Source organism: Streptomyces sp. NPDC016640, assembly GCF_043076215.1.
In the GTDB taxonomy this organism is placed as follows: Bacteria; Actinomycetota; Actinomycetes; order Streptomycetales; family Streptomycetaceae; genus Streptomyces.
The window spans coordinates 110076-225418 of record NZ_JBIBRG010000012.1 but is presented as its reverse complement, the minus strand read 5'-3'; the positions used below and the strand labels follow the sequence as shown (position 1 = coordinate 225418).

At 71.4% G+C, this 115343-nt stretch carries 78 protein-coding genes, 2 tRNA genes and 5 pseudogenes (2 of these 85 cut by a window edge); 27 read left to right on the top strand and 58 right to left on the bottom strand.

All coding sequences use genetic code 11. The annotated features are described in order from the left end of the window. Nucleotides 1–961, bottom strand: the 5' portion of a protein-coding gene (gene brxD / locus ACF07S_RS24425; RefSeq protein ID WP_391975100.1) for a BREX system ATP-binding protein BrxD. 389 nt of this gene lie to the left of the window's left edge; 961 of the gene's 1350 nt are visible here — the first part of the coding sequence; the start codon lies at nt 959–961; its stop codon lies beyond the left edge, outside the window. Between the two features lie 195 nt (nt 962–1156). Between brxD and ACF07S_RS24420 the strand changes: the two genes are divergently transcribed. The 3 genes from ACF07S_RS24420 to ACF07S_RS24410 all read left to right on the top strand — a co-directional run bounded on the left by ACF07S_RS24420 (nt 1157) and on the right by ACF07S_RS24410 (nt 4898). Continuing rightward, nucleotides 1157–1882 (top strand): DUF4839 domain-containing protein, encoded by a 726-nt coding sequence (locus ACF07S_RS24420; protein ID WP_391975099.1) that lies wholly within the window; start codon nt 1157–1159, stop codon nt 1880–1882. 149 nt (nt 1883–2031) lie between these two features. After that, nucleotides 2032–3849, top strand: coding sequence for a DUF262 domain-containing protein (locus ACF07S_RS24415; protein WP_391975098.1), 1818 nt, complete (start codon nt 2032–2034; stop codon nt 3847–3849). Next, nucleotides 3846–4898 (top strand): CBS domain-containing protein, encoded by a 1053-nt coding sequence (locus ACF07S_RS24410; RefSeq protein ID WP_391975097.1) that lies wholly within the window; start codon nt 3846–3848, stop codon nt 4896–4898. Before ACF07S_RS24415 ends, ACF07S_RS24410 begins: the two co-directional genes overlap by 4 nt. A gap of 26 nt (nt 4899–4924) precedes the next feature. On the opposite strand, the gene ACF07S_RS24405 is transcribed toward ACF07S_RS24410, so the two are convergent. Beyond that, nucleotides 4925–5377, bottom strand: a complete 453-nt coding sequence (locus ACF07S_RS24405; protein ID WP_391975096.1) for an ATP-binding protein — start codon at nt 5375–5377, stop codon at nt 4925–4927. A gap of 174 nt (nt 5378–5551) precedes the next feature. On the opposite strand from ACF07S_RS24405, the gene ACF07S_RS24400 reads away from it, so the two are divergent. Together ACF07S_RS24400 and ACF07S_RS24395 are read left to right on the top strand one after the other, a co-directional pair. Further along, entirely contained in the window at nt 5552–6409 is an 858-nt protein-coding gene (locus ACF07S_RS24400; RefSeq protein WP_391975095.1) for a Scr1 family TA system antitoxin-like transcriptional regulator, read from the top strand. After that, a complete protein-coding gene (locus tag ACF07S_RS24395; RefSeq protein ID WP_391975094.1) occupies nt 6406–6618 on the top strand; it encodes a DUF397 domain-containing protein in 213 nt (70 codons plus the stop codon). The genes ACF07S_RS24400 and ACF07S_RS24395 overlap by 4 nt, the downstream gene beginning before the upstream one ends. Before the next feature lie 60 nt (nt 6619–6678). Here the strand turns inward: ACF07S_RS24395 and pglZ are convergent, their stop codons facing one another. From pglZ to ACF07S_RS24365, 6 genes are all read right to left on the bottom strand, one after another. After that, nucleotides 6679–9603 (bottom strand): BREX-2 system phosphatase PglZ, encoded by a 2925-nt coding sequence (gene pglZ, locus ACF07S_RS24390; protein WP_391975093.1) that lies wholly within the window; start codon nt 9601–9603, stop codon nt 6679–6681. Beyond that, the gene (locus tag ACF07S_RS24385; RefSeq protein WP_391975092.1) at nt 9600–13487 is read right to left on the bottom strand and encodes a phage resistance protein; all 3888 of its coding nucleotides are present in this window, start codon (nt 13485–13487) and stop codon (nt 9600–9602) included. The genes pglZ and ACF07S_RS24385 overlap by 4 nt, the downstream gene beginning before the upstream one ends. Nucleotides 13488–13598: 111 nt before the next feature. Continuing rightward, on the bottom strand, nt 13599–17216 hold the full coding sequence (gene pglX, locus ACF07S_RS24380; RefSeq protein WP_391975091.1) for a BREX-2 system adenine-specific DNA-methyltransferase PglX: 3618 nt from the start codon (nt 17214–17216) through the stop codon (nt 13599–13601). After that, nucleotides 17213–21901 (bottom strand): BREX system serine/threonine kinase PglW, encoded by a 4689-nt coding sequence (gene pglW, locus ACF07S_RS24375; protein WP_391975090.1) that lies wholly within the window; start codon nt 21899–21901, stop codon nt 17213–17215. Before pglW ends, pglX begins: the two co-directional genes overlap by 4 nt. 182 nt (nt 21902–22083) lie before the next feature. Beyond that, complete coding sequence (locus ACF07S_RS24370) at nt 22084–22269, bottom strand: DUF397 domain-containing protein (RefSeq protein ID WP_391975089.1); 186 nt, start codon at nt 22267–22269, stop codon at nt 22084–22086. Beyond that, complete coding sequence (locus ACF07S_RS24365) at nt 22266–23087, bottom strand: Scr1 family TA system antitoxin-like transcriptional regulator (protein ID WP_391975088.1); 822 nt, start codon at nt 23085–23087, stop codon at nt 22266–22268. The genes ACF07S_RS24370 and ACF07S_RS24365 overlap by 4 nt, the downstream gene beginning before the upstream one ends. A gap of 257 nt (nt 23088–23344) precedes the next feature. On the opposite strand from ACF07S_RS24365, the gene ACF07S_RS24360 reads away from it, so the two are divergent. Beyond that, nucleotides 23345–25147, top strand: coding sequence for an HNH endonuclease (locus tag ACF07S_RS24360; protein WP_391975087.1), 1803 nt, complete (start codon nt 23345–23347; stop codon nt 25145–25147). A gap of 90 nt (nt 25148–25237) precedes the next feature. On the opposite strand, the pseudogene ACF07S_RS24355 reads toward ACF07S_RS24360, so the two are convergent. Beyond that, nucleotides 25238–25429, bottom strand: a pseudogene (locus ACF07S_RS24355) (DNA/RNA helicase domain-containing protein); the annotation flags it as partial. Nucleotides 25430–25661: 232 nt separating this feature from the next. Here ACF07S_RS24355 and ACF07S_RS24350 point away from each other — a divergent pair. Continuing rightward, complete coding sequence (locus ACF07S_RS24350; protein ID WP_391975086.1) at nt 25662–26783, top strand: hypothetical protein; 1122 nt, start codon at nt 25662–25664, stop codon at nt 26781–26783. Nucleotides 26784–27115: 332 nt separating this feature from the next. Next, nucleotides 27116–27244, top strand: a complete 129-nt coding sequence (locus ACF07S_RS24345) for a DUF6408 family protein (protein WP_391975085.1) — start codon at nt 27116–27118, stop codon at nt 27242–27244. Between the two features lie 53 nt (nt 27245–27297). On the opposite strand, the gene ACF07S_RS24340 is transcribed toward ACF07S_RS24345, so the two are convergent. Together ACF07S_RS24340 and ACF07S_RS24335 are read right to left on the bottom strand one after the other, a co-directional pair. Next, nucleotides 27298–29412, bottom strand: coding sequence for a DUF2075 domain-containing protein (locus ACF07S_RS24340; protein WP_391975131.1), 2115 nt, complete (start codon nt 29410–29412; stop codon nt 27298–27300). Between the two features lie 211 nt (nt 29413–29623). Further along, a complete protein-coding gene (locus ACF07S_RS24335; protein ID WP_391975084.1) occupies nt 29624–31510 on the bottom strand; it encodes a DNA/RNA helicase domain-containing protein in 1887 nt (628 codons plus the stop codon). Nucleotides 31511–31874: 364 nt separating this feature from the next. On the opposite strand from ACF07S_RS24335, the gene ACF07S_RS24330 reads away from it, so the two are divergent. Beyond that, complete coding sequence (locus ACF07S_RS24330; protein ID WP_391975083.1) at nt 31875–32342, top strand: hypothetical protein; 468 nt, start codon at nt 31875–31877, stop codon at nt 32340–32342. A gap of 341 nt (nt 32343–32683) precedes the next feature. Here the strand turns inward: ACF07S_RS24330 and ACF07S_RS24325 are convergent, their stop codons facing one another. The 9 genes from ACF07S_RS24325 to ACF07S_RS24285 all read right to left on the bottom strand — a co-directional run bounded on the left by ACF07S_RS24325 (nt 32684) and on the right by ACF07S_RS24285 (nt 46512). Further along, nucleotides 32684–34561: a discoidin domain-containing protein gene (locus tag ACF07S_RS24325; RefSeq protein WP_391965754.1), complete on the bottom strand. Its 1878-nt coding sequence runs from the start codon at nt 34559–34561 to the stop codon at nt 32684–32686. Nucleotides 34562–34727: 166 nt separating this feature from the next. Further along, on the bottom strand, nt 34728–36089 hold the full coding sequence (locus ACF07S_RS24320; RefSeq protein ID WP_391975082.1) for a GH1 family beta-glucosidase: 1362 nt from the start codon (nt 36087–36089) through the stop codon (nt 34728–34730). Nucleotides 36090–36118: 29 nt separating this feature from the next. Further along, complete coding sequence (locus tag ACF07S_RS24315) at nt 36119–36958, bottom strand: carbohydrate ABC transporter permease (RefSeq protein WP_391975130.1); 840 nt, start codon at nt 36956–36958, stop codon at nt 36119–36121. A 49-nt stretch (nt 36959–37007) separates the two neighbouring features. Then, nucleotides 37008–38009, bottom strand: coding sequence for a carbohydrate ABC transporter permease (locus ACF07S_RS24310; RefSeq protein ID WP_391965752.1), 1002 nt, complete (start codon nt 38007–38009; stop codon nt 37008–37010). Between the two features lie 43 nt (nt 38010–38052). Beyond that, nucleotides 38053–39369, bottom strand: a complete 1317-nt coding sequence (locus ACF07S_RS24305) for an ABC transporter substrate-binding protein (protein ID WP_391975081.1) — start codon at nt 39367–39369, stop codon at nt 38053–38055. Nucleotides 39370–39717: 348 nt separating this feature from the next. Beyond that, complete coding sequence (locus tag ACF07S_RS24300; RefSeq protein WP_391975080.1) at nt 39718–40965, bottom strand: LacI family DNA-binding transcriptional regulator; 1248 nt, start codon at nt 40963–40965, stop codon at nt 39718–39720. Nucleotides 40966–41030: 65 nt separating this feature from the next. After that, nucleotides 41031–43472 (bottom strand): glycoside hydrolase family 3 C-terminal domain-containing protein, encoded by a 2442-nt coding sequence (locus ACF07S_RS24295; RefSeq protein WP_391975079.1) that lies wholly within the window; start codon nt 43470–43472, stop codon nt 41031–41033. Between the two features lie 32 nt (nt 43473–43504). After that, complete coding sequence (locus ACF07S_RS24290) at nt 43505–45256, bottom strand: discoidin domain-containing protein (RefSeq protein ID WP_391965748.1); 1752 nt, start codon at nt 45254–45256, stop codon at nt 43505–43507. A gap of 170 nt (nt 45257–45426) precedes the next feature. After that, nucleotides 45427–46512 (bottom strand): DUF1996 domain-containing protein, encoded by a 1086-nt coding sequence (locus ACF07S_RS24285; protein WP_391975078.1) that lies wholly within the window; start codon nt 46510–46512, stop codon nt 45427–45429. Between the two features lie 256 nt (nt 46513–46768). Here ACF07S_RS24285 and ACF07S_RS24280 point away from each other — a divergent pair, with 256 nt between their 5' ends. After that, on the top strand, nt 46769–48568 hold the full coding sequence (locus ACF07S_RS24280) for a coagulation factor 5/8 type domain-containing protein (protein ID WP_391975077.1): 1800 nt from the start codon (nt 46769–46771) through the stop codon (nt 48566–48568). A 151-nt stretch (nt 48569–48719) separates the two neighbouring features. Here ACF07S_RS24280 and fusA read toward each other — a convergent pair whose 3' ends face one another. The 6 genes and pseudogenes from fusA to ACF07S_RS24250 all read right to left on the bottom strand — a co-directional run bounded on the left by fusA (nt 48720) and on the right by ACF07S_RS24250 (nt 54790). Beyond that, on the bottom strand, nt 48720–50786 hold the full coding sequence (gene fusA / locus ACF07S_RS24275; protein ID WP_391975076.1) for an elongation factor G: 2067 nt from the start codon (nt 50784–50786) through the stop codon (nt 48720–48722). Nucleotides 50787–51716: 930 nt separating this feature from the next. Next, nucleotides 51717–52034: pseudogene (locus ACF07S_RS24270) on the bottom strand (transposase family protein); the annotation flags it as partial. A 667-nt stretch (nt 52035–52701) separates the two neighbouring features. Continuing rightward, a complete protein-coding gene (locus ACF07S_RS24265) occupies nt 52702–53325 on the bottom strand; it encodes a hypothetical protein (RefSeq protein WP_391975075.1) in 624 nt (207 codons plus the stop codon). A 225-nt stretch (nt 53326–53550) separates the two neighbouring features. Next, nucleotides 53551–53679: pseudogene (locus tag ACF07S_RS24260) on the bottom strand (XRE family transcriptional regulator); the annotation flags it as partial. Nucleotides 53680–53711: 32 nt separating this feature from the next. After that, nucleotides 53712–54050 (bottom strand): transposase, encoded by a 339-nt coding sequence (locus ACF07S_RS24255; protein WP_391975074.1) that lies wholly within the window; start codon nt 54048–54050, stop codon nt 53712–53714. A gap of 74 nt (nt 54051–54124) precedes the next feature. Then, on the bottom strand, nt 54125–54790 hold the full coding sequence (locus tag ACF07S_RS24250; RefSeq protein WP_391965718.1) for a TetR family transcriptional regulator: 666 nt from the start codon (nt 54788–54790) through the stop codon (nt 54125–54127). Between the two features lie 100 nt (nt 54791–54890). Here ACF07S_RS24250 and ACF07S_RS24245 point away from each other — a divergent pair, with 100 nt between their 5' ends. Continuing rightward, entirely contained in the window at nt 54891–55793 is a 903-nt protein-coding gene (locus tag ACF07S_RS24245; RefSeq protein ID WP_391975073.1) for an SDR family NAD(P)-dependent oxidoreductase, read from the top strand. Between the two features lie 30 nt (nt 55794–55823). On the opposite strand, the gene ACF07S_RS24240 is transcribed toward ACF07S_RS24245, so the two are convergent. Further along, a tRNA-Arg gene (locus tag ACF07S_RS24240) sits at nt 55824–55901 on the bottom strand. A 170-nt stretch (nt 55902–56071) separates the two neighbouring features. Between ACF07S_RS24240 and ACF07S_RS24235 the strand changes: the two genes are divergently transcribed. From ACF07S_RS24235 to ACF07S_RS24215, 5 genes are all read left to right on the top strand, one after another. Further along, nucleotides 56072–56902 carry an SAM-dependent methyltransferase gene (locus ACF07S_RS24235; RefSeq protein WP_391975072.1) on the top strand — a complete coding sequence of 277 codons (831 nt, stop codon included), beginning with the start codon at nt 56072–56074 and terminating at the stop codon, nt 56900–56902. 507 nt (nt 56903–57409) lie between these two features. Beyond that, on the top strand, nt 57410–58942 hold the full coding sequence (locus ACF07S_RS24230; RefSeq protein ID WP_391975071.1) for a hypothetical protein: 1533 nt from the start codon (nt 57410–57412) through the stop codon (nt 58940–58942). A gap of 571 nt (nt 58943–59513) precedes the next feature. Next, complete coding sequence (locus tag ACF07S_RS24225) at nt 59514–59993, top strand: hypothetical protein (protein ID WP_391975070.1); 480 nt, start codon at nt 59514–59516, stop codon at nt 59991–59993. 9 nt (nt 59994–60002) lie between these two features. Continuing rightward, nucleotides 60003–61829 (top strand): alpha/beta hydrolase, encoded by a 1827-nt coding sequence (locus ACF07S_RS24220; RefSeq protein ID WP_391975069.1) that lies wholly within the window; start codon nt 60003–60005, stop codon nt 61827–61829. A gap of 166 nt (nt 61830–61995) precedes the next feature. Further along, a complete protein-coding gene (locus ACF07S_RS24215; protein WP_391975068.1) occupies nt 61996–62502 on the top strand; it encodes a hypothetical protein in 507 nt (168 codons plus the stop codon). A 699-nt stretch (nt 62503–63201) separates the two neighbouring features. Here the strand turns inward: ACF07S_RS24215 and ACF07S_RS24210 are convergent. From ACF07S_RS24210 to ACF07S_RS24120, 19 genes and pseudogenes are all read right to left on the bottom strand, one after another. After that, nucleotides 63202–63286: transfer RNA gene (locus tag ACF07S_RS24210), tRNA-Leu, on the bottom strand. Between the two features lie 125 nt (nt 63287–63411). Next, complete coding sequence (locus ACF07S_RS24205; protein WP_391975067.1) at nt 63412–64605, bottom strand: sugar phosphate isomerase/epimerase family protein; 1194 nt, start codon at nt 64603–64605, stop codon at nt 63412–63414. A 113-nt stretch (nt 64606–64718) separates the two neighbouring features. Then, nucleotides 64719–66128 carry an alkaline phosphatase family protein gene (locus ACF07S_RS24200; RefSeq protein WP_391965709.1) on the bottom strand — a complete coding sequence of 470 codons (1410 nt, stop codon included), beginning with the start codon at nt 66126–66128 and terminating at the stop codon, nt 64719–64721. Continuing rightward, nucleotides 66125–67294, bottom strand: coding sequence for a metabolite traffic protein EboE (gene eboE, locus ACF07S_RS24195; protein ID WP_391965708.1), 1170 nt, complete (start codon nt 67292–67294; stop codon nt 66125–66127). The genes ACF07S_RS24200 and eboE overlap by 4 nt, the downstream gene beginning before the upstream one ends. Nucleotides 67295–67297: 3 nt before the next feature. Beyond that, nucleotides 67298–68146, bottom strand: a complete 849-nt coding sequence (locus ACF07S_RS24190) for a TatD family hydrolase (RefSeq protein WP_391975066.1) — start codon at nt 68144–68146, stop codon at nt 67298–67300. Next, nucleotides 68146–68913: an EboA domain-containing protein gene (locus tag ACF07S_RS24185; protein WP_391975065.1), complete on the bottom strand. Its 768-nt coding sequence runs from the start codon at nt 68911–68913 to the stop codon at nt 68146–68148. Before ACF07S_RS24185 ends, ACF07S_RS24190 begins: the two co-directional genes overlap by 1 nt. Further along, a complete protein-coding gene (locus ACF07S_RS24180; RefSeq protein ID WP_391975064.1) occupies nt 68910–69902 on the bottom strand; it encodes a sugar phosphate isomerase/epimerase family protein in 993 nt (330 codons plus the stop codon). The genes ACF07S_RS24185 and ACF07S_RS24180 overlap by 4 nt, the downstream gene beginning before the upstream one ends. Next, complete coding sequence (locus ACF07S_RS24175) at nt 69899–70999, bottom strand: SCO3242 family prenyltransferase (RefSeq protein WP_391975063.1); 1101 nt, start codon at nt 70997–70999, stop codon at nt 69899–69901. Before ACF07S_RS24175 ends, ACF07S_RS24180 begins: the two co-directional genes overlap by 4 nt. Then, a complete protein-coding gene (locus ACF07S_RS24170; protein WP_391975062.1) occupies nt 70996–72171 on the bottom strand; it encodes an inositol-3-phosphate synthase in 1176 nt (391 codons plus the stop codon). The genes ACF07S_RS24175 and ACF07S_RS24170 overlap by 4 nt, the downstream gene beginning before the upstream one ends. A 121-nt stretch (nt 72172–72292) precedes the next feature. Next, nucleotides 72293–76015 carry a ThuA domain-containing protein gene (locus tag ACF07S_RS24165; RefSeq protein ID WP_391975061.1) on the bottom strand — a complete coding sequence of 1241 codons (3723 nt, stop codon included), beginning with the start codon at nt 76013–76015 and terminating at the stop codon, nt 72293–72295. Between the two features lie 263 nt (nt 76016–76278). Next, nucleotides 76279–77277, bottom strand: a complete 999-nt coding sequence (locus tag ACF07S_RS24160; RefSeq protein WP_391965701.1) for a sugar phosphate isomerase/epimerase family protein — start codon at nt 77275–77277, stop codon at nt 76279–76281. A gap of 15 nt (nt 77278–77292) precedes the next feature. Next, nucleotides 77293–78489: a Gfo/Idh/MocA family protein gene (locus ACF07S_RS24155; protein WP_391965700.1), complete on the bottom strand. Its 1197-nt coding sequence runs from the start codon at nt 78487–78489 to the stop codon at nt 77293–77295. Nucleotides 78490–78569: 80 nt separating this feature from the next. Beyond that, nucleotides 78570–79616, bottom strand: a complete 1047-nt coding sequence (locus tag ACF07S_RS24150) for a substrate-binding domain-containing protein (protein ID WP_391965699.1) — start codon at nt 79614–79616, stop codon at nt 78570–78572. A 17-nt stretch (nt 79617–79633) separates the two neighbouring features. Beyond that, nucleotides 79634–80653 (bottom strand): ABC transporter permease, encoded by a 1020-nt coding sequence (locus tag ACF07S_RS24145; protein ID WP_391965698.1) that lies wholly within the window; start codon nt 80651–80653, stop codon nt 79634–79636. Further along, a complete protein-coding gene (locus ACF07S_RS24140; RefSeq protein WP_391965697.1) occupies nt 80650–82167 on the bottom strand; it encodes a sugar ABC transporter ATP-binding protein in 1518 nt (505 codons plus the stop codon). Before ACF07S_RS24140 ends, ACF07S_RS24145 begins: the two co-directional genes overlap by 4 nt. Nucleotides 82168–82424: 257 nt before the next feature. Then, nucleotides 82425–83606, bottom strand: a complete 1182-nt coding sequence (locus tag ACF07S_RS24135) for an ROK family protein (RefSeq protein ID WP_391965696.1) — start codon at nt 83604–83606, stop codon at nt 82425–82427. A 219-nt stretch (nt 83607–83825) separates the two neighbouring features. Continuing rightward, nucleotides 83826–84266, bottom strand: a pseudogene (locus ACF07S_RS24130) (GntR family transcriptional regulator); the annotation flags it as partial. 121 nt (nt 84267–84387) lie between these two features. Next, entirely contained in the window at nt 84388–85335 is a 948-nt protein-coding gene (locus tag ACF07S_RS24125) for a beta-ketoacyl-ACP synthase III (protein ID WP_391965695.1), read from the bottom strand. Nucleotides 85336–85589: 254 nt separating this feature from the next. Next, nucleotides 85590–86930 (bottom strand): OFA family MFS transporter, encoded by a 1341-nt coding sequence (locus tag ACF07S_RS24120; protein WP_391965694.1) that lies wholly within the window; start codon nt 86928–86930, stop codon nt 85590–85592. A 175-nt stretch (nt 86931–87105) separates the two neighbouring features. On the opposite strand from ACF07S_RS24120, the pseudogene ACF07S_RS24115 reads away from it, so the two are divergent. The 3 genes and pseudogenes from ACF07S_RS24115 to ACF07S_RS24105 form a co-directional block, all read left to right on the top strand. Beyond that, nucleotides 87106–87267: pseudogene (locus ACF07S_RS24115) on the top strand (Fe-S-binding domain-containing protein); the annotation flags it as partial. 20 nt (nt 87268–87287) lie between these two features. Beyond that, on the top strand, nt 87288–88139 hold the full coding sequence (fdhD, locus tag ACF07S_RS24110; protein ID WP_391965693.1) for a formate dehydrogenase accessory sulfurtransferase FdhD: 852 nt from the start codon (nt 87288–87290) through the stop codon (nt 88137–88139). Between the two features lie 134 nt (nt 88140–88273). Continuing rightward, nucleotides 88274–89509: a DUF4185 domain-containing protein gene (locus ACF07S_RS24105; protein ID WP_391975060.1), complete on the top strand. Its 1236-nt coding sequence runs from the start codon at nt 88274–88276 to the stop codon at nt 89507–89509. On the opposite strand, the gene ACF07S_RS24100 is transcribed toward ACF07S_RS24105, so the two are convergent. Further along, complete coding sequence (locus ACF07S_RS24100) at nt 89445–90455, bottom strand: bile acid:sodium symporter family protein (RefSeq protein WP_391975129.1); 1011 nt, start codon at nt 90453–90455, stop codon at nt 89445–89447. The genes ACF07S_RS24105 and ACF07S_RS24100 overlap by 65 nt on opposite strands. Before the next feature lie 185 nt (nt 90456–90640). Here ACF07S_RS24100 and ACF07S_RS24095 point away from each other — a divergent pair, with 185 nt between their 5' ends. Together ACF07S_RS24095 and ACF07S_RS24090 are read left to right on the top strand one after the other, a co-directional pair. After that, nucleotides 90641–91528: a LysR family transcriptional regulator gene (locus tag ACF07S_RS24095; RefSeq protein ID WP_391965691.1), complete on the top strand. Its 888-nt coding sequence runs from the start codon at nt 90641–90643 to the stop codon at nt 91526–91528. 456 nt (nt 91529–91984) lie between these two features. After that, nucleotides 91985–92770, top strand: coding sequence for an aldo/keto reductase (locus tag ACF07S_RS24090; protein ID WP_391965796.1), 786 nt, complete (start codon nt 91985–91987; stop codon nt 92768–92770). A gap of 123 nt (nt 92771–92893) precedes the next feature. Here the strand turns inward: ACF07S_RS24090 and ACF07S_RS24085 are convergent, their stop codons facing one another. Together ACF07S_RS24085 and ACF07S_RS24080 are read right to left on the bottom strand one after the other, a co-directional pair. Then, the gene (locus ACF07S_RS24085) at nt 92894–93760 is read right to left on the bottom strand and encodes a class I SAM-dependent methyltransferase (protein ID WP_391975059.1); all 867 of its coding nucleotides are present in this window, start codon (nt 93758–93760) and stop codon (nt 92894–92896) included. 165 nt (nt 93761–93925) lie between these two features. Further along, nucleotides 93926–95647 carry a glycoside hydrolase family 6 protein gene (locus ACF07S_RS24080; RefSeq protein WP_391975058.1) on the bottom strand — a complete coding sequence of 574 codons (1722 nt, stop codon included), beginning with the start codon at nt 95645–95647 and terminating at the stop codon, nt 93926–93928. A 495-nt stretch (nt 95648–96142) separates the two neighbouring features. On the opposite strand from ACF07S_RS24080, the gene ACF07S_RS24075 reads away from it, so the two are divergent. From ACF07S_RS24075 to ACF07S_RS24065, 3 genes are all read left to right on the top strand, one after another. Beyond that, nucleotides 96143–99058 carry a glycoside hydrolase family 48 protein gene (locus ACF07S_RS24075; RefSeq protein WP_391975057.1) on the top strand — a complete coding sequence of 972 codons (2916 nt, stop codon included), beginning with the start codon at nt 96143–96145 and terminating at the stop codon, nt 99056–99058. Nucleotides 99059–99217: 159 nt separating this feature from the next. Then, entirely contained in the window at nt 99218–101869 is a 2652-nt protein-coding gene (locus ACF07S_RS24070; protein ID WP_391975056.1) for a cellulose binding domain-containing protein, read from the top strand. A gap of 71 nt (nt 101870–101940) precedes the next feature. Then, nucleotides 101941–102318, top strand: coding sequence for a hypothetical protein (locus ACF07S_RS24065; RefSeq protein ID WP_391975055.1), 378 nt, complete (start codon nt 101941–101943; stop codon nt 102316–102318). Nucleotide 102319: 1 nt separating this feature from the next. On the opposite strand, the gene ACF07S_RS24060 is transcribed toward ACF07S_RS24065, so the two are convergent. Genes ACF07S_RS24060 through ACF07S_RS24050 form a run of 3 tightly spaced genes read right to left on the bottom strand, consistent with a single transcriptional unit; the run spans nt 102320 to nt 105335 of the window. Beyond that, a complete protein-coding gene (locus ACF07S_RS24060) occupies nt 102320–104191 on the bottom strand; it encodes a rhamnogalacturonan lyase (protein WP_391975054.1) in 1872 nt (623 codons plus the stop codon). A gap of 38 nt (nt 104192–104229) precedes the next feature. Continuing rightward, the gene (locus ACF07S_RS24055) at nt 104230–105024 is read right to left on the bottom strand and encodes a class I SAM-dependent methyltransferase (protein WP_391975053.1); all 795 of its coding nucleotides are present in this window, start codon (nt 105022–105024) and stop codon (nt 104230–104232) included. A 5-nt stretch (nt 105025–105029) separates the two neighbouring features. After that, nucleotides 105030–105335, bottom strand: a complete 306-nt coding sequence (locus tag ACF07S_RS24050) for a 4a-hydroxytetrahydrobiopterin dehydratase (protein ID WP_391965683.1) — start codon at nt 105333–105335, stop codon at nt 105030–105032. A gap of 207 nt (nt 105336–105542) precedes the next feature. On the opposite strand from ACF07S_RS24050, the gene ACF07S_RS24045 reads away from it, so the two are divergent. After that, complete coding sequence (locus ACF07S_RS24045; protein ID WP_391975052.1) at nt 105543–106406, top strand: helix-turn-helix domain-containing protein; 864 nt, start codon at nt 105543–105545, stop codon at nt 106404–106406. 106 nt (nt 106407–106512) lie between these two features. On the opposite strand, the gene dnaK is transcribed toward ACF07S_RS24045, so the two are convergent. From dnaK to ACF07S_RS24020, 5 genes are all read right to left on the bottom strand, one after another. Further along, the gene (gene dnaK / locus ACF07S_RS24040; protein ID WP_391965681.1) at nt 106513–108393 is read right to left on the bottom strand and encodes a molecular chaperone DnaK; all 1881 of its coding nucleotides are present in this window, start codon (nt 108391–108393) and stop codon (nt 106513–106515) included. An 86-nt stretch (nt 108394–108479) separates the two neighbouring features. After that, a complete protein-coding gene (locus tag ACF07S_RS24035; RefSeq protein ID WP_391965680.1) occupies nt 108480–109223 on the bottom strand; it encodes a glycerophosphodiester phosphodiesterase family protein in 744 nt (247 codons plus the stop codon). A gap of 79 nt (nt 109224–109302) precedes the next feature. Continuing rightward, nucleotides 109303–109731 carry an OsmC family protein gene (locus tag ACF07S_RS24030; protein ID WP_391965679.1) on the bottom strand — a complete coding sequence of 143 codons (429 nt, stop codon included), beginning with the start codon at nt 109729–109731 and terminating at the stop codon, nt 109303–109305. Between the two features lie 348 nt (nt 109732–110079). Then, nucleotides 110080–112164, bottom strand: a complete 2085-nt coding sequence (locus ACF07S_RS24025; RefSeq protein ID WP_391975051.1) for a phage holin family protein — start codon at nt 112162–112164, stop codon at nt 110080–110082. A gap of 135 nt (nt 112165–112299) precedes the next feature. Next, entirely contained in the window at nt 112300–112701 is a 402-nt protein-coding gene (locus ACF07S_RS24020) for a hypothetical protein (protein ID WP_391965677.1), read from the bottom strand. An 84-nt stretch (nt 112702–112785) separates the two neighbouring features. Between ACF07S_RS24020 and ACF07S_RS24015 the strand changes: the two genes are divergently transcribed. Next, on the top strand, nt 112786–113559 hold the full coding sequence (locus tag ACF07S_RS24015; protein ID WP_391965676.1) for an MBL fold metallo-hydrolase: 774 nt from the start codon (nt 112786–112788) through the stop codon (nt 113557–113559). A 47-nt stretch (nt 113560–113606) separates the two neighbouring features. Next, nucleotides 113607–114230 (top strand): DedA family protein, encoded by a 624-nt coding sequence (locus tag ACF07S_RS24010; protein WP_391975128.1) that lies wholly within the window; start codon nt 113607–113609, stop codon nt 114228–114230. A 22-nt stretch (nt 114231–114252) separates the two neighbouring features. On the opposite strand, the gene ACF07S_RS24005 is transcribed toward ACF07S_RS24010, so the two are convergent. After that, nucleotides 114253–115343: the 3' portion of an MBL fold metallo-hydrolase gene (locus ACF07S_RS24005; RefSeq protein WP_391975050.1), read on the bottom strand. It continues 4 nt past the right edge of the window; the window shows 1091 of its 1095 coding nt (coding positions 5–1095); its start codon lies off the right edge, out of view; the stop codon is at nt 114253–114255.

Below are 115343 nucleotides of genomic sequence, written 5' to 3'. Positions count from 1 at the left end.
AGCGCGGGTCGGTGGTGAAGTCGGTGGCGAGCCGCTGGGCGAGCGGGGCCAGGCGCTGCACACCCTGCTGGCCGTCGTAGAAGGCCGGCGTGCCGGTGATGACGAGGTACAGGCCGGGAAAGCGCCCGGAGTGAACCTCGTCGATGAGCTGCCGCAGCGCGTTGAGCGCCTTGTCGCGGGCGTCGGAGCGGACCCGCTGCAGCGTCTCCACCTCGTCGAGGACGACGAAGAGGCCGGTGTGCCCTGAGTCGCGCAGCACGGTGAGGAGCCCTTGGAGGAAACCGAGGGCACCGAAGTGGTCGAGGTCGCCGCGCACCCCGGCGGACCTGCGGGCGGAGGCGGCGACGTGCGGCTGGCCGCCGAGCCACGCCAGGACGGCCGCGGCGGTCGCCTCGTCGCCGTCGGCGAGGGCTGCCCGGTAGCCGCGCAGGGCGGTGGCGAAGGACGGGGCGTGCCGGGACACCTCCGCGAGGCGCGCGACGAGCAGCTTCTCCACCTCGCCGGGCAGCTCCTCCTCGGTCGCGCCGGCGGCGAGGGCGTCCTCCTCCAGGGCGTAGAACCAGGCGTCCACGACGGGCCGCAGCGCGCTGGGCGGGAAGCTGGAGGTGGTGAGGCGTTCGGTGAGCCGCCGGTAGACGGTCTCCAGCCTGTGCAGCGGGGTCTCGTTCTCCGAGACCTGAATCTCGGCCACGGCGAAGTTCCGCCGCTTGGCCCGCTCTCCCAGCCAGCGCGTGAAGAAGGTCTTGCCGGACCCGTACTCACCGCGCACGGCCTTGAACACGGACCCGCCGGACGCCACGGCGTCCAGTTCCGTGTCGAGGGCTGCCTCGAACCGGTCGAGCCCGGTGGCCAGCAGGTCGAGTCCGCTCTCGGGTACGGCGCCGCGCCGCAGTGCGTCGATGACGGTGCGGCGGCGGGCGGCGCTCACCTGGGCGGGGCGCTTGGATCCGGTGGTGCTCACGGGGACCAGTGTTCCATCTCCCCGTGCCTCAGCACCTGGACGAAGGGGTGCTATGTCCGGTTCGTAGGGAAGTGCTCGTTGGTTCGAGTTCCGTGCTCGAAGCCGATGGTGAGTCGACGACATCGGGGTTTCCCGCCGTCCCTTATGCTCACGAGGCAGTTGGCGTGAGCAGTGCATTTGGGGGGCGCGCGGTACATGACCGACGAGGTCGAGTACGAGTACAAGTCCGTGCAGACCGTTCGCGGCGCCGACGGCTTGGTGATCTCGAAGATGCAGAAGGACGGCTGGGAGTTCGTCGAACAGTCCCGGGGCACGCTTCGCTCCACCCTCACCTTCCGTCGACCGAGGAAGCCGCTGCCGTGGCCCCTGATCGGCGCGGCAGCCGCTGGCCTCGTGATCTTGGCCATCATCATCGGCACTGCCACCGCACTCAGCGACGGAGACGAGCAGAAGGGCAAGACGGCCAAGTCAGCGGCCGCCGCGAGCGAGAAGCCTTCCGCTACACCGACTCCGAGCGCGGCCGAGCCGGCTGCCGAGGTGATCACGCCCGAGAACAGCCCGGAGTTCGCGGCGCTACTGAAGACGGCGGACACTTGCGACGACGCGAACGCGGACTTCGCGACCCGGCATGAGGGCCGGACGATCGCGTTCAACGGCTCGATCGTCGACATGACATCCCACGGTGACTACGACACCCGCTACGACTTTCTCCTGGGCCCAGGCGACAAGGGACCGAACACGACGGTCGGCCCGGCCTTCAAGTACGAGGACGTCAACGTCGCCGAACTGAGACTGACCGGCAAGGATGTCCCCGCCACCGTCGGCGTGGGCGACACGTTCCGCTTCGTCGCCGAGGTGGGCGACTTCAGCGCAGTCCAGTGCCTCCTCCACCTCGCCCCCGTCTCGACAGAAACTCGGTAGCACCCCTCTCCGCCAGGGGCACCAGGGGCCTCCTTCGTCGGCCGGTGCTCACGGGTCGTCTTGTTTATCTGCGAACCGGCTTGACCGTCACCACAGAGCGCTGCTGGAATCACTCTCCGTACAGGCAACAAGGTGGAAAGTGGAGTCACATGGCGGCGCTCGACAACGTGAAGCTGAAGGACGTCCTGGCGGATGTCGCCTCGGGTTCCTTACAACTGCCCGACTTCCAGCGGAACTGGAAGTGGGACGACGACCGGATCCGGGCGATCATCGCGACGGTCACGCTGGATTACCCGCTCGGCGTCGTGATGACGCTGCAGACCGGCGGCGCCACCCGGTTCCGCTCCCGGACCCTCACCGGCGCCCGGCCGGACGGCGACCCGGAGGCCGACCTCCTGCTGCTGGACGGGCAGCAGCGCCTCACCTCCCTCTTCCAGGCCCTGTGGCTGGACGCCCCGGTGGAGACGGCGGACGCCCGCAGCAAACCCATCCAGCGGTGGTACTACGTCGACATCGCCAAGGCCGTCGGGCCGTCCGCGGACCGCGACGAGGCCATCGTGTCCGTGCCGGCCGACAAGGTGCTCCGGACGGACTTCAACCGCACCGTGGTGCTGGACCTGAGCACCACCGAGGCCGAGTGCGCGGCCGGTCTCTTCCCCCTCCACTTCGTCTTCGACGCCCAGCGCGTGAACGAGTGGAAGAAGGCGTACATCAAGGCGGACGAGGACCGGAACTGGGACCTGTGGGGCCAGTTCGACGAGGCGGTGCTCCAGCAGGTCCGCGCCTTCCAGGTCCCGATGATCCGGCTGGCCGCCTCCACCTCCATGGACGCCGTCTGCGCGGTGTTCGAGCGGGTCAACACGGGCGGCGTGCCCCTGAACGTCTTCGAACTGCTCACCGCCACCTACGCCGGGGACCGCGACTACGTGGAGCGGACCGGGGACTACTACCAGCTTCCCGTGGTGTGGCGGGAGATCAAGCAGGGACTGGCCAGCAAGTACCCGGTCTTCGGCCGCCTGGAGAGCGGCATCGAGAACGGGCTGAGCAGCATCGACTTCCTGCAGGCCATCGCCCTGGTGCGCACCTGGGAGCGGAAGCAGGCAGGCATCGGGGCCACGGTGTCCTGCAAGCGCCGCGATCTGCTGGACCTCCCCCTGGCCGACTTCGTCCGCCTGGCGCCCAGGCTCGCCGACGCCTTCGCGTGGGTGGGCGACTTCCTGGAACGGCAGTGCATCGTCCGCCCGGCCGACCTGCCGTACAGGACGCAGCTCATCCCGCTCGCGGCCGTCCGCGCCATCCTCGACACGGGGATGGACGGTCTGGGGGCGGAGGAGAAGATCGAGCAGTGGTATTGGTGCGGGGTGCTCGGGGAGATGTACGGCGGCTCCACGGAGACGCGCTTCACCAAGGACGTCGAACAGCTCGTCCCCTGGATCGGGCACGACGAGAGGGCACCCGAAACGGTCACGGAGGCGTTCTTCTTCGCCGATCGCCTCGACGGTCTCACCACCCGCAACAGCGCGGCCTACAAGGGGATCTACGCCCTGCTGGTCAAGCAGGGCGCGGTGGACTGGCACTACACGGACGCCCCGCTCAGTCCCGGCAGGCTGGACGAGTACAGCGTGGACGTCCGGCAGATCTTCCCCAAGACGTGGTTCCGGCGGGGCGACAGCCATGGTCTGCCCACGAGTTCGATCGTGAACAAGACTCCCCTGTCCTACCGCGCCGCGATGGACATGACGGGGGCGCCGTCGTCGTACCTGTCCACGATGATCGCCGCGTCCGACATGCGTCCCGAGTGGTTCGACGACGTCCTGACCACCCATCTGATCGATCCGGACGCGCTGCGCGAGAACGACTACGAGCGCTTCTACCGCGACCGCTCCAAGCAGTTGCAGGACCTCGTGCACTCCGCCATGGGCAAGAGGACGATGCTCCGTGACCTGCCGGAGGGCGACGCCCGATGACAACCAGGCCGCACGAGCGGGACGCCTCCTCGCTCAAGGGCAGGACCGTGTCCGTGCAGGAGATCCTCGACCTGTTCCAGGTCAGGGTCCGCGACCACCGCTCGGTGCACCGCATCTCGCAGGCTCTGACGGACGCCGGGCTGACCACGCTGCCGGACTTCGCGGTCTGCGGCCTGCGCAGCACCGTCGAGGTCGTGCCGCTGACGTCCGTTCCCCCGCAGCGCACGCCCGCCGACGCGGACGACGAGGCCGACGCGACGGACGAGGCCCTGCCCTCGAACGCCCTGCCGCAGCGGCTGCTGCTCGGTGACATTCCGTCGGCGCGGCGCGGTCTGGTGTCCGTGGGTCCCGGCACGCCCCTGTCCCAGACGACCTTCCTCATGCGCACGAAGGGCCTCTCCCAGGTGCCGGTGACCACCGGCATGGCGCAGGTCCACGGGGTCGTCACCTGGGGGTCCGTGGCCAAGATGTACGAGGCGGGGAAGCCGGCCACGCTGGACAACGCGATGGAGAAGGACTCGCTGCCCGTCGCCGACGCCCGCCAGGAGTTCTTCACCGCCCTCCCGGTCATCCGCGAGAACGGTTACCTGCTCGTCCGCGGCGACGACGGCTGCCTGTCGGGCATCGTGACCGCCGCGGACATCACGGAACGCTTCGAGGGGGCGGCGCGGCCCTTCTTCATCGTCGGGGAGATCGAGTCGCTGCTGCGCCGCTGCCTGGGCGCGGCGCTGGACGCGGAGGCCGTCAAGGCGGTCCAGACGAACAGGAAGCCGGAGCAGCGCAGCGGCCAGGTGTCGGACCTGATGTTCGGCGACTACCTGAAACTCCTGGACGGCGACCAGCCGAAGCAGTCCCTCGCCGAGCGGGCCGACCGCAACTGGGAGGCCCTGAAGTGGCCCAACATGCCCCGGGAGCAGTTCATCGCCTTGCTGAAGCGGGTGAAGGACATCCGCAACCGGATCGCCCACTTCGACGAGAAGCCGCTTCCGCAGGAGATGCTCGACGAGCTGACGACCTTCGCGAACGTGCTGCGGGCGTTCGCACCGTGAGGTGACGTGGGGCAGTGGGGCGGGACTCATCGGTGCGGGCACGTAATGTCGGCCCACACTGTCTTCGTGTAGGTGTCCCGCACCTCGCAGCCCCAGCGTTCGGCGTACGTCGACACCAGGAGCAGCCCTCGTCCCGAGTCCGCTTCGAGTGAGCGGGCCTCGGCGGCGGGGGCTGCCGGCGGCAGCCGTTCGGGCCGCGCGTCGGTCACCTCGACACGAACGTGCTCTTGGACCCGCAGCAGGGAGAGCCTGAAGTCCCGCCCCGGCACCCGGCCGTGGGTGACGGCGTTGGCGGCCAGCTCCGCCGTGACGAGGGCGACGGCGTGGGACGCCTCGGTGTCGTACGGGATTCCCCAGGCCGCGAGCTGCTGCACGGCGAGATGGCGAGCGAGGCGCGCCCCGCGTCGGGTGGCGCTGAGACGGATGGTGAACTGCGGACCGCTTGTGGGTGCCTCGGTCTGTGCGTCGATCGACTTCATGCGGTGACCGTCTCGTCACACGGCGGGACCGGGCCAGGTCGGGCGGTCGTACCCGGCGGCGCGGTACGGCCGTTGTACGGGTTGGTACGGCATCCGTACGGGTCCGCGCCCGGGACCGGACGGCGACCGGGTCGTTGGGGACGGTACGGGACACTGCGGTAGGCAGGGGGCGCGATGGGCAGGACGGGCGAGCGGGAGTGCCGGACGACCGGTCGGCGGTCACCGGGCAGGGAACGCCCCTCGGTGTGGAGCCCCTACGGCAAGCTGGTCCGCCTCTTCCGCGAACGGGCGGGGCTCACCCAGCAGGCCCTCGCGGACGCCATCGGCTATTCGCTGGAGCAGGTCGCCTCGGTGGAGCAGGGGCGGCGCCCGGCCAAGGTCGCGTTCACGGAGGCCGCGGAGCGGGTGCTAGGGGCGGGCGGAGCGCTGCGGGTGCTCCAGGAGGATGTGGACCGGGCCAAGCTGCCCCTGTTCTTCCAGGATTTCGCCCTGCTGGAGTCGGAGGCAGTCAGCCGCTTCTCCTATGATCCGATGCTGGTTCCGGGGCTCTTGCAGACTGAGGAATACGCGCAAGCCCTGCTCGAAGCCCACTTCCCGCCGTTGGACGAGGAGACGATCGAGCAGCGCGTAGCAGCCCGATTGGCCCGACAGGCATTGCTGACCCGTAAGAGCCCGCCCCTGGTTTTCGTCTTCGTCGTGGAGGAATCCGCGATCCGTCGTGTGGTGGGCAGCCCGGAAGTGATGCTGGGGCAGCTGAATCACCTGCTGAAGTGCTCGACCATGCGCAACGTCGCGCTCCAGGTCATGCCGACGGGCCGTGGTGCTCACAGCGGGCTCAACGGCGCGATGGTGCTCTTGGAATCCGCTGACCGCAGGCAGTATGTGTACGTGGAAGCACAGGACATCGTGAGCGTCAGATCTGACCGGCACGAAGTGAGTGAGTTCTGGATGCGACATGGGATGCTGCGGACGCAGGCCCTCAACACCGAGGAGTCCTTGCGTCTCATCGAGCGCATTGCAGGGGAGCTATGAGCACCGATCAGCACGCCGGCCAGCACGACGACCTCTCGTGGTTCAAGAGCAGCTACAGCGGTACCAGCGGCGGCGACTGCGTGGAGGTCGCCACCGCGCCCAGCACCGTCCATGTCCGGGACTCGAAGGCGCAGGCGGAAGCGATGCTGGCCTTCCCTCGGCAGCAGTGGGCCGCGTTCACCGCCTACGTGGGTGGGACCGTCGTCTGACGGCGGGCCGCACACCGGGTGCCTCCAGGTCGAGCTTCGGAGGCACCCGGAGTCGTGTCGTCAGCCCGCTCCGAGGGCGAACTGCTCGCGCAATAGCGCCTCGTGGAGCCGTAGGGTGCGGCCGTCCGGCAGGGTCTCCAGGACCTGCACGCCGTCGTAGTTGAGGAGTTGCCGCAGGACGGCGGCGAAGCCGTCGCCCCGGGTGACGGGCATGCCGGCACGCTGGGCGAGAGCGGTCACAGGCAGGGTGCCACCCGCGTCGAGCAGCGCGGCGAGTGCCTTGTGGACCTGCTCCTGCTGCGGCTTGCGGGCCAGTCCGCCGAGCTGTCCCTGGTACGTCTCCGAGTCGAGCAGTGCCGTCACAAGCGTCTCGGTCCGGGAGACGACGGTCGGGGTGAGCAGGGCGTCGTCTCCCCCGGCGGTCAGCGCCACGTCGAAGAGTGCCTCGTGCATCCGGGCGACTTCCGCCTGCTCCTTCTTGGCCTTCCCCGTCGGTTTCTTGGGAGCGGGGACCGTTCCGGTCACCGGCCGAGCACCGTGCTCGTCCGGCAGCGGTGACTTACCGGCCTCTTCCGAAGCCCACCAGACCGGTCGCTGGTCGCCCAGCTCCCGCCAGCCCTTGGGCGGTTCCGCCCCGAAGGGCAGGAACGCGAGCACCGGGATGGTGACCTCGGCGAGGGAGGCTCCGCCGTGGTAGCCGGCCTTGAGAGCGGTGTAGCGGGAGTCGGCGTCCCACAGGGCGACGATGGACGCGCCCGGCTCGGGCCACACCACGCGCGGCCCGGTGAGGGCGATCTCCCGTTCGGCGAGCGGGCCGCCGCCGGGCAGGCGGTGGCGGGCGGAGGCGGGGTCGGCGGTGTCGACCTTCGTGCCGTGCCGGTCGACGACGTGACCGTGATCGCTGGTGAGGAGGACGGCCATGCCCTGGGCCGCCGCCACTCGCAGCAGGTCGCGCAGGCCGGGGACGTCGTCCACCCGCCAGGCGCCGTCGCCGAGCTTCTGCTCCTTGGCGAGCCGGTCGTCTATGGCGTTGAGGACGACGGCGACGTGGGTCCTGCCGTCGGTGAGTGCCTCCGTGAGCGCCGGGCCGAAGGTCTCGCCCGCGGTCTCGGTGCGCAGGTCGTCCTTGTGGAACACGGCGGCCGGGGCCCCACCCCACAGCTTCAGCACAGGGAAGAGCCGTTTCTCGTCGGCCTGGGTGCCCTTCCTCAGGGTGCCCGCGAAGAGCGAGGTGCGGGAGACGGCCGTCACGGTGGGCAGGGCGGCGGCCATCGCCCGCCGGTACGGGGTGCCGCCCTCGGGCAGCGGGTCGAACTCGGCCCAGGAGCGGCGCAGTTCCTCGCCGAGTTCGTTCGCGATGGCCGCGCTCATGCCGTCGAGGACGAGCAGCAGCACTCGCCGTTCCTCGCCGCGCCGGACGATCGGTCCGACCACGCGGTCGAGGAAGGTCTCGACGGTGAGCATGGAGCCGGGCTGGGTTCCGGCCTGCGTCCAGAAGGCCAGGGAGCGGGCGAAGGACGCGTCGATCTGCCGGCGCCGGTCCCTGACGCGGGCGCCGAGGCTGTCGTAGGCGGCCTTGAGGACGGGGTCCGGGTCACCCCCCGCCTCGATGTGTTCCAGGGCGAGGTCGGTCCAGCCGGTCTCGGTCATGTGCCGCTGTATGGCGTCGGCGACGGTGGGTGCGTCGGCGGCCGGGTCGGTGGCGAGCCAGCGGGCGAGGCGCTGTCCCATGCGGGTACGTTCGATGCGGGCGGACTCCTCCGGCTCGTCGGCGAGCCGGTGGTCCTCCAGCTTCCGTACGGCGTCCGCCACCGCGGCCGTGTCGCCAACGGCGAGGGCCTGGCCGACGGTGGTGAACCGGGCGTCGAGGCCGCCGCGCAGAACGGGGCTCGCCTCGACGGCCTGCTCCGCGCCGAACTGACGGGCCAGCGTGGCGGCCCGGTCGAGCATGATGCCGGTGGTGCGGCGTGCCTCGCGGGCCTGGTCGGCGTCGGTGCCACCGGTGCGGTGTCCGGCTGCCAGCAGCGTGGTCATGTACTCCTCGGCGGCCCGGCCGAAGACGGTCACCAGGGCGTCGAGCTGTTCGCCGAGCGCCGGGGGCTGGTCGCCGAAGTAGCGTTCGGCGCGGCCCCGCGCCCGGTACGTCTCGGGGGCGGGTTCGGCGTGCTGCCACAGGGCCGCGCACACCAGGCCGAAGGCGGCGGCGTCCGCGCCGCGCTCGGCGTCGACGAGGGCGAGCAGGGCGCGTCCGGCGAGGCCTGCCTGGTCCTCCTCTCCGAGGAAGGCGGTCAGTCCGGCACGCTCGGGGCCGCGCAGGGCCAGGAACCGTTCGGGGGCGTTGGGGCGGGTCGACCAGTGCAGCAGGGCCTGCGCGTCGAGCCGGTCGTCGCCGGGGCGGCGGGTGCCGTCCTCGGTGTCGTAGCGGCCGAGGCGCAGGCGGCGCTGGGCGAGCGCGGTGAGGGCGTACTGGCGGGACAGCCAACCGCCGGGCACGGGCGGCCAGCCTCCGGTGGTCGGCGGGGTGGCGTCGAGCAGGGCCTCGGCGGCCCAGTTGACGTCCTTGAGCCGCGGGTCGATCTGCCGGGCGCCGAACGCGTCGCGGACGACGTCCCATCCGTCGACCGTGTCGATGCGCAGCTTGTGGACGCGGGCGAGGATCGCCGGGTCGAGTTCGTGCTGCTCGCGGTCGGTGAGGACGACTAGGACGGCGGGGCCGGGGCGGCGGCCCGCCAGGTGGTCGAGGACGAGTTCGTGGACGGCGAGCGGGGACGGCGCCACCGCGACACCGGCCGTGCGGCCCTCGCCCCAGGCGGGTTCGGCGGGACCGTCCCACTGGGGTGCGGACCGCAGCAGCACGACCCGGCGCCTGCCCCCGCCGTCCCCCGTGAGGGAGGCGGCGAGGGAGGACTGCGCGGACAGGTACTGGGTGACGGTCGCGGTGTTCAGCCGGACCGCGCCCGGGACGGCGGTGGCGGTGTCCGTCATTCGATGACCTGCCAGGTGATCTCGATGGTCGCGTCGGGGTGGCGGGCGGCCAGTTCAGACAGCTCCGACTGGAGGTCGGCGGCGGCTCGGCGCACGGTCGTGCTGCGGCTTCCGGACTTCCGTGTCGTGCCGCCGCCGCTCGCTGGGGAGGGTGTCTCCTGCGGCGTGGTGTAGGAGATCCGCGGGTCGCTCGTTGGCGTGTCCAGGGACTGGCTGTCGGCCGTGGGCTGGGGCGCGACCTGCGCGGGCGGCGGGGTGGCGGCGGCCTGGCTTCGCTTGAGCAGGGCGACGACCTCGCGCTGGGTGCGGGCGAGGGTGTCGCGCAGGTCGGCGGTGCGCTGGTCGTCGCGGGCGACGTTGCGCAGCGAGTCGAGCAGCGCCTCGCCCTCGGGACCGAGCCCGGCGGCGAGTTCCAGGGTGCTCCAGGGCGCGGAGGCGACGGCCTCCGCGACGGCGCGGGCCTTCTTGATGGAGGTGCCGTACCGGTCGGCGCTGGTTCCGCCCAGGTCGAACGAGGCGAGGGCCTCCACGGTCTTCTTCGCCCCGGCCGCGCCCTTGCCGGCCTCCGCCGTGAGCGCGTCCAGCAGTTGCAGGGACCGTCGGGCGAGGGCGAGCCGTCCGGTGTCGGCGGTCTGGTCGAGGCCGAGAAAGGAGGCGTGGGCCTCCAACTGGTGCACCAGGTCGGCCGCGTGGTCCCGGTGGGTGCGGGCGGCCTCGATGATCTGGCGGGCGAACTGGTTGACCATCCGGCCGCGCCGCAGCGCGGGCGGCTTCGCCCCGAAGATCGTCTCGAAGCGCTGGCGTGCGGTGTCCCAGTCGGACTCGGAGGGCAGCGGCTGGCTGCGCAGCGCGTCATGGTCCTTGATCGCGGACAGTTCGGGCGCGGGGTCGAGGACGGTGCCGCCGCGCACCCACACCCGGTCGTCCATCTCGGCGAAGGAGGCGACGACGAGCCGGGCGAGGAAGTCGGGCAGGCCGCGGGGGTCCGGCTTGTCGGTCCAGTCGGTGAGCGTGATCAGGGACAGGTCCCCGGTGACACCCTGCGAGCTGGCGAGCTGGCGGAAGTGGTCGGCCCAGTAGCGGGACAGCTCGAAGTACGCCTCCTTCTGCTGCCCGAGGCGCAGGGGTCCGGCGATCCGCTGCATGAGCTTGCGGTCGGCGGCCGGGACCTCCACCCGCCCGTCGCGGGCCTCGGCGGCGGCCCGGACGTGGGTGAACACCTTCTTGGTGTCGGCGGGCTTGACGGCCGTGCCGGTGGCGTCGGGGTCGAGGTCGGGGTGGGCCGGGTACTGGTGGGTGAGCAGCTTGCCCGCGACGTGCCGGATGCCGTCGTGCAGGCTCTGTCCGAAGGACAGGGTGAGGCTGTCGACGTCGGGCAGCGCGACGAGATGGTCGTCGAAGTCGGGCACGACGTCGGCGGCCTGCTTCTGCGCGAGGCCGTACGCCTGTTTGAAGGCGCCCTTGGCCTGCTTGAGCAGGGCTTCGCGCTGGGTCTCCAGGAGGCCCTTGGCGCGGCTGCGGTTGTCGGCGTTGAGGTGGCCGGCGTACTGGGTGTCGAAGCGGTGCTCGTCGGCGAGGGCCTTGTCGATGACGACGAGGCGCCGGAAGTCGGCGAAGCGCTGCGCGGACAGGTGCGCGGGCAGCCAGGCGACGGTGCGGGACCGCTCGCCCTGCTGACGCTCGCGCAGCCGCCGGATCCGGTTGACGTCCTCGACCGGGCCCCACTCACCCTCGTCGAAGGGGAGGTCTATGGCGATGCGCCAGCGGCCCTCCTCCTGTGGCATCAGGTCGTGGTCGGGCAACTCGTCCTCGTCGGCGACGTTGCCGAAGACGATCTCGGCGGTGCGGGCGGTGCCGCGCCAGGTGAAGGAGAGCTGGTCACTCAACTGACCGTGCTCGACGCCCAGTTCCTCGGAGAGCAGGCGGCGGGCGAGCGCGACACGGTTGCCGGGGTTGTCATTGACCTGGGCGTTGGCGATGACGGAGTCCACGTCGACGCCGGAGAGTTCGAGGCGGACGCCGGGGTTGGCGTCGGTGCCGGTCTCCTTGATCTCCGGGAACCTGGCGGCCCACTCGGCGACCTTGTTCTTGATGATGCCGACCTCGGCGCCCGGGATGGGTGCGAGGACCGACCCGTGGTTGAGCGCGCCGAGCCGCCGGATGGTCAGGTCGGACAGGGAGGGCACGCTGGGCGCGAGTGCCGACAGCAGCAGGGTGCACACCAGCCGGTTGTCGCCGACGAACATGCGGCAGCCGTTGAGCCGCTTCGGGTCGGTAATGGTCTCGGGCCGGTTGCGGAACTGCTCGACGTCGTCTTCGGTGACGTCGTACGAGCTGAGCAGGTACGGCCGCAGCTTGGTCCTGTAGAGCTTGTCGGCGGCCTCGAAGACGACCTTCAGGCTGTCGGTGAACGGCTTGTCGCCGCCCTGCGCGATCACCGGGTAGAGGTCGCCGACGGGGATGAGCTGCCCGAGGCGGATCTCGTTGCGGTGGTCGGCGAGGAGCTGGCCCATCAGCTTCAGACCGGTGCGGGAACGCTGCAGCGCGGACGAGATGTGGACGAGGGTGTCCATGAACGCCGGCGAGAACGGGTACGTCAGCCGGAACGACTCCGCGTCCGCTCCGGTCGTGCCCTTCTCCGAGCCGAGGAGGGTGTCCCACACCTGCGGACCGACCCGCTTGGTCTGCTCGAAGGCCGCGGCGATGAGCTTGTCCGCCTCAGCGTCCTTGGGCTTGAGAATGCGGGCGTGGGCGATCTGCGGAAGGTTGCGGTCTTCCAGGGTGATCTTGTCAAACCGTCCGGACGCCAGGTTCAGGGTGTCCTGGATGGAGGCTTCCGCCGCACCGGACACCTCCTCGCCAACCAGCTCGCGCAAGTCACGCTGACGGGCGATGAACGACACGACGGGGATGGCACGGCGGGCGTCGCCGCCCTCCACAAAATTCGTGATCTTGCTGGCCTCACGGGCGACGAACTTCTCCTCGTGGATGAGGGTGGCCAGCCACAGGATCAGCTCGTCCAGGAAGAGGATCAGGCCGTCGTAGCCGAGCGACTTGGCGTGCTCGGCGATGACGGACAGACCGGCGTCCAAGGAGATGAAGCCGTGCTCGTTCTCGGCGGCGTTCTTGGCGAAACCGGGGAATAGATTGGTACTGGCATCGTTGACCAGCTTGGCGCGCAGCTCGGAGGGGGTAGAGGGGTTGCGAAGGTTGAGCGGGACGCCCCCCTCGTGGTTCTCCTCGGCGGCGAGTGCGATGTCCAAAAGCTGCGGAGTCCAGGCGAAGCCTTCGCCCCACTCGTCTCCCTCTCCGTCGTCCGCATCGCTGCCGCCAAGGCCCCGGATGACTGCCTCGTCGCCATAGGTGGCGCGATTCGCCCGGATGTCGTCAAAGAGGGAGTCGGTCCGGTAGACCTGCGGGGTCGGGGCCTCCGGGTGCAGCTTCTTGACGTGGTGCACGTACCCGCCGAGTACGCGCTGCTCCAGGGCCTTCGCGCCGAGCATGTGGTACGGCACAAGCAGGAATTTCTTGCCGTCCGTGTGCAGCCACTCGTGCTTGGTCAGCACCGGATCGAACTCGGTGCGGGCGCGGGCGGCCTGGTCGCCGCTGAGCAGCGCGTACAGCACGGCCATGAAGTGCGACTTACCGGAACCGAACGAACCGTGCAGGTACGCGGCCTTGGAACGGTGCCCGTCGAGCGAGGACTTGATGAGGGCCAGCGCCTCGTCGAAGTTCTCCAGCAGCCGCTCGGTGACGACGTAGTCCTTGAGCGCGTGCTGGGCGCCCTCGGGCGTCGTCGCCTCGGCGAGGGACAGCACGAAGTCCGAGGTGGAGATGGACTCCTTGATGTCGATGACATCGCGGAGGAAGGGCTGCTGGGCCATCGTGGGTTCTCGCTCTCCTTGCGGACGTGCGGGGTGGTCTGTGGGGCGGGGCGAGGGGCGGGCTGCCGTCGGTGGCCGGGCTGCCCGCCCCTGGCTCTGCTTCTGTTCCTGCTACTTCTTCACGGCGGCGCGACGGCCTCGGGTCGCGGCCGGAGGCCGCCAGGCGCGCAGGTCGTCGTCGGTGAGTCCGTGCTCGCCCTGCTTCTGCTGGCGGTACCCGGCGAAGAAGTCCGCCGGGGAGCCGCTGTAGAGCATGTCGAACTCGTTGTGCCACTGGTACAGCCACGGCTGGAGTTCCAGCAGGCCGGCGAGGAACGGCGTGATCTCCTCAGTGGTCAGCGCGGTGTTGGTGAAGTACGTCGCCAGCGCCTGTGCCCGCTCGCGGTGGTCCCAGCCGGCCCAGCCGTACAGCTCGGGGGTGGCGGCGTTGGTCTGCCCGTAGGAAATGAACCGCTCCTTGGGCACATCAAGCTTGCCGCGCGCCTTCCAGTAGGAGGGCCGGAGGAAGTCGGCCGAGGTGTACTTCGGCGGCACGGGGATGGAGTCCCGGATCTTCCGCTTCGCCTGCTCGTCGGGGGCGGCGTCCTCCTTGCGCTGGAGGTCCCACACCTCTTCCCAGTCGGCGCGCTTCTTCAACCCGGAGGGCTTATAACGCAGCGCGGAGAGGAACGGCACGTGCTCGTCGGTGACCAGCTCGGCGACGACCTCAGGCAGGTCCTTGCGGGGCGCGTAGATCTTGGCAACGGAGACGAAGTCCTCGTCGCGCGAGAGGGCGTCGGTGAGGCGGGCCAGGGTGAGGATGGCGGGCTGGCCGTTCTCGTCGAACCAAATGTCGCGCTTTTCCATGCGGTCGAGCAGCCAGGAGCGCAGGGCTCGCTCCTGCAGCGTCTCCCACCCGTCGGTCTTCCAGCGGCGCTTGTACTCCGGCCGCTCCATAGTCCGGATCGCCCGGGATTGCTCTATGGTGTTGATCCGCTTGCGTACAACTTCCGTGTAAGCCTCAGGCCAGTGGGCGGGGATCTCTGTGATCGGCGTGGAACCGTGACGCTCGAACCACTCAGTCCGCACCTCACCGCGTTCCACGGCCCTAGCAAGCACAATCTCGAACGCCCGCTCCCCAAGAGCCAGTTCAGGAACAGAATTTTCGGGGGCACGGAGATCCTCGTCCTGCAGGCCGTACAGGGAGTATACCTGCCAGTCCAACTCTTCCTGCAGGGCAATCATCCGACCACGGAGGGACGTCCAGCGAGCCTTTGCCTCACGGAGGGCGGATACAGTGGGAATTTCCTTTTCGACGAGATCCGAGGGGGAAGTGGCAGCAAGCTGCTGAGCATGGACATCAAGAGCAGCACTGAGTACCGTCGGATAGTCGACGGGTAGAGGGAACTCTTGGAGCTTTGTGCCGGTGAACTCAAACGAGTTCTTCCATGCCTCACTACCCATGGCCGAGTAACCTGCGTCGACACGAGCGCCGCCACCCTCACCCTTATTGTGAGATACCTGCTGAAGCCAGAAACATGCCGTCGAGCTGTTGAGCAGTCCAAGCAACCGCAGATACTCCTCCTCACTCGCCCCCTCTCGCAATTTGATCACCGGGGCGTGACGGTTGAACATCAGGTTTCCGCGACCAAGCACAAAATGATTGTGCGTCGAAACAAACGGAAAAGCGAGCAAGAAATCAGCCGCAAGCCGCCCCTCGTGATGGTAGGCGTAGTTCGACCATGGCAGCCCCCTCTGCTCTTTGGTCGTAGAAAACATCAGTCCATTACGCAGAATCTGACGCCCCGCCCACAGGATTCTTTCCTCCAATTTGGCCCGTTCGCTCAAGCTAGCCGCCGACGGGAAGATGACATCCGCATTGCGAAGGCACCCCCAATCCCGCACCTGATCCCCGGTGACAAAGACCCGACGCGGAACGTCACGATCACGCAACCAAGATGCCAATGGTAGCGGCAGCACAAAGTACTCATCATCACCGGTAATAGCGGCGAACCCGATGGATTCCGACAACTCCTTCAGAGTAATCCTCGAATGCCTCTGAAGTTGTTCAACCAGCTCCTGACCACCGTCCGCCAGCACCCACGGCTGCTTACTGAAATATGTCGCGCGTGACAGATCATCTACAGAAACCCACTGGCTCACCGAGCCAGGGCTATCGATTTGCTCAACAATTGCCCGCCAGACCAATCCCTCTTCGGCGTTCTTTGGCGCGCCAGGCTCACCCTGTACACTACGAACGGCTCGGACGACCGGCGATCGGCCGCCCCCGCCCCGCTGCCTTCCCACGAGAATAACCGTCGGCGTGCCATGCCCTGGAATGTATGCGCCTGAGGTATCAATTACCTCAGTCAACTCAACCGCATGCCCAAAATAACTCTCAATAAGCTTTGCCCCAAATTCCCGCTTCATGAAAGAGTTGGCCGTGATCTGACCGACCATCCCGTAACCATGCCCATCGGCGTCGCCTCGCTTGGCCAGCTCGAAGAACCGCTGAGCGAACGGCACCGATAGTGCGTATTTTCCAGCACAAGCCGGATACAACCCACGGTACAACTCATTGAGCTTTTTGTCCTTTACCGTGATGTAAGGCGGGTTCCCCACTACCACGTGATACCGCCCCGGTCGCAAAATCTCCGGATACTCATGCACGTCCTCCGTGGCATATTTGAACTCGGCCAGCTCGTCCACGAAGTCCTCGTCTATCCCGCCGAACAGGTTTCCCTGCTGGGACCGGCGAGACTTGATCAACGAGTCACCTACAGCCAGATTCACCGGCCAGTCATATTTCGCCGCCTCTGCCAACGTCCGCACACCACCCGCCGCCATCGCCGCAACCAGCAACCGGAATCGAGCAATAGCCACGGCGAACGGGTTGACGTCTACACCGTGCACTGATTTTAGTGCGGCAGCTACCCGCTCGTGCACGTCCTTCCCCGGTTGCCCTTCCGCCCACAACCGCACCAACCGCCGAAACGCCCCCAGCACAAAGTGCCCCGACCCACACGTGGGGTCGATCATCTTCAGTTTCTTGTACCCGAACTCCCGCACCGCCGGGTTCATCGTCCGGTCGAGGATGAACTCCTCCACGAATTCCGGAGTCTGGAGCAGCGCGTATGTCTTCCGGGCAGCCTCGCTCAAGTCCTGGTACAGGTCACCGAGGAACCGCGTGTCCCAACCTTCCGTACCATCCTCGTTCAGCGGATCGGTAAAGTCGTGGATAAGAGTGCCCGTCTCGTCCCGCTGCCGCCAGAACTCAACCAGCTCCCGCGCGCCGTCATGCGAAAGTGGAATTTGATACAGCGGGTTATGGTCGCTGTCGAACAACAACCTCCCGGCCTTTCCATTACCCAACTCTGCAAAGGCTCGCCGCAGCCAACCGCGGTATGTCGGGTTCTCGTCCTCCTCCACGTACTCGTCATACCGCGACTCCGCCAGCTCCCGCCGGTCACCCTCCGGCCCCGTCAGGTACGGCTCCGGGATCAGCCGGTTGTCCTCACAGAACCGCACGAAGACCGTGCCCAGCACCCACGCCACCGCGACCTGCGTGACCCGCTCGTCCAGCCACGAGGTCCACGTCGCCGCCGTACGCCCGAGCTTGCGCGCCTGGTCGTACTCGGCACGCAGCCGCGCACCGACCTCGTCCAGCGCCTTTACCTGCTTGCCGAGGTCGGCCTCGACCGCCTTGACCTGCTGCTTCAGGTCGTCCAACAGAGCCTTGCGGTCGATCACTTCGCGTCTCCCTCGACACCACTTGCAACGTTCTCGCCGGACCCGCGGTGGCGGTTGCCCACCCACGTGTCCGGAAGCTGGATCCACTCCCCCAGGCCGGCCTGGTACGGCACGGCCACCTGTCCGAGCCTCGGCTCGCGCGAGGGGTCGCTCTGCGCGACCAGGAGCCACAGCCCCCGCCCGCCCCGCCGGGCCACCGACGCCAGCCGGTCGAGGACGCCCATCGCGTCGTACCGGGCGAACACCCCGGCCTCCGTCAGCAGGACCGGACCCGTACCGCCGCCACCGTTGCCCAGCAGCTCGGCGATCCGGGGCTCGACCGAGCCCCACGCCGTGCGCGCGTACTCCGCGAACCGCACCGCGCCCTTCGAGCCCGGCTCGGCGGCGTCCGCCTTGAGCAGGGTCTCCCAGGTGGGCTTGGTGCCCGGCGTGACCTGCGCCCGCAGGGCTTCGAGGAACAGCTCGGTCACCGAGATCGCCTCCGCTCCCAGACGCTCGCTCCGCAGTCCGTTCACGGCCTCCCGCACCGACCGCTGCCCCACCGTCAGTACCCGAAACCCGTCCCGGCGGGCCGACGCGAGCAGCCGTTCCTCCGCGCGCACCGCACCCGCGAGCTGCGGGTCGTCGGCGTACCGCGTCACCGTGCCCGTACGCGTCGAATGCCGCCAAGCACCCGTCGTGAGGTAGCTGGACGCCTCGTCCACCCGCGTCGGCAGGTAGCGCAGCGTCCCCGTGTCCTCGCGCATGCTCAGCGACAGCTCGAAGCCCGCGTCGCGCAAGGCCTTGGTGAGCGGGCCGCCGGTCGGCAGTTCGTGGGTGGTGCCGCCGCGCCCGTCCGGGACGACCAGCTCGGGGAAGCGGACCCGGACCCGCTCGTGCACGTCCTCGCCGGTCAGGCCGGGCTGCCGGCCCTCGGGCACGCCCGGGATCCAGCGGACGAGCCCGGCCTGGGTGAGGCGCAGCGCCCGGACGAGGGACAGGTCGCGCGGGTAGATCTCCAGGCGCGGAGTGGCGGCGGCGTTCACGGACGCGGCGGCGGCCAGTTCGACCATGCGCCGCTCGTCCCAGTCGATCGTGCCGGGCGGCATGGTCAGCGCGCCCAGCTCGGCCAGCACGGTGGCCGCCGTCGGCAGGGTGTCCAGCCTGGCGAGCCGGTCGGCCGTCCTGCCGAGGCGGGTCGCGTACTCCAGCAGGCCGGGTGCGGTCGGGGTGTCCGGGCCGTCGTCGTCGCGCACGTCGAGGGCGAGCAGGCCGGCGCCCAGCGACTCGTCGGTCGCCTTGCGGTTCGCCTGGTGCTGGAACTCGGCGTCCTGCGGCACCAGTTGCTCGGCCTCGACGACGGCCCGTACCGCCGCCAGGGCCATCGCGCGCCGCTGCTCGCGCCCGGCGAGGTGGGTGCCGCGCCGTACGGCGAGGGCGTCGGCTATCTCCACGGCGGAGGCGACGCGCCCCATGCTCTCCAGCAGGTCGATGATCTCGTCGCGCAGTGCCCGGACGGCGGGCTCCGCCTTCCAGCGCTTGCGCTCGTCCTTGAGTATCTGCGGGATGCGGCCGTGGCTCAGGCCGAGCGCGTCGGCGACGTCCTTCTGCTTCGGCCAGACGCCGATGCCGGGCAGGACGCCGTGCTCGTCGGGCAGGCGCAGCAGCAGCCGCACCATCTCCGCCTTGTTGCGGTTGGAGCCGTTGTTGTTGACGGCGGGCACGAAGACGGTGGCGAGGGTGTCGAGGCTGACCGAGCGCAGCGTGCGGGCGGACAGCGCGCCCGCCGACTCGCCCGTCGCGAGCTGTCCGACGAGGGCCGACTCGGTGGCGGTGAGCTGGTCCAGCTCTTCCTTTGCCTCGGCCCGCCCCTGCGGGGTGAGCGGTGAGACGGGGGCCTCGCGCAGCCGCTCGCCCCATTCGCGCTGCCGCCGCTGGACCTCGTTGCGGGTCTTGGCACCGAGGCCGGGGGCGTTGACGAGCTTGCGGCGGCTGTAGTCGAGGAGGTCGCCGACCGTCGTGATGCCCAGGCCGTAGAGGAAGGACTGGGCGGCGGGGGTGAGGCCGGAGACGGTCAGTGGGGTGTCGAGGGCTGCCTCGGCGGCGAGGCGGTCGCGCTGCTGCTCGGCGGTCTCCGGCTCGGCATCCGCGATGACCGCGGCGGCGCTCTCGGCGGGCGCCCCCTCCCCCGTGGCCGCACCGGTCGAGGGGCGGGTGCGGTGGCTGGAGGGGACGGTCTGCGAGGCGTCGAGGAAGACCTTGCGCCAGGCGTCCCGCATCGGCTTCAGCTCGGGGTACCGCTTGCCCGCGTCGCGGTGCAGGGCCTTCTGGAAGAAGGCGACGAGCCCGTCCCGCACGGCCGGGTCGAAGGCCTCGGCCGCGATGGTCGGGTGCGGCCACTCCTTCTGGTCGGTCATGCGGGGCGGGAGGCTGCCGTCGCCCCACTTGGGCAGCTCGCCGGAGGCCATCTGGTGCAGGGTGACGGCGACGGCGTACCGCTCGGCGTGCGAGTCGTAGGAGCCGCGCGTGATGACGTCGATGAAGGGGTCGAGGTAGCCCTCGGTACCCGCGTCGGTGCTCTTCGCCGGGTACCCGGCGAGCGAGAAGTCGATGAGAACCAGCTCGCGGGTGCGGTTGGGGCGGATGCGGACGGCGATGTTGTCCGGCTTGATGTCGCGGTGCCAGATGCCCTCGCCCTCGAGGAAGTCGACGGCGCCGAAGAGGTAGTCGCCGTACGCCTCCAGCTGGTCGACCGGGAGGCGGCCGTGCTCGCGGAGCTGGCGGGCGACGGTCTCCTCGCGGCGGCGCGGGCGGCCCGTGCCCTCGGCGCCCTGGCCGGCGTCGTCGCGTTCGTCGCCGACGTACTCCAGTGCCAGGACGGTACGGCCGCCGATGTGCAGCGGCTCGGGCTCGACGAGGCGGATGATGCCGGAGTGGGGGCGCAGGCGGCCCATGGCCTCGGCCTCGCGGACGAGGATCTCGCCGCGACTGTCGGACAGGGCGACCTTCAGCACGGCCAGCGGGCGGGTCCTGCGGGTCTCCGCCTCAAGGTCGCGGACGAGGAAGGCGCGGCTGGTGGAGCCTGTGCCGAGACGGCGGCGGATCTCCCAGCGGCCGGCGAACACGTCACCGGCGACGGCCTCCAACGGGTCCTTGTCAACGGCGGGCGCCTCCTCCTCGCCCTGCCCGTCGGAGCCGATGGTCGTCGCCGTGGCGGGGGCGGTCAGGGAGTCCTCGACGACCTCCAGCAGCTCCAGGAACTCGTCGACGCTGGACAGGCGCTGGCCGGGGCGGTATGCGGTGGCGGCCTGCACCAGCTCGTCCACGTCCTCGGAGAGTCCGTCCACCAGGGAGCTGGGGCGCAGGCCCTCCCCCGCCTCCAGGCGGGCGAGCAGCTCGGCCTGGCTGGCGGCCGGGGCCTTGCCGGTGACCAGCAGGTAGGTGAGGACGCCGAGCCCGTACACGTCGAGGTAGACCGGGTCGGGGTGGAGGGCGGTCAGCTCGGGCGCGAGGTAGGCGTCGGCGTCGTCGGCCAGGTGCATCGCGGACAGCGCGGTCGGCGCGAACCGTGTCATGCCCTGGCCCTGCGAGGAGTCGCCGCTGCGCTGGGTGGCGATCTGCCAGTCGGAGATTTGCAGCTGTGGCGAGAGCCAGGCGGCCTCCTCCCCCACGGCCCGGCCCTTGCCGCCGCGCGGCCGGGGGACGACCAGCACCGAGCGGGCGGCGAGGGCGCGGTGGTGGATGCGGCTGGCGTGCGCGGAACGGACGGTCTCGGCGAGCTGGCGCACCAGCGCCATCCGGCCGAGGATGTCCAGCTTCTCGCCGTACTGGACCAGGTACTCGTCCAGCTTCAGCGTGTGCGGGTGGTAGTCGAAGATCAGTGCGGGGCCGGCGGCGTGGCCGGAGGGGAAGTACTGCTTGAGCTGGACGGCGCCCGGATGCTTGAAGCGGCCCAGCACGGCGGCCTCGCGCCGGGCCGCGCTCTCGACGGACTGGCGCAGGGAGGCGTCGGAACCGCGCTCGCTGAGGTAGATGCGGACGCGGACGGCCTCGGGCAGGTCGCTGTGGCGGGCGAGGTAGTCCGCCCAGGTGGGGCCGGAGTCGAAGGACTTCCGCTCCAGCTCGTAGGGGCCGACCTTGTACTGGGCGTCGCTGGGCCGCACCCCGACCTTGTCCAGGGCGGCCTTGATCTCGCGGGAGCCGATCGCGGTGATGCGGCGCCGCTCGTCGCGCGAGGGCTGCTTGAGCATCTCGACCAGCTCGTCAACGGTGTGGACGCCGTTCTGGTCGTGGGTGGGCAGCCGGATGCGCAGGCCGTCGTCCGTGAAGCAGACGGCCTCGGCGACCCAGACCCGCTTGCCGCCGGTCTGCGCGAGCAGGCCGGACAGTTCCTTGGCCTTGCGGTTGACCAGGTGCAGCGGGTTGCCGTGGGTGCGGCGGTGACCGCCGGGGGTGGTCTGCACCCAGGTGCCGTTCTCGGAGGTGACCGAGCCGTGCCAGTCCTTCAGCTCGATCATGCACAGACCACCCGGCGCGACGACCAGCAGGTCGACCTCGCGGACGTGGCCGGTGTTCGCGGTGAAGGTGAAGTTCGACCAGGCCCGCCAGGGGTCGGAGTCCGGCAGCTTCCGGCGGATCGCCTCCAAGCCACGGCGTTCGTGATCGAACTCGGACTCGGTGACCGTGACCCACCGGCCTTCCCGCATGCCTGTCCCCACTCGTCGTTCCCTCAGGACCCGCCATCCCCACCCGTCGGGTCCAGCGGACCGATCCTAGTGGTTGCCCGATACATGGGAAGAGGCAACGAAGAAACGGGACTATAGGGCATTCGGCCTGCGCCGCCGAAATGCCGGTTTTCAGCAGAGCAGGCCGACTTGAGGTGAAAAGTTCAGCTTGCGGTGTGCGTGATGAACTCGCTCCAGGCGGACGGGGATACAGCGAACCGCGGCCCGTCCGTCTCCTTGGAGTCCCGGACGTGCACGGCTCCGGGTGCGTGCGCGACCTCCACGCAGTCGTCACCCTCGGATCCGCTGTAGCTGCTCTTGAACCAGTCCAGCTCGCTGTAGGTGCTCATAGCGCTCCTCGCATCCGCTGCAACAACTCCACCGAGTCCGCCGGGGACAGGGCCTGTGAGCGCATCTTGGCATAGCGCATCTGCATGACGCTCACCGCTTCCCGGTCGGTGACGAGCTGCCCGGTCTTCTGTCCCTCCGAGTACCCCACCCACTGCCGTTCCGGGGTCTCCAGCAGCCGCATCGGCCCGTCCGTGCCCGCGTGGTGCGGCTGCCGCAGCGGCATGATCTGCAGCTCCACGTTCCACGGCTCCGTGCAGGCGAGGAGGTGGTCGAGCAGTTCCCGGGTGACGTCCTCGCCGCCGGTGTGCCGCAGCAGCACCGACTCCTCGACGATGAAGCTGAACGCGATCGGCGGGGTGCGTCGCAGCAGTTCCTGCCGTGCCCGCCGGGCGGCGAGTCGCTGCTCCAGTTGCTCCTCGGTGGGCGGGGGCGGAACGTTGAGCATCACGGCGCGCGTGTACGCCTCGGTCTGGAGCAGCCCAGGCACCACCCGGCACTCGTACGTGCACAAGGTGACCGCCACCTCCTCCAGCTGTGCCCACTCCCGGAACCAGACCGCCAGCCCTCGTTGCCTCCCGACGTGCCGGTGCATGGCCCGCAGCACCCCGAACGCCTCCAGCTCGTCCTCCGCCCGCTCGACGAAGGCGGCGGTCGGCATCCGCCGGCCCTGCTCGACGGAGGCGACGGAGGCATGCGAGTAGTTGAGCCGCTCGGCGAGCTGCTCCTGGGTGAGCAGAGCGCGTTCCCGGAACGTCTTCAGGGCGGCGCCGAATGCCCTGAGACTGTCGGACGGTTCGAGTGTGCTGCTGTTCGCCATGGCCGACGACCCCCTTGTCGCGCTGGTGGCACACCTTGCGGTCCTACAACGGCGGGGTGACCGGGAGTGGTTACGTGCAAGCCTCGACGAAGCCCCGTACAAGAGGGCGTGTACGGGAGCCGACACGGCATCTTCCGTCGTGTTGTCCGCACCACCCCCGGCATGGCAACACCGGCTGACCCTTGCCGGAGTGGGCAGGGTGCCACCGGCTCGATACGGACCAGCGTTTGTCATACCTTCCTATTAGCCTCCTCGGCATGGGACTTGGAGATGTAACGCGTGCAGGAGTGCTGGCTGCGGTCGCGGAATGTCAGCACCTAGGGCGTGAAACGTTTCGCCGCCGGTACGGTTTCGGCCAGGCGAAGACGTACGAGCTGGTCTGGGACGGAAACCGTTACGACTCGAAGGCCATCGCGGGCGTGGCGCACCTGTACTCGGTCGGCAGCCTGCTGTCAGCTGACGACTTCAGCGGCGGTGCGCGCACCGTGGCACATCGTCTGCGCACCTTGGGCTTCACCGTGAAGGACGGTGCCACCGTCGCGGACGGGCCGGAGCAGGTGGCGCCGCAGATCGTTCTCCAGCCCCGCGGAGGAGCTCGCGATCGCGGCCCACAGAACTTCGTCAAGTCCGTACGGCAAGGTGTTCCGATCGCGGACATCAAGGACGTCCTGGGTGAACAGGCGGACATATTGACGGCCTTGTACCCGGACGGGATCGCTCGACTGTGGGGCGCCACTCCCACCAGGCAGGTCAACAACGAAAAGGTGAGAGCCCTGCGAGACCGTCGCGTGGGCGATGACGTGTTCTTCTACACGGAGAGCCACTTCATCGCTCGTGCTCGCATCCTCCACCTCTTCGACAGTCCGCCCGTGGCGCGGGAGGTCTGGGGAACCGACGAGAACAACGCCACATGGGAACACATCATGGCGCTCGGAGAAGTCGAGGAGTTCCCCACTCGTGTGCCGGCCCCGCCCATTCTGCGGCTCCTGGACGCTCGCATACCCTTGCGGAGCCTTACCCTTCGGTCCGCCGAGGACTACCACCGCGTCGCCCACCTCCTTCCGGGGAGGCGCCAACCGGTTCTCCCGCAGCCTCCGACACCACGTCCAGCCGTGTCCCCTCGGCTGACCGCAGCGAACTTGCTGGATCGGATCGGTTCTCTCGGCACCCCTCGTCGCTCAGAGGGCACAGCTTCCGGCCGCCACCAGTCGTTGGCTCTGCTGTGGGCGGTTTCCCGAATCGCGGCAGGCGAGCCGCGCCTGGCACCGTGGTCCTCTTTCCGCACAGGGGTCGACCCGCTCCTGACTGAGTTCGGGCTTCCCGATCCCAAGGTCGCTCCGGGCTCTCCCTTCTGGGACCTGCAAGGCAGTGGCCTGTGGGAGGTACACGGCATCGAAAACGATTCCGGCTCCATGCCGCAGGCAGAGACCCTCGACAAGGACCGACCCGTCGCGGGTCTCACCCGGGCGAGCGCGGAACTGCTGCAGAACCCTCTCACTCGGCTGGAAGCCGTGATCAAGCTGTGCAGCACCTACCTCGACGACGTAGATCAGCGCGCGCTGCTCAGTCGGGTGGGCCTCGCCGGATACGCGACGGCCGACGGCCTGCTCGATGAAGACGAGGGCGGCCACGGCCAGGAGATCACCGACGAGGAGCGGGCCACTGGTCCGACTGCACGCAGGGATGTCACCTCCTCACGGCCGGTGCGCAACGCCTCGATCGCCAACCGGGTCAAGGAGATGCACGGCCACGCCTGCCAGGTGTGTGAGACCCGCCTGCAGTACATGCGCAGGCCCTACAGCCAGGCTGCCCACATCCGCGGTCTCGGATCCCCGCACGACGGTCCGGACGAACTGCCGAACCTGCTCTGCCTGTGCCCCAACCACCACGTTCTCTTCGATGGTCTCGAAATCTACATCGACGTCGATGACGTGGTGCGGCGGACGCATGGAGGCGATTCCTTGGGACACCTTCGCCGACACGTCGACCACCGGATCGATGAGGCATACCTGCAGTACCACCGCACTCTGTGCGAACTCAGCAGGCTGACGAGGGAATAAGGATCAGGTACCGCGTTCACTGCTCGGCACTCCCCAGCTGACGCCGCGGGAGTGCCGAGCGCGACCCTGCCGTCAGGCGGGTACGGCCTCGGTGGACTTCCTGCACGCCGGGTCCTTGGAGGCCGTTCGATCCGTGATCCAGCGGTCACCGCGCCAGAACAGGTCGGAGCCGATGACGACGCCGGACCAGTCGCACTCGAAGCCCTGGGCCGTGTAGACGCCACCGACCTGGCCGAAACCCGCCGGGTCGGTGGCCCACAGGGCGACCCGGGGCGCTGGAGACGGAGCGGGCCGGGACGGTTAACCGAATCCTCCACAGTTGACCGCGGTAGAGGCGATCATGATTGATGTCAACGCGACCGTCCAAGCCATATGGTGACGCGCTAAAGTTGTGCAGCTCACGGGATATCCGTCCACAGATGTGCCGGTTACCGAGTCACCGTGTTGAGATGTCGGCCGGGTCGTCCGAACGCGGCAACCCGGCTGGACGCTGAAGTGTTTGGGGGGAATCGCCGTGTCCGAAGCTCCGACTGACGCTGCCGACGCCGGTGGCGACGACGACACCGACCGGAAGGTCGTCGAGCAGGAGCGGGCCGAGCTACGGGAGTTCATCAAGGGCCTGAGCGCGGACGACATCAAGTCGGGCGGCTGGTTCACCAAGCTCTGCGCCGAGGCCATGAGCTCCTACACCGCCAAGGTCGACTGGCAGTACTTCCAGGAGCGGTACGCGGGCGTACCCGCGGACGCCATCGTCGATCAGCGGATCAAGATGGCGGCGCGGTACGCCGCGCTCGAAGGCGGTCTCTCCGCCGGGGCCTACACGGCGGCTGTCGCCGCCACCATCGGAAGTCTCGGTGGTGCCTCGGCGGCGACTGTCCCGGCCGCCGTCGCGACCATGATGGTCGATGTCGCTTACATCACCCGGCTCCAGCTCCGCCTGGCCTACGACGTCTCGGTCCTCTACCGGGTCCCGCTCGATCTGTCGGACCCTGAGGACATGTGGAAGCTCATTCGAGTGGCCTTCACGATCAAGAGCGGGGAAGTCGTTCAGAAAAGTGTGGTCAAGGCGGTCCCGGCCATGGTGCGGCCGCTGATCAAGCGCTTCTACTCCGGAGCGGTACTGACCGCCGGGAAGGGACTCCCCGTCGTGGGGAAGTTCCTCCTGCAGCGCAACGTCATCAAGATCGGCATCCCTCTGGTCGGTGTTCCCCTCGCGGTGGTGCTGAACCGCTATACGACGCTGCTCGCGGGGCGGCACGCGCGCGTCGTCTTCCGGAACGAGGCGCGGGTGATCGAACTCGCCGAGAATCTGAGCAAGAGCAGTCAGCACCCGCAGCTGATGTTGTGGGTCGCGTGGCTTGTCATCAAGGCGAACCGCAAGATGGCCGACGACGAGTCGCTGTTGATGCGCCACCTGGTGCGGCTGGTCCGGGAGCAGCATCAGGTGGTCGACGAAGAACTCGCTCGCCTCGTCGACGTCGACCCGGCCGAGGTGTGGAAGCGCATAGACGGCGAGCCGGGTGATCTGAGCGACGTCCTCGACGCGGCCGAGCGGGTGGCCGCGGTGGACGGTGACGTCAACGCGCGCGAGAAGGCTGTCCTCTCCGAGCTTCGGGAACGCTGCAGCCGAGTCTGACGCCGTCCTGCGCCACCGAAGAGCGAGTCGGGCCACGGCCTGCTCGTCGTCACCGCCCTCGCCGACCGCTGGGGCACGGAGCGGTACTCGCCCTCGGGCAGGACGGTCTGAGCCCGTGCATGTCCTCGACCAGCGGACCGTACAACTGTGCGTGAAGTAGAGTGACTTGTGCTTCGCATCCTCCCGGAGAGGTACGAGTGCGGAGTTCATGTGACCCTCGGCGGCATGTGAGCAGTGTGGTGAATCGCCGTACGCGTGCGTGCGGTGTGTGAGCGGATGCCCGGTGGGCCGTCCCCCCACCATTCCTGCTCATCACCAAGGAGTGGTCACCCATGGACCCTGTCGAGTACCAGCCTGCGCGTCACGCCCGGTTCCGCAAGATCCTGACGGACGTCGCCATCAATGTGGTCGCCAATCTGTTGGTGGCCGCCATGATGTCGGCAGCGCACCTGCTCTTCTGAAGCAGGCGAGTGGCGGGTCCCGGGGGCCCGCCACTCCACTTCGAGCCGAGGGCTCAGAACAACATCATCTCGTTCTTCCGTTTCGCTTTGTTCCACGCCCGCCGTGCTCTGCGGCCCCGCGCGCCCCCGCCACGGCGGGTGATCCTCAGCTCGGGCGGGATGGACTCCTGGGTCGGTCGAAGCCCGTGCACGTCGGTCTCCCCGACCAGGTCCCTGAGGTGCCGCCGGGTCTCCTCGTCTGTGGAGTAGAGCACGGTCGCCCGGCTCGCCCGGGTCAGCAGCACGTGGTAGGCGTGGCGGACGCAGCGGGCGAAGTCGTCGTCGTCGAGGGTGCTCGTGCGGACCTTCGGATCGAGCGATCCTGGTTTCGCCACCCGCATCACCCCGGCGTCCGGGTCCTTGCGCTGCTTACCCCGCTGGAACACCCAGCGGTCGGTGCGCCAGACCATGTCATCGCCCATGATCACCCCACACCAGTCCCACTCGAGCCCCTGCGCCGTGTAGACACAGCCGATCTGCCCGATACCGGCATCGTGCACGGGCCAGATCCTCGACGGCGGCTCGCCGTTGGCACAGAAGGACTCGCTCGAAGCGTTCCACGGACGGTGCCAGTCACCGATGCGCACGTCGTCGACGAGGTTCTTGTCCTTGTCCGGCTTGCTCCAGGGCCAGCAGTACCCCGCCACCATTCGAGCGGTCGCACCGGCGTCGAACTCGGTGCGGACGATGCGCTCCATCTCGTCGGGCGTATCGACGACCTCGATGTGCATGAGCCCGTCCGGGACCCACTCGTGCGCCTCCTGCGGCGACACACCGAGCAGTGCCCGGACCCAGCGGATGTAGGCGTCACTGCCCCCGCACCGGTACTGCTCCACCAACCGGTAGTGACGGAAGACGGCGTCATGGCGTCGCGCGGCGTCCTCGATGAGTTCCGCCGTGCCCACCTCGTACGGGCGCACGGTCTGGGCCCCGTCGAGGAAGAAGACGGTCAGGCGGGACGCCTCGAGGAGTTCGTCCACCTGCGGCTTGGTGCCCCGCTTCTCCGCGGGCAGCCGCCAGTGCGTGGTCTTGTCCCGCAGCCGGTGCGCCTCGTCGCAGATCAGCACGTCAAGCGGTGGCTCGGGCGGGTTCACGAAGCTGCTGAAATACGCGAAGCGCTCACGGAACTCGGCTTCGGTGTATCCGACGTTCTCCTTGATCGCGGCGTTGAAAGCCCGCGATCCGCTCGCGTACTTCACCGTTCGGCCGGCGGCTTCGAGATCGGCTCGCAGCTGAAGCCCGATGGCACTCTTCCCGGTACCGGCTCCCCCGGTGACCAGGAAGACGGCGCGCTGCGGACGAGGGACGAGTGCTTCCCGGTCCGGTGCGTCCAAAATCAGTTCCGAGGCCTCGAGTACCTCGTCGGCGACCTTCTTCTGTCTGCCTCTCAGGGTGAAGACCGTGTCCTCACCGTTCGACTTGACCATGGCGTCGAGCAGCGGTGTGTTGCGGAGGTTCATCCGGTGCAGGATGTACTCGGCCGCCGAGTAGTCGTCCTCGTCGGTGAAGTGGCGCTGCAGATCCTTGAGGAGCCTGGCCCGGGTGTCGCTCGTGTACGTGCGGGCGTAGGGCCCCGTGGGTGCGTCGACACCGAGCAGTGGCCGGACGGACTCGTCCGTGGCGTTGTGCAGGTAGGCGAATCCGCCGCATTCGAACTGCAATCCGTTCAGCGGGCCGGTGGGCCCGGTGAACAGCGCGTGGTACTCACCGAGCTGAAGGGCAGGGTGGATGACGGGATCCTCGATACCCGGTACGTACACGAGGTCGGCCGTCGCGGCCTCCACCCTCGTCACCGACGACCATTGCTTCAGCTCGACGAGCTGCACGGAGAGGGTGCCCTCCGCGGGATGCCTGCCCACGAGGACCACATCGATCTGGCCGTGTGTTCTCGCCGCCCCTTCGGAGGCTTCCACGGTGGGCGAGCACTCGACGATCATCTCGACGTTGCCGCGTTCGGCAGCGACCAGGTCTTCCGCCAGCGAGACGAGGCTGCGCGCCCACGCGGAGCGCTCGCCGTCGGAGGAATCGCCCCGCTGGAAGTGCACCCAGCGGGCCGCCAAGTGGGGCACCAGGCGGTGCCGGGCGTTCAGAGCAAGCAGGTCCCGTGCCGCTAATCGCAGCAGGAGCATGGACACGAGGAGAATCCCCCAGAGCACGAGTGACTCGTGCGGGTGGGGGCGTGTCCATGCAGGAAGCCCGTCGGGCCGCGACCGGTATGGGTGATCTTAAACAGGCACCGGCTCGTCACGGGGACGCCGAACGCCATTCGGCCTGTTCAATGGAATGGTGTGGCCGATTCACGACAAGCGCCATCGTCCGGCCATGCGCTTCTGGCCACCGTCACACGACAGACAAGTGACGCGCTGAACTCCCCGCGAGTTCCCTCAGCTTCGCTCGCGTCTCCGGGTCGGTCGAGTACACGACCGTGCCGACCATGCCCCGGGTCAGCAGCACCTTGTAGGTGTTGCGGATCAGGCGGTCGACGTCGGCGTCCGGGGTGGACCGCTTGAAGACCGGGTCCTTGGAGGCCGTACGGTCCGTGACCCAGCGGTCCCCGCGCCAGAGCAGGTCGGGGCCGATGATCACGCCGGACCAGTCGTACTCGAAGCCCTGGGCGGTGTAGACGCAGCCGACCTGGCCGAAGCCGGCCGGGTCGGTGGCCCACAGGGCGGCCGGGGGTGCTCCGGAGACGGAGCGGTCGCCGCGCAGGTTCCAGGGTCGGGCCCAGTCGCCGATGACGACATCGGGGGGAAGGGGGTCTCCGGGTTTGGGTTCCGGGGACCAGCGCCAGCAGTAGCCGGCGGACATGCGGGCGCCGTAGCCCTGGGCCCGGCGGGCCTCCAGGAACGCCTCCATCTCCTGCGGGCTGTCGGCGACCAGGAGATGCATACGGCCGTCGGGTTCCCAGGTCACCGGTCCGCCGGACTCCAGTCCGAGGAGCCGGACCACCCAGCGCAGATAGGCATCGCTGCCGCCGCAACGGAACTGGCTGTCCAGGGGCACGACGTGGCATGGAATGTCCCGCTTCGCCGCCGCCTCCTTGATGTCGGCCACGGTGCCCATCTCGCCGGGGCGCACGACCTGGTGCTCGTCGAGGAAGAAGACGGGCACGTAGGCGACGTCGATGAGCTCGTCGATCTGCGCCCTGCCGGTCCGGTGCTCGGCACGGGTGTAGCGGTTGGCCGAGGTCTCCCGGATGCGGTGTGCCTCGTCGCAGATCAGGGCGCCCAGGCTGTTCTTCTCGGCGGTCATGAAGCTGTTGAAGTACTTGAACAGGTCCTGCACTTCGCGCTTGCGGGCCCCGGCGATCTTCCGCATCGTCTTGGTGAACGACTGCGAGCCGGTGGCGTGCAGCGCCGGGATTCCGCGCCGGTACAGCTCGCCGAGCAGTTGGAGGGCGATCACGCTTTTGCCGGTGCCGGGGCCGCCCGTGACGATGACGACCTCCTTGCGGTCGGCGTGCTTCGCCTTCCGCACCGCGTTGAGGACCATGCGGTAGGCGACCTGCTGTTCGTCGAGGAGCACGAACTGCGTTCGTTCCCGCACCTCTTCTGCGGCCACGGACATCAGCTGCTTCGACGGTACGGCGGCGCCGTCGCGCAGTTCGTCCGCCGCGCGCGCCCCCGGGTGCTTGTCGCTCAGCCTGGTACGGAGGTGGTCCAGGAAGGCGCCACGGCGTTCCCCGGTGAAGAGCAGACCGTGACCGTCACGCTCGATCTCCCGCAGGCCGGTCACGCCGAACTCGGTGGCGTTGTGAAGGAACGCCACCCCGTTGACCCGGTGCCCGTGTTCGGACACCGCCCCGTTGAAGTTGACGAGGTACTCGCAGTAGCGGCGTACCTGCTCGATCGGGTTGAGGACCGGGTGGGTGTAGGCGTCGACGTGGCACAGGGTGGGGTCGTCCTCGTGAGGGAGGGCCTGGCTCCACTGCTTGAGCTCCACCACGACGTACGACGGCTCACCCGTGGCCGGGTGCACGCCGGCCAGGACGACGTCGGCGCGCTTGCTGTTCAGCGGGAGCGCGTACTCCAGCATCATCTCCACGTCGCCGAGGCCCGCGTCGTTGAGCGCGGCGGCCAGGACGGGGATGCTGCGCTCCCAGGAGCGCGCCTCCGAGGTTCCGGGCCGGTAGCCGTGCATGTGGACGAAGTTCTCGGTGAGGTGCAGGAACAGCGAACCGTCGAGCGCCATGACGGCGACCGTCTTCGCGGACGCGCGGAACAACAAGGACTTCCCCCAGGCAGCACGAAGTGACTCGTGCGGGTGGGGGCATGTCCTTCGAGACTCCACCGGGGTGGAGCGGAAGCCCGTCGGGCCGCGTTGACGATGCATCCGAGATTACCTGGCACCACTGACGACTGCGCGGGTAGCCGAAGCAGGAGGAGCGCGCGGTGCGGTTGACCGAGAGGGGCGGGCGGCCGACTACGGACCGGGGATCGCGCGGTACCGGGCCAGGAACGTCCCCCCGTAGGGTGCGACTTCCGCAAGAGCGGCGATATGTCATAAAGTCCCCGCTGCCTGCAAACGCTGTGTTCTTCTATGCGTCAAGTCACGGCCCCCACAGGGCCGTTCATCATCCCTGGAGTTACACGTGATCACTCTGACGCCGACGGAACGCGACGTCCACCGTGTCCTGAGCACCCGCGCCCGTGAGGCCGATCCGGCGAAGCCGCGCGAGGCGTGTCTGACCTACAAGGAACTCGGACTGCTCATCGATCCGGAGGGCGAGAACACAGGGATGAGCCGACCGCCTTTCCGCACCTTGTTCCCGGCTCTGGGCAACATCAGCAGGTACGAGGTGGAGCACGGCAGGCCCATGCTGTCAGCGCTGGTGGTGGCGCAGGAGTCACGGGTGCCCGGTCCGGGGTTCGCCGAGCTGGCCCGGCAGCTTCAGCTTCCCGTGGGCGACGAGGACACGTACTGGGACGAAGAACTGGACGCGGTGATCCGCTTCTGGTCCGCTCACGATCCGGTGCTTCTCCTGGATGCCGCCGTCGACCGGCTGACGGCCCAGCTGGACGACATCAAGGCTGCGATTCATCGGTTGGGCAACGCCTGACACCACTCACCAGCTGGTACAGCTCAGGCCTACGGGTCCGGGTTCGACCCGTTCGAGGGCTGGACGTGCCTTGTCGACCCGCAGGGCGGCGCACTCCCTTCTCCCTGTCTGAGGGAACTGCGCATCGGGCACGTCCGACCCGTTGAAGCGATGGTGACCGATGCCGCTCACGATCACGGCCCGGCCTCCCGCCGCAGGCGGTACACGACGGCCGGGCCGTCCCGGTACCTCTACGCGAGGGCGTTGACGTAGCCGTCGGTCAGGCAGGGCAGGCGGACGCAGGCCGTATCGAACGGTGCGCGGGGCGAGCCGGCAGTGAGCGCCTGCTCGCCCCGGACCCGTCAGCCCTTCTGCTCCACCCGCACCCAGTCCACCTCCGCCCGTACTCCCCCGGCCGCGATGCGGTCCACGCTCGACTGCGGGAGGCCCCAGTACGGGGTCGTGACCTTGTTCCAGCCCGCGGGGTAGGCGCCGCCGAGGGCGAGGTTGAGGATCACGTACTGGTTGTGGTCGAAGACCCACTGGCCGCGGGTGGATTCGAGCTTGTTGCGGGTGGTCTCCTGGACCAGGCGGTCGTCGACGTAGAAGCGCATGCCGGTCGGCGTCCACTCCACCGCGTAGGTGTGCCACTGGTCGGCGCGGCCGCCGTTCGGGTAGGTCTGGCGGGCTCCGATGTTGCCGTCGGCCGAGTAGCCGGGGCCGTGCAGGGCGGTGCTGGTCCAGTCGCCGTAGCCGATGTTCTCCATGATGTCGGTCTCGCCGGAGGACGGCCAGGAGACGGCGGGGTCGTCGACGTTGCTGCCGAGGAGCCAGAAGGCGGGCCAGAAGCCGTCGCCGACCGGGAGTTTCATGCGGGCGCTGACCCGGCCGTAGGTGAAGTCGAACCTGGTGTTGGTGTCGATGCGGCCGGAGGTGAAGTCGTAGGTGCCGCCGCCCGCCCGGGTGCAGCCCTTGCAGTGCTTGGCCGCCAGGACCAGGTTGCCGTTCTCCTGGCGGATGTTGTCCGTGGAGTCGACGTAGGCCTGGGACTCGCCGTTGACGGAGCCCATCTCGGTTCCGGTGCGGACCACGCGCCACTTGGAGCGGTCCAGGGACGGGGTCGTGAAGTCGTCGAAGAACGTGGTGCGGTAGGCGCCCGGCTGGTCGGCCGGGAGCGCCGGGTACGCCGCCGTCGCGCTGCCTCCGGTGCCCCAGACCTGGAACTCGTAGAGCGAGTAACCGAACTGGGCCGTGGCGGGGGCCGGGTTGTGGAAGGAGCGGCGTTCCTTGCCGAGCATGCGGACGTAGCGGCCGGTGACCGGTTGCGGGAGTCTCACCGAGTCGTGCAGGCCCACCGCGTCCCCGGGGGACTTGACGTTCGCGCGGCGGGAGGCGACTTCGGAGGCGGAGGGGCGGTACACCGTGCGCCAGGTGCGGTTGTCGTCGGAGACCTGGAGTTCGTAGTCGACGGCGAACGCCGCCTCCCAGTACAGGTCGACCGTGTCGATGGTCGAGCGTGCGCCGAGGTCGACGGAGACCCAGCGGTCGGCGTTCCAGTCGCTGGACCAGCGGGACTGGTCCGCCTTCAGGTCGGCCGGCCAGCCGCCGTCGGTCACGAACGCCGGGGAGTTGCCCGCGTGCTGGTAGAAGTTGGCGTAGGCCGGGTGGTTCAGGGCCAGGTTGGCGCGGGTGGTGGAGGCGGGGGCGGGTTCACCGCCGTAGACCTTGAAGGAGTAGAGGGAGTAGCCCCAGGCGGTGGCGCGTTCCACGCCGCGCATGCGGACGTAGCGGGCCGTGACCTCCTGGGGGTAGGTGTGTGCCGTGACCGAGCCCCCGGTGCCGGCTGTTTCCGTGAAGAAGGGGGTCCAGTCCGTGCCGTTCCCCGAGGCCTCGAGGACGTAGCGCTTGCCGTGGGCGGCCTCCCAGTCCAGGACGACGCGGTCGACGCGGATCGTCGAGCCGAGGTCGACGCGGATCCAGGCGTTGTCGGCGAATTCGCTGGACCAGCGGGTGCTGCCGTTGCCGTCGAAGGCGGCGCCGGGGGCCACGCCCGCGTTCTCGCTGCCGGAGGCGGTGACGCCGGCCGGGTTCGCGGCGTACGCGGCTGCCGCGCGGTCGGTGTCCCAGGCGGCCGCCGCCGCGGCGGGGGCGGGGGCGGGAGCGGCAAAGGCGGGGCCCGCCGTGAGGACGGCCGCCGTGGCGACGGCGGTCAGGAGGATGCGGGGGGTACGGGTTGGCATGCGGCTCTCCTTGGGGAGGGTGGGGCGCCGGTTCCCCGTAACGGGTGACGAGAGGGCGGTGCATGTGTTGCGTGCATATGTTGCGTTCATGTCATTCATGCGGTGCCGTGCGAGCGGTCCCGGCGGGCGCGGGGTGACTGCCGCGCCCGCCGGTCACGTGGTGGTGTCAGGCCGCCCGCCGCGCCCGGTCCGCGTGGCCGCGGATGATCTCCGCGTACCGGTGACCGGAGCCCTTGATGGTGCGCGCCTGGGTGGCGTAGTCGACGTGGACGAGGCCGAAGCGCTTGTCGTAGCCGTACGCCCACTCGAAGTTGTCCAGCAGCGACCAGGCGAAGTAGCCGGCCAGCGGGGCGCCCTTGCGGGCGGCGGAGGCGCAGGCGGCCAGGTGGCTCGCCAGGTAGTCCTGGCGTTCCGGGTCGTCGATCGTGCCGTCCGGGCGGACGGTGTCGGGGAAGGACGAGCCGTTCTCGGTGACGTACAGCCTGCGCGCCCCGTAGTCGTCGGTCAGGCGCAGCAGCAGGTCCTCGATGCCGCTCGCGTCGACCTCCCAGTCCATGCCGGTGCGCGGGACGCCGTCGCGGCGGACGGTGCGGACGCGGGGCGCCGGTCCGGTGGGGTCGTCCGCGACGGTCTGCGGGAAGTAGTAGTTCAGGCCCAGCCAGTCGAGTTCGGCGCCGATGAGGTTCATGTCGCCCGCTCGTTCGGGGAGTTCGACGCCGTAGACCTCGCGCATGTCCGCCGGGAAACCGCGGCCGTGTACCGGGTCGAGCCACCAGCGGTTGGTGTGGCCGTCCATGCGGCGGGCGGCTGCCAGGTCCTCCTCCCGGTCGCTGGCCGCGTGGATGGTGGAGAGGTTGTTGACGATGCCGACCCGGGCGTTCGGGGCGGCAGCGCGGATCGCCCGCATTCCCAGACCGTGGGCGAGGAGCAGGTGGTAGGAGGCGCGGACGGCCGCCGTCAGGTCGGTCAGGCCCGGGGCCATGACGCCGTCGAGGTGGCCGATCCAGGCCGAGCACAAGGGCTCGTTGAGGGTGGCCCAGTGGGTGACGCGGTCGCCGAGGCGTTCGGCGACGACCGAGGCGTACGCCGCGAAGTGCTCGGCGGTGTCACGCGACTGCCAGCCGGCGTGCCGGTCCTGGAGCACCTGCGGGAGGTCCCAGTGGTAGAGGGTCACGGACGGGGTGATGCCGGCTTCCAGGAGGCCGTCGACCAGCTCGTCGTAGAAGGCCAGGCCCTTCTCGTTCACCGCGCCGTCGCCGCCGGGCACCACGCGCGGCCAGGCGATCGACAGGCGGTAGGCGTTGGTGCCGAGCCGGCGCATCAGGGCGATGTCCTCGCGCCAGCGGTGGTAGTGATCGCAGGCGACGTCGCCGTGGTCGTTGTTGTCGATCTTCCCCGGCGTGTGGGAGAAGGTGTCCCAGATCGACGGTGCACGGCCGTCCTCCGCCACGGCTCCCTCGATCTGGTACGCCGATGTGGCCGTGCCCCACAGGAAGTCGTGCGGGAGTGCGGCGAAGTCGATGCTCACGTAGGTCCTTTCGTTGACAGGGGTGTCGGTCACTTGACGGCGCCCGCCGTCAGACCGGCGACCAGGTAGCGCTGGAGGAGCAGGAAGCCGGCCACCACGGGGACGCTCACCACCAGCGACGCGGCCATGATCTGGTTCCAGTACACGTCGTTCTGGGTGGAGTAGCCCTGGAGGCCGACCGCGAGGGTGCGGGTGGTGTCGTTGGTCATCACCGAGGCGAACAGGACCTCGCCCCAGGCGGTCATGAAGGCGTAGACGGCGACCGCGACGATGCCGGGGACCGCCGCCGGGACCACGACCCGGAACAGCGCCCTGAGCGGGCCGCAGCCGTCGACCAGGGCCGCCTCGTCCAGGTCGCGCGGCACCGAGTCGAAGTAGCCGATGAGCATCCAGATGGAGAACGGCAGGGAGAAGGTCAGATAGGTGAGGATCAGACCGCCGCGGGAGCCGAACAGGGCGATGCCGGTGGTGTTGCCGATGTTGACGTAGATGAGGAACAGCGGCAGCAGGAAGAGGATGCCCGGGAACATCTGCGTCGACAGGACCGTCACCGAGAAGACCCGCTTGCCCCGGAAGTCGTAGCGGCTGACCGCGTAGGCGGCGAAGACCGCGATGACGACCGAGCAGACCGTCGCCGCGCCCGCCACGATGAGGGAGTTCACGAAGTACTTCGCCAGCGGGACCGTGGACCAGATGTCGATGTACGGGCGGATCGTCAGGCCGGTGGGCAGCCAGCGGAACTCGCCGGTGACGTCCTCCAGCGGTTTGAGGGAGCTGGAGACCATGACGTACACCGGCAGCAGGACGAAGCCGGTGAGCAGGGTGAGGAAGACGCGGCGCGTCCAGAGGAAGGAGGGCGGTACGGCCATCGGGGAGCGCGGGGCGCCGGCCGTCCGCGACGGGGGTGCGGTCGTCGTCCTAGGCACGGGCGGACCTCCGTCCACGTGAGGTCAGAAACAGGTAGACGCCCGTCACCAGCAGCAGGAAGAGCAGCAGCAGGACGGACATGGCGGATCCGGCGCCGAAGTTCCAGGTGACGAACGACGACTGGTAGATGTGGATCGAGACCAGGTCGGCGGCCTCCGGGGCCGACTTGCCGAACAGGACGTAGGGCGTGTTGAAGTCGTTGAACGTCCACAGGAACAGGACCAGGACCAGGACCTGGTTGACCGGGCGCAGGGACGGCAGGGTGATGCGGCGGATCTGCTGCCAGACGCCGGCGCCGTCCAGGGACGCGGCCTCGTACAGCTCCTTGGGGATGTTCTGCAGTCCGGCCATGACGATGAGGAAGGCGAACGGCCAGCCCTTCCAGACCGACACGACGAGCAGCGCGATGAAGCTGTTGTCGCCGATCAGCCAGAAGGAGGGCTTGTCGGTGAGGCCGAGCTGGTCGTGCAGGACGTGGTTCACCAGGCCGTTGTCGTGCTGGAACATGAACGCCCAGGTGATGACGGCCGCGTAGACCGGCAGGGCGTAGGGGACCAGGAAGAGCGCGCGGAGCAGGCCGCGGCCGCGGAAGGTGTCCTGCATGCAGATCGCCGCCGCGGTGCCGATGAACCAGCACAGGCCCACGGAGAGCAGCGTGAAGGCGCAGGTGACGAGGAAGGAGTGGAGCAGCGCCTCGCCGACGGGGGCGTCGAAGTCCACCGACATGCGGTAGTTGTCGAGGGCGGTCCACGGAGCGGTGGTCCAGTCGCGGATGTAGAACTGGGTGAGCTCCTTGAAGCTCATCACGATGCCGATGACCATCGGCACCAGGTGGACGAGGAGTTCGAGCAGCAGGGCCGGCAGGAGCAGCAGGTAGGGCAGTCCGATGCGGCGGATCCGCCCGGTGCGGCGGCCGGAACCGCGCGCCGCACCGGGGGGGTTCTTGCCGACCGTCCGCTCGCCCGGACCCGCCGGGGCGGTCGTGGTGGTCATGGCGATGTCCGTGTCGTGTCGGTGACGGTGTCGGTGGGGGCGCTCACTTCGTCGGCATCTGCTGCTGGGCCTTGGCGAGTTTGGCCTTCACCGACGCGGTGGTCACCGGGCGGCCGGCGGCGGCGTCGGCGAACAGTTCCTTGACCGCCGTGCCGACCGCCGTCTCGAACTGCGACTCGTCGGGCACCTGGGGCAGCGCGGCGGCGCTGGTGGTGAGGGTCTCGCGCAGCACGGCGGTGGCCTGGCCGTTGAACGCCGGGTCGGACTGGGCTGCCTTGACCGGCGGGATGGAGCCGTAGGCCTTGTTGAGGATCTTCTGCTCGGCGTCGCTGGTCATGAACTTCACGAACTCGGTGGCGCCGTCGACGTTGTCGGTGTTCTTGAAGACGGCCATGTTGATGCCGGCGACCATCGAGTTGGTGTTCTCGCCGGCGCCGGGCGCGCCGGACGGGACGGGCGCGGGGGCGACGCCCCACTCGTCGTCCTTCATGCCCATGCCCTTGAAGGTGGCCGAGGCGGTCTGCCAGAGCACCATCGCGGTCTTGCCCTTGGCGAAGTCGCCGAGGGACTGGTTCTGGGCGTACTCGGCGTTGCCCGGGGCGATGATCTTGTCCTTGGCCATCAGGTCGACGTACTGCTTGACCGCGGCGACCGCGCCGTCGGAGGTGAAGTCGGGCTTGCCGTCGGCGGTGAAGAAGTCGGCGCCGTGCTGCTTGGCGAGGACGAAGACCTGGTGGATGTTGTTCGAGAGGTTGGAGCCCTCGGCGCCCAGGCCCCACTTGCCGTCCTTGGCGAGCTTCTTGCCGGTCTCGACCAGCTCGTCCCAGGTGGCGGGCGGCTCGGAGATGCCCGCGTCGGCGAACATCGTCTTGTTGTAGTAGAGGGCGTACGCCATCGAGTACAGCGGCACCGCGGCCGGGTCCTGGCCCTCCACACCGGTCGAGCCGAGCGCGGACTCCACGAAGCGGTCCTTGCCGCCGATCCTGTCGAAGTTCTTCGCGTCCCAGGGCAGCAGGGCGCCGGTGGCCTGGAGGGAGGCGCTCCAGGTGTTGCCGATGTTGAGGACGTCGGGGCCCTGGCCGGAGGTGGTGGCGGTGAGGATGCGGTTGAGGAGGTCGGACCAGGGCACGACCTCCAGCTTCACCTTGATGCCGGTCTCCTTCTCGAACTTGTCGAGTTCGGGCTGGAGGACCTTCCTGTCGACCTCGACGCTGGCGCCCTGGTTGGAGGCCCAGTAGGTGAGTTCCTTGGGCGAGTCGTTCGATCCGCCGCCCGAGGAAGAACCCCCTCCGCAGGCCGAGACGGCGAGAGCGAGAGACATGGTGACGGCGCCTACGGCTGCGGCTCGGATGCTGCGCATGGCTTCTGGGTCCCTTTCCGGGAGGCGAGAAGTCGGAGGCCGGCTTCCGGAAACGACACCCCGTCCGCGCCCCGAAGCCCCTCATGGCTTAATTTAGGACGTGAGTTAAACCTCAAGAGAAGCGAGCGTCAAGATGTCCCGCACGGTCGGTCGCCGGCCGGGAGCCACGGAGGAGGGGGCCGGTGCCCGCACGGATCCGGCGCACCGTCCGTGACCTGCGGCGGGAGAACCGCACCGCGGTTGTGCAACGGTTGTGTTTCGACGGCCTGATGAGCAGGACCGCCCCGGGTCCGGCCGCGGGACCGGGTTCGTCGGGCCGCCCGGCGGTGGCGGCAGCCGGGGCGGCGGCTACGCGGAGTCCCGTACCACCAGCTCCGGATCGAAGATCACCGAGGTCGGCTCGCCGCGCCCGCCCCTGATGTGGTCGTCGAGGAGGCCGGACATCGTGGCCGCCATCTCCTCCACCGGCTGCCGGACCGTGGTCAGCCGGGGCCGGCAGGTGACGGCGACGCTGGAGTCGTCGAAACCGACGACCGCGACGTCCTCCGGCACCCGGCGCCCGTGGTCGCGCAGCACCTGGATGGCGCCCTGGGCCATCAGGTCGTTGGCGGTGAACACCCCGTCCAGGTCCGGGTGTCCGGCGATCAGGGACGTCATCGCCGCCATGCCGCTGTCGACCGTGAAGCCGCCCTCGGCCACCGGCACACAAGGGCTTCCGTGCCGGGCCAGGGTGTCCCGGAATCCGGCCAGGCGCTCCTGGCTCGCGGCGACGGCGAGCGGACCGGCGACGGTCACGATCCGGCGGCAGCCGCGGGCCAGCAGGTGCTCGGCGGCGAGCCGGCCGCCCTCGCGGTGGGCGAGGTCGACGTAGCTGAGCGGCACCGGACGCCCGGGCCGGGCGAACAGCACCGCGGGCAGCCGGGCGGCGGCGAGCAGCGTGGGCAGCGGGTCGTCGGGGTGGGTCGACACGACGAGCGCGCCGTCCGCACCGCCCTGCCGGAGGTACGTCACGACCTCCTGCCGGGTCTCGGGGGTCTCCGCGAACATCAGCACCGGATGCATGGAGCGCGGCCGCAGATGGCCGACCACGCCGCCGATCACACGGCCGAAGAACGGGTCGGCGAACACCCGGGTGGCGAAGGCGATCTGCTCCCGGTTCGGCTGCTCCCGGTCCGGCTGCCGCCGGTCCGGTTGCTCCCCGGCCGCCCGTTCCGCATGCGGCCGCCCCGGAGCCGGCCGCTCCGGAGCCGGCTGAAGCCCGACCGCCTGTCGGCGGTCCTGTCGTCGGTCCCGTCGCCGGCCCTCTCGTCGCCCGTGCGGCTGCCGTCCGTCCGCCTGCCGCCCCTCCGCCTCCTTGCCCGGGTCGGCGCCGTCCCCCGCGCCGGAGACCACCAGCGCCACCGTCGTGGTGCGCCGGGTGACCAGTTGTCTGGCGGCCTGGTTGGGGGCGTAGCCGGTCCGCTCGATGGCCCGGCGGACCAGGTCCTGGATGGCGGGATCCACGTTGCGGACGCCGTTGACCACCCGGGACACGGTGGCCCGGGAGACGCCGGCCTCCCGGGCCACGTCCTCCAGGGTCGGGGCCTGTCTGCTCATGCCCCGCACCTTAACCGGCGGGCCCGCCCCGAGGTAGAGCGCTCTCCCGCCCCCTGCCCGGGGGCTCATCCCGGCGGTCCCACCTCCACCTCCGCGGCCAGTGGCAGCTCCCCCGCCGACCGCCCGGCCAGCACCCGGCAGACCCCCGGCTCCGTGCGCCAGGCGTGCTCCTCGGCGGACCAGTGGCGCAGCGCCCGCGCCGGGATCCGCACCCGTGCCGTCACCTCCTCCCCCGGCCCGGCGTGCACGGCCTCGTAGCCGGCGAACCACCGCACGGGGCGGTCGACCGGTCCGGGCGGCCGGGCGAGGTACACCTGCACGACCTCCCGGCCCGCCCGCCGACCGGTGTTGCGCAGGCGCACGCACACGGTCAGGTCCTCTCCCGCGTGCCACCCCGCCGGGACGGTCAGCTCCTCGTACGACCAGGTGGTGTAGCCGAGCCCGTGGCCGAACCAGTAGGCCGGCGTACGGCGTTCACGCAGCCAGCCGCGGTGGCCGATGTGCAGGCCCTCGTCGTAGGCGAGGCGGCCGTCGACCGGGCGGGTGCGGGTGACCGGGGCGTCGGCGAGGGCGGCCGGCCAGGTGGTGGGCAGCCGTCCGCCCGGTTCGGTGCGTCCGAAGAGCACGTCGGCCACCCCTCCCCCGCCCTCCTGTCCCGGGAACCAGGCCAGCAGGACCGCACCCGCCGCCTCGCGCCACGGCATCTCGACGGGCCCGCCGCTGTTGACCACGGCGACCGTGCGCGGGTTGGCGGCGGCGACGGCGTGGACCAGCGCGTCCTGGGTGGCGCCGAGGGCGAGACCGGTCCGGTCGTAGCCCTCGGACTCGCCGTGTTCGGTGGTGCCGACGACCACGATCGCCGCGTCCGCCGCCCGGGCCGCGCGTGCCGCCTCGGTCAGCGACCCGGCGACGTCGGGGGTCGGTGGGGCGGCGCTGACGACGGTGGCCCGGCCGGTGCCGGGCGCCAGTTCACGGCGGGCCACCAGCAGGACGTCCCGCCCGGCGACCAGGTCGGCGGTGGCGTACCGGGCGGGCGGGTTGACGTGGACGATCGCCGGATCGTCGGTGTCCGGCGGGTGGACGCCGTCCAGGAGCACGCGCCCGTCGAGGCTCAGCCGCATTCGCCCGAAGCCCGCGACGCCCAGCGTCCAGCGGCCCCCCGCACGGGGGCGGAGCAGAGCGCTGATCTCCACGGTGTGGGCGCCGGGCGGCAGCGGCGGCTCCAGCAGGCGTCCGCCGCCGCGCCGCTCGGCGTGCAGCTCGGCGCCGGTGGCGTCCAGCACGCGCAGCAGCACGCCGGGCCGTCCGGAGCGGGGGTCGGTGCACAGCGTGGTGTCCAGTGCGGGCGCCGGGCCGTCCGGGCGGGGTCCGGGGACGTGGACGACGCGGGCGCGGCCGCGCAGCGCGGCCCGGACGCCGTCCAGGACGGACACCTCGCCGTGCGGGAAGACGCCCGCGCTGCCGCCGCCCTGGGTGCGGGTCCGTGCGGCGTGCGCTCCGATCACGGCGACCGTGCCGAGGCGGCCGGGGTCCAGGGGCAGCACGTCCCGGTTGCTCAGCAGGACCGCCCCCGCCGCGACCGCCCGCCGGGCCAGGGCGCGTACGTCCCGGGTGCGCGCCGGGGCCGGGGCCGGCGGCCGTTCGTCGCCGAGGACGCCGCAGCGGGCGGCGAGCCGCAGCAGGCGCCGCGCCTTGTCGTCGACGGCCGCCTCGGGCACGGTGCCGTCGGCCACCGCGTCGGCCAGGGCCTCGCCCCAGGGGCCGTCCGGACCCGGCATGGCGAGGTCCAGGGCCGCGCGCCCGGTGTTCACGGTGTCGCGCACCGCGCCCCAGTCGGAGACGACGACGCCGTCGAAGCCCCACTCGCTCTTCAGCGGATCGGCGAGCAGGCCGCTCGCGGTCATGGTGGTGCCGTCGACCGCGTTGTAGCCGGCCATGACCACCCGGACCCCGGCGGCCACCGCGGCCTCGAAGGGGGCGAAGTAGACCTCCCTGAGGGCCCGTTCGCCGACGCGCACGTCGACGGTGAGCCGGTCGGTCTCGGAGTCGTTGGCCACGTAGTGCTTGGCGGTGGCGGCCACCCCGCCCGCCTGGACGCCGCGGATGAGGGCGGCGCCGATGCGGCCGGTCAGTTCGGGATCCTCGGAGAAGCACTCGAAGTGCCGGCCGCCCAGCGGGCTGCGGTGCAGGTTGAGGGTGGGGGCGAGCAGGACGTGCACGCCCTTGCGCCGTGCCTCGGCGGCGAGGAGGCCGCCGAGGCGTTCGACGAGGGCCTCGTCCCAGGTGGCGGCGAGCGCGGTGGCGGACGGCAGCAGCACGGCGGTGCCGCGTTCGTCCCACGACTGTCCGCGCACGCCCGCCGGTCCGTCGGACATCACCAACTCGCGGAGCGCCACGCCCGGTTCGGCGCGGGTGCGCCAGGTCGTGGCGCCGCTGAGCAGCAGCGCGCGGGCGCGCGGTGTCAGTTTGCCCAGCAGCCGGTCGATGTCTTCCTCGCTCGTCCCCACCCGGGTCCCCGCCCTCTCCTCTTCTCGTCGCGTCAGCTGTAGACGCCGAACTCGTACAGCGAGTAGCCGTAACCGGTGCCGCGTGCCGTGCCGTTGACCCGGACGTAGCGGCCGGTGCCGGTCACCTCGAGGTCGTCGACACCGCCGTTGCCGTCGGTCACCGTGCGCACGGTCCGCCAGTTCTGCCCGTCGTCGGAGACCTGGACGGTGTAGGCCCTGGCGTACGACGTCTCCCAGAAGAGCTGCACGTGCTTGAACGTGGTGCGGGTGCCGAGGTCCACCCGCAGCCACTGCGGGTCGCTCCAGTCACTGGCCCAGCGCGTGTGGGGGTCGCCGTCGACGGCGTTGCCGGCGGGGCAGGGGCAGTCGCCGTGGCCGGGCTGGAAGGAGGAGGCGGTGGCCGGCTTGCCCAGGGCGGCGTTGGTGCCGTCCACGGCGGGCGGCACGACGCGGGCCGAGACGGTCTCCACGCCGACGTTGCCCCTGCCGTCGGTGGCCTTGACGTACAGCTTCCACACGCCGGGACGGTCGGGTGCCTTGACCCTCAGGCGTCCGCCGCCCAGGTCGGTGAACGGCAGCGGGGTCAACTGCTTGCTCTGGTCGATGTAGTTGCTGTTGGCGAGCACCTCGTGGGTGACGGCGTCGCCGTCCGGGTCGGTGGCGCGCGCGGTGAGCACCAGGTCCCTGCCGGCCTGCACCCTGCCCGCGTCACCCTCGACGCCGAAGCCGGAGATCACCGGCGGCGTGTTGTCGCCGGAGCCGGCGCCGCCGTACGCCCGTTTCACCGCGTAGTAGGACAGCCGCTTCTGGCCGGCCGGCAGGAGGTTGAACCAGATGCCGCCGAAGTCGTACTCGGTTCCGTAGTGGAAGAGGGTCGCGCCCAGGGCGACGCCGCGGTGTCCGGTGACGCAGTTCCAGGCCTTGGTGTAGCCCTCGGCCTTGGCCTGGTCGGTGGGCTCCCTCGGTACGCCGTTGGCGTCGTCGGGGACCTCCCACTCGCCGGCCGGTCCCGCCTCGGTGACGATGTACGGCTTGGTGTAGCCGCCCTGTTCCCAGGCGGCCCGGACGTCGCAGACGGCGTTGTAGGAGTTGACGGCGTACAGGTCGAGGTCGGGGGCGTTCCTCTTGTAGTACGGCCAGGCGCCGACCCAGGCGTCGGTGGAGGTGACGGGGTGGTTCGGGTCGACGGCGTGGATCCTCTTCGTCACGTCGTTGACGAAGGTGGTGTAGGCATCGCGCTGCCGCTCGAGTTCGTCTCCGCTGTAGCAGTTCTGCAGGCCGAGGACCGACTCGTTGCCGACGTTCCACATCAGGACGCCCGGGTGGTCCTTGTACTCCTGCACCCAGCGGGGGAACTCGGCGAGCATCCGGTCCTTGTACGCGGTGTCGGTCAGGTAGTCGACGCAGCCGCCGCTGCCCGGGCCGCCGCCGGGCTGGAGCCAGAAACCGGCGATGACCTTGATGCCGTGCGCGGCGGCGGAGTCGAACAGGGGCCTGCTGCTCGCGTCGGTGCCCCAGGTGCGGATCGTGTTGACGCCCATGGATCTCAGGTCGGGCATGTACCGGTTGGCGTCGGCGGCGGAGGGTCCCCAGGTCAGGCCCTTGATCTGGTAGGGGCTGCCGTCGACGGTCAATTGCCAGGCGCCCTGGCCGCCGGTGACCTTCACCGTGCTGCCCGCGGCCACCGCCTGCGGACCGGGCAGGGCGGTGAGGGCGCCGGCGGTGAGCAGGGCGACGGTCAGGGGGGCGGTGAGTCTGCGGGCACGGGTGTGGGGTCGGCTCATGTGGGACTCCGGTGTCCGGGGTGGGGGGCGGCCCGGCCGTGGGGGCTTGAACGGCCGGGCCGGCCCGTTCGGTCGGCCCGGCCCGGCCCGTCGTGACGGACCGGTCGGGGAGGGATCGCCCGCGGGTCAGGGAGTGGTAGCCCGCAGGTCAGGGAGTGGTAGCCCGCGGGTCAGGGCAGTTCGTAGTGCTCGTTCAGAGCCGCCCCGGCCTCCGGGTGCGTCTCGTCGTGGCCGCGCGCGTTGCACTGCAGGCCGCCGACGATGCAGTGGTCGACCAGTGCCTTCAGGGTGCGCTCGTCCCAGGCGTTGAAGAAGTCGTAGTGGAACGAATAGCTCGCTCCGCCGGCCAGCCTGACCCGCGAGAGGTCGCCGTTGACGGGGAACGCCATCTTGAACTCGATCATCGGCAGGGCGACCGGGTGGCCGGCCGGGCAGATGTTGTTGTTCGTGCCGGGGTTGACGACCGGATAGGCCATGTGGCTCTGGTGGTCGGGGGTGTCCAGGTTGCGGCCGTCCCAGCAACTGGGGGCCTGGAAACGGATGTTGACCTGGACGTCCTGGCGGTCGGGGCAGTCGGCCGGGAACTCGACGTTGAAGAAGCTGTCGCCGCACTCCCAGCCCTCGACGAACCCCCGGTGGGCGCGGAACTGCTGGGCGCTCTGCAGGGGACTGCCGACGACGTACCGCAGGCCCTTGGGGAAGGGGCGCACGCTGGTGTAGTCGGTGACGCCGGCCTTGTAGTAGATGACCTGCGGGCCCACCGGCAGCACCGGCCGGTCGCCGTCGTACATGGTCGGCATCCAGTACGCCGACCGGTCGCCGGGGGCGAGGCAGGTCGTGTCGCCCGCGTCGAGCGAGGCGGTCGTGCTGCCGGCGTCGGTCGTGGTGTTGCCCATGAAGGTGTGGTCGTGCGACTTCCCGGGCTGCCCCGGGTGGACGACGGGGTCGTCGGGCGCCGTGTGGGAGACCGAGCAGTTGGCCTGGAACTCGTGGAAGTAGCGGTGCGGCGGCTCCTTCGTGGACGGGGTGACGCCGGTGACCGGCGGGTTCGCGGGGATGTAGCCGTCGCCGTCCGGGTCCTCGGGCGAGGCGGCGGTCGAAACCGCCATGGCGTGCGCGGTGTGCGCGGCGTGCACGGCCGGCGCGGCGGCGGTGCCGGTGTCGGCGTTCGCCGCGACCGTGCCGACGCCGACCGAGGTCAGCAGTAACGCGGTCGCGATCAGGGTGCCGGACAGGACTCTTGATCTCCGTGGCATGGAGACCTCCTGAGAGGTGTCGGGGAAAATCTCGGAGAGCGCTCTCCCACGGACGGAGTGTTGAGCCGGGCGCGGGAGGGTGTCAAGGGATCCGGCACAAGGAGCAACGAATGCCGCGCCCACACTTGTTGAACAAGTCACAGGTGGGGCTGTCGTAACTCTTGACGTCTCTCGCACACGGATGAACCATGCACATCCAGAGAGCGCTCCCCCACCCCCACTGCGTTCATCTTCCGAACAAGGAGAGAGCCGCCCCATGCCCACTTCCCCCACGAACTCCCCCGCGCCGGAACCCTCCGGCGTGCGGCGGCGGGCCCTCCTCGGTGCCGCCGCGGCCGCACCGGTGCTGGCAGGCATGTCCGGGGCGGCCTCCGCCGCGCCTGCGGCGGGACGCAAGAAGCCGCGACGGCTCAAGGCCGGGGGCGACCTCGGCCCCAACGTGATCGTCTTCGATCCGTCCACCCCGGGCATCCAGGCCCGCCTGGACGAGATCTTCCGGCAGCAGGAGACGGCCCAGTTCGGCACCGGCCGCTACCAACTGCTGTTCAAGCCGGGCACGTACAACGGACTCAACGCGCAGATCGGCTTCTACACCTCGATCTCCGGTCTCGGGCTCTCCCCCGACGACACCACCATCAACGGTGACGTGACGGTCGACGCCGGCTGGTTCGACGGCAACGCCACCCAGAACTTCTGGCGTTCGGCGGAGAACCTGGCCCTCGTCCCGGTCAGCGGCACCAACCGCTGGGCGGTCGCCCAGGCCGCGCCGTTCCGCCGGATGCACGTGCGCGGCGGACTCAACCTCGCCCCCGCCAGTTACGGATGGGCCAGCGGCGGCTACATCGCCGACAGCCGCGTCGACGGCACGGTCGGCCCGTACTCGCAGCAGCAGTGGTACACCCGGGACAGCTCGGTCGGCGGCTGGACCAACGGCGTGTGGAACATGGTGTTCTCCGGTGTCGAGGGCGCCCCCGCGCAGGGCTTCCCGAACCCGCCGTACACCACGCTCGACACCACGCCGGTCTCCCGCGAGAAGCCCTTCCTGTATCTCGAGGGCGACCAGTACCGCGTCTTCCTGCCCGCCCTGCGGACCAACTCCCGCGGCGTCACCTGGGGCAACGGCACCCCGCGCGGCACCTCCCTGCCGCTGGAGCGCTTCTACGTCGCGAAGCCCGGCGACTCGGCGGCCACCCTCAACCAGGCCCTCGAACAGGGGCTCAACCTGCTGTTCACGCCGGGCATCTACCACGTCGACCAGCCGGTCCGGGTGAACCGGCCGGACACGGTGGTGCTGGGCCTCGGATACGCCACCCTGATCCCCGACAACGGCGCCACCGCCCTGCAGGTCGCCGACGTCGACGGCGTACGGCTGGCCGGCTTCCTGATCGACGCCGGTACGGTCAACTCCTCCGTGCTGCTGGAGGTGGGGCCGGAGGGTGCCGCCAAGGACCACTCCGCCAACCCCATCACCGTGCAGGACGTGTTCATCCGGATCGGCGGCGCGGGCCCCGGCAAGGCCACCACCAGCATGGTGATCAACGCCCGGCACACCGTCATCGACCACACCTGGGTCTGGCGCGCCGACCACGGCGACGGCGTGGGCTGGGAGACCAACCGCTGCGACTACGGCGTCGTCGTCAACGGCGACGACGTCCTCGCCACCGGTCTGTTCGTCGAGCACTTCAACAAGTACGACGTGCAGTGGAACGGCGAGCGGGGCCGCACGGTCTTCTTCCAGAACGAGAAGGCCTACGACGCCCCCGACCAGGCCGCCGTCCAGAACGGCTCGATCAAGGGCTACGCCGCGTACAAGGTCGGCGACCACGTCACCACCCACGAGGGCTGGGGCATGGGCAGTTACTGCTACTACAACGTGAACCCGAGCATCGTGCAGCACCACGGCTTCGCCGCCCCCGAGCGGCCCGGGGTGCGCTTCCACAGCCTGTCGGTGGTGTCGCTGAGCGGCAACGGGCAGTACGAGTGCGTCATCAACGACACCGGGTCGCCGACGTCGGGCAGCGACACGGTGCCGTCGACGGTGGTGTCCTACCCCTGATCCCGGCGCCACGGGCACGTCCGGCCGACGCCGGTGACCGGACGTGCCCGTACGGTGCCGGTGGCGGCCCCTCCCGCGCGCGAGTGCGGGAGGGGCCGCCGTCTCCGTCACCACACGGGCGCGCCTCCGTCACCGGGCGGGCGGCTCAGCGTCACCGGGCGGGCGCCTCAGCCGGTGCCGGGGCCGGCGCGTAGCCGGTGGGCCGGCTGGTGAAAGTGCCGCGGCCCTGGGTGCGGCTGCGCAACCGGGTCGCGTAGCCGAACAGTTCGGCCAGCGGGACGGTGGCGGTGACCACCGCTCCGCCCGCCCGTGCGGCCGAGCCGGTCACCCGGCCGCGCCGTGCGGCCAGGTCGCCGAGCACCCCGCCCACAGCGTCCTCGGGCACGGTGACCGTCACCTCGACGACCGGTTCCAGCAGGACCACGGCGCAGGCCCGCAGGGCGTCGCGCAGTCCCAACCGGCCGGCGGTGCGGAAGGCGGTGTCCGAGGAGTCCTTCACATGCGTGGAACCGTCGGTGAGCGTGACCCGCAGCCCGGTGACCGGATGCCCGCCCAGCGGCCCTTCGGCCAGGGCGTCCCGGCAGCCGGCCTCGACCGCGCGCACGTACTCCTGCGGCACCCGCCCGCCGACGACCGCCGAGCGGAACTCGAACCCGGACCCCGGCGATCCGAGCGGCTCGACGTCGAGGACGACATGGGCGAACTGACCTGCCCCGCCGTCCTGTTTGACGTGCCGGAACACGAAGCCGGTCACACCGCCGCCGACGGTCTCCCGGTAACCGACCCGGGGCCGGCCGACGTCGACGCCCAGCCCGAGCTCACGCCGGATCCTCTCCACCGCCACCTCCAGATGCAGTTCGCCCATGCCGGACAGCACCGTCTGGCCGGTCTCCGCATCGGTGCGCACGCCCAGCGAGGGGTCCTCCTCGGCCAGCCGCGCGAGCGCCGACGCCAGCCGCCCGGTGTCCGTGCCCCGCAGCGCCTCGACCGCCACGGAGACGACCGGTTCGGCGACCCCCGGAGGTTCCAGGAGCAGCGGGGCGTCCGGCGCGCACAGGGTGGCGCCGGCGCGGGCGGACTTCAGTCCGACCACGGCGACGATGTCCCCGGCCACCGCCCGGTCCAGCGGGGCCTGCCGGTCGGCCCGCACCCGCAGGATGCGCCCGACGCGCTCGGTACGCCGCGCGGTGGCGTCCCACACGGTGTCCCCCTTCCCGATCGTTCCCGAGTAGATCCGCAGATAGGTCAGCCGGCCCGTCGAGGTGGCGGTCACCTTGAACGCGAGCGCGGCGAACGGTGCCGCCGGGTCGGCGGCCCGCTCCTGTCCGCCGCCGTCCTCGCGCGTCCCGCGCACCGGCGGCACGTCGAGCGGCGAGGGCAGATAGGCGAGTACGGCGTCCAGCAGCGGTTCGATACCGCGGTTGCGGTAGGCCGAGCCGCACAGGACCACGACGGCGTCACCGCCGCGGGTCAGGTCCCGCAAGGCGTCGGTGAGCGTCCCGGTGGTGAGCGCACCCGTGTCGCAGAACTCCTCCAACGCGCCCGGATGCAGTTCGGCGACGGCCTCCTCCAGCAGCCGGCGCCGTCCGCCCGCCTCCTCGCGCAGTGCGTCCGGCACCGGTGCCGGGTCACCGGCCTCGCCCTCGTCGTCCCACGTCAGCGCGCACATGCGCACCAGGTCGACGACACCGGTGAAGGTGTCCTCCCTGCCGATCGGCAACTGCACCGCCAGGGGTGCGGGGTGCAGCCGCTCCCGGATCGAGGCGACGGCCGTGTCCAGGTCGGCACCCGCGCGGTCCATCTTGTTGACGAACGCGATCCGCGGCACACCGTGCCGGTCCGCCTGCCGCCACACCGACTCGCTCTGCGGCTCCACTCCGGCGACCGCGTCGAACACGGCGACCGCGCCGTCCAGGACGCGCAGGGAGCGCTCCACCTCGTCGGCGAAGTCGACGTGGCCCGGGGTGTCGATGAGGTTGATCCGGTGGCCGTCCCAGGCACAGCTGACGGCGGCGGCGAAGATGGTGATGCCCCGGTCGCGTTCCTGCGGGTCGTGGTCGGTGACGGTGGTGCCGTCGTGCACCTCGCCCCGCTTGTGCGTGGTGCCGGTGGCGTACAGGATCCGCTCGGTGACGGTGGTCTTGCCCGCGTCGACGTGGGCGAGGATGCCGAGGTTGCGGACGGCGGCGAGGGGGCTGGCGGTCGTCGGGTTGCGCATGGCCCGTGGCCTTTCGGATGGTCCGGAGAAGGGCGGCGCGATGTCCCTGACGCACGGCGGGGCACGTCCCCGGACGCGCGGGGGGTGCGGAGATCAGACGTGCGTCACGGCATCCGGTGCCGGCCGCGCAGCGGGCACCGGACGGCCGAGGACACCAGGATCACCTCGGAGCGGGCGGACCGGGTGCGGGGAGCGGCGACGGCGGTGTGGTCACGCACGGCCCGGCTCCCCTCGACTGGTCTCCTCGACGCCGCCCGGACAGGGGGACGGCGCTGCTGCCGATCGCGAGTGTAGGCGGGGACGCCACGGCCGGACCACGCGTTTTACGAGGTCGCGCGTTCGTGGACCACCTCCCCGCATGTCTCATGTCCTGGTACGGGATTCCTGGAAAATGAGATGTCTGGGAGTGTGAAGGGGCCCGCACCGTTCGCGCGGCCTCTCCCGAACAGGACCGAGTGGGACGCGTGGCGCCGCGCGGGCCGTCGGCGCCGGTGGCCCCCGCCGACAGCGCCCCCACCCTCGCCTGGCCCGCTCCCGCGCGCGACGCCCAGGTCACGGAGATCAGCCCGGCCGAGCTGGAGACGCCGGCCGACGCCCCTCCCGCACACGCCTCCCCGGTCCCCTCCGCCCCCCGGGTCCCCGGCTCCCCCGGCGTCGTGACCGCCGAGCCGTGCGACCGCGCCGACGGTGTCCGGCGTGAGCAACCGGAGCCGGGCAGCCGCCGCCCGCCCGGCCCGAGGGCGCGACGCACACGCTGCGACACTCCGTCCAGGCCCGCAGGACGGCGGCTCACGAGGTCGGCACTTCTTCGAGAGAACCGCCGCTCGTGAGCCGCCGTACTCCTCGGCTCGATCAGCCATGGGATGGGCTCCGTGGGACAGCGAAGAGGACATACGCCTGCCGGGCGCCCACGGGCACGGACTCGGCGTGGATGCGCACCGTGTCCTTTCGGAACCTCGTGCGAGGCCGCAGGGCGAGCAATGGCCCGAGGTGGGCGGTGATCCGGTCCGCGGCGGACTTGGAGACCCCGAACAACGGGGCCAACTGCCGCAGGGTGAGGTTCGTCCGCCAGTAAGCGGCCACCAGCAGGAATGTGTCTTCCAGCGGCGGGCCCCAGGGCCGGCCTCTGCTCACCGGGTCGGCGCCCTCCCGCCGCAACGCGGTCACAGGCTTCGTGAACTGTCGTGGGCTCAGCCCGGTGAACGGGGCTGTCCAGGAGGGTTCCGGCGCAGTGATCACACCAGCCACGGCGAGATCGTCTCACCTTGATCATGCTCCAGGGCCCGCAACCTCTGGGCGGGAAACATCTCGATCGCCCGGACGGCTTCCGCGTGAGATCCTCCGCCCGTGGCTACGGAGACCGAGGTGGGAGAGCTGTTGCACCAGCGCGGCTGGCGGGCGGCATTTACGGTCACTGGAAGGGTGAACGCGTGGACCACCCTGGTGAGCGTCATCGAGCGCGGCTAGGGCGACGACATCCACGAGTACACCAACGACCTCTACTGCCGAAACTGGCTGCACGAGGCATGGCTCCTGCTGGACGAACACATCGTCCAGCTCTGGACCCCGCGGATCAGAGCTCTGGACGACCGGTACAGGGCCGCGACCGTCGACGACGACGGCCAAGCGCTCGACCAGTTCCGCCGACTGCCCGGCCCCGACCTGTGGTGGTGGCGGCGGCACCCGCGCATCCTCACTGGAGACCTCGGGCGTTCGCTCCGCTCGGCCGGTGCCATCGGCACCGACCCTGACGCAGCATGAACCTCAGCCTCATGGGGTTACGGGACAACTCTTGGCAGAGCTGGTTGAGCTGGTGTATGAGTCCGGTCGAAGCAGCCTGATTGTCACCAGTGAGGCACGCGGCTTGTCACAGATCCTCTTTCAGAACCACCGTGACCGACCAGGAGACGGCCTCTCAGTATCCCCAGCTGGCGTAGATGGTGACGTTCTCGCCGTTGTCCCTGGCTCCGACGCATACGTCACGCCAGTCGAGCAGCCAGCCGCTGGAGCGGCAGCTCTCCTGCTGGAGGCCCAGTTCGCGGATGATCTCCGGCCGGGACAAGCCGTCCTCGCTGGTGACCGTCGCGGCGCGCCAGCAGCCGCCGGAACCGCAGCTGGTGCCTTCGTCAGCCATGCTGATGCCTGGCGGCAATGAGGGGAGGGCCTTGGACGGCGGGGCGTCCGAGCCTTCGCTGATCATCAGCGCATACAGGAGGCCGACCACGAGGGTGAGGGCGAACTGCATCCCCAGGAAGCCGATCGCTCCGTTGCGGCGGGGAATCCATTCCGGGGGAGGGGAGTTGTCGTGCCGTCCTTCCAGTCCCGCACCGCAGGCGATGAGCAGAGACGCCAGGGCTGTGAACACGAGATGGGCGTCGGGTCCGGGGGCGTGGATCCAGCCCTGCTGGACGCTGATCAGCAGACCGGCTCCGGCGAGCAGCGTGCCGCCGATCGCGAAACCGACGGGGCGGGTACGGGCGATCGTCGTCCAGACGACGGCGGGCGCGACGGCGAAGAGTATCCCCAGGACGATCAGCATGTACGGGGGGACGTGCGGCCTCGAGCGCTCGGTTCCATACGGCCGGGGCTCCCCTCAGACCCGCAGGCCGGTCGTTCATGCCGTGTGGTGCGGCGAAGTCGTCGTTGCCGAAGTCCCATCCGTGCGCACCTACGGCCTTGCCGGTGACAACAGGCCTGCCCATGTGACAGCTATCGCGCTTCGGCTCACTGCGGCAATGAGCCTTTGCCGCAGCGGGCTCCGCATTCAGTAGTCGAGACCCGGGTAGTCGATGTCGTCGATGGCCACGTCCGACAGCCCCATGGCGCGACCGCCGCCGTCCTGGAGATACACGTCCTCCAAGCCTTCGGCGATGATTCCGCGCATCTGCTGGTCCAGGGTCTTCGAGAAGTGATCTTGTGTTCGGGTTAGTCATGCCAGGCCGGGGGCGGTGAGGGGCCGCAGGTGGTCTCGGCCGGTGCGGCGGGGGCGGCGCCGATGTCGGTGTGGCCGTCCTGGGGGTGGACGCCGATGGCGAGGTTGCGCAGGCCGGCCATGACGCGGGGCAGGTGGCGGGTGCGGATCTTCGAGGCGTCCTCGTGGAAGGTGCGGTCGCGGACGTGGTGGAGCTGGTTCTCGATGCGCCGGTGGCCGCGGATCCGGGCGGCGAGTTCGCTGCCGGTGGCCGCGCCGGGCGGCAGGCTCGTGACCGGGTGGATCCGCTCGGTCGTCAGTTTGCCCGTGCCCAGGTCCCTTTTCCGGCGCATGACTTGGAGAGCCTGCCTGGCGGCGGGACTTCTCAAAGACCCTGGGGTTGGAGAGGCTCGGTGAACGGAGAGGGTCAGGTGCGCGGCAGCACGCCCAGGAGCGTCGAGGTGAAGGAGATCCGCAGAGCGTCACGCAGCTCCAGGTGGTGCACGCCGAGGGCGGGCTCCTCCGCGTAGGCGGCGAGGAGGCTGGGCGGCGGCGGGACGTAGGACGACAGGGCGCCCGCCGAGGCCAGGATCATCAGGCAGAACATCTGCGCGCCGTCGCCGAGCTCGGGCACGTGGCGGCGCACCAGCTCGGACATGGTCGCGAGCTTCGCGAGGGAGGACCGCTTGTGCCGCTTGGCCACCTCGACCGAGACGTTGTGCTCGAGGACGCCGCCCTGCGCGCCGAAGAGGTCGCAGAGCACCACCCGTTCCGCCAGCGACCGGCTGAGGACCTCGGCCAGCTGACCCGCCCGCGCTTCCGGTGACGCCTGCGCCTCGACGCCCGCGGCCAGTTCGTCCGCCAGCTCGGTGAGCCACCTTTCCAGGAAGGCGTCCAGCAGTTCGAGCAGCACCGCCTCGCGCGACTCGAAGTACCGCAGGACGTTCGACTTGGCCAGGCCCACCCGCCGGCTGAGCTCGTTGAGGCTCACCTCGGCCACGGGCATCTCGTCGAGCATCGCCGCCGCCGTGTCCAGGATCGCCCGGCGGCGGATCCTCCGCTGCTCCTCGCTTCTCGCCCGCTGAAACGTCATGCCCTCACCCTAACTTAAAGACCACCGGTCCCTTGACAGGAGACCGCCGGTCTCTTATGTTGGTCCTCGTAACAGACCGACGGTTCTTTAGGAGAACGCCATGAGCAGTGACTGGACCGAGCAGCACATCCCCGATCAGCACGGCCGGGTGGCGATCGTGACCGGCGCCAACACCGGACTGGGCTTCGAGACCGCCCGGATGCTCGCGGCGCGCGGGGCGGCGGTGGTCCTGGCCGTCCGCGACGTCGGGAAGGGCGAGCAGGCAGCCGCCCGCATCACCGGCGACGTCACCGTCCAGGCCCTCGACCTGACCTCCCTGGACTCGGTCCGGTCCGCGGCGGCCGACCTGCGCGCGGCCCACCCGCGCATCGACCTCCTGATCAACAACGCGGGCGTGATGTACACCCCGAAGCAGACCACCGCCGACGGCTTCGAGCTGCAGTTCGGCACCAACCACCTCGGCCACTTCGCCCTGACCGGCCTGCTGCTGGACCGGCTCCTGCCCGTCCCCGGCTCCCGCGTCGTGACGGTCAGCAGCACCGGTCACCGCATCCGGGCCGCCATCCACTTCGACGACCTGCAGTGGGAGCGCTCGTACAGCCGCGCCGCCGCCTACGGCCAGTCCAAACTCGCCAACCTGATGTTCACGTACGAACTGCAGCGCCGGCTCGCACCACACGGCACCACGGTCGCGGTGGCCGCCCATCCCGGCGTGTCCAACACCGAGCTCACCCGCAACACGCCCGCCGCGCTTCGCGTGCCCGTCACCTGGCTCGCGCCGCTGCTCACCCAGAAGGCCGAGATGGGCGCCCTGCCCACCCTGCGCGCCGCCACCGATCCGGCGGTCCGCGGCGGCCAGTACTACGGCCCCGGCAACCGGGGGGAGATCCGGGGCTACCCGAAGCTGGTCACTTCCAGCCCCGACTCCCACGACCAGGCCGTTCAGCGGCGCCTGTGGACCGTCTCCGAGGAACTCACCGGCGTGACGTTCCCCGTGCGGTGAAGCGGTGGCTCCACAGCGGAGGTGTCTCCCTGGGGCCGCAACCGGATCCGAACCGGTGCGCACCGCTTCGCAGGCGGTTCCCCGACCTGGAACGGGGGCTCAGGCCCCGCGGATGAACCCCCCCCCCCCCGATCGGTGGCCACGCCGAAAAGCCCACCGCCCCCGAATCACCGCCGGGCTGTGCGCCGACGCGGTGCGGCACGGGGCCGCCGCGACCCCGGGATCCGTCCGCCCGGGGATTCCGGAACACCGGTGGGCGGGCGGCGTCACGGGGGAGGATGACCGGCGTGACGGTTGAAGGCTCCTCCATCGACTCCACCAGGCCCAGCATCGCCCGCGTCTACGACTACCTGCTCGGCGGCAAGGACAACTACGCCGTGGACCGGGAGGTCGGCGACGTGTTCTTCCGTGACCTCCCCGGCTCGGTGGCCATCGCCTTCGCCAACCGCGCGGCCCTGACCCGGGCCGTCGCGCAGATCGTGAGGACCACCGGTGTGCGGCAGTTCATCGACCTGGGCAGTGGTCTGCCGACCGCCGACAACGTCCACCAGGTCGCGCAGCGGCACGCCCCGAAGTCCCGGATCGTGTACGTCGACCACGACCCCCAGGTGCTGGTCCACGGCTGTGCGCTGCTGGAGCAGAACGACCGGACCCGGGTCGTCCGGGCCGACGTACGCGACCCCGAAGGCGTCCGCACCCACCCGGACACCCTGGAACTGATCGACTTCGACCGCCCCGTCGCCGTCATCCTCAGCGCCATCCTCCACCACGTCAACGACGAGGAGGACCCGGCCGGAATCGTCCGCCACTGGCGCGACCACGTCCCCTCCGGGAGCCACTTCTTCGTCAGCCACTTCCGCTCCGGCGGCAACCCGGAGACCGAGGAGGCCGAGCGGGTCCTCCAGCGGACCTTCGGCCGCGGCCGGTGGCGCACCGACGAGGAGATCGCCTCCCTGCTGGACGGCCTGGAGGTCCTCGACCCCGGCATCGTCCCCGCACCCCTGTGGCGCCCCGACACGGCCCCCAGCCCGTGGAGCGCCGGCGGCGCGGAACGCGAACTCGGCGTCTGGGAACACCTCATCGCCGCCGGACTGGCCCGGAAGGCGTAGCGGGCCCGGCGGCGACGCTCGCCCGCCGGGGAACGGCGTCATGGGATCGCCCCTGCTCACGGGGCCCTGCTCACGGGGCCCCGCTCGAGCGAAGCCGAGAGCTCGGGGGAGCCTGCCGGGCGTCGCGGCAGGGGCGCGCGTCACCCACCGGGGCGCCGGCTCGGTCTTCGCCCCTCCTGCCGGGGCCGCGGCCTCTTCCCGTCGCCGCCCCGGCCGACGGCGGGGCGCGACGAACGCCTCCCCGCGCCCGCAGCCCTCGAGGAACGCGAGGCGCGGGTCCGCCGGGTCGGGGGCGATCCCGAGGATCCCGGCCGCCACGACGTCGTGACGGCCGTCGAACCCGGGTGCACCGAAACGGGCGGCGTTGTCACCCGAAAGCCCTCACCCCGTGCGATTCCACCCCCCTTCGCCCCTGTGCCGCATACCGTGGACCCGCCGCCCGAACACCCCCGGAACAGCGGAAAACGGCGGCGGCATGCGGGACACGGGAGATGGAGGAAGAACGGGATGACACAGGCCGCGGTGAGCGAGCTGGGCGAACGGGTGCCGGGGCGCCGGTGGACGGTGCGTCTGGACCCCGTCGGCCGAGGCGGCGCGCAGGTGCGCGTCTCATGCAGCCGCCCCGCCTGTGCCGAGCAACGTCTGCCCTCCGCGGCGGCAGGCCGTGCGGCCGCGGCCGCCCACCTCAAGGCCCACCTGCGCGCCGCCCCCGTCCCCAGGGCCGGGACCTACTGCGCGTGCCGGGCCGACGACTGCCGCACCCATCTGCCCGACACCGGCAGGCATGCGCGTAGCGAACCCTGGCGGTGCGGCGGGCCGGTCGTCCTGGCCGTGGTCACCGACCGGGCAGGGCGCTGGTGGCAGGCCCTGGAGTGCTGTTCGAGGTGCGCCGCCGCCACCCCCGGAGCACAGACCGCGGCCACCTCCCGGCCGTCCCCGCCCCGGACCGCCGACCGCCCGGCCCCCGCAGCGGCAGGCACAGGCGCGGGCGCGCCGCGGTTCTCCGACCAGCAGGTCGCCGCCCGGGCGGGGGTTCCGGCGCCCCGCCCCGTACCCGCGCGGCGCCGCCGCCCGCCGGAGGCGAGGATCGCCCAGCGTGTCATCCCGCGCGACCTGCGGCCCGTATCCCTGCGGGACGAACTCATCGACCTCGGTGACCTCTTCCGCGCCTACCAGAAGCGCGCCGAACCCGACCTGGCGCTGCTGGCCGACCTCCAGGAACGCAAGGCCCGCGCCTTCCTCACCTGGTCCGATGTCAGCTGCGACGTCACCCTGCGGCTGGAAGCCCAGCGCGCCGAGCAGGCCGCCGCCGTCATCCGGCGCCAGCACCGGCACCGCACCGGCGGCGTCACGGACGAAGACGGACCGGGCGTGGCGCGCCTGTTGACCGTGCCCACGCAGTGGGAGTACGCGCGCTCCGCCCTCGCGCATGCGGCCGGCCACACGCCGCTGCCCGGACCGGAAGCACGGCTGCTGGTGCTGATGCTGACCCTGCGCACCGCGCACACCGGCACCGGCAACCTCGTCGGCCAGGACCTCACCGGGCTGGGCCTGACCGATCCGGAGTACCTGGTCGGGGAGCTGACCGGCTGCGGCTGGCTGGACCTCCCCGGCACGGTCGGCGACCTGCTCGCCTCCCGGCCGGAGAACCCCACCCCGATCACCGTGCCCTCCCTGACGCCCGGCGCGGCGGCTCCCCTGACCTTCGGCAGGAAGACGCGGCCCAAGCTCTCCGGCTGGGCCCAGAGAGTCGTCTCGGACAAGAGGCTCCGCAAGGCGAAGGCACCCGCCGGCGCCCGCCTGCTCGCCCTGACGCTGGCCACGCGGACCGACACCTCGGGACACCTCGGCCCCGGCGGCGAGGGCATCGCCCTGAACGACCTCACCGGCCAGGTCCCGGTGGACGCCGACGAACTGCGTTCCTTGATCGACCAGTTGACCGCAGCCGACTGGCTCACCGACACCGCCCCCACCGACACCCACCTCACCGGCCGGCTGACCGAACGCGTCCTCCCGCTCACCTGTCCCCTCCTGGCGTGAGGTCCGGCACCGCTCCGGTTCCTGCCCCTCCGCCCCGGGCCCGGCATCGGCGTGCGTGACCGGGCTGCGCACCCGATCCTGCCGGGCCTCGTGCACAGCCCCCTCCCGTACAGGTGTCGCTGCTGGTGACACGCCCGGCGCGGCCACCACGCCGACGGCATGCACAGTCCTTCCCCCCAACGGCACCGGCAGGTCTCCCCCGGTCCCAGGGCCCCCACCGGGTTCGCGATGGTCCTCACCTCGCCCCCGCGAGGCGCCCGCCCGGCCCGGCTGTTCGTCGCGCACTGTCTGGAATCCTGGGGACATCCCCGCACCAGCGACGCCAACGAGACGCTGGCCCTCATCACCGCCGACCTGTGCGCCAACGCCGTACAGCACGGACGCGTTCCCGGCCGGGACTTCCACGTCCGGCCGGCCTCAGAGGAGGACGGCGGGCGGATGTCACGCAGCGTTCTCGTCCCCTGGTCCCCGCAGCGACGGCCTGGCGGGAAGCAGCCGACAACCGCCGACGATCTCCTGGGTAAGCTGCCCGTCGCCGCGGGAAGGCCGGGGCGACGGGGAAGGACGACGCATGGTGTGGGACGAGTGGGAACAGCTCAAGCAGGAAGCCGCTCAGCAGCACGAGCACGGTACGCAGATGCAGCTCAACCAGCTTCCGCCGGGTGACGGGCCGGGTCCGTCCACGTCCACGTCCACCAGCAGCGTCACCAAGGGTCTCCTCTCCAGCAAGAAGGCATGGAACAAGGCCGGGGAGGACATCGGCGGGCTGGGAGGCGACGTCGACAAGGCCGTGAGGAAACTGCAGGACGGGCAGCAGGGGTTGGGTGACGTGGCCGGATGTCTGTCGGCCGGGGCGCAGAAGGAGGTCTACGAGTCCTGGGCCTCCTACCTCAAGGGCGTCGATGACCGCTGCGACAGGGTCAAGAAGGTCTTCGAGCAGATCGGGCACGACCTGTTGATGACGGACGAGGCCGTACGGTCGGCGCTCGGCGCCATCGACACCCGGTTCGCGGACACGCCCGCCGTGGGCGGCCAGACCTCGGGGCGGTGACGGGCCGTCATGGACCTCGCGACCCTGAAGAGGCTGCAGCCCTCGGAGTTCAAGGAAGCCGCCGATGGTTACCGTGCCGCCGGTGACATGGCCGACACGGCCAAGGACCACATCGACCGGGTCGTCGTCCCGAGCATGCGCAAGTCCCTCAACGGTGAGGCACTGGAGGCGGCCGTCGGAGAGCTGAGGAAGCTTTCGGCCAACTTCCACTACTCGCAGATCGAATGCGGCCTGGTCAGCACGGCGCTCAACGGATTCGCACACGACCTGGACGCCGCTCGGAAGAAACTCCTGTCCGCGCTCGACGACGCGGAGGCATCGAAGTTCACCGTCGACGCGAACGGCAGCGTCACCTATCCGGAGGGCCCGCCGAAGGAGGGATCCGGGTCGCCGGCCAAGGGCGGCACGGTCGGCAGCCTCACCGATCCGACGGCTCAGGCCATGGCTCGCCAGGCCGCGAACGCCGATCCCAACCCCCACCGCGCCAGGGCCCTGGCCATCGCGGACCGCATCGCCCACGCCCTCCGGGAGGCGACGGAGGCCGACGCGAAGTGGGCACCGAAGATCCGCGCCCTGAAGGCCGACGACGACCTGACCGTGTCCCACGAGGACCTGAGGGACGCCCAGTCCGACATGGGCGGGGTCCGCGAGGCGGGCAAGGACTACCTGGCGTCCATCGGCGGACCGCCCAAGGACGCCACCCCTCAGCAGAACGCGGACTGGTGGAAGGGGCTCACCCCCGATGAGCGCGAGGCGTACCTCGCCACCGACCCCGAGCTCGTGGGAAGACTGGACGGCCTGCCCGCCGAGGTCAGGGACGAGGCGAACCGGGTGGTGTTCGAGGAGAAGCGCTCCGAGTACCAGCTCAGGCTCAACTCGCTCCCGAAGCCGCCCGCCAACGAGTGGACGTGGATCACGGCGGGCCCGTACCCGTCCAAGGTCCACACGGACGAATGGATGGCGTGGAACCGGCAGCACGGTGACGAGTACCGCCGCCTCACAGCCTCCCTCAAGGGCATGAACGCCATTCAGAGCCGCTTCGACGACACCGGCAAGGAAGGACTTCCCGAGGCCTACCTGCTCGGCTTCAGCCCGGAGGGGAACGGCAGGGCCATCGTCGCGACCGGCAATCCCGACACGGCCCAGCACCAGGCGGTGTACGTACCGGGCACCACCTCGAACCTGGAGAAGGTGGGGGGCGACATCAACCGGATGACCGAACTGTGGCGCCAGACCAACCAGACGTCACCGGACGCCTCCGTCTCGACCATCACCTGGCTCGGCTACGACGCGCCCCAGTCGATCGTCAAGGACGCCCCCTTCGAGCACTACGCCTACGACGGCGCACCCGCGTACCGGCAGTTCATGGACGGCCTCGAGGCTTCCCACTCCGGCCCCGGGGAACCGCACCGCACCGCCATCGGGCACTCGTACGGCACCACCCTCATCGGAGCCGCCGCCGAGACCGGCAACCTCAACGCCGACGACGTGATCCTCGCCGGAAGTCCCGGCGTCAAGGTCGGTCACGCCGACGAGATGGACGTTCCGAAGGGGCACGTCTGGAACCAGGAGGCCGACGACGACCCCGTGCCCGACATCGGCCGCTGGGGTCACGGCGGCAGCAACTGGAGTCTCGGCGGCGGCGTCTTCCTCATCCCCAGTGACGAGGAGGCCTTCGGCGCGAACCAGATGAACACGGGCCCGGAGGGTACCGGTCCCACGGGAACGACAGGCGCCACAGGCCACAGCCAGTACTGGGACCGGGGCACGACGGCGTTGAAGAACCAGGCGCTGGTCGTGGTCGGCAAGTACGGCTACGTGACCACTCCCGAATAGGACGGCAGGACGCTGTCGAGCGCCGTTCCTCCACCGCCCCACTAGACGAAGATCTTGGAATCCCATGTTCTACGGACCACGCCCCGCACCGGCCCCGCACCACCGGGGCGGTTCCCCCCTGACCCTGGCTCTCGTCCTGACCGGACTTCTCCTCAGTGGATGTGGCATGACCGACAACGACGGCAACGGCTCCCCCGGCGGCACCGCCGGCACTTCCCAGGAGCCCCGCGCGGGTCTTCCCGACGCGGGCACGGCGACGACGGAGGAGGCGGTCGCCGCCGTGAAGGAGGTGTCCAGCGAGCTCTACCGGTTCGCCGGCGTTCCCGGCAAGGCGTCCGAGCCCGGTCCCGGCGTCAAGGAGTGCGAGGGCAAGGACCCGGACACGTACTTCACCGTCTACCACCCCTGGAACTTCGCGCCGACGAAGCCCGGCGACATCGACGTGGCGATGGAGAACCTGAAGAAGAGGCTGAACGGGGGCGGCTGGGTGACCAAGCGGCTGTACCGCGACAACAGTCCCAACAAGGCGCTCAACCTGGTCGCCGACAACGACGCGAGGAAGGTCAGCGTCTGGATCGTCCAGTACTCCGAGGACGCGGCACCGAGTCTGGGGATCAACGTCACGTCCGGCTGCTACCGGGTGCCCGCAGGAGAGACGGTCGACCACTTCTGACACCGCGGGACGAGCCGGGCCCCCGGCGGCGCATGTGTCGTCCAGCGGTTCGCACTCGCGGTCACCGGTGTCCGCCGTGGCGGGCACCGCGACCGTCCGCCCCGTTCACACGGGGGCGCCTTTCGCGGGAGTCCGCGATCCGGCCGGGCGGGTAGCGATGTCCGAGGCGGGGGTACTTTCGACGCCGATCGTCACGGCGCCCTTGCCGACCGTCACGGCGTCGTGTACCGGGCGGTCGCGACAACCGTCCTGCCCGAAAGGTCCTCGTGAAGCCCACTCCGGCCGCCGCGCGGCTCCGCGGCGGTCTGACGCAGTACCTCACGACGACGTACGCGCCGACCGACGAGGACACGCGGCTCGCGCTGGAGCGGTTCCCCGGGGATCCGGGGACGGGCGTCTTCCGGGGCCCATCTGCGGATACGGACGCCGTTCCACCCCGCCGACGACGGGTGGCGGCCTCCGGCGTGAAGATCGGCCGGAATCTCGGTGAGCAGATGGCCAAAAAGATCCCGATCACGGTGATCCGGGCGATCACCAGGAAGGCCGGAACCCACCTCGTCGCGGAGTACGCAACCCGGCGCGCCGCGATCACGCTCGCCAAGGGGGTCCCGGTCCTGTGGACAGCGCGCGTCACCCTCGGTCGTACGACAACAGTCGATGGCCCCGACCGAAACGGTCGGGGCCATCGACTGAGCGATGTGTCCGAGGGGGGACTTGAACCCCCACGCCCGATAAAGGGCACTAGCACCTCAAGCTAGCGCGTCTGCCATTCCGCCACCCGGACAAGGTGTCCGCCGCCGTGCCGGGGTGCTCCCCGTGGCGACATGGACAACCATACCAAGCTTTCGCAGTGCCCTTCACCTGCGTTTTCCATGTCCCGGGTGGCGGGACGCCCGGTCCGTGTCCGGGTCAGCGGCGCCGCTTGCGCAGGGCCGCCAGGTTGTCGTAGCTGATCTTGGCCTCCCGCAGCGACTGCGCGGGGTCGGTGGCGCTCGGGGAGTTGTCGTCCTCGATCATCGGGTTGTGGTAATTGCGCTCGCCGACCCGTGAGAAGAACGTCGTGTAGTCGATGACGCCGGTGCCGAAGGGCACCATGTCGTAGCCCATGCCGTTGGTCGTGCTGACGACGCCGTCCTTGGCGTGGAACAGCGGGTAGCGCCGGTTGTTGCGGGCGACCAGGCCGGCCGGGTCGAAGACGTTCCTCCGGGTGGAGCCGTCGTGGGCGGTGTACGTGTGGAACTTGTACTGGGCCACGTGCGCCCAGAAGATGTCCATCTCCAGCCAGACGAGCTTCGGGTCGGTGACCTTCAGGAAGTACTCCAGCTTGCGGATGCCGGAGCTGCGGGTCGGCCGGCCCTGGTCGTCCAGCGGGCCGCCGTCGAGCAGGAAGCCGTAGGCGCCGTCGTGGTTGTGGGTGTAGAGCTTGATGCCCTCGCGCCGGGCGATCTCGCCGAGCGCGTTCCACTTGTCGGCGGCCACGTCCCAGTCGGCGCGGTGGGAGCTGCCCGTGGGGTCGCCGCCGGTGCCCATGTGCGCCATGCCGAGGATGTTGGCGATCTCCAGGTGTTTCTTGAAGGTGTCCAGGTCCGCCGTGCTCAGCGGCCAGGACGGCGGGATGAAGCCGTGGTTGCCCTGGGCGCGCAGACCGTACTCGTCGAGCCAGGAACGCAGCAGCCTGGCGCCCTCGACCGTCTCCAGGTCGGCACCGCCGGGCGCGTTCGCGTGCTGCCGGTAGCCCGCGAACTCCACCTGGCGGTAGCCGTGGCGGGCCAGCTGCTTGAACACCTCGCGGAAGCCGGAGGGCAGATCGGTGGCGAGGGGGTCGCGGCCGGTGGCGTCACGGACGGTGTAGAGGATGATGCCGCGCCGGTGCGGCGGGACGAGGACCTGTCCGCCGTGTCCGTGGTCGTGGTCTCCGCCGCGGTCCTGGGCCAGTGCGGGGGCGGCGCCGAAGACGGGGGCCGCGACGGCTCCGGCCGCCACGGCGGTGCAGGTGCTGAGGAACCGGCGCCGGTCCACGCCGAGGGTGCGGCGCAGTCCCTCGTCAGGGGCGGCGGAGGCGGTGGCGGCCTCGGTGCGGGAGGGGTCGGAGTACGGGGTCACGGGTGCCTGCCTTCTCGTCGTGGCCGGTCCCGGTGCCGCCGGGACCGGCCGTTGTCAGTGCCGTGTGTTTCACTCTCCGTAGCTGGATCTCGGCGGCCGTGCCTGGTGGTGGGTCAGCCGAGTCCGGCGAGCCGGAGCAGGAGTTGTTTGACATCGGTGGCCGCGACGCGGTCGCCGACGGCGCGGGGGGTGGAGCAGATGAGGAGCGGACCGTCGTCGTCGCTCGCGGGGAGGCGGCCGTGGCTGCCTCGAACAGGTGAGGGATCCAGCGGCACGACCGCCATGCGGTAGCGCATGCCGAGTTTCTTGCGCGCCAGCGCGGTGGCCGCCTTGACCTTGACGTAGGGGTCGAGGGGATCCATGAACAGTTCGACCGGGTCGTAGCCGGGTTTGCGGTGGATCTCGACGAGTTGCGCGAAGTCGGGCGCGCGGGCGTCGTCGAGCCAGTAGTAGTACGTGAACCAGGCGTCGGGTTCGGCGACGGCGACCAGTTCGCCGGCGCGCGGGTGGTCGAGGTGGTGGGTCTTCTTGCCCTCGTCGTCGAGGAGCTGCTCGATGCCGGGCAGTCCGTCCAGGGCGGCGCGGGTGGCGTCGAGGTCCTCGGGGCGGCGCACGTAGACGTGGGCGATCTGGTGGTCGGCGACCGCGAAGGCGCGGGAGGCCATCGGGTCCAGGTACTCCATGCCGTCCTGGGTGTGCACCTCGAGCAGGCCCGCGCGGCGCAGGGCGCGGTTGATGTCCACGGGCCGGTTCACCCGGGTGATGCCGTACTCGGACAGCACCACGACGGTACGGCCCTCGGCTCGGGCGTCGTCCAGGAGCGGGGCCAGGGCGGCGTCCAGGTCGGCGGCCGCCTTCAGGGAGCGCGGGTCGTCGGGCCCGAAGCGCTGCAGGTCGTAGTCGAGATGGGGGAGGTAGCACAGCGTCAGGTCGGGGTGGCGGGTCCGCATGACGTGACGGGTGGCGTCGATGATCCACTGGCTGGAGACGAGGTCGGCGCCGGGACCCCAGAAGTGGAACAGGGGGAACGTGCCGAGCTTCTCGGTGAGCTCGTCGTGCAGCGCCGGCGGACGGGTGTAGCAGTCGGGCTCCTTGCGCCCGTCGGCGTAGTAGACCGGGCGCGGGGTGACGGTGATGTCGGTGTCGGCGCCCATCGCGTACCACCAGCAGATGTTGGCGACCGTGTAGCCGGGGTGCGCGCGGCGGGCGGCGTCCCAGAGCTTGTCGCCGGAGACGAGTCCGTTGTGCTGCCGCCACAGCAGGACGTCGCCGAGTTCGCGGAAGTACCAGCCGTTGCCGACGATGCCGTGCTCCGAGGGCATGGTGCCGGTGAGGAAGGTGGACTGGGCGGCGCAGGTGACGGCGGGCAGGACGGTGCCGAGCGGGGCGCGGGAGCCGGACCGGCCGAGTGCCTCGAGGCGGGGCATGTGGTCGAGGAGGCGGGGGGTGAGGCCCACGACGTCGAGGACGAGCAGGGGGGTGGGGCCGGTGGCGGGTTCGGGGGCGTGCGCGGGGGTGTTCATGGGAGTTCCTTCAGGCCGAGGTCCGTGAGGAGGTCGCGGGCCAGGGCGAGTTCGGCGGCGATGCCGTCGGCGAGCCGGCCCCGGCCGCGGGGGCGCAGTCCGGGCGGCAGCGCCTGCCAGGTGTAGGTCTCGACCTCGAGGTGACGGGTGAGCGGCTGCGGGCCGCCGACGAGCCGGGTCAGGGCGGACTTCAGTACGGGCAGCGTCGAGGTGAGGGGGGCGGTGGGGGCCGCGTGCAGCGGGACGTGGAAGTGGGCGCGCCAGGGTGCCGCGTCGGGCAGGGTGTCGCCGGCCAGGGCCTCGCCGAGGTCGTCGGTGCCGCGCAGCCCGGCGGCGGTGGAGGTGCGGGTCTGGTGCAGGAAGCGGGGCTCGGCGAACGCCGACAGGGCCTCGCGGACCTCGGGGAGGTGGGGATGCTCCGCGTGCAGGGCGGCGGAGAGCTGGGACTTGACCACGGGCACACCGGCCCGGGCGAGGTCGTCCAGGGCGGTGTGCGGGTCTTCGAAGGAGGTGGCGAGGTGACAGGTGTCGACACAGATGCCGACGCGGTCGGAGGCGATCGCGGTGAGCGGGGCGATGGCGTCCCGGGTGGTCTCGACGACACAGCCGGGTTCCGGTTCCAGGGCGACGCGGATGGAGCGTCCGGTCAGTTCCTGGAGCGCGTCGAGGCGTTCGGCGAGGGTGCGCAGCGCGGTGCGGGCCGTGTCCGCGCGCCGCTCGTCGTAGGCGGTGCGCCAGGCGAGCGGGAGGGTGGAGATGGTGCCGTCGGCGACGTCGTCGGGGAGCAGTCCGGCGAGGACGCGGGCGAGGGCGGTGGTGTACTCCAGGCGCTCGGGATCGGCCCAGTCCGGCTTGTAGACCCGGTACTTGACCTCATCGGCGCCGAAGCCCTCGTAGGGGAAGCCGTTGAGGGTGACGACCTCGAGGCCGCGCCGGTCGAGTTCGCAGCGCAGTCCGCGCAGCGCGGACGGGTCGGTGACGAGGGCGTGCGCGGCGTCCTTGGCGAGCCACAGGCCGATGCCGAGCCGGTCGCGGCCGAGCCGGCGGCGGACCGGCTCGCAGTGGTCGCGGAGCTGGGCGAGGACGCCGTCCAGCGTTTCGGCGGGGTGGACGTTGGTGCAGTAGGCGAGGTGGACGGTCGAGCCGTCGGGGTGGCGGAAGCGCATGGCTCACGCCCCGCCACGCAGGATGGAATTGCCCTCGTGGGTGGCCTGCGTGGCGGTGACGCCCAGGTTCAGCCGGCCGCTGAGTCCGTAGAACTCCACGGGGTTGCGCCACAGCACCCGGTCGACGTCGTCCTCGGTGAAGCCCTCGGCGAGCATCAGGTCGGCGACCCTGCGGGTCTTGAGCGGGTCGCTCCTGCCCCAGTCGGCGGCGGAGTTCACCAGGACCCGCTCGGGGCCGTGGGCACGCAGGATGGCGACCATCCGTTCCTCGTCCATCTTGGTGTCCGGGTAGACGGAGAAGCCGAGCCAGCAGCCGCTGTCCTTGGCCTCCTCGACGGTGGTCTCGTTGAGGTGGTCGACCAGCACGCGGTCCAGCGGCAGCGCGGACTCACGGATCACGTCGAGGGTGCGGCGCAGGCCGGCCAGCTTGTCGCGGTGCGGGGTGTGCACCAGCGCGGGCAGTCCGTGGTCGGCGGCGAGCTGGAGCTGGGCGGCGAGCGCGGCGTCCTCGGCCGGGGTCATGGAGTCGTAACCGATCTCGCCGACGGCCACCACGTTGTCCTTGACGAGATACCGGGGCAGTTCGTCGAGGACGGGGGTGCAGCGCGGGTCGTTGGCCTCCTTGGGGTTGAGGGCGAGGGTGCAGTGGTGGGCGATGCCGTACTGGGCGGCGCGGAAGGGTTCCCAGCCGAGGAGGGAGTCGAAGTAGTCGAGGAAGGAGGCCGGGGAGGTGCGGGGCTGGCCCAGCCAGAAGGCGGGCTCGACGACGGCGCGGACGCCCGCGGCGTACATGGCCTCGTAGTCGTCGGTGGTGCGCGACGTCATGTGGATGTGGGGGTCGAAGATGCGCATCAGGACTCCTTGCCGTGGGGGTCGTCCGTGCCCTGCGCCGGGGTGGCGGTGGCGGGCCCGGTCAGGGCCAGGACGCGGTGCAGGTCCTCCGGGACGGGGCGGCCGGCGGCGGTGCGCTCCTCGGCGTAGTCGGCGAGCATGCGGGCGAGTTCGCCGTCGCCCCGGGCGCGCCGGGCCAGGTCCGCCACGTGGTCGAGTCCGACGCCGGTGAACAGGCACTTCAGTACGGCGTGCCGCCAGGCGTGGGCGTCCAGGTGCCGGGCGGCGTAGGGGCCGAGGGCGGCGGCGACGAGCCGGGTGTCGTTGGTGCGCAGGGCGTCCTCGACCAGCGGGAGGGCGTCGGGGCCGGTCACGCAGTGCGTCAGGGCGTGCAGGACGGCGCGGCGTTCGTCGGCGGTGCCCTGGGAGTAGACCCGGGTCAGGGTGTCGGCGTCGGCGTGGGCCGCGTGCAGGACGAGGACGCGGGCGGCATCGGCGTGGGCGGGGCCGCAGCGCCGGCCGGCCTCGGCCAGGCGCAGCTCCCACACGGGGACGGGCCCACGGGTGCCGGGATGCGCGCGGGCTTCGTCCAGGGCCTGGTCGAGCCAGGCGCGGGCGGTGCCGTCCAGCCGCTCGGTGAGGCGGCGGCGCAGCTCGGCGGGCGGGGTGAGGGCAGGGGCGGTGCCCTGGGCGGCGGTGGTGCCGTCGGCTCTCGGGGTGCGGAGGGCCGCTCCGGTGCCGGCCGGCGCCGCGTCCGGGGTGCCCGGGGCGGCAGGGGGGCGCGTCATGGGGTGCTGCTCCCTTCGGAGGTGGCGGAGGGATCGCCGTGCGGTTCGACGGAGGGGGTGGGGGTGGGGGTGGAGGCGGGTGCGGCGACGGCCGCGGCCTGTGCGGCGCGGAGGAACGGCAGGGAGTGGGCGGCGAAGTGAGGGCCCGCGTGGGAGTGGCGGGGCAGTTCGACGACGGTCAGGCCCTGGTATCCGGTGGCGGCGAGGGCCGCGAGGACGGGCGGGAAGTCGATCTCGCCGTCGCCGAAGGGGAGGTGTTCGTGGACGCCGCGCCGCATGTCCTCGATCTGGACGTGGCGCAGCCACGGGGCCGCGTCGCGCACGCAGTCCGCGGGAGGGAGGGGTTCGAGGCACTGGCAGTGGCCGATGTCCAGGGTGAGACCGAGGGGCTCGGGGTCGCCGAGCGTGCGGCGCAGGTGGTGGAAGTCGGCGAGGACGGCGAGGAGGTGGCCGGGTTCGGGTTCGACGGCGAGCGGGACGCCGGCGGTGGCGGCGGCCTCCAGGACGGGGGTGAGGGTCTCGGCGAGGCGCTTCCAGGCGGTGTCCCGGTCCGTGCCGTCGGGCACGGTCCCGCTGAAGCAGTGCACGGCGTGCGCGCCGAGGTCGGCGGCGACGCGGACCGCCCGGACGAGCAGGTCGGCGCGGCGGGCGCGGTCGTCCGGGTCGGGGTCCAGCAGCGACGGGCCGTGCTTGCGGCGCGGGTCGAGCACATAGCGCGCCCCGGTCTCCACGGTGACGCCCAGGCCGAGCGCGTCCAGCCGGTGCGCGACCCGGCGGGTGCGGGCGGCGAGGTCCGGGGCGAGCGGGTCGAGGTGCATGTGGTCGAGGGTCAGTCCGACGCCCTCGTAGCCGAGGTCGGCGAGCAGGGCGAGGGCGTCGTCGAGGCGGAGGTCGGCGAGGCCGTTGGTGCCGTAGCCGAAGCGGAGCGGAGACCGGGGGGCGCGCGGGTCCGTGCCCGGGGCGCGGTGCGGATCGAGGCGTGTGTTCACGTCACGCTCACCTTCCTCATGCTCGCCCTCCTCGCGAACGAACGGCCGGCCGGGGCCAAGGCCGCGACGAGCAGGGCGGTGACGGCCGATCCGGAGCGGGCGGCGAGCGCGGCCTGGAGCGGGACGGTGGCGCGGATGCCGCCGCCGACGGCACGCTGGGTGAGCTCGGGTGAGGGGTTGAGGGTGGCGTGGGCGTAGGGCCGGGCGGCCGTGGCGGCGTAGGCGGCGCCGAGGGCGGTGGCGAGGACCTCGGCGGCCCGCCGGGTGCGGTCCGTCGCACGGGTGGAGCCCGGCAGGCCGGGGGCGGCTGCTGCCCGTCGGCCTGCCGGGGGTCGGGGGCGGCCGCGCGTCACCAGCCGGGTGAGCAGTCCCGTCGTGGCGAGGGCCGCCAGCGGGACCAGGGACGAACCGCCCCTGGTCTCCTGCCGGGACACGGCCGTGACCGCGAGGGTGTGGGTGCCCAGGAGCGCGGCGGAGGGCGCCGCGGCGCGGGTGCCGCCGGCGGTGGCCGCGGCGCCCAGGAGCAGGTCGAGTCCCCGGGCGGCGGCCATGGCCACCGGGCCGGCGGGCGTGTGCTTGAGGCCCAGGTCGTAGGCCCAGACGGTCGCCGCCAGCGGCGTGGCCACCGCGAGGGCGGGGCGTCCCGCTCCGGCGGCCAGTGCCAGACCGGCGCCGGTGAGGGCGCAGGCGGCGGTGAGGGCCGCGCAGGGGCGGACACGGCCCGAGGGGATCGGGCGGTGCGGACGCTCCGCGGCGTCCTCCTCGCGGTCCGCCCAGTCGTTGAGGGCCATGCCGGCCTCGTACAGGCAGAGGGAGGAGCCGATGGCGAGCACGGTGCGCGGTCCGGGGCGCGCCCCGGCCGCCGCGGCGCCGGCCAGGGCGTCGCCGGGGACGGTGAAGAGGGCGGGCAGCCGCAGCAGTTCGGCCCAGGCGCCCGCGCGGCCGGAGCGGGGACGGGGGGCGCGGGGCGCGGCGGCGCCTCCGGGGGGTGACGCGGCGCCCCCGGGGACCGGTCCGCCCGGCGCGGCCGGCCCGCCCGACGTCACCGGCGCGGGTGGCGCGGGCGTGTCCCGCGGTGTGTCGCCCGTGCGGCTCATCGCCGCGTCCCGCGGTCGTCGGCGTCGTCCCGCAGCCGCTCGGCGAAGCGCCTCAGCTCGGCGTACTGCTCGCCGAGTGCCGACGGGCCCTCCCCGACCGGGTCCTTGAAGTAGAAGCCGAGCTCGCTCAGCGGGCCGGTGAGGCCCCGCTCCCGGGCGCGGGCGGCCAGCCGGACCAGGTCGAGGACGAGCGGGGCGGCGAGCGCCGAGTCGCAGCCCTGCCAGATGGTCTGCAGGATCATGCGGGAGCCGAGGAAGCCGTCGAAGGCGATGTGGTCCCAGGCCGTCTTCCAGTCGCCGAGCGCGGGCACGTCGTCGATGTGGACCTCGCCCTGGGGCGCGGCCCCGAGGGTGTCGGCGAGGACGCGTTCCTTGCCGGCGTTCTTGGCGGCGGCGGCCGCGGGGTCGGCGAGGGCGGCACCGTCGCCGCCGCCCAGGAGGTTGGTGCCGGACCAGGCGCGCACGGCGAGGGCGCGCTGCAGGAACATCGGACCGAGCACGGAGCGCAGCAGGGTCTGCCCGGTCTTGCCGTCGCGGCCCGCGTGGGGGACGCGGGCCCTGGCGGCCTCGTCGGCGAGCGCCGGGTGGTGCAGGCCCGTGGACGGGGTGAAGTTGACGTAGGGGCAGCCGGCGCGCAGGGCGGCCGCCGCGTACAGGGAGCTGGGCGGCAGTGAGCCGTCGGCGGGAGCGGGCTCGGTGGAGGCGACGTTCACCACGACGGCGCCCGCGAGGTCCTGGCGGCGCACGAAGTCGCGGATGTCGGCGGCGAACACCTCGATCCACGCGTCGTCGGTGCGGCTCGCGCCGCCGTCCGTGTCACCGGGCAGCGGGCCGCCCGGCCTGATCTCCCGGTCCGCGGCGACGAGTTCGGCGTGCACGGCGGACGGCAGGCCGTGCGGCAGGACGCCGCCGGCGGCGAGGTGTTCGGCGCGCTTGGGCAGCGGGCAGTCGACGGTGTCGTGGCCGCCGAAGACGAGGGACGACAACGGCGGCAGACCGCACGAGGTGAACGGCGGGGTCTCGGTGATCATGCCGGTCGGCGGGTGGAGCCCGGCGGCGACGGCGGCGCAGCCCGCGATCGCGGTCGTGGCCACGGATCCGCGGGCCCCGATGAGCCAGACGCCGAAGCGCGGGGCCGGGGAGGAGGGGGACAGGGACGGTTCGGCGGACATGGGCAGCCTCCTTGTCGTACGCGAACCCGGTGCGAGCGCCGGAGGGGGACGAGCGGGGTGCCGGGCGCGGGGCCCGGCGAGACGGCGGGCGGAGGTCCGGCGTCCTCCGCCCGCCGCCGTTCTAGTCGCCCGAGGCGGGCAGTTCCTTCAGCTGGATGTCGCGGAAGGAGACCTGGTCGTCGGCGCCGTGGTTCTGCAGGCCGATGTAGCCGTCGGTCAGGCTCCGTTCGGGGTCCTTGTTGGTGAAGTCGTTGATCTTGACTCCGTTGAGGAAGACCTGGAGGCGTTCGCCGCGGACCTTGATCTCGTAGGAGTTCCACTGGCCGGGCGGACGCAGCACCTGGTCACGGGCCTTGATGTCGGCCGACTTGAAGGAGTAGACGGAGCCCGTGGTGCGGTCGGGCGCGTCCGTGGCGTCGATCTGGATCTCGTAGCCCTTGTTCACGGCGGACCAGGGGTCGTCGGAGGCGGGGAAGCCCACGAAGATCCCGGAGTTGTCGTCGCCCCGCATCTTCCAGTCGAGCTTGAGGGAGTACGACGCCAGTTCCTTGGCCTGGTACCAGAGCAGTCCCATGCCGCCCTCGGACACCAGGGTGCCGTCCTTGACGTCGAACGTGCCGGGACCCGCCTGCTTCCAGCCGTCCAGGGTCTGGCCGTTGAAGATCTCCCGGTAGCCCTTGTCCGGCTTGCAGTCCGCCTTGACCTGGCCGGTGGCGTACCGCATGCCGCCGAGCAGATGGGTGCGGAAGGCCTCGTCGGCGTAGGACTCCTCGGTGTGGCCGCCGCCGGTGTAGAAGGAGCGGCCGCCACCGTAGCTCTGGCACCAGGCGATGGGGTGGTCGCCCTTCATGGTGCCGCCCTCGTAGGTCGTCTCGTCGAGGGTGGCGAGGACCTTGGCCTGCTCGCGCGGGTTGGTGCGGTAGTTGTACCACTCGTCGGTGCGCTCCCAGGTGTCGCCCAGGTGCGCGGTGGACGGGTGGTCGTGGTCGTGGACGCGCACGGTGGCCTTCTGGATGGCCGGGTGCGAGTCGAAGTGGGCGCCGACGAGGCCGCCGTAGAACTCCCAGTCGTACTCGGTGTCGGCGGCGGCGTGGATGCCCAGGTAGCCGCCGCCGTTCTTCACGTAGTTCTCGAACGCCTTCTGCTGGTCGGCGTCCAGCACGTCACCGGTGGTGGACAGGAAGGCCACGGCGTCGTACTTGGCGAGGTTGGCCGTGGTGAACTGTCCGGCCTCCTCGGTGGCGGTGACCGAGATACCGGCCGGGGCGCCCAGCTCCTTCAGGGCGGCGATGCCGGCCGGGATGGAGTCGTGCCGGAAGCCCGCCGTCCTGGAGAAGACCAGGACCTTCTTGCCTGCCTTGTACGGCTCCTTGGAGAACTCGAAGTCGTCCAGGTCGTACAGCGCGCCGTCGCCGCCCCGGAAGACCAGGTAGATCTCCGTGGTGCGCTTCGGCAGGGACCGCAGGGGCACGTCGACGTTCTGGAACGTGTCCCAGCCGCCGGTCGGCGGGATGTACGCGGAGCCGTGCAGCGGACCGTCGGGCGAGCCGGTGCGCAGTTCGACGAAGCCGCCCGCGCCGCCGGAGGAGGCCCGCACGGTCAGCTTCTTCTGCCCGTCGAACCGGTAGGGGCTGAAGGAGATCCAGTCGCCGTCGTCGATGTCGCCGACGGTCTTGCCGCCGTTGGCGCCGGTCTTGTCGTACGTCCGCACGCCCGACTGGGTGGTGAAGTGCTCGGCCTGGCGGTGCAGCGGCTGGACCACGGTGCGCGCGGTGCCGGTCAGGGTCTCCTGGCCGTTCGCCCCGCCGTCGGTGTAACTGGCGCCGACGACACCGTAGATGTTGGCGTTGGGGTCGTGACCGCCGTCCCCGGCGGGCGGCTTCAGGGTGCCCTCACAGCCCATCTCGCTGGTCAGCTCGTGGGCGTGGGAGTCGTGCCCGAGGCTGTAGACGACCTTGACCTTGGAGCAGTCGACGGTCTCCTCGGGGTCGGTGACGGTCACCTTGAACGGCACGGGCTCGCCGAAGGCGGCCAGGCTGCCGTTGCCGGGGACGTCGATCCTCACCTCGGGCTCGGTGTTGCCGACCACGATCCGGACGCTGGCGTTGCCGGTGTTGCCCTCGGGGTCCCTGGCGGTGAAGGTGGCGCTGTAGGTGCCGACCTTCTTGTACCGGTGGGTGGGGTTGAGGCCCTCGCCCTTGGTGCCGTCGCCGAAGTCCCAGCTGTAGGTGAGGTCCGTGGAGTCGGCGTCCTTGGCGGAGGCGGTGAAGGCGACCTTCAGGCCGGCCGCGCCGGACGTCCTGTCGGCGCTCACCTCGGCGATCGGGGAGAAGCCGTCCTCGGCGTTCTCGATCCGGTACAGCGCGGAGTTCTCGTCGCCCTGGAACCAGGAGACGCCGTAGTCCAGGACGTAGAGCGCGCCGTCGGGGCCGAACTCCATGTCCATGATCTGGGTGCCGGTCCACGGGAAGTCGTTGATCTTCGCGACGGAGCCGTCCCCGGTCTGCTCGATCCGCTTGATCCAGCGGCGGCCGAACTCACCGGCGAAGAAGTCGCCGTCGTACGCCTCGGGGAACTTCACGCCGGAGTCGAGCCCGGCGTCGTAGCGGTAGACCGGACCGGCCATCGGGGACTCGGAGCCGCTGCCGAACTCGGGCACGGAGCCGCCGTCGTAGGGAATCCAGGCGGGCTGGGCGGGCGGCAGGTCGGTGAGGCCCGTGTTGTGCGGGGAGGTGTTCTTCGGGGCGTCGCAGTCGAACGTTTCTCCTGGCGCGCCGGTGGCGAAGTCGTAGTCGCGGTAGGCGTCGTTGTCGCCGGTGCAGAACGGCCAGCCGAAGTTGGCGGCCTCGGTGACCTTGGCGAACTCGACCTGTCCCGCCGGGCCCCGGTCCGGGTTCGCGGCGCCGGCGTCGGGACCGTAGTCGCCGACGTAGACGATGCCGGTCTTGTCGTCGACGCTCATCCGGAACGGGTTGCGGAAGCCCATCGCGTAGATCTCGGGACGGGTCCTCTCCGTGCCCGGTGCGAAGAGGTTGCCCTCCGGGACGGTGTACGAGCCGTCCTCGGCGACCCTGATGCGCAGGATCTTGCCGCGCAGGTCGTTGGTGTTGCCGGAGCTACGGCGGGCGTCGAAGGCCGGGTTGCGCTCCGGGCGCTCGTCGATCGGCGTGAAGCCGTCGGAGGCGAAGGGGTTGGTGTCGTCGCCGGTGGACAGGTAGAGGTTGCCCTCGGCATCGAAGTCGATGTCGCCGCCGACGTGGCAGCAGGTGCCGCGGGAGGCCGCGACGTCCAGGACCTTCTTCTCGCTGGCCATGTCCAGCGTGCCGTTGGAGTTGAGGACGAAGCGGGACAGGCGGTTGACCCCGTCGAACTTCTCGAAGTCCTCGGCGGTGCCGGTCTCCGGGGCGTCGCCCGCGGGGGTGTCCAGCGGCGGGGCGTAGTAGAGGTAGATCGCCCGGTTGTTCTCGAAGTCCGGGTCGATGCCGACGCCCTGCAGACCCTCCTCGTCGTGGCTGTAGACGGGGATCCGGCCGGCGACCTTGGTGACGCCGCCCTGGTCGGTGAGGCGCAGCGTGCCGTCGCGCGAGGTGTGCAGGACGCTGCGGTCCGGGAGCACGGCGAGCGACATCGGCTCGCCCGTCTCGGGCTCGCCCTTGGCGAGCGGCACCTGCTGGAACTGCCCCTCGGCGGCTGCCGTCCCGTCGTGTTCCGGATGTCCGGGGTGGGCGCCGGCGACGGTCGCCGGGGTGCCCACGGCCAGCATCAGTCCGGTGAACAGGGCGAGGGTGGTGCGAAGCCTGGGACGCCTCGTGGTCGGGCCGCTTCTGAGTCTGTTTCTGTGCACGAAGTCCCTCCGGGAACGGGAGTGGGCCGTACGGGTGGGAGCGGGGACGATCGGTGCGGGCGCCGGGGTGCGCCGTCACCCCGGAGGTGTGGGAGGCTGAACACTGCAGGGACGGTAACCGCGTTCTTCCGGTGGCAACAGCCCTTGCGGCAGAGTTGGTCGAACTTCTTCCCGGCGCAGGACAAAGCGGGATCCGGGCAGGCCGAACCGGGGACCGGCGGACATTCCGGTCCCCGTCCCCGGCCTGCCGCCGGGCGCGCGGATCAGCTGTTGAACGCGGCGTCGAAGGACGCGGTGGGCGGCTCGAAGTCGAGTGCGCGCAGATGACGCAGGGCTTCCGGGGCGCCCTGGAGGCGGTCCATGCCGGCGTCCTCCCACTCCACCGAGACGGGGCCCGAGTACCCGATCGAGCGGAGCATGCGGAAGACGTCCTCCCAGGGGACGTCCCCGTGGCCGGCGGAGACGAAGTCCCAGCCGCGCCGGGGGTCGCCCCAGGGCAGGTGGGAGCCGAGGCGGCCGTTGCGTCCGTCGAGGCGCTTGCGGGCCTCCTTGCAGTCGACGTGGTAGATCCGGTCGCGGAAGTCCCACAGGAAGCCGACCGGATCGAGGTCCTGCCACACGAAGTGGGAGGGGTCGAAGTTGAGGCCGAAGGCCGGCCGGCGGCCGACCGCGTCCAGGGCGCGTACGGTCGTCCAGTAGTCGTAGGCGATCTCGCTGGGGTGGACCTCGTGCGCGAAGCGCACGCCCTCGGCGTCGAAGACGTCCAGGATGGGGTTCCACCGCTCGGCGAAGTCCTCGTAGCCGCGCTCGATCATCGACGCGGGCGCGGGCGGGAACATGGCGACCAGGTGCCAGATCGCGGAGCCGGTGAAGCCGATGACGGTGTCGACGCCGAGGAGGGCCGCGGCGCGCGCGGTGTCCTTGATCTCGGCGGCGGCCCGCTGCCGTACGCCCTCGGGTTCGCCGTCGCCCCAGATCCGCGCGGGCAGGATCGCCTGGTGGCGTTCGTCGATGATGGCGTCGCACACCGCCTGCCCGACCAGGTGGTTGGAGACCGCCCAGCACTTCAGGCCGTACTTGTCGAGGAGTTCGTGACGGGAGGCGACGTAGGAGGGGTCGGCGAGTGCCTTGTCCACCTCGAAGTGGTCTCCCCAGCAGGCGAGTTCCAGACCGTCGTAGCCGAAGTCGCGGGCGAGTCGGCAGACCTCCTCCAGCGGCAGGTCCGCCCACTGTCCGGTGAACAGGGTGAAGTTGCGCGGCATCCGTATCCCTCCTCCTCAGTCGGCGATCGGTGTGTAGACGGAGTTCTTCTCGGCGCTCTCCTCCACCGCCGCGAGGACGCGCTGCACCTGGAGCCCGTCGGCGAAGGAGGGCTCGGGGGCGCGGCCCTCGGCGACGGCGTGGACCAGGTCGCGGGCCTGGTGCACGAAGGTGTGCTCGTAGCCGAGGCCGTGGCCCGGCGGCCACCAGGCCTCGAGGTAGGGGTGGTCGGGTTCGGTGACGAGGATGCGGCGGAAGCCGGCGTACGTGCCGGGCTCGGTGCCGTCGTGGAACGACAGCTCGTTGAGCCGCTCCAGGTCGAAGGCGAGCGAGCCGCGCTCACCGTTGAGTTCGATGCGCAGGGCGTTCTTGCGTCCGGTGGCGTACCGGGTGGCCTCGAAGGAGGCGAGGGCGCCGGAGGCGAAGCGGCCGGTGAACAGGGCGGCGTCGTCGACGGTGACCTGTCCGGTGCCGGCGGCCGGGCCGTTGCCGGCCGCGGCCGGCAACGGCCGCTCCCGCACGAACGTCTCGGTGATCGCGGAGACGCCCGCCAGTCGCTCCCCGGCCAGGTGCTGGGCCAGGTCCACGATGTGCGCGCCGAGGTCGCCGAGCGAGCCGGAGCCGGCCTGCTCGCGGCGCAGCCGCCAGGTCAGCGGGAACGCCGGGTCCACCAGCCAGTCCTGGAGGTACGCCACCCGCACGTGCCGCAGCGTGCCGATCCGGCCCTCGGCCACCATCCGCCGGGCCAGCGCGGTCGCGGGAACCCGGCGGTAGTTGAAGCCGACCATCGCCAACTGACCACGTGCGCTCGCCTCTTCGGCGGCGCGGACCATCGCCTGCGCCTCCTCGACGGTGTTGGCGAGGGGTTTTTCGCACAGCACGTGCTTGCCCGCGGCCAGCGCGGCGAGGGCGATCTCGGCGTGGCTGTCGCCGGGAGTGCAGATGTCGACGAGGTCGACGTCGTCCCGTTCGATCAGGGCGCGCCAGTCGGTCTCGGTGTCCGCCCAGCCGTGCCGGTCGGCCGCCGCGCGCACGGCGTCGGCGTCCCGGCCGCAGATCACCGCCAGTTCGGGGCTCAGCGGCAGGTCGAAGACGCGGCCCGCGGTGCGCCAGCCCTGGGAGTGGGCGGCGCCCATGAAGGCGTAGCCCACCATGCCGACGCGCAGGGGTGGCTTCCCCGTGTCTGCCCCTTCTGACTGCTGCGGCTGTGCCATGCGAATGTCCTCCTCGTCGTCGTGGCGGGCGGGGTCGGGCCCCGCCCGGTGGGCTGGTCAGGCCCGTGGAGCGGGGCGCCTCACTTGAATCCCGTGGGCATGTACTGGTCCACGTTCTCCTTGTCGACGACGGCCGAGTAGCAGGTCACCGACGAGGGGATCTCGAACTCGGCGAGGCCCCCGACGCCCTTGCCCTGGCCGAGGGCGCGGGCGAGGTCGATCGCGGACGCGGCCATGGTCGGCGGGTACAGGACGGTCGCCTTCAGGACTCCGCTGTCGGCCTTGATGGCCTGGAAGGCGGCGAGCGCGCCGGCGCCGCCCACCATCAGGAACTCGTCGCGGCCGGCCTGCTCGATGGCGCGCAGCGCGCCCACGCCCTGGTCGTCGTCGTGGTTCCACAGCGCGTCGATCTTCGACTGCGCCTGGAGCAGCTGGGCCATCTTGGCCTGGCCGGACTCGACGGTGAACTCGGCGGCCTGCCGTGCCACCTTCTTGATGTTGGGGTAGTTCTTCAGCGCGTCGTCGAAGCCCTTGGTGCGCTGCTGGGTCAGCTCCAGGTTGTCCAGGCCGGCGAGTTCGACGACCCGGGCGTCGGCCTTGCCCTTGAGCTTCTCGCCGATGTAGTGACCGGCGTTCAGGCCCATGCCGTAGTTGTCGCCGCCGACCCAGCAGCGGTACGCCTGGGGGGTGTTGAAGATCCGGTCGAGGTTGACCACGGGGATGCCGGCCCGCATCGCCTGCAGGCCGACCTGGGTGAGGGCCTTGCCGTCGGCCGGCAGCACCACCAGGACGTCGACCTTCTTGTTGATCAGGGTCTCGATCTGGCCGATCTGCTGGGCGGTGTCGTTGGAGCCCTCGGTGATCTCCAGGGTGACGTCGGAGTACTTCTCCGCCCGCTTCTTGGCGTTGTCGTTGATGGCGTTGAGCCATCCGTGGTCGGCCTGCGGTCCGGCGAAGCCGATGGTGACCGGCTTGCCGGGCTTGTCGTCGGCGACGGGCCGGTCGTTCGCGGCCGGCTCGTCGTCGCTGGACTCGTTGCTCGTGCATCCCGTGATCAGGGCGCCGGCGGATACGGCGGCCGCCCCGAAGAGCAGTCCTCTGCGGCTTGCGAAAGGTGTCTGTGGCATGGCGGTGAACCCTTTCCTCAGGTCGTGTTCGCGGTACGGCGCTGGACCAGCACGGCGGCGACGATGATCGCGCCCTTGGCGATCTGCTGGACGTCGCTCTGCAGGTTGTTCAGGGCGAAGATGTTGGTGATCGTGGTGAAGATCAGGACGCCGAGGACGGAGCCGACGATGGTGCCGCGGCCCCCGGTGAGCAGGGTGCCGCCGATGATCGCGGCGGCGATGGCGTCGAGTTCGTAGAGGTTGCCGTTGGTGTTCTGGCCGGATCCGGCCAGGACGATCAGCAGGAAGGCGGCGATGCCGCAGCACAGCCCGGACAGCAGGTACAGGTAGAGCCGCTGGCGGCGGACATCGATGCCGGCGAGCCGGGCGGCCTCGGCGTTGCCGCCGACGGCGACGGTGCGGCGGCCGAAGGTGGTCCGGTTGAGCACCAGCCAGCCGATGACGGTGACCGCGGCGAACACCAGGACCAGCGGCGGGATGCCGAGGATGTAGGAGTCGCGTTCCCCGAGGTCGAGGACGCCGTCGATGGTGACGATCTGGGTGCGGCCGTCGGTGATCTGCAGGGCGAGACCGCGGGCGGAGGCGAGCATGGCGAGGGTGGCGATGAACGGGACCATCCCGCCGTACGCGATGAGCACCCCGTTGACCAGGCCGCACCCCAGGCCGACGAGGACGGCGGTGAAGAGGATGCCGCCGAAGCCGTACTCCTGGGTGGCGACGGTGGTGGCCCACACGGAGGCGAGGGCGACGATGGCGCCGACCGAGAGGTCGATGCCGCCGGAGATGATGACGAAGGTCATGCCGACGGTGACGACACCGATGACGGATGCCTGGGTGAGGACGAGCTGGAGGTTGCGGGTGTCCAGGAACTCGTCCGGTTTGGTGAGACCGCCGATGAGGATCAGTACGGCGAGCACGCCGAGCAGGGACAGCGTGCGGACGTCGGCGCGGAACAGCACGGCGCGCCAGGCGGGCGGTTCGGCGGCCGACGGCACCTTGCCGGTGCTGTCCCGCGGCGGGGAGACGGGCTGCGTCATGACGCCGGGCTTCCTTCCATGACCAGGTCGAGTACACGGTGTTCGTCGAGTTCGCGGGCGGGCGCCGTGTGGACGACGGTGCCCTCGCGCAGGACCAGGACGCGGTCGGCGAGGCCGAGCACCTCGGGCACCTCGCTGGAGACCAGCAGGACGGCGAGGCCTTCGTCCGCCAGCCGGCGGACGACCGCGTAGAGTTCGGCGCGGGCGCCGACGTCGACGCCGCGGGTGGGTTCGTCGAGCAGCAGCACCCGGCAGCCGCGCAGCAGCCAGCGGGCGAGCACGGCCTTCTGCTGGTTGCCGCCGGACAGGGTGCGCACGGGCACGTCCGGGTTGTCGGGCCGCAGGGAGAGTTCCCGGGTGGCCGCGCGGGCGGCGCCCAGTTCCGCGCCGCGGTCGATCCATCCGGCCCTCGCGAAGCGGGACATGGAGGAGACCGACACGTTGCGGGTCACCGACTCCAGCATCAGCAGGGCCTGGGCCTTGCGCTCCTCGGGGGCGAGCCCGAGTCCGGCGCGCACGGCCGCCCGCACACTGCCCGGTTTCAGGGGACGCCCGTCGACGAGGACCCGGCCGGTGTCCGGCTTGCGGGCGCCGTAGACGGTCTCCAGGATCTCGGAGCGCCCGGAGCCGACGAGTCCGGCGAGACCCACGATCTCCCCGGCGCGCACCTGGAGGTCGAGCGGGGCGAACTCGCCCGCGCGGGACAGCCCTTCGACGGTCAGCACCGGTTCGCCGCGCGGGGCGGCGGCCGGCCGGGGCGGGAAGACGTACTCGACGTTGCGTCCCGTCATCAGCGCGACCACCTCGCTGGTGGGCGTCGACTCGGCGGGCAGCCCGCGGGCCACGGCCCGGCCGTCCTTCAGTACGGTCACCCGGTCGCCGATGCGCCGGATCTCCTCCAGGCGGTGCGAGATGTAGACGACGGCGACCCCGTCGGCGGTGAGGTCGCCCACGATGCGGAAGAGGTTGTCGACCTCGTCCGGGTCGAGGGCGGCGGACGGTTCGTCCATCACGATGAGCCGTACGTCGTGGGAGAGCGCCCGCGCCATCGACACGATCTGCTGATGGGCCGCCGACAGGTCCCCGACCAGCCGGGCCGGGTCGATCTCCGGGTGCCCGAGCCGCTTGAGCAGCCGGGCCGTCGACTCCCGGGCGGCCTTGCCCCGTACGACGAAGCCGGCGGCCGTGGGTTCGTGTCCGAGGTGCACGTTCTCGGCGACCGACAGGTGTTCCACCAGGTCGAGTTCCTGGTAGATGGTGGCGATGCCGAGGCGCATGGCCGCGATCGGGGAGCGGAGCGTCACCTCCTGCGAACGCCAGCGGATGGTGCCCGTGTCGGGCTGGTGGGCGCCGGCCAGCACCTTGATCAGGGTGGACTTCCCGGCGCCGTTCTGGCCGAGCAGGCAGTGCACCTCGCCGGCCTGGACGTCGAGGTCGACGCCGTCCAGGGCCCGGACTCCGGGGAAGGACTTGGTGATGCCGGACATGCTGAGCAGCGGTGGTTCAGGTGCCATGCGGATTTCCCCTCGGCGGGCATGCGGGCCGGTGTCAGGGCGATCCCCTTACGGGGCAGGCGTTTTCGGGCAGGGCTGGGTAGGGCGGTGGCGGATGCGGGACAGGTGCGGTGCGAGACGGGTGCGGTGACGGGTGCGGGCGGTGGTGCCGGTGAGCTGTTCCGTGCGGTGGAGCGGCTGGTGTGGCTCGGGTGCGGTCACGCGGGTGCGGTGCGGGGACGGTGTGGCGCGGACGCCGTGGGAATCGGTGGAGCCGCTTACGCGGGTGAGAACAGGTGGTCGCTGATGAGCCGGGCCGCGCCGATGACTCCGGCGGTGGGGCCCAGCTCGCCCAGCACGATGGGCAGGTTGCCGGTGGCCAGGGGCAGCGACTGCCGGTAGACCTGGGTGCGGATCGCGGCGAGCAGGGTGTGGCCGAGACCGGTCACCCCGCCGCCGATCACCACCAGGCCGGGGTTGAAGAAACTGACCAGGCCGGCGATGACCTGGCCGGTGCGGTTGCCGCCCTCGCGGATCAGGTCGAGGGCGGTGGCGTCACCGGCCGCCGCCGCGGCGGCGACGTCGACGGCGCTGAGCGTGCCGTTGGACTCCAGCCGGCTCGCGAGTTCGGCGGAGAGCCGCTGTTCGGCGGCCTCCGTCGCGTCCCGCGCCAGGGCCGCCCCGGAGAAGTGTGCCTCCAGGCAGCCCCGGTTGCCGCAGGCGCACGGGCGGCCGTCGGGCACGGCCTGGATGTGCCCGATGTCGCCCGCGCTGCCCGTCGTACCGCGGTAGACCTCACCGCCGACGACGATGCCGCAGCCGATGCCGGTGCCGATCTTGACGCAGAGGAAGTCGGCGACGGTCCGGGCGACACCGGCGTGCTGCTCCCCCATGGCCATGAGGTTCACGTCGTTGTCGACCATCACCGGACAGCCGAGGTCCTGGCTGAGCGCCTCCCGCACGGGGAAGCCGTCCCAGCCCGGCATGATCGGCGGAGCAACCGGGACGCCCTCGGGGAAGCGGACCGGGCCGGGGACGCCGATGCCGGCGCCGTCGAACCCCTCCGCGAGCCCCGAGGCCCGGAGCTTCGCCGCCATGGACAGCACGTGCTCGAAGACCACGACGGGTCCCTCGCGTACGTCCATGGGCTGGTTGATGTGCCCCAGGATCTCCAGTTCGGCGTTGGTGACGGCGACGTCGACCGAGGTCGCGCCGATGTCGACGCCGAGGAAGCGGAGATGCGGGTTGAGCCGGATGTTGTGGGAGCGCCGGCCGCCGCGCGAGGCGGCGAGCCCGTCGGCCACGACGAGGTCCGTCTCCAGCAGCCGGTCCACCTCCACGGCCAGCTTCGACCGGGAGAGGTCGACCTGGTCGCCCAGCTGGGCACGGGAGTTGGGGCCACCGTCGCGCAACAGCCTGAGCAGTCGGGCCTGGTGGGCGTTGGCGGGTCGTGCTGTCATACGTCTCACGAACCCCTCCCCGCCTCGATCGGCCTGTGCGCGCCGGATTCCGGCCACGTGTGTGGCGTGCTTTCGGATGGGAAAGTAGCAGCGCCTGCCGGAGCTGGGAAGAAGTCGCGCAGGAATTGACCCCTACTTTTTCCACTCACAGGACAAAGAAGTCCGTGCGGGTGCCGCCAATCGCCTCGAAGCGGGAGGAAGAGACGCCGGCGGAAGGGGTCAGGACGTGGCGCGCGCGTGGTACGAACGCCGGGTGTGCTCGGTGTGTTCACGCATGAGCCGGGCGGCCGGCTGCTCGTCGCGGGCCGAGACGGCGGCGATCATCTCGCGGTGCTCGGCCCAGGACTGCGCGCCGCGCTGCCGCGCGACCGGCGTGCAGTACCAGCGCACGCGCCGGTCGACCTGGGCGGCGAGTTCGGCCAGCACGGCGTTGCCGGCCAACTCCATGGTCTTGGCGTGGAAACGGGCGTTCAGGGCGACGGCCGCGTCCACGTCGTCGGTGCCGACGGCCCGCAGGCCCTCCGCCAGGATCTCCTCCAGCGCCTGGATGCCGGCGCCGTCGGCGTTGCCCGCGGCGAGCCGGGCGGCCTCGGCCTCCAGCAGCGTGCGGACGGTGAGGAGCTGGTCGGCCTGCTCCTCGGTGGTCCCGCGCACCGCCGCGCACGCCGGTGTCACCGCCACGCCGGCAGCGATTGTCTTTCGTCCGCAGCCTACGGCGCGCCAGTGCCAGGGGGCCGGGGAGCCGGCCGCGTCACCCCCGTCCGGGGCGGCGCGGAACGGCTCAGGGGCAGCGCACGACCTGTCCGGCGTAGGACAGGTTCCCGCCGAAGCCGAACAGCAGCACGGGATCGCCGGTGGACACCGCGCCCTGCTCGACGAGTTTGGACAGGGCCAGCGGAATGCTCGCGGCGGAGGTGTTGCCGGACTCGGTGACGTCGCGGGCGACGACGGCGTTGACGGCGCCGAGCCTGCGCGCGAGGGGTTCGATGATGCGCAGGTTGGCCTGGTGGAGCACCACCGCGGCGAGGTCCTCCGGGGCCAGTGCCGCCTTCTCGCAGGCCTGCCGGGCGATGACCGGCAGCTGGGTGGCGGCCCAGCGGTAGACGCTCTGCCCCTCCTGCGCGAACCGCGGCGGCGTCCCCTCGATCCGCACCGCGTGCCCCATCCCGGGCACCGAGCCCCACAGCACCGGACCGATCCCCGGCTCCTCGCCCGGCGCGCAGGCCTCGACGACGACGGCCCCCGCCCCGTCGCCGACGAGGACGCAGGTGGCGCGGTCGGTCCAGTCGGCCACGTCGGACATCTTGTCGGCGCCGACGACCAGCACCCGGCTCGCGCCGCCGGCCCGTACGGCGTGGTCGGCGGTGGCGAGGGCGTGGGTGAAGCCGGCGCACACCACGTTGATGTCCATGACGGCGGGCCCGGGCATGCCGAGGCGGGCCGCGACCCGGGCGGCCATGTTGGGCGAGCGGTCGATCGCGGTGGAGGTGGCGACCAGGACCAGGTCGATGTCGGCGGGGGTCCGGCCGGCCGCCGCCAGCGCCTTGGCGGCGGCGTGCGCGGCCAGCTCGTCGACGGGTTCGTCGGGACCCGCGATGTGACGGGTACGGATGCCCACCCGGCTGGTGATCCACGCGTCGCTGGTGTCGACCATGCCCGCCAGGTCCTCGTTGGTGAGGATCCGGGCGGGCTGGTAGTGGCCGACGGCGGCGATGCGCGAGCCGATCATGGGTGGTCCCCCTCGTGGGTCGGTGGCGGGATGCACCAGTCTGATCAGTGACTCACCGGTACGAGGGCAGGTGAAGCGACAGGAAACGGTCGCCGGGCTTGTCGGCTTCCGTCAGACCCCGGGGAGCCACCCGGGGGGCGGTCCGTCACCCGGTGAACAGCTGTGCCGCCTTGCGTACGAGCTCGTACAGTCCGTAGGCGAGCGGCACCCCCACCCACAGCCAGGCGAAGGCGATCAGCCCGCGGCGGCCGGGGCTAGGCGGACTCTGGCTGCTGTCGCCGGTCATCGGCGGCCTCCTGCGGCGTCTGGGGGCTGGGGAGGTGGTGGCGGGGGTGGACGGGCCGGACGAGTTCGTTGGCGACGAAGCCGACGACGAGCAGCCCGATCATGATGATCAGCGACAGCCCGTACAGGGACGGGCCGTGCCGTCCCGCCTCCTCCTGCCGGTCGGCGACCCAGTTCACGATCAGCGGTCCGAGCACACCGGCCGTGGACCAGGCGGTGAGCAGCCTGCCGTGGATCGCGCCCACCTGGTAGGTGCCGAAGAGGTCCTTCAGATACGCCGGGACCGTGGCGAAGCCGCCGCCGTAGAAGGAGAGGACCACCAGCGCGCACAGCACGAACAGCGGCTTGGAGGAGTCGCCCAGCAGGGCGATGAGCGCGTACATCAGCGCGCCGGCGCCGAGATAGACCCGGTAGACGTTCTTCCGGCCGATGAGGTCGGAGGTGGTCGACCAGCCGATGCGGCCCGCCATGTTCGCCGCCGACAGCAGGGCGACGAACCCGGCGGCGGCCGTGGCCGACACCGGCGCGGAGGTGTCCGCGAAGAAGTCGGTGATCATCGGGGCGGCCTTCTCCAGGATGCCGATGCCCGCGGTGACGTTCATGCACAGCACGATCCACAGCAGCCAGAACTGCGGGGTGCGCACGGCGGAGCGGGCCGAGACCTGCGGCCCGGTGACCGCGGACGGCCCGCCGGCCACCGGGCGCGCGGTGCGCGGCACCCGCACCAGCACCACGCCGAGCAGCATGAACACGGCGTACGTCAGCCCGTGCACGAGGAAGGCGAGCGCGATGCCGGAGCCGTCGGCGCCGAAGGACTCGAGCATCTGCGCCGACCAGGGCGAGGCGATCAGCGCGCCGCCGCCGAAGCCCATGATGGCGATGCCGGTGGCCATGCCGGGCCGGTCCGGGAACCACTTGATCAGCGTCGAGACGGGTGAGATGTAGCCGATGCCGAGACCGATGCCGCCGACGAAGCCGTAGCCGAGGACGATCAGCCAGTACTGCTCGGTGGCCGCGCCCAGCGCGGAGAGCAGGAAGCCGGAGGAGAAGCAGACCAGGGCGACGGTCATCGCCCAGCGCGGTCCCCGGCGTTCCACGAGGGTGCCGCCGAACGCGGCCGACAGACCCAGCATGACGATGCCGAGCTGGAAGGGCAGGGCGCTCTGGGTGCCGCTGAGACCGAGCGCGGACTCCAGCGGCGGTTTGAACACGCTCCACGCGTATGCCTGGCCGATGGAGAGGTGGACGGAGAGCGCGGCGGGCGGGACGAGCCAGCGGCTCCAGCCCGGGGGCGCGACGGGGGGACTCATGAGTCCCCAACCGTAGGGAGCGAGGGGGCCCTTGAGAAGACGGTTGATCAGACAACCACTGGTGCTGCACAAAGCCCTGCCGGGGCCGTCTCCATACTGCGGACAGTATTTCGCCGACAGGAAGCCGGCGGTTCCCGCGGTTCCTCGGCATCCCCCGACCCGACGGAGTTCCCTCACGACGACGGTGCGCGCCTGCTGCGGCGTGGGCCGCGACCTCGCCCTCCATGTGCAGGACAATGAGATCGTGAAGGTCACCTCGCCGCACGACGACCCGGTGACCCACGGCAACCTGTGCGTCAAGGGCCGCTTCGGCCACCAGCACGTACAGAACCGGGACCGATCGGGGCTGAAGGACACATGGGACGAGTCACGGAACGACGCAAGGTGCTCCGCATCCGGGACGGGGCGGTCTCCAGCCGCCCCGACACACTCGTCGCCGAGGAACCCCTGGAGATCCGGCTGGACGGCAAGCCGCTGGCGATCACCATGCGCACGCCGGGCGACGACTTCGCGCTGGCGGCCGGGTTCCTGGTGAGCGAGGGAGTGCTGGCCGCCGCGTCCGACCTCCGGAACATCGTCTACTGCGCCGGGGCGACCGGTGAGGGAGGAGCGAACACCTACAACGTGGTGGACGTGAAGACCGCCCCCGGCCTGGCCGTCCCGGACATCACGCTCGAACGCAACGTCTACACCACCTCCTCCTGCGGCCTGTGCGGCAAGGCGAGCCTGGACGCGGTCCGCACGACGGCCCGGCACCCCATCGCCGACACTCCCCCGCTGCGCGTGGCCCCGGAGCTGCTGGCGGGCCTGCCGGACCGGCTGCGCGCGGCCCAGCGGGTCTTCGACCGCACGGGCGGTCTGCACGCGGCGGCGCTGTTCGACGAGGACGGCGAGCTGCTCGACGTGCGGGAGGACGTGGGCCGGCACAACGCGGTCGACAAGCTGGTCGGCCGTGCCCTGCAGGGCGGGAACCTGCCGCTGTCGCGGACGATCCTGCTGGTCTCGGGCCGGGCCTCGTTCGAACTGGCGCAGAAGGCGGTCATGGCCGGGATCCCGATGCTGGCGGCCGTCTCGGCACCGTCCTCGCTGGCCGTGGACCTGGCGGCGGAGACGGGACTGACCCTGGTGGGCTTCCTGCGGGGCGGTTCCATGAACGTGTACGCGGGTGAGGACCGCATCGTCCTGCGGGCCGCGGCCGCCCGGGGCTGACCGGTCCCCTCGCCGCACGGCGGCGGGGCCCCTGCCGGCGGGGAGCGCCCCCTGCGCCGCGGGGCCCCGCCCCGGCACCGGGGGACGGGAGGCGCCATGGACCGGGAGCACGACAGCCGCTAACGTCCCGGAGCGTGCCCGACGACGCGGTACGAGCACGACGGCGGACGGGGACCGGGCTCGCCCTGGCGCTGGCCCTGGTCCTCGGGGCGGTGCTGGTCACCGGCCTGCCCGAGGACGGCGACCGGCGACCGGACGGCGCCGGCTGCCGGCCGCGCACGGTCGCCTCCTTCACCGCCGACTCCGCCCTCACCTCCGAGTTCGCCCGCTACGGCGACGACGCCGCCCGTACCGACGACTGGACCGGCGGCGACGGCACCCACTCCGTGCGGCTGCCGGACGGCCGGCTGCTGTGGCTGTTCTCGGACACCTATCTGGGCCGGGTGCACCGCCCGCCCAACCCGGCCGGCGAGGCCACCGCCTGGCGGGACACCACCGCCCCGCTGGTGCGCAACTCGGCCGTGCTCATGCGCGACGGACGCCTGGCGGGCACGCTCCCCGCCCCGCTCTTCCCCGACCCGGCCCCCGACCGGTGGCGCTGGCCGGTCGCCGCGCGCGTCGAGCCCCGCTCCCCCGGCTCCTCCGAGCGGGTCGTGCGGGTGCTGCTGTGGGTGCGTACGGCCGGGCAGCCCCCGTGGATCTACGGCGTGCCCACCGCCACCGAGGTCGCCACGCTCTCCCTGCCCGGACTGCGCGTGGAGTCGGTCGTGACGGTGCACGACCAGCGGCAGGTCGCCGATCCGTCCCGGCGGGTGCTGTTCGGGACCACCCTGGTCGAGGAGGACGGCTGGACGTACGTCTTCGGCGGCGACGACGGCCGCCCCGCCTCCCGCCCGGCCTCGCACGCGTACGTGGCCCGCGTCCCCGAGGGCGGGCTCGGCGACCCGGCGGCCTGGGAGCACTGGAACGGCTCGGCCTGGCAGACCCGCGCCCGTCCGCGCCCCGTGCTCGGCGACGGGCGGCGCACCGGGGTGGGCAGCGCGTTCTCCGTGGTGCGGGACGACGGGACGTATGTGCTGTTCACGATGGCCGCCGGGGCCCGGGGGCTGACCACGGTGGCGGCGTACTGGGCCTGCTCCCCGACCGGGCCGTGGCACGGGCCGGCCGCGGAGTTCACCCCCGCGCTGCCCCGGCGCGGGACCGCCGCCTACAACCCGCAGACCCATCCGGAGCTGGGCGGCGACGGGCGGCTGGTGCTCAGCTACGACGTGAACTGGCTGGAGACGGCCGGGGCGGCCGTGATGCTCAGCCGGAACGTGTCCCTGTACCGGCCCCGGTTCGTGACCGTCCGGCTCGGTCCGCCGCCCTGACCTCCGCGACCGGGTCGCGCGACCGGCGCTTGGCGATCACCGCGCACACCATCAGCTGCATCTGGTGGAACAGCATCAGCGGCAGCACGGCCAGCGAGGCCTCGGCCCCGAACAGCACGCTCGCCATGGGCAGGCCGGCGGCCAGCGACTTCTTCGAGCCGGCGAACTGGATCGCGATCCGGTCCGCCCGGCCGAACCGCAGGGCCTTCGCGCCGTACCAGGTCAGCAGGAGCATGACGGCGAGCAGGACGGCCTCCACGGCGAGCAGTCCGCCGAGCCGGGCCGGGCTCACCCGGTGCCAGACGCCCTGCACCACGCCCGCGCTGAACGCGGTGTAGACGACGAGCAGGATCGAACCCCGGTCGACCAGCCCCAGCACCTTGCGGTGCCGGGCGACGAAGGAGCCGATCCAGCGGCGCAGCAGCTGCCCGGCGACGAACGGTGCCAGCAGCTGGAGCACGATCCTCACCACCGAGTCGGCGGAGAACCCGCCCCCGCCGCCGAGCAGCGTCGCCGCGAGCAGCGGGGTGAGGACGATGCCGACCAGCGAGGAGAAGGAGCCGGCGCAGATCGCGGCGGGCACGTTGCCGCGGGCGATCGAGGTGAACGCGATCGACGACTGGAGGGTGGAGGGGACGAGGGTGAGGAAGAGCAGGCCCTGGTGGAGCGGGTCGGTCAGGACCACCGGGACGAGTCCGCCGGCGGCCAGGCCCAGCACCGGGAAGACGACGAAGGTGCAGGTCAGCACGGTGACGTGGAGCCGCCAGTGCTTCAGCCCGTCCAGCGCCTCACGGGTGGAAAGCCGGGCGCCGTAGAGGAAGAAGAGCAGGGCGACGGCGGCCGTGGAGGAACCGGAGGCGATGTCGGCGCCGGTCCCGCGCGCCGGAAGCAGCGCGGCGAGGCCCACCGTCCCGAGCAGGAGCAGGATGTACGGGTCGACCGGCATCCGGCTCGGCAGGCGCAGGCGTTTCACGGTGCTCCACTGGCTCCAGTGCTCGGTGTGCTCGGTGTGCTCGGGTACCCGGGGGCGAGGGTCCCCTCTCCATCCTGCTCCCCCGGAACGTGATCGGGAATCCGGTATGCCGCTCTCACTGTCATCATGATCCGCGATCACCGCGCTAGCCTTCCGGCATGTACGACCCCACGCAGCTGCGGACGTTCCTGGCGGTGGCGCAGACGCTGAGCTTCACGCGGGCGGCGGGGCGGCTGGGGCTGCGCCAGTCGACCGTGAGCCAGCACGTGCGGCGGCTGGAGGAGGCCACCGGACGGCAGCTGTTCACCCGGGACACCCACTCGGTGGAGCTCACCGAGGACGGCGAGGCGATGCTCGGCTTCGCCCGGCGCATCCTCGACGTGCACGAGCAGGCGACGCGGTTCTTCACCGGCACCCGGCTGCGCGGACGGCTGCGGTTCGGCGCGTCGGAGGACTTCGTGCTCACGCGGCTCCCGGAGATCCTCGAGCGGTTCCGGCACGAGCACCCGGAGGTCGACCTGGAGCTGACGGTGGAGCTGTCGGGCACCCTGCACGAGCGGCTGGCCGCGGGCAGGCTGGACCTGGTGCTGGCCAAGCGGCGGCCGGAGGACCCGCGCGTCGATCCGCACCGGCTGGTCTGGCACGACGAACTGGTGTGGATCGGCACGCCGGGGCTGCGGCTGGACCCGAACCGCCCGGTGCCGCTGATCGCCTATCCGCCCCCGGGCATCACCCGGGCGCTCGCCCTGCGGGCCCTGGAGCGGGAGGGCCGGGAGTGGCGCATCGCCTGCACCAGCGGCAGCCTGAACGGACTGCTCGCGGCGGCCCGTGCCGGACTCGGGGTGATGGTGCACTCGCGCGGGCTGATCCCACCAGGACTGGTACGGATGCCGGAGCGGGCGGGACTGCCGGAGCCGGGCGGGGTGGACTTCGTGGTGGCGCACGGCCGGCGCCGCCCCTCCGCGCAGGGTGCGGCCGACGCCCTGGCGGCGGCGATCCTCGCGGGCGGCGACCGGCTGCACCGCGGCGGACGGCGGGGCCGGTGAGCCGGTCCGGCCGCGGACCGGCGGTGACGCCTCCGCCCGCGCGCACGCCGGAGGGAGGGGGGCCGCCGCGCCGCTCCGGGGGGCGGTGAGGCGGTCGTACGGATTCCGTGGAGATCGCGGCACCGGTACTTACCCGACGGTCAGGTTTCTGTCCGGCCCTTCCCCGAGTGCGCGCATTGTCCTGCGCCGGCCGGCGCCGACGCGCACGTTCCGGATCCTGGCGCAGCCGTTCACCGAGGAGCACGGACTGCTCACGCCGTCGCTCAAGCCGAAGCGCAAGGCGATCGAGAAGGCGTACGAGCGGGAGGTCCCGGCGCTCCGCCACGCGTGAATTCCGCGGTCAGGAATGCGGCGCGGCTCGTGATCGTTGACGATGGGGGTACCACCTGACCACAACCGAAGGATCGAGAGCTCGTGAGCAAGGTCCCCCCGATCATCCTGAACAACGGCGTCGAGATGCCCCAGCTGGGCTTCGGTGTCTGGCAGGTGCCGGACGACGAGGCCGAGACGGCGGTCACGACGGCGCTGGAGGCCGGGTACCGCAGCATCGACACCGCGGCGATCTACGGCAACGAGGAAGGCACCGGCAGGGCCGTCGCGAGGTCCGGCGTCGCCCGCGAGGACCTCTTCGTCACCACCAAGCTCTGGAACAGCGACCAGGGGTACGACTCCACCCTGCGGGCCTTCGACACCTCCCTGTCGAAGCTCGGCCTGGAGTACGTGGACCTGTACCTCATCCACTGGCCGACGCCGAAGCGGGATCTGTACGTCGACACCTACAAGGCGTTCGAGAAGCTGCACGCCGACGGCCGGATCCGGGCCATCGGTGTGTCGAACTTCCTGCCCGAGCACCTGGAGCGGCTGATCGGCGAGACGTCGGTCGTCCCGGCGGTCAACCAGATCGAGCTGCACCCGCATCTCCAGCAGCACGACGCCCGGCAGTACCACGCCGAGCACGGCATCGCCACCGAGGCCTGGTCGCCGCTGGGCCAGGGCAAGGGCCTGCTGGAGGTGCCGGCGGTCGTGGCGATCGCGCGCAAGCACGACCGCACCCCGGCCCAGATCGTGCTGCGCTGGCACCTCCAGCTCGGCAACGTCGTCATCCCGAAGTCGGTGACGCCGTCCCGGATCGCGGAGAACATCGACGTGTTCGGGTTCAGCCTGGACGACGAGGACCTCGCCGCGATCAGCGCACTGAACGAGGACCGCCGGCTGGGCGGGCACCCGGCGGACGTCGACTGATCCGGTTCCTCCACGCGCGACGGCCTCCCCGGAGCGGGGAGGCCGTCGCGCGTTCGCGTACGGACGGTCCGCCGGGCCCCCGGCGTGGCGCACCGGCCGGGGGCGGCTCCACGGGTGGGGCCGTCACACGGGCCGCACGGCCGTGTGGACCGTGTGGGCGGCCAGCACGAAGACGTCCGGGCGGTGGTGCACGCTCGCCGGGTCGGCGGGGTCGAGGAGGCGGTCGAGGGTGGCACGGTCCTCGGCGTCCAGCCCTTCGGCGAGGACCTCGCGGGTGCGGGTGAGGGAGGCGACGGCATAGGCGCGGGCCCGGTCGGCGGCCGGGGCGGGAAGGTCGAGGAGGAAGGTGCGTGTGCGGGTGTGGTGCAGGCCCGCCGAGGTCAGCAGGGCCGGCCAGTCCTCGGTGTGCGCCACGGAGCCCGGCAGTTCCTCGCGCATCCGCGTGAACCACTCGTCCTCCACGGCGTCGACGCGCGCCTGGAGTCCGGGCCGGCCGATGCCGATGTCCCGGGGAAGGAACCGGGCGGGCAGCCCGCCCTCCATCACGGCCAGGGTGCCGCCGGGTGCGAGCCGCGCGGCGTAGGCGGCGAGCGCGGCGCGCTGGTCGCCGAGGTGGTGCACGCTGCGGCTGGCCCACAGCAGGTCGGCCGGGTAGTCCAGTTCGGCGAGCACCTCGGGCAGCTCACCGGCGAGGGTGCCGAAGCGGTCGGCGATGCCCTGCCGGCCGGCCCGGGCCCTGGCCCGCTCCAGCAGCGGTTCCGATCCGTCGACGGCCACGACCCGGGCGCCGGGGAAGGCCTCGGCGAACAGGCAGGAGATGACGCCGGGTCCGCTGCCCGCGTCCACGACCAGTCCCGGCTCGGTCACCTCCTCGGCCAGCCAGGCCAGGGCCCGCTCGTACAGCGGGGCGAACAGTTCCGCCTGCGCTTCGAGCAGGGGGGCCATCTCGGCCCAGCCGATGTCGGTGTGGTCGTGGTGGTGGTGCGCCATGGTGGTCGGCCTCTCCGCTCGGATGCCCTCAGCGTGCGGCGGCGCACCGGGAGGGAGCAAGCGCTGTTGCCGCTCCCGCAAAAGCGTTCCGGAAGGGGAGGCACGCGTGGTCCGCCGGGTCCGGGCCTGGCGGGCCCGGACCCGGCGGAACCGGTGGTCAGCCCGTCACGGCAGCGGCGGGTAGGCGTTCCTCATCAGCTCCTGGAACTGGGCGGAGAACCAGTGTCCGGAGATCGGGGCGTCCGCCAGGGCGCCCGACATGTTGTTGTCGTTCCGCGGGTTGCCCGTGTACGTCGGGTCGCACATCCGGTCGAAGCCCTTGCCCTCGTCGTTGTCGATGGCCTTGCTCGCCCCGTCGGACTCGCCCGGGGGCTTCATCCACACGTAGGCGTCGATCCCGGGCTCCGGTGAGGCCTTCGGCCGCTCCCCGAGACCCGCGCCCTTCTGGTTGCACCAGTTGCCCGTGTTGAACCGGCGGTCGTAGCGTCCGCCGTCGACGTAGGTGTCCACGCTGGTCGTGGCGCCGGGTCCGGTGGGCCGGTTCGCCCCGCCCCAGCCGTTGCGGGAGGTGTCGATCAGCATGCCGATCTTCGAGTCGAAGCCGAGCGAGACCAGCTTCTCGCGCAGGGCCTGGGCGTACGACAGCTCGTCGACGTAACGGTTCCAGCTGACCCACTTGGACTCGCGCACCGACTTGCCGGCCACGGTCTGGCCGACGGAGAAGTGGTCCTCCTTCAGCGCGCTGTAGTTGGCGGTGTTGGCGATGAAGCCGTGCACGTCGGCCACGGTCGCGCCCTCGGCGGTCGCGGCCTGCTTGAACATCTCCGCGGAGGCCCCGAAGTTGTCGTCCCAGCCCAGCCAGCCGTGGTGGCCCGCGTCCACGTAGTTGTAGACGTTGGGCACGTCGCCGAGCTTGTTCAGGGCGTAGCCGACGCCCTTGACGTAGTTGCCGTTGGCCTTCATCACGTCGCAGTTGGGCGTGGCGGTGGGCCGCGGCGAGACGTTGGTGACCAGGTTGGGCAGCGAGTCGATCTCGACCGTGGTGACGATCCGCAGCGCGGCGTACTTCGAGTCGGCGAGGATGGCCTTGATCGGGTCGATGTACTGCGTCTTGTACTTGTCGATCTCCGTCGGGCCGAGTTCGCCGTTGGAGGCGAGGGCGGCGCAGTCGCGGCCGGGCAGGTTGTAGATGACGAGCTGGACGACGAGTTCGCCGGAGCCCTTCTGCCTCAGCGCCTCGTCGAGGTGGTCGCGCAGACCCATGCCGCCGTTGACGCCGTTGATGGCGGCGGTGCGGTCCAGCCAGACACCGGTGGGCTGGTTGGCGATGCGGCTGCCGCCCGGCTCCGCGGCGGCCTTGGCGGACCACTCGGGGTTCACGTACACCTTGGCGCCGCTGTAGGGGTTGTCGACCCGGTTGCCCGCGGGCGGCGGGTCGGTCGGGTCCGGCGGGTCGGTCGGTCCGCCGGAGTCGACGTTGCAGGTCACGCCGTCGAGGGTGAACGCGGCGGGAACGGCGTTGCTGCCGCTGTAGCTGCCCTGCAGGCCGAAGGTGGCCGAACCCCCGGTGGAAAGCGTGCCGTTGTAGGACTCGTTGGCGGCGGTGACGGCGGCGCCGGACTGGGTGACCTTGGCGTTCCAGCCGCTGGTGACGCGCTGGTTGCCGGCGTAGGACCACTTCAGTGCCCACGAGGACTTGGCGGCGCTGTTGTTGGTGACCGTCACGGACGCGGTGAAGCCGGTGTCCCACTGGTTCTGCACCTTGTAGTCCACGGTGCAGGGGACGGCGGCCGCGCCGGCGTCGCCGGGTACGGCGGCGATCGCCGTCCCGGTGGCGCCGGCGACCAGCGCCATGGCGGCGAGGAGCGCGGTTCTGGTGCGACTCATGGTGCGGGTTCCTATTCCGTAGGGGGCTGTCCTTCTGGGGCACGCGCGGGCGATCGCGCGGCCTGGTGCCTTACGGGTGGGAATGCCGTCGGGGCCCGGTCGGGGACGGGCCACGGATGCCGGCCGGGTGGTTCCGGGCGGCGGCGACGGCACGGGAATCCCACGGGAGTGAGCAGCCCCGCGTCAGCTGCTCCACAGGTGCACGGGGATGGCTGAAAGTACTGAACGCGGGGGGTGGCGCATGAGCGGCTCCGTGCAGACCGGACGCGTCGTGACGGACGCGTCGACTGATGGAACCGCTCCCACTGGTGCTCATGAAGCTAGCGCCAAGTGACGGCGAAGAACAGGGGTGTTACCGACATTCCCGTGAGTCCGAGGTGTCGAATCTTTTCGATTCTCCACAAGGCTTGACCACTCACCACCCCATCTCCACTATGGGAGCGCTCCCACTGGTTCAAGCCTTGACACGACCGAGTCGCAGGAGGAACCAGCACCATGCATCCCCCACCCAGGAGACGCGGAGGCGTCCGGCGGTTATGGACCGCCGCGGCCGCGGCTCTCGCGCTCCCGCTGACGATGCTCTCGACCGGTTCGACTCCCGCTCAGGCGGCGGCCGTTCAGTGCAGTGTCGACTACCGCACCAACGACTGGGGCTCCGGCTTCACCGCGGATCTGACGCTCACCAACCGCGGCACGGAGGCGGTCGACGGCTGGACCCTCACGTACGGCTACGCGGGCAACCAGAAGCTCGTGAACGGCTGGAACGGCAGCTGGTCGCAGTCCGGGCGGACCGTGAGCGTGAAGAACGCCGGGCACAACGCCCGGATCGCCGCCGGCGGCGCCGTCACGACCGGCGCCCAGTTCTCCTACAGCGGCGGCAACACCGCTCCCACGTCGTTCGCGATCAACGGCACCACCTGCACCGGAGCCCACCAGCCGCCGATCACCGTGCTGACCAGCCCCGCGGCCGGCGCCGTCTACACGCAGGGCGAGACGGTCCCGCTCGCGGCCACCGCGGCGGCGGCCGACGACGCCGCGGTCACCAAGGTGGAGTTCTACGACGACACCGAACTGCTGGGCACGGACACCAGCGCGCCCTTCACGCTCTCCGTCGCCGGCTTGACCGTGGGCAGTCATTCCCTGGTGGCGAAGGCACACGACAGCATGGGTGCCTCGGCGAGCTCCACCCCGGTCGGCATCACCGTCGCCTCGGGTCCCGCCGTGGTGGCCACACCGTCCCAACTGGGCGTCCGGCAGGGCACGTCGGGCACGTACGAGGTGAAGCTGTCCAAGCAGCCGAGCGCGAACGTGACCGTCACGACGGCTCGAGCGAGCGGCAACCCGGGGCTGTCGGTCTCCGCCGGCGCCTCGCTCACCTTCACGCCGTCGAACTGGAACACCGCGCAGAAGGTGACGGTCGCCGCCGACGCCTCCGGCTCCGGATCGGCCGTCTTCGAGTCCTCGGCACCGGGCCACGCCAAGACGGCGGTCACGGTGACGCAGCTGGGCGCGACGAAGGCGTACGACGCCCGCTTCCTGGAGCTGTACGGGAAGATCACCGACCCGGCGAACGGCTACTTCTCCCCCGAGGGCATCCCGTACCACTCGGTCGAGACGCTGATCGTCGAGGCGCCGGACCACGGCCACGAGACCACCTCGGAGGCGTACAGCTACCTGCTGTGGCTCCAGGCGATGTACGGCAAGGTGACCGGTGACTGGTCGAAGTTCAACGGGGCCTGGGAGATCATGGAGAAGTACATGATCCCGACCCACGCCGACCAGCCGACCAACTCCTTCTACAACGCCTCGAAGCCGGCGACGTACGCGCCCGAGTACGACACCCCGAACGAGTACCCGTCCCCGCTCGACACGGGTGTGTCGGTCGGCCCCGACCCGATCGCGGGCGAGCTGAGGTCCGCCTACGGCACGGACGACGTCTACGGCATGCACTGGATCCAGGACGTCGACAACGTGTACGGCTACGGCAACTCGCCCGGCAAGTGCGAGGCGGGTCCGGCGGACACCGGGCCGTCGTACATCAACACCTTCCAGCGCGGCCCGCAGGAGTCGGTGTGGGAGACCGTCCCGCAGCCCACCTGCGACGCCTTCAAGTACGGCGGCAGGAACGGCTATCTGGACCTGTTCACCAAGGACGCGTCGTACACCAGGCAGTGGAAGTTCACCAACGCACCGGACGCCGACGCGCGCGCCGTGCAGGCCGCGTACTGGGCGGACCTGTGGGCGAAGGACCAGGGCAAGGGCTCCGACGTCTCCGCGACCGTCGCCAAGGCCGCGAAGATGGGCGACTACCTGCGCTACGCCATGTACGACAAGTACTTCAAGAAGGTCGGCAACTGCACCAGTCCGTCCTGCCCGGCCGGCACCGGCAAGGACGCCTCGCACTACCTGCTGTCCTGGTACTACGCCTGGGGCGGAGCCACCGACACCTCGGCGGGCTGGGCCTGGCGCATCGGCTCCAGCCACGCGCACGGCGGCTACCAGAACCCCCTCGCCGCGTACGCGCTGGGCAACTACGCGCCGCTGAAGCCGAAGTCGGCGACGGGCGCGGGCGACTGGGCCAAGTCGATGCAGCGGCAGCTGGAGTTCTACCGCTGGCTGCAGTCCGACGAGGGCGGCATCGCGGGCGGCGCGACCAACAGCTGGGCGGGCCGGTACACGACCCCGCCGGCCGGCACGCCGACCTTCTACGGCATGCACTACGACGAGAAGCCGGTCTACCACGACCCGCCGTCCAACCAGTGGTTCGGCTTCCAGGCGTGGTCGATGGAGCGGGTCGCCGAGCTGTACCAGCAGACCGGCAACGCGCTCGCCAAGTCGGTCCTCGACAAGTGGGTGGACTGGGCGCTGTCGGAGACCACGGTCAACCCCGACGGCTCCTTCCGGATCCCGTCGACGCTGCAGTGGTCGGGCAGGCCCGACACCTGGAACGCGTCGTCGCCCGGCGCCAACAGCGGTCTGCACGTCAGTGTCTCCGACTACACCAACGACGTCGGTGTGGCCGCGGCCTACGCCAAGACGCTGACGTACTACGCCGACCGCTCCGGTGACACCGAGGCGGCGGCCACGGCGAAGGCGCTGCTCGACGGCATGTGGGAGAACAACCAGGACGCGCTCGGCATCGCCGTCCCGGAGACCCGCGCCGACTACAACCGCTTCGACGACCCGGTGCACGTGCCGAGCGGCTGGAGCGGCACCATGCCGAACGGCGACGCGATCAACTCGTCGTCGACCTTCGAGTCGATCCGGTCCTTCTACCAGGACGACCCGGCCTGGTCGAAGATCGAGAGCTACCTGGAGGGCGGCGCCGCGCCGACGTTCACGTACCACCGGTTCTGGGCCCAGGCCGACATCGCCCTGGCCATGGGCTCGTACGCGGAGCTTCTCGAATAGCCCCCGCCGACGCTCCGCGGACCGGCCCCGGCACCTGACGCCGGGGCCACCCCGGCCGGGCGGCCTCCCAGGGTCCGACGACAGGATCCGGCGCACGGGAGGCCGCCCGGCCCTCGCACGCTTCCCTCTCCCCCTCCCCCCATGAGGAAGGAACGCACCGTGCGAAGAACCCGCATCCTCACGGCCGTGCTGGCGTTGGCCGCCGGCCTGCTCACGGGCGGCCCGCCCGCCCTGGCCGCCGACGCCCCGGAGCCGGCCGGGGCCCTCGCCGCCGACAGCTACACCTGGAAGAACGCGCGCGTCGACGGCGGCGGATTCGTCCCCGGCATCGTCTTCAACCGCACCGAGAGGAACCTCGCCTACGCCCGCACCGACATCGGCGGCGCCTACCGCTGGCAGGAGGCGACGAAGTCCTGGACGCCGCTGCTGGACTCGGTGGGCTGGGACGACTGGGGGCACACCGGCGTGGTGAGCCTCGCCTCCGACTCCGCCGACCCCGACCGGGTGTACGCGGCGGTCGGCACGTACACCAACGACTGGGACCCGGGGAACGGCGCGGTGCTGCGCTCCGGTGACCGGGGCGCGACCTGGCGGAAGGCCGCGCTCCCCTTCAAGCTGGGCGGGAACATGCCGGGCCGGGGCATGGGCGAACGCCTGGCCGTCGACCCGAACCGCAACAGCGTGCTGTACCTGGGCGCGCCCAGCGGCAACGGGCTGTGGCGGTCGACCGACTCGGGGGCGAGCTGGTCCGAGGTCACCTCCTTCCCCAACCCCGGCAACTACGCCCAGGACCCGGGTGACACCTCCGGGTACGCCTCCGACAACCAGGGCGTCGTCTGGGTCACCTTCGACGAGTCGACCGGCACCTCCGGCAGCGCGACGAGGACGGTCTACGTCGGGGTCGCCGACAAGGAGAACGCGGTCTACCGGTCGACGGACGCGGGCGCCACCTGGCAGCGGATCGCCGGACAGCCGACGGGGTACCTGGCCCACAAGGGCGTCCTGGACGCGGAGAGCGGCCATCTGTACCTCGCGTACAGCGACACGGGCGGCCCGTACGACGGCGGCAAGGGACGTCTGTACCGGTACGCGACGGCCACCGGCACCTGGACGGACATCAGCCCGGTGGCGGAGGCCGACACCCACTACGGCTTCAGCGGACTGACGGTGGACCGGCAGAACCCGGGCACGGTGATGGCGACGGCGTACAGCTCCTGGTGGCCGGACACGCAGATCTTCCGCTCGACGGACGGCGGCGGCACCTGGACGCAGGCGTGGCGCTACACCTCCTACCCCGACCGCGAGAACCGCTACACCATGGACGTGTCGTCCTCCCCCTGGCTGACCTGGGGGGCGACCCCGTCCCCGCCCGAACAGACACCGAAGCTGGGCTGGATGACGGAGGCTCTGGAGATCGACCCGTTCGACCCGGACCGGATGATGTACGGCACGGGCGCGACGGTCTACGGCACGGAGAACCTCGGCAACTGGGACGCCGGGAGCACGTTCACCATCGAGCCGATGGTGCGGGGCCTGGAGGAGACGGCCGTCAACGACCTCGTCTCTCCCCCGTCGGGCGCCCCGCTGATCAGCGCGCTCGGTGACGTCGGCGGCTTCCGGCACACGGACCTGACGAAGGTGCCGGCGATGATGTTCACCCAGCCGAACTTCACCTCGACGACGAGCCTGGACTTCGCCGAGTCGAACCCGGGCACGGTGGTGCGGGCGGGCAACCTGGACTCCGGTCCGCACATCGCGTTCTCGACCGACAACGGCGCCAACTGGTTCGCGGGAACGGACCCTGCGGGCGTGAGCGGCGGCGGGACGGTCGCGGCGGCGGCCGACGGCAGCCGCTTCGTGTGGAGCCCGCAGGGGGCGGGAGTGCACCACGCGACCGGGTTCGGCACGTCCTGGTCGGCGTCCAGCGGCATCCCGGCGGGGGCGGTCGTCGAGTCCGACCGGGTGGACCCGAAGACCTTCTACGGCTTCAAGTCCGGGAGGTTCTACGTCAGTACGGACGGCGGCGCGACGTTCACGGCCTCGTCCGCCACCGGTCTGCCCGGCGGCGACAGCGTGCGCTTCAAGGCACTCCCGGGTGCGAAGGGCGACGTGTGGCTGGCGGGCGGCGCGAGCGACGGGGCGTACGGACTGTGGCACTCCGCCGACTCCGGGGCGAGTTTCACCAAGCTGTCCGGCGTCGCCGAGGCCGACACCATCGGCTTCGGCAAGGCGGCACCCGGAGCCTCGTACCAGACGCTCTTCACCAGCGCGAAGATCGACGGCGTGCGCGGCATCTTCCGCTCCACCGACCGGGGCACAAGCTGGACCCGCGTCAACGACGACGCCCACCAGTGGGGCTGGACCGGCGCCGCGATCACCGGCGACCCGCGGGTCTACGGCCGCGTCTACGTGGCGACCAACGGGCGCGGCGTCGTCTACGGCGACACCTCGGACACCGGCGGCGGCACGGGCCCGGACCCCGAGCCCTCGGGCGCCTGCGCGGTGACCTACAGGATCACCCACCAGTGGCCCGACGGTTTCCAGGCCGATGTGCGGGTCACCAACACCGGTACGAGCGCCTGGAACGGCTGGTCCCTGAACTGGTCCTTCGCGGACGGCCAGAAGATCTCCCAGATCTGGAACGCGTCCCACGGCCAGTCGGGTCCCGCGGTGACGGTCCGCAACACCGGCTGGAACGGCACCGTGGCAGCAGGGTCATCGGCGGCCTTCGGCTTCACGGCAAGCAGGTCGGCGGCCAACACCAGGCCCACCGCCTTCCGGCTGGGCGAGAAGGCCTGCACGGTAAGTTGACCCCCAGTGCACTCCGGCCCGCCCGTACCCGGTACGGGCGGGCCGGAGTGGTGAGTCCACCGGGGAAGGACATGACCATCATCGACTTTGTGAGACCCGCCCTCGCCGCCGCGGTTCTGGCGTCGGTCACCGCCTGTGGTGCCTCGTCCGTGCCGGAGGTCCCGGCGGGCGCGGCGACCGGCGCGGATGCGGTGGAGACACGCCCTTCGGCGGACGCCACGCCGGTGACCGCCGCCGTGCCCGATGTCATCGGCGGCAACGCCGGGCGTGCGTACGAGCAGATGGGCTCCGAACTCGACATGGTCTTCGAGGACAGGAGCGGGCAGGGCCGGCCGGTGGACGACCCTGCCGAGTGGAGGATCTGCGACTCCCGGCCGGGACCCGACGAGCGGATCACCGCGTACCCGGTGGTCTTCGGGGTGGTGAAGGTCTCGGAGAGCTGCGCGTAGGTCAGGGCGTGTACACCGTCGGCCTGGGTGGGGTCGGCATGCCGGCGCCGATGAAGAAGCCGGTGTGCGGGGGCTGGTTGTAGGCGGTGTTCTGCCACGCCAGGGACGTGCGGTACAGGGTGTCGTGGAGGAGGGTGGTGATCCTGCGGTCCGTGTCGTGCGGGGTGGAGTAGATGCGCAGGTTCCTGTTGTCGGAGGTGCGCCAGACGACCTCCTCGCGCCAGTCGCCGAGGATGTCGCCGGACAGCACGGGCGTGGCCTTGGTGCCGTTGTTCGACGACACGCCCGAGCCGGTCAGCAGGCGGGTGTCGGAGGAGGTGCCGTACTTGTCGATGTGGGTGCCGTCGAGGAGTTCGCGGACCGGGTCGCCGTCCCACCAGGACACGAAGTTGGCGGAGGACGGCTTGCGGCCCTTGGTGCCGCCGCCCTCGTCGCGGATCGAGGCGTCGGAGGAGGACCACATCTCGGGCCCCGAGTTGCCCGGCCAGATGTCCGACGCGACTCCGCGCCCGTTGTCGCAGCAGGCGGAGAGCTTCCAGCGGACGGCGCCGTTCGCGGGGTCGATGTACAGCGCGGCGGGCTGGCCGGTGGACTCGGAGACCTTGTAGTACTCCAGGCCGGAGGTCGACGCGTCGAGGTCGCCGAGGTGCTGGGCGTCGCCGTGGCCGGTCCTGGCGGTCCACAGGCCGTTGCCGTTGTCGTCGACGGCCATCGAACCGTAGACGATCTCGTCCCGGCCGTCGTCGTCGACGTCCCCGACGGAGAGGCTGTGGGAGCCCTGGCCGTCGTAGCCCCTGCCGCTGTTGGTGGAGGAGGCGGTGTCGAAGGTCCAGCGGCGGGTGAAGGCGCCGCCCCGCCAGTCCCAGGCCGCGACGACCGTGCGGGTGTAGTAACCGCGGGCCGTGATCAGGGAGGGGCGGGCGCCGTCCAGGTAGGCGGTGCCCGCGAGGAAGCGGTCGACGCGGTTGCCGTAGGAGTCGCCCCAGGAGGAGACCGTGCCGCGGGCCGGGACGTGGTCGACGGTTCCCATCGCCCTGCCCGTCTGCCCGTCGAACATCGTCAGGTACTCGGGGCCGGAGAGCACGTAGCCGCCGGAGTTGCGGTGGTCGGCCGAGGAGCTGCCGATGACCGCGCCGGTGCCGTCCGTGGTGCCGTCGGCGGTCTTCATGGCGACCTCGGCCCCGCCGTCGCCGTCGTAGTCGTACACCTGGAACTGCGTGTAGTGGGCGCCGGAGCGGATCTTGCGGCCCAGGTCGATGCGCCACAGCCGGGTGCCGTCGAGCTTGACGCCGTCCACGATCGTGTTGCCGGTGTAGCCGGACTGGGAGTTGTCCTTGGCGTTGGTGGGCTGCCACTTGAGGACGAGGTCGAGGGCGCCGTCGCCGTCGAGGTCGCCGACGGAGGCGTCGTTGGCCTCGTAGGTGTAGGCGACGCCGTCGGGGGTGGTGCCGCCGGACGGCGGGCTGATCGGTACGTCCTTGTACCCGGCCCGGAACTGGACCGCGTGGACCGAGTCGCCCTGCTCGACGCCGTTCACCACCGCGCGGACGGTGTAGTCGGCGTGGTCGGGCGCGCCGGAGTGGAAGTACGTGGTGGTGCCGGTGACGGGACTGGAGTTGACCTTGGTGCCGGCCCGGTAGACGTTGAAGGCGACGTCGTTCGGGTCGGTGCCGAGCCAGCGCCAGCCGACCAGGTTGCCGGTGCCGGTGTGGACGCTGACCACGCCCCGGTCGAGTTTCTCCACCTGGCGGGCGGTGGCGGCCTCGGCGGGCGTGTCCGACAGCGCGGTCGGGCCGGCGCCCGCCAGCGCCGCCACGGCCAGGGCCGCGGGAAGGAAGGCACGGCGTCCGCGGTGCCTGTGGGAATGCTTCACGGGGCGGACCTCCTGGGAGGACGGATGGGTTCCGCCCTTCAGTCGCCGCCCGCGCCCTCCGGGTTGCCGCCCGGGCCCTCCGGATTGCCGCCCGGCTGCTTCCGGTACGCCCGGAGGGTGAACACCGGGTCGGGCCGGGGCCGGTCCTGGTCGGGGAGCGCGGCCAGCCGGGCGGCGAACTCCTCGGCGAGCGGTCCCGCGGGCGGCAGGGTGACGAACCAGCCGCGCCGCAGGTCCGCGATGGTGCGGCGGGGACTGCGGCCCTGCCCGTGCCCCCGGAAGCGGGCCCGTCCGGCGGGGACCAGGCCGTGCCCTGCGGCCCGGGCCCCGATCTCGGCGGGGTCGTCCGGCACCGGGCTGGGCGGGCGCTCCGCGAGGACCGCGTCGATGTCGCTGCCGACGTTGTGGGAGGCGCCCTTGTGGACGGTGGTGACGTAGACGCCGCCGGGCCGCAGCACGCGGGCGCACTCGCCGACCACCGTGCGCACGTCCTCCGGGTCCGGCATGAGGTGCAGCAGCCACACGCTGACGACGGCGTCGAACCGGGCGTCCGCGAAGGGCAGCCGGCGGCTGTCGGCGCGGACCACGGCGCCCGGCAGCCGGGCGGCGGCCAGCCGGGTCATCGACGCGGCCAGGTCGACGCCGGTCACCCGCAGACCGGGGCGCGCGGCGGCGAACCGCCGGGTCACGATGCCGGTGCCGCAGGCCACGTCCAGCAGATCCCGCGCCCGCCCCGGCAGGAGACCCAGCACGGCGTCGGCGGCGGCCGCCGCGCGGGCTTCACCGCCGCGCAAGGCGTCGTACCGTTCCGCTTCCTCGTCGTAGTCCAGCACGCATCTCAGTGTGCACCGTGTCCGGGCGCCAGGTCCTCCACCTTCCGGGCGAGCTCGAAGTCCTTCCCGGTCACCGCGCCGCCCGCGCTGTGGGTGTGCACCGCCAGCGACACGGTGTCGTAGCCGAGGGTGAGGTCGGAGTGGTGGTCGAGTTCCTCCTGCACCTGGGCGATGTGGACGACCATCGCCGTGGCCGCGACGTGCGAGCCGAGCCGGTAGGAGCGGGTGAGGCGGTCCCCGTCGAGCGACCAGCCGGGCAGGTCGGCCAGCCGGTCCTCGATCTCCTTCTGCGACAGCGGTTCGACGGGCATGGGGGCGCTCCTTCACCGGGTGCGGTTCTCGTCGGCTCCCGCGCGGGGAGCCGTCTCCCAGGCTGTCACAGGAGGGCTTCCCGGTCCTGGTCGGAGCGGACGGTTCCCGGTCCCGCTCGGAGGTGTGCGGTTCCCGGCCGGTCGTGAGGAGTCCCGGGGGGACATGACAGACTGAGCGCATGCCCGGGCGCGTTGGGGAGGCGTGGCGTGAGTGAGCGGCGGACCGCACCCACCGTGGGCCAGGTGGTTCTCGGAAGGCGGTTGCGGGAGCTTCGGGAGGCGTCGGGCCTCTCCCGGGAGGAGGCCGCCCGGATCCTGCGGGTGGCGCCCGCGACCGTGCGGCGGATGGAGACCGCCGAGGTCGCGTTGAAGATTCCGTACGCGCAGCTGCTGCTGGCCGCGTACGGGGTGCCCGAGAGCGAGGCCCGCGCGTTCGTCGACCTCGCGGAGGAGGCGAACCGGCCGGGCTGGTGGCAGCGGTTCCACGATGTGCTGCCCGAGTGGTTCAGCCTGTACGTGAGCCTGGAGGGCGCCGCCCGGATCATCCGCTCCTACGAACCGCACTTCGTGCCGGGGCTGTTGCAGACCGAGGAGTACGCCCGCGCGGTCCTGGAGGCCGGGACGATCGGGAACTCCGGGCGCGACGCGGTCGAGCGGCACGTGTCGCTGCGCATGGAGCGCCAGCGGCTGCTGGAGCGCCCCGACCGGCCGCACCTGTGGGTGCTGATGGAGGAGACGGTGCTGCGGCGCCCGGTGAGCCTCGACGGCCGGGTGATGCGCGACCAGCTCGACAAGCTGCTCGAATGGTCCGCGCGGGACCGGATCACGCTCCAGATCGCCGAGTTCGCGAACGGGCCGCACCCGGGGACGTACGCGCCGTTCTCGCTGTTCCGGTTCGCCGAGCCGGAGTTGCCGGACATGGTGTTCACCGAATATCTGACCGGCGCCCTGTACCTGGACTCCCGCAAGGAGGTCTCGGCGCACCTGGCGGTCCTGGACCACATGACGGCGTGGGCCGCCTCGACGCAGTGCACGGAGAAACTGCTGCGGGAGTGCCGGGAGCACTACTGAGCGGAGCACGGCGGCGCGGGCGGAGGGCGTCGTGCCGGTGTACGCGGGGGTCGCCCGCGAGCCGTGGGCCGCGGGAGCCCCACGGCCCGGAGCCCGGGGCCGTCGGTCAGGCGGCGCCGTTCCCGCGGTTGCCGGTGCCGGTGTCCTTGTCGTCGTCGACGATCTCCGCGTCGACGACGCCCTCCTCGGCCTGCGACGGGGTCCGCTGTCCGGCGTCCTCGGTGGGGGTCTGCCCGGCCTGCGCGTACATCGCCTGGCCCATCCGCTGGCTGACCGAGGCGAGTTTCTCCACGCCGGCGCGGAGTTCGGCGGTGCCGGCGGCCTCGCTCTCCAGCAGCCGCTTCAGTTCCGCGACGGCCGACTCGACCTCGGACCTGGTGTCGCCGGGCACCCGGTCGCTGTTGTCCCGCAGGAACCTCTCGGTCTGGTAGACGAGTTGTTCGGCCTGGTTGCGGGTCTCGGCGGTCTCACGGCGCCTGCGGTCCTCCTCGGCGTACTGCTCGGCGTCGCGCATCATGCGGTCGATGTCGTCCTTGGGCAGCGCGGAGCCGCCGGTGACGGTCATCTTCTGCTCGCGGCCGGTGGCGAGGTCCTTGGCGGAGACGTGCATGATGCCGTTGGCGTCGATGTCGAAGGCCACCTCGATCTGCGGGACGCCGCGCGGGGCCGGGGGCAGTCCGGTGAGGTCGAAGACGCCGAGCTTCTTGTTGTAGGCGGCGATCTCGCGTTCGCCCTGGTAGACCTGGATGCCGACCGAGGGCTGGTTGTCGGTGGCGGTGGTGAAGATCTCCGAACGCCGGGTGGGGATCGTGGTGTTGCGTTCGATCAGCTTGGTCATGATGCCGCCCTTGGTCTCGATGCCGAGGGACAGCGGGGTGACGTCGAGCAGCAGCACGTCCTTGACGTCGCCGCGGATGACACCGGCCTGGAGGGCCGCCCCGAGGGCCACGACCTCGTCGGGGTTGACGCCCTTGTGCGGGTCCTTGCCGGTGAGCTCGCGGACCAGGTCGGTGACCGCGGGCATCCGGGTGGAGCCGCCGACGAGGATGACGTGGTCGACGGCGGAGAGCCGCACTCCGGCGTCCTTGACGGCCTGGTGGAAGGGCTTCTTGCAGCGCTCCAGCAGATCCTCGGTGAGCTCCTGGAACTGGGCGCGGGTGAGTTTCTCGTCCAGGTGCAGGGGGCCCTCGGCGGAGGCCGTGACGTAGGGCAGGTTGACGGTGGTCTCCGTCGAGGAGGACAGCTCGATCTTCGCCTTCTCGGCGGCCTCCCGCAGCCGCTGCACCGCCATCTTGTCCTGCGCCAGGTCGATGCCGTACCGGCCCTTGAAGCGCTGGGCGAGGTGGTCGACGACACGCTGGTCCCAGTCGTCGCCGCCGAGGCGGGTGTCGCCGTTGGTGGCCTTCACCTCGATGACGCCCTCGCCCATGTCGAGCAGCGAGACGTCGAAGGTGCCGCCGCCCAGGTCGAAGACGAGGACGGTCTGGTCGTTCTCCTTGTCCAGGCCGTACGCCAGGGCCGCCGCGGTGGGCTCGTTGATGATCCTGAGGACGTTCAGCCCGGCGATCTCACCGGCTTCCTTGGTGGCCTGCCGCTGGGTGTCGTCGAAGTACGCCGGTACGGTGATCACCGCGTCGGTGACGTCCTCGCCGAGGTAGGCCTCGGCGTCCCGGCGCAGCTTCTGCAGCACCCGGGCGGACAGTTCCTGCGCCCGGTAGCGGGTGCCGTCGACGGAGCCCTGGCCGGGGAAGCGCCACTGGGCGTCCCCCATGTACCGCTTGACCGAGCGGGCGGTGCGCTCGACGTTGGTCACGGCCTGCCGTTTGGCGATCTCACCGACCAGCACCTCGCCGTTCTTGGCGAAGGCGACCACCGAGGGGGTGGTGCGCGCGCCCTCCGCGTTGGCGATCACGGTGGGCTCACCGCCCTCCAGCACGGCCACCACCGAGTTCGTGGTTCCCAGGTCGATACCGACGGCACGTCCCATCGCTGTCCCCTTCCGCCAGGGCACCCTTCCGGACTTCCAGCACAAAACTTGAGCGCGTCGTTGTCAATAGGTTGAGTGGGTGGTTGTCAACGAAGGCGTCGGGTGTCCGTGTGGTCGCGCAGTTCCACGGCGCGGCGGGGGCGGTCGGTGATCAGTACGTCCACGCGCGGGTCGCCGAGGAAGCCGCGCAGCGCCGCGTCCTCGTTGACCGTCCACACCATGGTGAACAGTCCGTTGCGGGCCGCCTCGCGCAGCACGGTCGCGCGGGCCAGCCGCCGGTGCACGGCGACCCCGTGCGCGCCGCAGGCGCGGACCCGGCGCATGGGCAGCAGTTCGCTGACCCGGGTCGGCACCAGCCGGCCCCGGGGGATGTCCTCGCCGTTCCGGCCGAGGGACAGCGCGGTGCGCACCCGTGGGCGGGCCGCGGTGAGGGCGGCGACGGAGCGGTCCTCCAGGGTGGTGGCGACCAGGCCGTCCTCGCCGAGCAGGGCGACCGCGCGGTCGATCAGCTCGCGCTCGTGGCCGGTCTCCTTCAGGTCCAGGTGCGCGACGAGCTTCCCGGCGACCAGCGCCATGACGTCCTCCACGGCGGGCACGGGGTACCCGGCGCGCTCGTTCAGCTCGGCGTGCGTGAGCGTGGACAGCAGCGGTCCGGTGTGCCCCGCCCGGGCGTCGTGGTGGACGACGAAGACCCCGTCCGCGGTGCGCCGGACGTCGAACTCGGCGTACTCGGCGCCGGAGCGCAGCGCGTCCTCGTAGGCCTCCCAGGTCGCCGGGGCGGCGCGTTCGCAGCCGCCCCGGTGGGCGGAGACGGCGGGTCGTGGCGTCACGGTGACGGGCTCCCGGAGGGGGCGTGCCGCAGGCCGCCCCGGGCGGGGCGGCCTGCGGTGGTACGGCTCGGGGTGGGGGTCAGGCGAGCTTCGCCGTCAGGGTGATGTCCGTGCCCTTCAGGGCCTGGCTGACGGGGCAGTTCACCTTGGCGTCCTCGGCCGCGGCGACGAACCCGGCCTCGTCCAGGCCCGGGACGGCGCCCTCGACAGTGAGGTGGATGCCGGTGATGCCCTCACCGGGCACGAAGGTGACGTCGGCGGAGGTCGTCAGCCGGGTCGGCGGGGTGCCGGCCTTGTCCAGGCCGTTGGAGAGGGCCATCGAGAAGCAGCTGGAGTGCGCGGCGGCGATCAGCTCCTCCGGGCTGGTCTTCCCGTTCGCGTCCTCGGCGCGCGAGGCCCAGGTGACCGGCTGCTCGCCGATGCTGCCGGAGGAGTCGAAGGAGACGACCCCGCTGCCCTTGAACAGGTTGCCTTCCCAAACGGTGTGTGCGGAGCGCGTGGTTGCCATGACGCATCCTTTCGAAAAAAGTCCGGTCGTATGCCCGGCGGTGCTCGGTCCGGGAACCGGTGTCACCGGTTCCCGCCCCCATCCGATCACATCACGGCTCAACTCACCCGTAGGACCGGCCCTCTCGTGGTGCATGGCGGCCGCGCCTCCGCCGGGTCGGGTGGGCATGCCTCCGCGTGCCCGCGGGACGTCGCACCAGCCGTCGGTGCTGACGAGGACCGGCGCGGTGGGCGGGCGGTCCCCGGCGCGCCGCAGCGGGTCGACGCCGGGCCGCGGCCCGGCGCCGGCCCGGCCGGGCGCGCGTGCCGGCACCGGCTCATGCCTCCCCCGGACGTGCGGCGGCCCCGCTCAGGCCGCGCGTTCGCGGTCCGGGGCCGTGGGCAGTCCCGCTTCTCCGGACTCGGTCAGCCAGCGGCGCAGCACCCGGTGGATCTGCTCGGCGCCGGCGAGGTCCGCTCCGTCGGGGACCGGGCCGGACAGCGTGAGCGGGGACAGCAGGAAGGCGCGGGACTGGGCGCCGCCGAGACCGCCGTGGGAGCCGATCTGCTCCTCGAAGGCGAGGACCTCGCCGTCGGCGGGGTCGTGGAAGGAGTTGACCATGATGTCGGCGGTGTGCGGGAAGGTGTGGGTGCGGCGCACCACGTCGGCGGCGCCGGGCCCGAACGCGGCCAGCGGCCCGGGGTTGTCGTCCAGCTCCTCCAGCGGGATCTCCGCGCCGTACGCGCCGAGGACGACCCCGCCGTGCCGCTCGCTGCGGACGAGGAGGAAGCCGATGCCGGGGTGGTTGGCGAGGGTCGGCAGCAGCGCGGGGTGGCGGGCGTCGATCTCCTCCTTGGTCATCCGGTGCGGCACGTCCGGGAAGGAGACCAGACCCAGGTTGCCGGAGGCGAGCACGACGGGCTCCGAGCCGCGGGTGGGCCGGTAGTGCTCGGCGCCCTCCTCGACGGGCCGGCGCAGCGCCGCCCGCACGGACGCGCGGGCCTCCGCGCCGCTGTGGGTGCGCCGGGCCCGGCGCGGCACGGGCAGCCCGCAGCCGGCCCGCACCAGGTCGGCCAGGGTGAGGCCGTAGCGGGAGCGGAAGGTCTCGCCGGGGCTCTGCCCGTGGTCGGAGAGGACGACGATCCGGTACGGGCGGGGGGCGTGCTCGGCGACGTTCTCGATCAGGGCGAGGGCGCGGTCGAGGCGCCGGAGCACCTTCTCGGCGTCCCTGCTGGCCGGCCCCGAGTGGTGGGCGACCTCGTCGTAGGCCACCAGGTCGGCGTAGACGGCGGTGCGGCCGGCCAGCAGATCGCCCGTCACGGCGGCGACGACGACGTCCCGTTCGACGACGGTGGCGAAGGCGCGGACGAACGGGTAGAGCCCTCCGCGGGAGACGCGCGGGCGCTGCTTGCGCAGCCGGGCCCGGGTGGACTGGCCGATCTCCCGGCACACCTCGGCGACGAAGGACAGGGCGGTGCGCACGGCGTTGGCGGGGTCGGAGAAGTAGGCGAAGTAACCCGCGCGGGAGCGGGCCGCCGGGCCGCGGCGGCGGGTGGCGATGGACAGCACCAGGGCCTGTTCGCCGGCGCCGCCGCCGAACAGGTTGCCGCGGCTGGCGCCGTCGGTGGCGAGCAGTCCGGCGTGGCCGGCGTACTCGACGGCGCGGGCCTGCAGTTCGGCGGCGCTGGTGGGCCGGTTGCAGACCATCACCTCGCGGCGGGTCTTCTCGTACCAGCGGAAGGCGGGGACGTCGTGGTTGCTGCCGTGCAGGATGCCGAGCTGGCTGGCGCCGGTCTGGCTGGACCAGTCGGTGCGCCAGGGTGCGAGGCGGTGGGAGGGGAGGTCACCGCCGCTGCCGGTGCCGAGCCAGCGGGCGACGGTGGGCATCAGCCCCTTGGCGACGACGTCCAGCAGCACGTCGTGGCCGACGCCGTCGAGCTGCAGGAACACGGTGCCGGGGGTGGCCGGGCAGGGCGGGGTGGAGCGCCGCCTGCGGTCGGCGAGGCGGTACAGGCGGCGGCGGTAGGCGTCGTCGTCGCGTACGGCGAGGGCGGCGCCGGTGGCGGAGGCGACCGCGGACATGACGGCGGCGACCACGACCGCCGTCTCCGGTGCGGCATCGCCCCGTTCGCCCGGGTTGACGCGCAGGGCCAGCCAGAGCAGGGCGCCGTTGAGGAAGAACACCAGCAGGCCGAGGACGAGCGCGGGGACGAGCAGCAGCAGACGCACCAGCAACGGCCAGGCCAGGGCGGAGAGCAGGCCGAAGGCGCCGGCGCCGAGCGCGGCGGTGACCGCGATGTCGGTGGCGCTGTCGCCGTCGGCCGAGCGCAGCCGGAAGTCCGGCAGGATCCCGGCGAGGAACAGCATGGTGAGCGTGGAGACCGCCCATACGGCGACACTCCGCCCGATCTGACTGGCGACCCGTCGCCACCGCTCGCCACCCACGCCCCGCACACCTCGCGTCCCGGTCCGTCCGTCACCGTGACGGACAGGTCCTGGCCCCTGCCCGCCCGGGTCCTGGCCCCTGCCCACCCTGCCACAACGACCGCAGGAGGCGTTCCGTCCCCGGTGCGTCAGGTCACCGGCTGCTCAGCGGCCGTCGTAGCCGGCGGTCGGCAGGGACAGCCTGCGGTGCACGCACGCCTTCATGCCCGCGTCGTACGCGGGTTCGGCGCGCCCCACCGTCTCCACGCGCACCCCGCGCCGCGCGCACTCCGCGGTGAACTCCTCGACGCAGGACACGGCGCGCTCCAGTACCCGCAGGCTGGGTGCCACGAACAGGTCGGTGCCGGGGCGCACGCCCTCCCACAGCACGCAGTGGTCGGCGCGCAGCCCCCGCACGAGGAGTTCCCGGGTCACCACGTAGCCGTGCTCGGCCGCCCAGCGGGCGCACATGGCGTGCTGGCTCCGGGAGTCCACCAGGAAGGGGTCCGCGTCCAGTTCCGCCAGCGGCGTCAGACTCGCGATCGCCGTCACCCGCAGCGGCCCCATGGCGTCCCCCCTCACCTCCGGTTTCGCCGCCGACCCTACTCCTGCGCGTAGGCTTCGGGGAGTCGCGCGAAGGAGGCGGGGGTAGTGCCGGTGGAGATCACCTGGTGGGGTCATGCCACCTGCACCGTCGAGGACTCGCACACGCGCGTGCTCACCGATCCCCTGTTCGCCCGCCGGCTCGCGCACCTGCGGCGCCGGCGCGGCGCGGTGCCGCCGGACGAGGCCCGGCGCGCGGACGTGGCCCTGGTCTCCCATCTGCACGCCGACCATCTGCACCTGCCCTCGCTCGCCCGGCTCGCCCGGGGCACGCGCCTGCTCGTGCCCCGGGGCGCACCACGCGCGGTACCGGGGCTGCGCCGGCTCACGCATCTGCGCGTGAGCGAGGTGGCTCCCGGCGATGTGACGACGGTCGGCGGCCTGGTCGTACGGGCCGTTCCGGCGCGGCACGACGGGCGGCGGCTGCCGGTCGGACCGCACCGCTCCCCCGCCCTCGGCTATGTGCTGGAGGGTGAGGCGCGGACGTACTTCGCCGGGGACACCGGCCTGTTCGACGCGATGGCCAAGGAGGTCGGGCCGGTCGACGTGGCGCTGCTGCCGGTGGGCGGCTGGGGTCCGTACCTCGGCGAGGGGCATCTGGACGCGGGGCGCGCCGCCGAGGCGCTGGCCCGGCTGGGCGCGCCCAGTGCGGTGCCGGTGCACTACGGCACGTACTGGCCGATCGGGATGGACGCCGTGCGCCCGCACGAATTCCACGCGCCGGGCCACGAGTTCGAGCGCCTGGCGGCCCGGCACGCGCCCGGCGTGACGGTGCACCGGCTGGGGCACGGCGAGAGCGTGCGCCCGGAGGTCGCGCGGTGATCCTTCCCGTCGCCCTGGGTCAGGCGGCCGGCGCGTCGCTGTTCCCGGTGGACGCGCCGGCCATCGTGCCGATCGTGGCGCCGGAGTCCACGCAGCAGGCGATCGGGTACCCCTCGCTGTTCCTGCTGGTGCTGATCGGGGCGCTGGTGCCGGTCGTGCCGACGGGCGCGCTGGTGAGTTCGGCGGCCGTGGTCGCCGTCCACCGGACGGCGCCGTTCTCGATGGCGCTGGTGTTCGTGACGGCGTCGCTGGCCGCGTTCCTCGGGGACGTGGCGCTGTACTGGCTGGGGCGGCGCGGGATGAAGTCGAAGAACGGCTCGCGCTGGCTGGAGGCGATCCGGGCGCGGGCTCCCGAGGACCGGCTGGCGCAGGCGCAGCGGAAGCTGGCCGACCACGGGGTGGCGGTGCTGGTGCTGTCCCGGCTGATGCCGGCCGGGCGCCTGCCGGTGATGCTGGCCTGTCTGCTCGCGAAGTGGCCGGTGCGCCGCTTCGTCCGCGGCAACCTGCCGGCCTGTCTCGCGTGGACGGTGACGTACCAGCTGATCGGTGTCCTCGGCGGCTCGCTGTTCGAGGAGCCGTGGGAGGGCGTGCTCGCGGTGATCGTGCTGACCGTGCTGATCAGCGTGGCCCCGGGTCTGTGGCGGCGGATGCGGGGGACGGCGGCGGGATGACGCCGCCGCCGTCCCCCGCCCCTCACTCCAGGACGCGGGAGGCCCCCACCGGCAGGTCCCACAGGTCCTCGCGGGGCAGGCCCGCCTTCTCCCAGGCGGCGCGGACACGCGTGAGCGGCTCCAGGACCGGTTCCGCGGAGAGGACGAAGGCGCCCCAGTGCATGGGGGCCATGCGGCGCGCCCCGAGGTCCCGGGCGGCGCGGACCGCCTCCTCCGGGTCGCAGTGGACGTCGGCGAGCCACCAGCGGGGGTCGTAGGCCCCGATGGGCAGCAGGGCGAGGTCGATGCCGGGGTAGCGGCGGCCGATGCGGGAGAACCAGTGGCCGTAGCCGGTGTCGCCGGCGAAGTACACGCGCCGGCCGTCGGGACCGGTGAGCACCCAGCCGCCCCACAGGGAGCGGCAGGTGTCGGTGAGGGTGCGTTTGGACCAGTGGTGGGCCGGTACGAAGTCGAAGCGCACGCCGTCGAGTTCGGCGGCCTCCCACCAGTCGAGCTCGGTGACCCGCTCGAACCGGCGGCGGTGGAACCAGCGGGCGAGCCCGGCCGGGACGAAGACGGGGGTGTCGCGCGGGAGTCGGCGCAGGGTGGGCGCGTCGAGGTGGTCGTAGTGGTTGTGGCTGATGACGACCGCGTCGACGCGCTCCAGGGCCTCCCAGGGGACGCCGACGGGGGTGATGCGGGCCGGAGTGCCGAGGATCCGGCGGGACCACACGGGGTCGGTGAGCACGGTGAGCCCGCCGATCCGCAGCACCCAACTGGCGTGCCCCGCCCAGGTGACGGCCACCGAGCGGACGTCCACGCGGGGCAGCGGACCGGGGGCGAAGGGCAACTGGGCGATGTCGGTGGCAGTGACCGCGGCGGGCCGCAGGGAGCCCTCCCTGGCGAAGCGGGCGAGGGCCTTCAGACCGGGCAGCGGGGCGGTCAGCCGGTCGTGGAAGGTGCGCGGCCACACCCGGGGTTCGGCGAGCGGGCGGGGTTCGGCCGGCGGTGGGTACGGCGGCGCGAGGGGGGAGGGGAGGGCCGGTGGGCCGGCTTCCGGGGGGTCGGTCCGCGGGCCGGCCGGGCCGGTCGCTGTAGTCGTGGTCGTTGTCGTGGCCGACTCGGGCCGCTGCG

Coding starts and splice junctions, on each gene's coding strand:
- ACF07S_RS24050 (WP_391965683.1), bottom strand. CDS start 105,335: ATGCCCGTCGAACCGCTGTCGCAGAAGGAGATCGAGGACCGGCTGGCC.
- ACF07S_RS24315 (WP_391975130.1), bottom strand. CDS start 36,958: ATGGCCGTACCGCCCTCCTTCCTCTGGACGCGCCGCGTCTTCCTCACC.
- ACF07S_RS24280 (WP_391975077.1), top strand. CDS start 46,769: ATGCCCACTTCCCCCACGAACTCCCCCGCGCCGGAACCCTCCGGCGTG.
- ACF07S_RS24020 (WP_391965677.1), bottom strand. CDS start 112,701: ATGGGGCCGCTGCGGGTGACGGCGATCGCGAGTCTGACGCCGCTGGCG.
- ACF07S_RS24220 (WP_391975069.1), top strand. CDS start 60,003: ATGGACCTCGCGACCCTGAAGAGGCTGCAGCCCTCGGAGTTCAAGGAA.
- ACF07S_RS24100 (WP_391975129.1), bottom strand. CDS start 90,455: ATGCCGGTCGACCCGTACATCCTGCTCCTGCTCGGGACGGTGGGCCTC.
- ACF07S_RS24300 (WP_391975080.1), bottom strand. CDS start 40,965: ATGAGCAGACAGGCCCCGACCCTGGAGGACGTGGCCCGGGAGGCCGGC.
- ACF07S_RS24405 (WP_391975096.1), bottom strand. CDS start 5,377: ATGAAGTCGATCGACGCACAGACCGAGGCACCCACAAGCGGTCCGCAG.
- ACF07S_RS24305 (WP_391975081.1), bottom strand. CDS start 39,369: ATGCGCAGCATCCGAGCCGCAGCCGTAGGCGCCGTCACCATGTCTCTC.
- ACF07S_RS24255 (WP_391975074.1), bottom strand. CDS start 54,050: ATGCGCCGGAAAAGGGACCTGGGCACGGGCAAACTGACGACCGAGCGG.
- dnaK (WP_391965681.1), bottom strand. CDS start 108,393: ATGGGACGTGCCGTCGGTATCGACCTGGGAACCACGAACTCGGTGGTG.
- ACF07S_RS24400 (WP_391975095.1), top strand. CDS start 5,552: ATGGGCAGGACGGGCGAGCGGGAGTGCCGGACGACCGGTCGGCGGTCA.
- pglW (WP_391975090.1), bottom strand. CDS start 21,901: ATGCGGGAAGGCCGGTGGGTCACGGTCACCGAGTCCGAGTTCGATCAC.
- ACF07S_RS24370 (WP_391975089.1), bottom strand. CDS start 22,269: ATGAGCACCTACAGCGAGCTGGACTGGTTCAAGAGCAGCTACAGCGGA.
- ACF07S_RS24075 (WP_391975057.1), top strand. CDS start 96,143: ATGCATCCCCCACCCAGGAGACGCGGAGGCGTCCGGCGGTTATGGACC.
- ACF07S_RS24085 (WP_391975059.1), bottom strand. CDS start 93,760: ATGGCGCACCACCACCACGACCACACCGACATCGGCTGGGCCGAGATG.
- ACF07S_RS24420 (WP_391975099.1), top strand. CDS start 1,157: ATGACCGACGAGGTCGAGTACGAGTACAAGTCCGTGCAGACCGTTCGC.
- ACF07S_RS24230 (WP_391975071.1), top strand. CDS start 57,410: ATGACACAGGCCGCGGTGAGCGAGCTGGGCGAACGGGTGCCGGGGCGC.
- ACF07S_RS24325 (WP_391965754.1), bottom strand. CDS start 34,561: ATGCCAACCCGTACCCCCCGCATCCTCCTGACCGCCGTCGCCACGGCG.
- ACF07S_RS24145 (WP_391965698.1), bottom strand. CDS start 80,653: ATGACGCAGCCCGTCTCCCCGCCGCGGGACAGCACCGGCAAGGTGCCG.
- ACF07S_RS24340 (WP_391975131.1), bottom strand. CDS start 29,412: ATGCTCCTGCTGCGATTAGCGGCACGGGACCTGCTTGCTCTGAACGCC.
- fusA (WP_391975076.1), bottom strand. CDS start 50,786: ATGCGCAACCCGACGACCGCCAGCCCCCTCGCCGCCGTCCGCAACCTC.
- ACF07S_RS24290 (WP_391965748.1), bottom strand. CDS start 45,256: ATGAGCCGACCCCACACCCGTGCCCGCAGACTCACCGCCCCCCTGACC.
- fdhD (WP_391965693.1), top strand. CDS start 87,288: ATGGGACGAGTCACGGAACGACGCAAGGTGCTCCGCATCCGGGACGGG.
- pglZ (WP_391975093.1), bottom strand. CDS start 9,603: ATGACGGACACCGCCACCGCCGTCCCGGGCGCGGTCCGGCTGAACACC.
- ACF07S_RS24155 (WP_391965700.1), bottom strand. CDS start 78,489: ATGGCACAGCCGCAGCAGTCAGAAGGGGCAGACACGGGGAAGCCACCC.
- ACF07S_RS24345 (WP_391975085.1), top strand. CDS start 27,116: ATGGACCCTGTCGAGTACCAGCCTGCGCGTCACGCCCGGTTCCGCAAG.
- ACF07S_RS24225 (WP_391975070.1), top strand. CDS start 59,514: ATGGTGTGGGACGAGTGGGAACAGCTCAAGCAGGAAGCCGCTCAGCAG.
- ACF07S_RS24235 (WP_391975072.1), top strand. CDS start 56,072: ATGACCGGCGTGACGGTTGAAGGCTCCTCCATCGACTCCACCAGGCCC.
- ACF07S_RS24410 (WP_391975097.1), top strand. CDS start 3,846: ATGACAACCAGGCCGCACGAGCGGGACGCCTCCTCGCTCAAGGGCAGG.
- ACF07S_RS24150 (WP_391965699.1), bottom strand. CDS start 79,616: ATGCCACAGACACCTTTCGCAAGCCGCAGAGGACTGCTCTTCGGGGCG.
- ACF07S_RS24385 (WP_391975092.1), bottom strand. CDS start 13,487: ATGGCCCAGCAGCCCTTCCTCCGCGATGTCATCGACATCAAGGAGTCC.
- ACF07S_RS24160 (WP_391965701.1), bottom strand. CDS start 77,277: ATGCCGCGCAACTTCACCCTGTTCACCGGACAGTGGGCGGACCTGCCG.
- ACF07S_RS24140 (WP_391965697.1), bottom strand. CDS start 82,167: ATGGCACCTGAACCACCGCTGCTCAGCATGTCCGGCATCACCAAGTCC.
- ACF07S_RS24185 (WP_391975065.1), bottom strand. CDS start 68,913: ATGACGCGCCCCCCTGCCGCCCCGGGCACCCCGGACGCGGCGCCGGCC.
- ACF07S_RS24030 (WP_391965679.1), bottom strand. CDS start 109,731: ATGGCAACCACGCGCTCCGCACACACCGTTTGGGAAGGCAACCTGTTC.
- ACF07S_RS24090 (WP_391965796.1), top strand. CDS start 91,985: ATGCCCCAGCTGGGCTTCGGTGTCTGGCAGGTGCCGGACGACGAGGCC.
- ACF07S_RS24200 (WP_391965709.1), bottom strand. CDS start 66,128: ATGAACACCCCCGCGCACGCCCCCGAACCCGCCACCGGCCCCACCCCC.
- ACF07S_RS24125 (WP_391965695.1), bottom strand. CDS start 85,335: ATGATCGGCTCGCGCATCGCCGCCGTCGGCCACTACCAGCCCGCCCGG.
- ACF07S_RS24310 (WP_391965752.1), bottom strand. CDS start 38,009: ATGACCACCACGACCGCCCCGGCGGGTCCGGGCGAGCGGACGGTCGGC.
- ACF07S_RS24120 (WP_391965694.1), bottom strand. CDS start 86,930: ATGAGTCCCCCCGTCGCGCCCCCGGGCTGGAGCCGCTGGCTCGTCCCG.
- ACF07S_RS24415 (WP_391975098.1), top strand. CDS start 2,032: ATGGCGGCGCTCGACAACGTGAAGCTGAAGGACGTCCTGGCGGATGTC.
- ACF07S_RS24365 (WP_391975088.1), bottom strand. CDS start 23,087: ATGGCGAACAGCAGCACACTCGAACCGTCCGACAGTCTCAGGGCATTC.
- ACF07S_RS24250 (WP_391965718.1), bottom strand. CDS start 54,790: ATGACGTTTCAGCGGGCGAGAAGCGAGGAGCAGCGGAGGATCCGCCGC.
- ACF07S_RS24170 (WP_391975062.1), bottom strand. CDS start 72,171: ATGTCCGCCGAACCGTCCCTGTCCCCCTCCTCCCCGGCCCCGCGCTTC.
- ACF07S_RS24095 (WP_391965691.1), top strand. CDS start 90,641: ATGTACGACCCCACGCAGCTGCGGACGTTCCTGGCGGTGGCGCAGACG.
- ACF07S_RS24395 (WP_391975094.1), top strand. CDS start 6,406: ATGAGCACCGATCAGCACGCCGGCCAGCACGACGACCTCTCGTGGTTC.
- ACF07S_RS24190 (WP_391975066.1), bottom strand. CDS start 68,146: ATGCGCATCTTCGACCCCCACATCCACATGACGTCGCGCACCACCGAC.
- ACF07S_RS24135 (WP_391965696.1), bottom strand. CDS start 83,606: ATGACAGCACGACCCGCCAACGCCCACCAGGCCCGACTGCTCAGGCTG.
- ACF07S_RS24065 (WP_391975055.1), top strand. CDS start 101,941: ATGACCATCATCGACTTTGTGAGACCCGCCCTCGCCGCCGCGGTTCTG.
- eboE (WP_391965708.1), bottom strand. CDS start 67,294: ATGCGCTTCCGCCACCCCGACGGCTCGACCGTCCACCTCGCCTACTGC.
- ACF07S_RS24175 (WP_391975063.1), bottom strand. CDS start 70,999: ATGAGCCGCACGGGCGACACACCGCGGGACACGCCCGCGCCACCCGCG.
- ACF07S_RS24080 (WP_391975058.1), bottom strand. CDS start 95,647: ATGAGTCGCACCAGAACCGCGCTCCTCGCCGCCATGGCGCTGGTCGCC.
- ACF07S_RS24245 (WP_391975073.1), top strand. CDS start 54,891: ATGAGCAGTGACTGGACCGAGCAGCACATCCCCGATCAGCACGGCCGG.
- ACF07S_RS24265 (WP_391975075.1), bottom strand. CDS start 53,325: ATGCTGATCGTCCTGGGGATACTCTTCGCCGTCGCGCCCGCCGTCGTC.
- ACF07S_RS24285 (WP_391975078.1), bottom strand. CDS start 46,512: ATGCCACGGAGATCAAGAGTCCTGTCCGGCACCCTGATCGCGACCGCG.
- ACF07S_RS24360 (WP_391975087.1), top strand. CDS start 23,345: ATGGGACTTGGAGATGTAACGCGTGCAGGAGTGCTGGCTGCGGTCGCG.
- ACF07S_RS24215 (WP_391975068.1), top strand. CDS start 61,996: ATGACCGACAACGACGGCAACGGCTCCCCCGGCGGCACCGCCGGCACT.